The 115343-nt window shown below is 39.7% G+C and carries 102 protein-coding genes, 2 tRNA genes and 2 pseudogenes (2 of these 106 running past the window's edge); 64 read left to right on the forward strand and 42 right to left on the reverse strand.

What is annotated here, in order from left to right:
* Positions 1-668, reverse strand: the 5' portion of a protein-coding gene (locus GFH32_RS09100; RefSeq protein ID WP_153511330.1) for a hypothetical protein. 217 nt of this gene lie to the left of the window's left edge; 668 of the gene's 885 nt are visible here — the first part of the coding sequence; its start codon is at positions 666-668; its stop codon lies off the left edge, out of view.
* Positions 669-1105: 437 nt separating this feature from the next.
* On the opposite strand from GFH32_RS09100, the gene GFH32_RS09105 reads away from it, so the two are divergent.
* Together GFH32_RS09105 and GFH32_RS09110 are read left to right on the forward strand one after the other, a co-directional pair.
* A complete protein-coding gene (locus tag GFH32_RS09105) occupies positions 1106-2557 on the forward strand; it encodes a recombinase family protein (protein ID WP_153511331.1) in 1452 nt (483 codons plus the stop codon).
* A 20-nt stretch (positions 2558-2577) separates the two neighbouring features.
* Positions 2578-2742 (forward strand): PTS sugar transporter subunit IIBC, encoded by a 165-nt coding sequence (locus GFH32_RS09110; protein WP_149526498.1) that lies wholly within the window; start codon positions 2578-2580, stop codon positions 2740-2742.
* A 339-nt stretch (positions 2743-3081) separates the two neighbouring features.
* On the opposite strand, the gene GFH32_RS09115 is transcribed toward GFH32_RS09110, so the two are convergent.
* Positions 3082-6873, reverse strand: coding sequence for a hypothetical protein (locus tag GFH32_RS09115; RefSeq protein ID WP_153511332.1), 3792 nt, complete (start codon positions 6871-6873; stop codon positions 3082-3084).
* 296 nt (positions 6874-7169) lie between these two features.
* Here GFH32_RS09115 and GFH32_RS09120 point away from each other — a divergent pair, with 296 nt between their 5' ends.
* The 8 genes from GFH32_RS09120 (at position 7170) to GFH32_RS09155 (ending at position 14951) form a co-directional block, all read left to right on the forward strand.
* Positions 7170-8018, forward strand: coding sequence for an RteC domain-containing protein (locus GFH32_RS09120; RefSeq protein ID WP_153511333.1), 849 nt, complete (start codon positions 7170-7172; stop codon positions 8016-8018).
* 279 nt (positions 8019-8297) lie between these two features.
* Positions 8298-8591: a helix-turn-helix domain-containing protein gene (locus tag GFH32_RS09125; RefSeq protein WP_228384247.1), complete on the forward strand. Its 294-nt coding sequence runs from the start codon at positions 8298-8300 to the stop codon at positions 8589-8591.
* Positions 8592-8676: 85 nt separating this feature from the next.
* Positions 8677-10119, forward strand: coding sequence for a DUF3945 domain-containing protein (locus GFH32_RS09130; protein ID WP_153511334.1), 1443 nt, complete (start codon positions 8677-8679; stop codon positions 10117-10119).
* 21 nt (positions 10120-10140) lie between these two features.
* Positions 10141-11703, forward strand: a complete 1563-nt coding sequence (locus GFH32_RS09135) for a DNA topoisomerase (protein WP_228384248.1) — start codon at positions 10141-10143, stop codon at positions 11701-11703.
* Between the two features lie 18 nt (positions 11704-11721).
* Complete coding sequence (locus tag GFH32_RS09140) at positions 11722-12003, forward strand: transposase (protein WP_153509217.1); 282 nt, start codon at positions 11722-11724, stop codon at positions 12001-12003.
* Positions 12000-12884, forward strand: a complete 885-nt coding sequence (locus GFH32_RS09145) for an IS3 family transposase (RefSeq protein WP_262884794.1) — start codon at positions 12000-12002, stop codon at positions 12882-12884. Before GFH32_RS09140 ends, GFH32_RS09145 begins: the two co-directional genes overlap by 4 nt.
* A gap of 31 nt (positions 12885-12915) precedes the next feature.
* Positions 12916-13485 (forward strand): DNA topoisomerase, encoded by a 570-nt coding sequence (locus GFH32_RS09150; RefSeq protein WP_228384259.1) that lies wholly within the window; start codon positions 12916-12918, stop codon positions 13483-13485.
* Between the two features lie 653 nt (positions 13486-14138).
* Complete coding sequence (locus GFH32_RS09155) at positions 14139-14951, forward strand: ribosomal RNA small subunit methyltransferase A (RefSeq protein WP_153511335.1); 813 nt, start codon at positions 14139-14141, stop codon at positions 14949-14951.
* A gap of 142 nt (positions 14952-15093) precedes the next feature.
* On the opposite strand, the gene GFH32_RS09160 is transcribed toward GFH32_RS09155, so the two are convergent.
* From GFH32_RS09160 to mobA, 10 genes and pseudogenes are all read right to left on the reverse strand, one after another.
* Positions 15094-15921, reverse strand: a complete 828-nt coding sequence (locus tag GFH32_RS09160) for an RteC domain-containing protein (RefSeq protein ID WP_153511336.1) — start codon at positions 15919-15921, stop codon at positions 15094-15096.
* A gap of 295 nt (positions 15922-16216) precedes the next feature.
* Entirely contained in the window at positions 16217-17197 is a 981-nt protein-coding gene (locus tag GFH32_RS09165) for a BtrH N-terminal domain-containing protein (RefSeq protein WP_153511337.1), read from the reverse strand.
* Between the two features lie 294 nt (positions 17198-17491).
* Positions 17492-18313, reverse strand: a complete 822-nt coding sequence (locus GFH32_RS09170; RefSeq protein WP_153511338.1) for a helix-turn-helix domain-containing protein — start codon at positions 18311-18313, stop codon at positions 17492-17494.
* A 306-nt stretch (positions 18314-18619) separates the two neighbouring features.
* Positions 18620-19021, reverse strand: a pseudogene (locus tag GFH32_RS09175) (conjugal transfer protein TraG); the annotation flags it as partial.
* Positions 19022-19657: 636 nt separating this feature from the next.
* Positions 19658-20497: an SDR family NAD(P)-dependent oxidoreductase gene (locus tag GFH32_RS09180; protein ID WP_202111312.1), complete on the reverse strand. Its 840-nt coding sequence runs from the start codon at positions 20495-20497 to the stop codon at positions 19658-19660.
* Between the two features lie 51 nt (positions 20498-20548).
* The gene (locus GFH32_RS09185) at positions 20549-21370 is read right to left on the reverse strand and encodes a helix-turn-helix domain-containing protein (RefSeq protein WP_153511339.1); all 822 of its coding nucleotides are present in this window, start codon (positions 21368-21370) and stop codon (positions 20549-20551) included.
* Positions 21371-21676: 306 nt separating this feature from the next.
* Entirely contained in the window at positions 21677-23680 is a 2004-nt protein-coding gene (mobC, locus tag GFH32_RS09190) for a conjugal transfer protein MobC (RefSeq protein WP_153511340.1), read from the reverse strand.
* 140 nt (positions 23681-23820) lie between these two features.
* The gene (locus GFH32_RS09195) at positions 23821-24666 is read right to left on the reverse strand and encodes an abortive infection family protein (protein WP_153511341.1); all 846 of its coding nucleotides are present in this window, start codon (positions 24664-24666) and stop codon (positions 23821-23823) included.
* 146 nt (positions 24667-24812) lie between these two features.
* Positions 24813-26120, reverse strand: a complete 1308-nt coding sequence (mobB, locus tag GFH32_RS09200; RefSeq protein ID WP_153511342.1) for a conjugal transfer protein MobB — start codon at positions 26118-26120, stop codon at positions 24813-24815.
* 1 nt (position 26121) lies between these two features.
* Entirely contained in the window at positions 26122-26559 is a 438-nt protein-coding gene (mobA, locus tag GFH32_RS09205; protein WP_099372345.1) for a conjugal transfer protein MobA, read from the reverse strand.
* A 721-nt stretch (positions 26560-27280) separates the two neighbouring features.
* Between mobA and GFH32_RS09210 the strand changes: the two genes are divergently transcribed.
* From GFH32_RS09210 to GFH32_RS09240, 6 genes are all read left to right on the forward strand, one after another.
* Positions 27281-27937 (forward strand): ParA family protein, encoded by a 657-nt coding sequence (locus GFH32_RS09210; protein ID WP_228384249.1) that lies wholly within the window; start codon positions 27281-27283, stop codon positions 27935-27937.
* A gap of 18 nt (positions 27938-27955) precedes the next feature.
* On the forward strand, positions 27956-28237 hold the full coding sequence (locus GFH32_RS09215; RefSeq protein ID WP_153509217.1) for a transposase: 282 nt from the start codon (positions 27956-27958) through the stop codon (positions 28235-28237).
* Complete coding sequence (locus GFH32_RS09220) at positions 28234-29118, forward strand: IS3 family transposase (protein ID WP_262884794.1); 885 nt, start codon at positions 28234-28236, stop codon at positions 29116-29118. Before GFH32_RS09215 ends, GFH32_RS09220 begins: the two co-directional genes overlap by 4 nt.
* A 192-nt stretch (positions 29119-29310) precedes the next feature.
* Positions 29311-29733, forward strand: coding sequence for a DUF3408 domain-containing protein (locus GFH32_RS09230; RefSeq protein WP_153511343.1), 423 nt, complete (start codon positions 29311-29313; stop codon positions 29731-29733).
* A gap of 11 nt (positions 29734-29744) precedes the next feature.
* Positions 29745-30020 carry a DUF3408 domain-containing protein gene (locus tag GFH32_RS09235; protein WP_153511344.1) on the forward strand — a complete coding sequence of 92 codons (276 nt, stop codon included), beginning with the start codon at positions 29745-29747 and terminating at the stop codon, positions 30018-30020.
* 2 nt (positions 30021-30022) lie between these two features.
* Entirely contained in the window at positions 30023-30661 is a 639-nt protein-coding gene (locus GFH32_RS09240) for a conjugal transfer protein TraD (protein ID WP_153511345.1), read from the forward strand.
* A 32-nt stretch (positions 30662-30693) separates the two neighbouring features.
* Here the strand turns inward: GFH32_RS09240 and GFH32_RS09245 are convergent, their stop codons facing one another.
* The 4 genes from GFH32_RS09245 to GFH32_RS09260 all read right to left on the reverse strand — a co-directional run bounded on the left by GFH32_RS09245 (position 30694) and on the right by GFH32_RS09260 (position 33184).
* The gene (locus GFH32_RS09245) at positions 30694-31122 is read right to left on the reverse strand and encodes a TIR domain-containing protein (protein WP_160366936.1); all 429 of its coding nucleotides are present in this window, start codon (positions 31120-31122) and stop codon (positions 30694-30696) included.
* A 181-nt stretch (positions 31123-31303) separates the two neighbouring features.
* Complete coding sequence (locus tag GFH32_RS09250) at positions 31304-32191, reverse strand: DUF4231 domain-containing protein (RefSeq protein ID WP_153511347.1); 888 nt, start codon at positions 32189-32191, stop codon at positions 31304-31306.
* The gene (locus GFH32_RS09255; protein WP_153511348.1) at positions 32188-32772 is read right to left on the reverse strand and encodes a TIR domain-containing protein; all 585 of its coding nucleotides are present in this window, start codon (positions 32770-32772) and stop codon (positions 32188-32190) included. Before GFH32_RS09255 ends, GFH32_RS09250 begins: the two co-directional genes overlap by 4 nt.
* Positions 32773-32779: 7 nt before the next feature.
* Positions 32780-33184, reverse strand: a complete 405-nt coding sequence (locus GFH32_RS09260; RefSeq protein WP_098195191.1) for a TIR domain-containing protein — start codon at positions 33182-33184, stop codon at positions 32780-32782.
* 320 nt (positions 33185-33504) lie between these two features.
* Here GFH32_RS09260 and GFH32_RS09265 point away from each other — a divergent pair, with 320 nt between their 5' ends.
* From GFH32_RS09265 to GFH32_RS18505, 8 genes are all read left to right on the forward strand, one after another.
* Complete coding sequence (locus GFH32_RS09265; protein WP_021192140.1) at positions 33505-33810, forward strand: DUF4134 domain-containing protein; 306 nt, start codon at positions 33505-33507, stop codon at positions 33808-33810.
* Positions 33811-33821: 11 nt separating this feature from the next.
* On the forward strand, positions 33822-34154 hold the full coding sequence (locus GFH32_RS09270) for a DUF4133 domain-containing protein (protein WP_153511349.1): 333 nt from the start codon (positions 33822-33824) through the stop codon (positions 34152-34154).
* A 115-nt stretch (positions 34155-34269) separates the two neighbouring features.
* Positions 34270-34551 (forward strand): transposase, encoded by a 282-nt coding sequence (locus GFH32_RS09275; RefSeq protein WP_153509217.1) that lies wholly within the window; start codon positions 34270-34272, stop codon positions 34549-34551.
* Positions 34548-35432 carry an IS3 family transposase gene (locus GFH32_RS09280; protein WP_262884794.1) on the forward strand — a complete coding sequence of 295 codons (885 nt, stop codon included), beginning with the start codon at positions 34548-34550 and terminating at the stop codon, positions 35430-35432. The genes GFH32_RS09275 and GFH32_RS09280 overlap by 4 nt, the downstream gene beginning before the upstream one ends.
* Before the next feature lie 38 nt (positions 35433-35470).
* On the forward strand, positions 35471-35608 hold the full coding sequence (locus GFH32_RS09285) for a TraQ conjugal transfer family protein (RefSeq protein WP_228384098.1): 138 nt from the start codon (positions 35471-35473) through the stop codon (positions 35606-35608).
* A 417-nt stretch (positions 35609-36025) separates the two neighbouring features.
* Positions 36026-37441 (forward strand): hypothetical protein, encoded by a 1416-nt coding sequence (locus tag GFH32_RS09290; RefSeq protein WP_153511350.1) that lies wholly within the window; start codon positions 36026-36028, stop codon positions 37439-37441.
* A 295-nt stretch (positions 37442-37736) separates the two neighbouring features.
* Positions 37737-38180: a response regulator gene (locus tag GFH32_RS09295; protein WP_153511351.1), complete on the forward strand. Its 444-nt coding sequence runs from the start codon at positions 37737-37739 to the stop codon at positions 38178-38180.
* 73 nt (positions 38181-38253) lie between these two features.
* Positions 38254-38379, forward strand: coding sequence for a hypothetical protein (locus GFH32_RS18505; RefSeq protein ID WP_262884778.1), 126 nt, complete (start codon positions 38254-38256; stop codon positions 38377-38379).
* Between the two features lie 36 nt (positions 38380-38415).
* Here the strand turns inward: GFH32_RS18505 and GFH32_RS09300 are convergent, their stop codons facing one another.
* Positions 38416-39048, reverse strand: coding sequence for an antirestriction protein ArdA (locus tag GFH32_RS09300; protein ID WP_228384100.1), 633 nt, complete (start codon positions 39046-39048; stop codon positions 38416-38418).
* A 391-nt stretch (positions 39049-39439) separates the two neighbouring features.
* Between GFH32_RS09300 and GFH32_RS18245 the strand changes: the two genes are divergently transcribed.
* Complete coding sequence (locus GFH32_RS18245; protein ID WP_194285633.1) at positions 39440-39601, forward strand: hypothetical protein; 162 nt, start codon at positions 39440-39442, stop codon at positions 39599-39601.
* Positions 39602-39627: 26 nt separating this feature from the next.
* Positions 39628-40632: pseudogene (locus GFH32_RS18385) on the forward strand (recombinase family protein); the annotation flags it as partial.
* 526 nt (positions 40633-41158) lie between these two features.
* Here the strand turns inward: GFH32_RS18385 and GFH32_RS09310 are convergent.
* Positions 41159-41231 (reverse strand) — tRNA-Lys (locus tag GFH32_RS09310).
* 267 nt (positions 41232-41498) lie between these two features.
* Between GFH32_RS09310 and GFH32_RS09315 the strand changes: the two genes are divergently transcribed.
* The gene (locus GFH32_RS09315) at positions 41499-42371 is read left to right on the forward strand and encodes an SPFH domain-containing protein (protein ID WP_153511353.1); all 873 of its coding nucleotides are present in this window, start codon (positions 41499-41501) and stop codon (positions 42369-42371) included.
* Between the two features lie 46 nt (positions 42372-42417).
* Positions 42418-42606, forward strand: coding sequence for a type II toxin-antitoxin system antitoxin (locus GFH32_RS09320; protein ID WP_153511354.1), 189 nt, complete (start codon positions 42418-42420; stop codon positions 42604-42606).
* 13 nt (positions 42607-42619) lie between these two features.
* On the opposite strand, the gene GFH32_RS09325 is transcribed toward GFH32_RS09320, so the two are convergent.
* Complete coding sequence (locus GFH32_RS09325) at positions 42620-42922, reverse strand: hypothetical protein (RefSeq protein ID WP_153511355.1); 303 nt, start codon at positions 42920-42922, stop codon at positions 42620-42622.
* A gap of 173 nt (positions 42923-43095) precedes the next feature.
* Here GFH32_RS09325 and GFH32_RS09330 point away from each other — a divergent pair, with 173 nt between their 5' ends.
* From GFH32_RS09330 to GFH32_RS09360, 7 genes are all read left to right on the forward strand, one after another.
* The gene (locus tag GFH32_RS09330) at positions 43096-44073 is read left to right on the forward strand and encodes a PLP-dependent cysteine synthase family protein (protein WP_160366856.1); all 978 of its coding nucleotides are present in this window, start codon (positions 43096-43098) and stop codon (positions 44071-44073) included.
* Positions 44073-45119, forward strand: a complete 1047-nt coding sequence (locus GFH32_RS09335) for a DUF6695 family protein (RefSeq protein WP_317162878.1) — start codon at positions 44073-44075, stop codon at positions 45117-45119. The genes GFH32_RS09330 and GFH32_RS09335 overlap by 1 nt, the downstream gene beginning before the upstream one ends.
* 17 nt (positions 45120-45136) lie before the next feature.
* The gene (panD, locus tag GFH32_RS09340; RefSeq protein ID WP_153511358.1) at positions 45137-45505 is read left to right on the forward strand and encodes an aspartate 1-decarboxylase; all 369 of its coding nucleotides are present in this window, start codon (positions 45137-45139) and stop codon (positions 45503-45505) included.
* Between the two features lie 332 nt (positions 45506-45837).
* Positions 45838-46509, forward strand: a complete 672-nt coding sequence (locus GFH32_RS09345) for a hypothetical protein (RefSeq protein ID WP_153511359.1) — start codon at positions 45838-45840, stop codon at positions 46507-46509.
* 29 nt (positions 46510-46538) lie between these two features.
* A complete protein-coding gene (locus GFH32_RS09350) occupies positions 46539-48626 on the forward strand; it encodes a hypothetical protein (protein WP_153511360.1) in 2088 nt (695 codons plus the stop codon).
* Between the two features lie 4 nt (positions 48627-48630).
* Positions 48631-49947: a hypothetical protein gene (locus GFH32_RS09355; RefSeq protein WP_153511361.1), complete on the forward strand. Its 1317-nt coding sequence runs from the start codon at positions 48631-48633 to the stop codon at positions 49945-49947.
* Between the two features lie 102 nt (positions 49948-50049).
* Positions 50050-50277, forward strand: a complete 228-nt coding sequence (locus tag GFH32_RS09360) for a quinol oxidase subunit 4 (RefSeq protein WP_153511362.1) — start codon at positions 50050-50052, stop codon at positions 50275-50277.
* Positions 50278-50355: 78 nt separating this feature from the next.
* Here GFH32_RS09360 and GFH32_RS09365 read toward each other — a convergent pair whose 3' ends face one another.
* From GFH32_RS09365 to GFH32_RS09385, 5 genes are all read right to left on the reverse strand, one after another.
* Complete coding sequence (locus GFH32_RS09365; RefSeq protein ID WP_153511363.1) at positions 50356-51336, reverse strand: bifunctional riboflavin kinase/FAD synthetase; 981 nt, start codon at positions 51334-51336, stop codon at positions 50356-50358.
* 17 nt (positions 51337-51353) lie between these two features.
* Positions 51354-52082, reverse strand: a complete 729-nt coding sequence (truB, locus tag GFH32_RS09370) for a tRNA pseudouridine(55) synthase TruB (RefSeq protein ID WP_153511364.1) — start codon at positions 52080-52082, stop codon at positions 51354-51356.
* 292 nt (positions 52083-52374) lie between these two features.
* Positions 52375-53190, reverse strand: coding sequence for an undecaprenyl-diphosphate phosphatase (locus GFH32_RS09375; RefSeq protein WP_153511365.1), 816 nt, complete (start codon positions 53188-53190; stop codon positions 52375-52377).
* A 5-nt stretch (positions 53191-53195) separates the two neighbouring features.
* On the reverse strand, positions 53196-53444 hold the full coding sequence (locus GFH32_RS09380) for a DUF3098 domain-containing protein (protein WP_153511366.1): 249 nt from the start codon (positions 53442-53444) through the stop codon (positions 53196-53198).
* Positions 53445-53467: 23 nt separating this feature from the next.
* The gene (locus GFH32_RS09385; RefSeq protein WP_153511367.1) at positions 53468-54346 is read right to left on the reverse strand and encodes a cell division protein FtsX; all 879 of its coding nucleotides are present in this window, start codon (positions 54344-54346) and stop codon (positions 53468-53470) included.
* Positions 54347-54568: 222 nt separating this feature from the next.
* On the opposite strand from GFH32_RS09385, the gene leuS reads away from it, so the two are divergent.
* Positions 54569-57352, forward strand: a complete 2784-nt coding sequence (gene leuS / locus GFH32_RS09390; RefSeq protein WP_153511368.1) for a leucine--tRNA ligase — start codon at positions 54569-54571, stop codon at positions 57350-57352.
* Positions 57353-57942: 590 nt separating this feature from the next.
* Positions 57943-58014 (forward strand) — tRNA-Arg (locus tag GFH32_RS09395).
* A gap of 270 nt (positions 58015-58284) precedes the next feature.
* Here the strand turns inward: GFH32_RS09395 and GFH32_RS09400 are convergent.
* The 4 genes from GFH32_RS09400 to xerD are packed head-to-tail and all read right to left on the reverse strand — an operon-like array spanning position 58285 to position 62583.
* Entirely contained in the window at positions 58285-58911 is a 627-nt protein-coding gene (locus GFH32_RS09400) for a hypothetical protein (RefSeq protein WP_153511369.1), read from the reverse strand.
* A gap of 14 nt (positions 58912-58925) precedes the next feature.
* Positions 58926-61232, reverse strand: coding sequence for a TonB-dependent receptor (locus GFH32_RS09405; RefSeq protein ID WP_153511370.1), 2307 nt, complete (start codon positions 61230-61232; stop codon positions 58926-58928).
* Between the two features lie 41 nt (positions 61233-61273).
* Positions 61274-61630, reverse strand: coding sequence for a hypothetical protein (locus tag GFH32_RS09410; protein ID WP_153511371.1), 357 nt, complete (start codon positions 61628-61630; stop codon positions 61274-61276).
* A 59-nt stretch (positions 61631-61689) separates the two neighbouring features.
* The gene (xerD, locus tag GFH32_RS09415) at positions 61690-62583 is read right to left on the reverse strand and encodes a site-specific tyrosine recombinase XerD (RefSeq protein WP_153511372.1); all 894 of its coding nucleotides are present in this window, start codon (positions 62581-62583) and stop codon (positions 61690-61692) included.
* 112 nt (positions 62584-62695) lie between these two features.
* On the opposite strand from xerD, the gene GFH32_RS09420 reads away from it, so the two are divergent.
* The gene (locus GFH32_RS09420) at positions 62696-65557 is read left to right on the forward strand and encodes a M16 family metallopeptidase (RefSeq protein WP_153511373.1); all 2862 of its coding nucleotides are present in this window, start codon (positions 62696-62698) and stop codon (positions 65555-65557) included.
* Positions 65558-65700: 143 nt separating this feature from the next.
* On the opposite strand, the gene GFH32_RS09425 is transcribed toward GFH32_RS09420, so the two are convergent.
* Positions 65701-66093: a hypothetical protein gene (locus GFH32_RS09425; protein WP_153511374.1), complete on the reverse strand. Its 393-nt coding sequence runs from the start codon at positions 66091-66093 to the stop codon at positions 65701-65703.
* Between the two features lie 361 nt (positions 66094-66454).
* Positions 66455-68182 (reverse strand): lysine--tRNA ligase, encoded by a 1728-nt coding sequence (gene lysS, locus GFH32_RS09430; protein ID WP_153511375.1) that lies wholly within the window; start codon positions 68180-68182, stop codon positions 66455-66457.
* A gap of 268 nt (positions 68183-68450) precedes the next feature.
* On the opposite strand from lysS, the gene GFH32_RS09435 reads away from it, so the two are divergent.
* The 6 genes from GFH32_RS09435 to GFH32_RS09460 all read left to right on the forward strand — a co-directional run bounded on the left by GFH32_RS09435 (position 68451) and on the right by GFH32_RS09460 (position 73409).
* Positions 68451-68699: a type B 50S ribosomal protein L31 gene (locus tag GFH32_RS09435; RefSeq protein ID WP_094256557.1), complete on the forward strand. Its 249-nt coding sequence runs from the start codon at positions 68451-68453 to the stop codon at positions 68697-68699.
* Positions 68700-68778: 79 nt separating this feature from the next.
* Positions 68779-69978 carry a putative sugar nucleotidyl transferase gene (locus GFH32_RS09440; protein ID WP_153511376.1) on the forward strand — a complete coding sequence of 400 codons (1200 nt, stop codon included), beginning with the start codon at positions 68779-68781 and terminating at the stop codon, positions 69976-69978.
* Between the two features lie 10 nt (positions 69979-69988).
* Positions 69989-70756 carry a triose-phosphate isomerase gene (gene tpiA / locus GFH32_RS09445; protein WP_153511377.1) on the forward strand — a complete coding sequence of 256 codons (768 nt, stop codon included), beginning with the start codon at positions 69989-69991 and terminating at the stop codon, positions 70754-70756.
* A 3-nt stretch (positions 70757-70759) separates the two neighbouring features.
* The gene (gene prmA, locus GFH32_RS09450) at positions 70760-71602 is read left to right on the forward strand and encodes a 50S ribosomal protein L11 methyltransferase (RefSeq protein WP_153511378.1); all 843 of its coding nucleotides are present in this window, start codon (positions 70760-70762) and stop codon (positions 71600-71602) included.
* The gene (locus tag GFH32_RS09455) at positions 71603-72973 is read left to right on the forward strand and encodes a UDP-N-acetylmuramate--L-alanine ligase (RefSeq protein WP_153511379.1); all 1371 of its coding nucleotides are present in this window, start codon (positions 71603-71605) and stop codon (positions 72971-72973) included.
* Between the two features lie 106 nt (positions 72974-73079).
* Positions 73080-73409 carry a helix-turn-helix domain-containing protein gene (locus GFH32_RS09460; RefSeq protein ID WP_149526016.1) on the forward strand — a complete coding sequence of 110 codons (330 nt, stop codon included), beginning with the start codon at positions 73080-73082 and terminating at the stop codon, positions 73407-73409.
* Between the two features lie 141 nt (positions 73410-73550).
* Here the strand turns inward: GFH32_RS09460 and GFH32_RS09465 are convergent, their stop codons facing one another.
* Entirely contained in the window at positions 73551-74411 is an 861-nt protein-coding gene (locus GFH32_RS09465; RefSeq protein ID WP_093096797.1) for a sigma-70 family RNA polymerase sigma factor, read from the reverse strand.
* Positions 74412-74704: 293 nt separating this feature from the next.
* Between GFH32_RS09465 and GFH32_RS09470 the strand changes: the two genes are divergently transcribed.
* Positions 74705-74911 carry a helix-turn-helix domain-containing protein gene (locus tag GFH32_RS09470; protein WP_153511380.1) on the forward strand — a complete coding sequence of 69 codons (207 nt, stop codon included), beginning with the start codon at positions 74705-74707 and terminating at the stop codon, positions 74909-74911.
* On the opposite strand, the gene fmt is transcribed toward GFH32_RS09470, so the two are convergent.
* Positions 74898-75836: a methionyl-tRNA formyltransferase gene (fmt, locus tag GFH32_RS09475; protein WP_153511381.1), complete on the reverse strand. Its 939-nt coding sequence runs from the start codon at positions 75834-75836 to the stop codon at positions 74898-74900. The genes GFH32_RS09470 and fmt overlap by 14 nt on opposite strands.
* An 82-nt stretch (positions 75837-75918) precedes the next feature.
* On the opposite strand from fmt, the gene GFH32_RS09480 reads away from it, so the two are divergent.
* The 12 genes from GFH32_RS09480 to GFH32_RS09535 all read left to right on the forward strand — a co-directional run bounded on the left by GFH32_RS09480 (position 75919) and on the right by GFH32_RS09535 (position 92737).
* Positions 75919-77136: an ABC transporter permease gene (locus tag GFH32_RS09480; protein ID WP_153511382.1), complete on the forward strand. Its 1218-nt coding sequence runs from the start codon at positions 75919-75921 to the stop codon at positions 77134-77136.
* A gap of 111 nt (positions 77137-77247) precedes the next feature.
* Complete coding sequence (locus GFH32_RS09485) at positions 77248-79383, forward strand: cation:proton antiporter (protein WP_153511383.1); 2136 nt, start codon at positions 77248-77250, stop codon at positions 79381-79383.
* A gap of 5 nt (positions 79384-79388) precedes the next feature.
* On the forward strand, positions 79389-80651 hold the full coding sequence (gene icd, locus GFH32_RS09490; RefSeq protein WP_153511384.1) for an NADP-dependent isocitrate dehydrogenase: 1263 nt from the start codon (positions 79389-79391) through the stop codon (positions 80649-80651).
* Positions 80652-80711: 60 nt separating this feature from the next.
* Complete coding sequence (locus GFH32_RS09495) at positions 80712-80963, forward strand: hypothetical protein (RefSeq protein WP_153511385.1); 252 nt, start codon at positions 80712-80714, stop codon at positions 80961-80963.
* A gap of 111 nt (positions 80964-81074) precedes the next feature.
* Complete coding sequence (locus GFH32_RS09500) at positions 81075-81587, forward strand: RNA polymerase sigma factor (RefSeq protein ID WP_153511386.1); 513 nt, start codon at positions 81075-81077, stop codon at positions 81585-81587.
* A gap of 79 nt (positions 81588-81666) precedes the next feature.
* Positions 81667-82680 carry a FecR family protein gene (locus GFH32_RS09505; RefSeq protein WP_153511387.1) on the forward strand — a complete coding sequence of 338 codons (1014 nt, stop codon included), beginning with the start codon at positions 81667-81669 and terminating at the stop codon, positions 82678-82680.
* 44 nt (positions 82681-82724) lie between these two features.
* Positions 82725-85823 (forward strand): SusC/RagA family TonB-linked outer membrane protein, encoded by a 3099-nt coding sequence (locus tag GFH32_RS09510; protein ID WP_228384101.1) that lies wholly within the window; start codon positions 82725-82727, stop codon positions 85821-85823.
* Positions 85824-85833: 10 nt separating this feature from the next.
* Positions 85834-87516 (forward strand): RagB/SusD family nutrient uptake outer membrane protein, encoded by a 1683-nt coding sequence (locus tag GFH32_RS09515; RefSeq protein ID WP_153511389.1) that lies wholly within the window; start codon positions 85834-85836, stop codon positions 87514-87516.
* Positions 87517-87547: 31 nt separating this feature from the next.
* Positions 87548-88504 carry a hypothetical protein gene (locus GFH32_RS09520; RefSeq protein ID WP_153511390.1) on the forward strand — a complete coding sequence of 319 codons (957 nt, stop codon included), beginning with the start codon at positions 87548-87550 and terminating at the stop codon, positions 88502-88504.
* On the forward strand, positions 88491-90395 hold the full coding sequence (locus GFH32_RS09525) for an FAD-dependent oxidoreductase (RefSeq protein WP_153511391.1): 1905 nt from the start codon (positions 88491-88493) through the stop codon (positions 90393-90395). Before GFH32_RS09520 ends, GFH32_RS09525 begins: the two co-directional genes overlap by 14 nt.
* 92 nt (positions 90396-90487) lie before the next feature.
* Positions 90488-92329 (forward strand): carbon starvation CstA family protein, encoded by a 1842-nt coding sequence (locus GFH32_RS09530; RefSeq protein WP_194285634.1) that lies wholly within the window; start codon positions 90488-90490, stop codon positions 92327-92329.
* A gap of 18 nt (positions 92330-92347) precedes the next feature.
* Positions 92348-92737, forward strand: coding sequence for a DUF1398 domain-containing protein (locus GFH32_RS09535; RefSeq protein ID WP_153511392.1), 390 nt, complete (start codon positions 92348-92350; stop codon positions 92735-92737).
* Between the two features lie 433 nt (positions 92738-93170).
* On the opposite strand, the gene katG is transcribed toward GFH32_RS09535, so the two are convergent.
* The 9 genes from katG to GFH32_RS09580 all read right to left on the reverse strand — a co-directional run bounded on the left by katG (position 93171) and on the right by GFH32_RS09580 (position 100885).
* A complete protein-coding gene (gene katG, locus GFH32_RS09540) occupies positions 93171-95453 on the reverse strand; it encodes a catalase/peroxidase HPI (RefSeq protein WP_153511393.1) in 2283 nt (760 codons plus the stop codon).
* Positions 95454-95716: 263 nt separating this feature from the next.
* Positions 95717-96109, reverse strand: a complete 393-nt coding sequence (locus GFH32_RS09545; RefSeq protein WP_153511394.1) for a barstar family protein — start codon at positions 96107-96109, stop codon at positions 95717-95719.
* 55 nt (positions 96110-96164) lie between these two features.
* Positions 96165-96560: a hypothetical protein gene (locus GFH32_RS09550; RefSeq protein WP_153511395.1), complete on the reverse strand. Its 396-nt coding sequence runs from the start codon at positions 96558-96560 to the stop codon at positions 96165-96167.
* A 5-nt stretch (positions 96561-96565) separates the two neighbouring features.
* Complete coding sequence (locus tag GFH32_RS09555; RefSeq protein WP_153511396.1) at positions 96566-97306, reverse strand: class I SAM-dependent methyltransferase; 741 nt, start codon at positions 97304-97306, stop codon at positions 96566-96568.
* Positions 97297-98031: a DUF2071 domain-containing protein gene (locus GFH32_RS09560; protein ID WP_153511397.1), complete on the reverse strand. Its 735-nt coding sequence runs from the start codon at positions 98029-98031 to the stop codon at positions 97297-97299. Before GFH32_RS09560 ends, GFH32_RS09555 begins: the two co-directional genes overlap by 10 nt.
* On the reverse strand, positions 98028-98411 hold the full coding sequence (locus GFH32_RS09565) for a DoxX-like family protein (RefSeq protein WP_153511398.1): 384 nt from the start codon (positions 98409-98411) through the stop codon (positions 98028-98030). Before GFH32_RS09565 ends, GFH32_RS09560 begins: the two co-directional genes overlap by 4 nt.
* Before the next feature lie 115 nt (positions 98412-98526).
* A complete protein-coding gene (locus GFH32_RS09570; RefSeq protein ID WP_153511399.1) occupies positions 98527-98874 on the reverse strand; it encodes a bleomycin resistance protein in 348 nt (115 codons plus the stop codon).
* Positions 98875-99082: 208 nt separating this feature from the next.
* Positions 99083-99733: a DUF4919 domain-containing protein gene (locus GFH32_RS09575; protein ID WP_160366857.1), complete on the reverse strand. Its 651-nt coding sequence runs from the start codon at positions 99731-99733 to the stop codon at positions 99083-99085.
* Positions 99734-99913: 180 nt separating this feature from the next.
* The gene (locus GFH32_RS09580; protein WP_153511401.1) at positions 99914-100885 is read right to left on the reverse strand and encodes an alpha/beta hydrolase; all 972 of its coding nucleotides are present in this window, start codon (positions 100883-100885) and stop codon (positions 99914-99916) included.
* A 419-nt stretch (positions 100886-101304) separates the two neighbouring features.
* On the opposite strand from GFH32_RS09580, the gene GFH32_RS09585 reads away from it, so the two are divergent.
* From GFH32_RS09585 to GFH32_RS09605, 5 genes are all read left to right on the forward strand, one after another.
* Complete coding sequence (locus GFH32_RS09585; RefSeq protein ID WP_160366858.1) at positions 101305-104403, forward strand: SusC/RagA family TonB-linked outer membrane protein; 3099 nt, start codon at positions 101305-101307, stop codon at positions 104401-104403.
* Positions 104404-104412: 9 nt separating this feature from the next.
* Positions 104413-106386, forward strand: a complete 1974-nt coding sequence (locus tag GFH32_RS09590; RefSeq protein ID WP_153511403.1) for a RagB/SusD family nutrient uptake outer membrane protein — start codon at positions 104413-104415, stop codon at positions 106384-106386.
* Positions 106387-106398: 12 nt separating this feature from the next.
* Positions 106399-107475, forward strand: a complete 1077-nt coding sequence (locus tag GFH32_RS09595) for a DUF4855 domain-containing protein (RefSeq protein ID WP_153511404.1) — start codon at positions 106399-106401, stop codon at positions 107473-107475.
* 92 nt (positions 107476-107567) lie between these two features.
* The gene (locus GFH32_RS09600) at positions 107568-108764 is read left to right on the forward strand and encodes a n-acyl-d-glucosamine 2-epimerase (protein ID WP_153511405.1); all 1197 of its coding nucleotides are present in this window, start codon (positions 107568-107570) and stop codon (positions 108762-108764) included.
* Position 108765: 1 nt separating this feature from the next.
* Positions 108766-110001 (forward strand): sugar MFS transporter, encoded by a 1236-nt coding sequence (locus GFH32_RS09605; protein WP_153511406.1) that lies wholly within the window; start codon positions 108766-108768, stop codon positions 109999-110001.
* A 10-nt stretch (positions 110002-110011) separates the two neighbouring features.
* Here GFH32_RS09605 and GFH32_RS09610 read toward each other — a convergent pair whose 3' ends face one another.
* Entirely contained in the window at positions 110012-111019 is a 1008-nt protein-coding gene (locus GFH32_RS09610; protein WP_153511407.1) for a LacI family DNA-binding transcriptional regulator, read from the reverse strand.
* A 191-nt stretch (positions 111020-111210) separates the two neighbouring features.
* Here GFH32_RS09610 and GFH32_RS09615 point away from each other — a divergent pair, with 191 nt between their 5' ends.
* Positions 111211-114216 carry a SusC/RagA family TonB-linked outer membrane protein gene (locus GFH32_RS09615; RefSeq protein WP_153511408.1) on the forward strand — a complete coding sequence of 1002 codons (3006 nt, stop codon included), beginning with the start codon at positions 111211-111213 and terminating at the stop codon, positions 114214-114216.
* A gap of 11 nt (positions 114217-114227) precedes the next feature.
* Positions 114228-115343, forward strand: the 5' portion of a protein-coding gene (locus GFH32_RS09620) for a RagB/SusD family nutrient uptake outer membrane protein (RefSeq protein ID WP_153511409.1). Its footprint extends 624 nt past the window's final position; 1116 of the gene's 1740 nt are visible here — the first part of the coding sequence; it begins with the start codon at positions 114228-114230; the stop codon falls past the right edge of the window.

The raw sequence follows: 115343 nt of genomic DNA on the forward strand, positions 1-115343 counted from the left end.
TTGTTTAATGACCATGCAGGAAATGGTTTTGGTTTGTTCGACTCATGGTCTTTGGGTGTTGTCACAGCTGTATTAAAAGTTCTGGGATGTTGTATTGCTAGACCGAGCAGGATGCCCTCGAGTGTGCTGCCACACATGAATATTACCGATAACGGACTATTTGCCAGCATACACTTTTTAATTTCTGCTATTCGAAGTTCTAAAACAACAGTAACCGATGCATCCAGTCCGATTGCGGCTATAGAGACCTCATTAAAATCCTTGTTTAAAAAGTCGTCCTCAGAATCTAGGTTTGTTGATTTTGTACTTGTAAAAGTGATTTTATCTGCTGGAGCAAAATTTATTTCTGTACCCTGCCTTACAACTTTCCATTTATCGAAAGCAAGGTATTCATTGAATGCGGAAATGTGTATGTCTAATTCATCGAACCGACCAATAAAGTTGATAGGCGCAAAAAGTTTTTTAATGCACTTATCAATTTCCGGAGTGCCATTTATTTTCGATAACCGGTCATCTGTATATGCCCATCTAGAAGGAAAACCGTCACCATAGGAATCATTAAACCCCAGTTCGTTGAAAAATGAAACCAGTTTTGGACCTTTACGATATTCCGTTTCCTCATTTATAAGCAGTCTGAGTTTCTCTAAAGTTTTTGATTGCAGTATCATTTAAATATTTCATTTGTTTTTGGTTTGACGGTAAAGTTATTTTTTAGGCAAAAAAAATAAGTTCATATTCATAGCGATATTAAGAATATTTAAATTTAAATATTGGTTTTTTTCACTAATTAGTGTTATTATTCATGCAAATATACTAAAAGTTTAAGCCTCTTAGATTACGGAAAACCGTATTTGAAATGTGATTTTCATGGTTATCAATGCATATAATCAACTTCCGGATAATATGCATGTGCCATTTTGAAAAAGTAATGTCAACAGCGATCCTCTACATTCGTGTAAACACGACGAACAAACTCGAAAGAGCTACCTATGAATAATTTCAAACTTGAGGACTGATTAAATTATTTCATTATTAATTGATTTCCAAATCTTTGAAAGTCTCAAAGAAATAATAATCTTGTGGCTAAATCATAGACATTATCCAAATGAAAACTGCTTACCTATATATCCGTGTCAGTACGGACGAGCAAAAAAGAAAAGGATATTCTTTGCCGGAACAGGAAGATCGACTACTAAAATATTGCCGGTATAACAATATAGAAGTCAAGGGGGTTTATCGTGAAGACTTCTCCGCCAAGAATTTCAACCGACCTGAATGGAAAAAACTATTTTTAACTGTCAAAAGTAAACCAAAAGAGGACCAAAACATATTATTCATCAAATGGGACAGGTTTAGCCGAAATGTTGAATATGCCTATGAGATGATAGGTATGCTTCGAAAATACAGAACGACAGCTATGGCGATTGACCAACCCATAGACTTTTCCGTACCGGAAAGTACGGTCATGCTTGCCGTTTATCTATCTGTACCGGAAGCGGAAAACAGTAGACGGGCAATGAATACGGCAAACGGCATCCGTCGGGCAAAACAGATGGGTAGATATCCGAGCAAAGCTCCTTTGGGCTTCATTAATCTGACAACAGTAGATGGCAAGAAAATCATTACACCAAATCAACCCGAGGCAGGTATCATAAGGTGGGTCTTTCTCCAACTTGCCAAGAATATCCATAGGATTGAGGAAGTTCGAAAGATGGCTGCCGGTAGAGGGTTGAAATGTTCCCGTTCGTACTTTTTCCGCCTTATACGCAATCCTGCATACTGTGGTCTTATCCCAATTAAATCTGAATCAGAGGGAGGGTACATGGTAAAGGGAATCCATGAACCATTGATTTCCGAAGCACTGTTTTATGAGGTTCAGAAGATAATCAACACAAAGAGAAGGATTACTTCCCAAAAGGACGATTTGAAGGCAACGTTTTATCTAAGGGGAATTTTAGAGTGCCCCATCTGTCATAAAAAGCTCAGTGGAAGCTTTTCCCGAGGTTCAACCAAAAGATATCCATATTACCATTGTCAAAAAAGATGCAAGACAAGAATCAATGCACTCTTTCTGAACGAGTGCTATGAACGTAAACTTGGGCAACTGGCACTTTCACCCGGAGCGATGGATTTATTCAAGAGCATCTTGGAAGATTGGAACACAGGTACGATAAAGGCAATGTATTCACAGCATCGAAATATAGTTGTTAGAAAACTGATTGAACAGGAATCGACACTTTCCCAAGCCCGAAAGCTATTTGTAGCTGATGTGCTAAAATCCGATGATTACAATGCGGTAAAAAGAGAATGCCATGTCAATTCCAAATGTCTGAAAAGGGAACTGAACGATATCAATATTAAATTAGAGGGTATCGGTAAACAAAGCCTGTTGGATAACCGTTCCTTTGTCCGTATTCTTAAACGATTTCCGAGCTTAGACACAGCGGACAAAAAGCACCTTGTCAGCCTTATTGCTCCGCTTCATATTAATTTCCAGACAGGAGATATGTCTTTAGAATTGCATGGCGGATTATCAAAAATATTATCGAAAAAATGACAATCAAAAAAACAATGAATATGAATTTTACAGATAAAAAGGTTTCAATTAGACGGGCAATTGCGATATTAGCAAAAAATGGTATTCAAGTTGACGATGATGAGGCTACGGTTATAGTAGACTTCCTTTATCTCATGGCAAAAAATCATAAAAAAGACGAGAAAGAAAAGATTCCGAAACCTTAAAGAGAAATCGAACTTTAGAAAAAAGGGGATAACCATGTCTTAAAGCAAGTTTTTTAGGGAATCTTCGGATCAGCTTGAAAATTTCAGTCGCGAAAATCGAACTATAATTGACCGGACTATAACGGTTTGGGTCACAGGATTTTATTGGTATAAAAAAAGGAGACAACCCTTACTTGGTGTCTCCTTAAGTGACCCACTGGTACAGAACTCGAACTCTTTTTTAGAAGATTTGAGGCGATTGAACCAATTGAAAGACAGTCCTTATCAACGTGATTTAGAGGTCAATCACCCTAAACCTAAACAGTCATTGAATGCGCCAAAGGTTCGAAAATTTTGATTTTAGTATTCTAACTTGTTACGTTGGGCTTCTTCGTCTTCTCTCTTGGCGTCCTCCAAATATCTTTGTTTCATGTATTTAAATATTTCAGCAACATTTGGATATTTGTATTGGAAATCTGTTTCTAATTTTTCAAAGTAACGGGCTTTTGTTCGTTCAATATTTCCTCCGTCATAGGGGCCTCTTGTAGTAGAACCTCTTTTGTTGAACATGGCCGTAGAATAACCACTCTTAATACTACGGGTATTAATATCCTCAATGCACTGAAATATAGCCTCCGGTGGCCATTCAGGAACATTCTCAGGATATTGAGCCAATACCTTCCCGATTTCGGAATCGGCAACTTCTAACCTATCAACTGTTTTTGCTAGTTGTCTTACTTTAAGAACCCATTCTTGTAATGTTGGTGCATCAATCGATTTATCTTCTTTCATACCCGGTATCTTCTTCCAAGAATGAAGCAAATGATAGGCTTGTTTCGCCCTGTTTTGGATTAAGTCATCAGAAAGCCTCTCTCGTTCTTTATCCAATAATGCTCTATCTTTTGGTAGATAAACCCATTTTAAAATTTCAATGAAAAACTCGGGGTTGTTAGCCAATTCTTCTTCTAAAACTTTAGGACTTCTTCTCGTACCATAAGAATCCAATATTGGTAGAAATAGCCATTCTAATTTGATTAGTGTGGATTTATCAATATCTTTTCGCTTGTCAAGCTCTTCAAAAATTCGTTCAATCTCATAACCTTTAAATCGTGGCGCTTCATTCGCTTCTTCCGTTCCCACCTTAGAAAGTATTTCGGAAAGAAGATTACTTGGTAGCTCATCTATAAAGTGATTAGCAACATCGATGGCAGAAAAAAAACGCTTGTAATTTAAAAGCTTATCTATCCCAAACGTTTTCTCGTTATAGGAAACTCGGTAAAAATTTGGGTTGACATTTTGCCAATATTCATTCTGAATTTCTTCATTTAAAGATGCAATGAAATCCCACAGTTGTTGGTTTTGATTTAATGGTATTAAAGCATTGGATATTGCTTTGTTGCTATAACCATTTTCTTGTAAATCCAAAATCAATGATTTCACCCAATCAAAGTTTTCCTGGTGAGACTTTTGATAAATAAAGTTATGAATAAAGCCTATGGTGTCCTTATCATCGTATAGACATTCGCAAACTTTTAAAACTTCGTCTCGACTGGACATGATGCCAGCTAAAGCATTACCTAAGTGCCACGGTTCTTTAACCTTTTTACGCAATTCTACTGTTCCACTTAAACCTAATTCTTCGAGAAGAATAATTATCGCTATTTCTCTTTCAGCATTAATGCGGTTTTGCTGTTGTATATGTCGCTCATTATAATCATTTTCCACATATTTAAATCCCTCGGGAAAGTCAGGCCAATGGTCATTAAAAAGCCATATGTACTTGTCGATAGTGTCTGTTGGCTGAAGTTTGTTATAAAGAGTTTCCAATTTAGCTAACTCTGATTCGGGTAAAGCCCAATCTGTGTCAGGGTGAGACCTATGTTGATTCAATATTTTTCTTATAGATTCCCAAGATGAAAAATCTATCTGTTCAACATTTTGGTAAATATTGTCTGCCCATTCTAATACACGCTTTCTATCTTGTGAATAAAGATTTGGAATTTCCTCTATGAGTTGAGCAAATTTCAATTCATCATTATCGAAAATTGATATCAGCATCTCTATAACTTCGGAATGAGTTTTCCATATTTCTTCGTACGTGTATGACAAATTTGTATTCTTATCAAACATACGCCAGCGCATCTTGTGCGTTGGATGTGCAATCCCGTGACGGTCAGGCAACATTCTTATCAAGAGAGACCAGCCCGACTTTCTTTCTTTTTCTGTAATGTATCTTAAAACCCTCGTCCTTTCATCAAATGAAGCAAGTGTTTGATAATGCCATGGTTTAAAGATTTCGGCTATACTGTTTGATGGTCTGTTAGACAGTCGCCCCCCGGGGTCGAGCCGTGATAATGTGAGCAAAATCAAACTTGAATCCAATAAATATTCTGGCAACCAAGCCAAACTTTCAAGAGCCCATAACAATCCTGTATGATGACTGGTTTTGTCGATAAATCCATCATTCTCCATAAACATATCCATGATTTCGGGTTGTTCTTTGGCTAACGACTTTTTTACAGCATTCAGGAAGCTCTCAGGTGACGCCTCTGCTATTAGTGGTAATTCGTGGTCAACGGATATCCACACTTCTCCACTTGCATCATCAAGCAGTTCAAATATTAAAGCGTCAACAAAGTTCTGAGGATTTTTGAGACTGGAAATTTTTACTTCGTTTAATCTTCCTATTAAAATTAAGGATTGAACCAACCCCTCTCTTGACCAGTTAGAATACTTCCTTTTCGAGAAATACGCAGAAAAGCTATTTCTATCTTCGGGTTCAATTGTAGGGTTACCACTTCTAAATGCTAACTCAAAACATTCTTGGAGGTCTTCAAAATCTTTTGGAGTCAATAGGAATGATAAATTTGTCCATAAATCCAACGGAGAAGTCAATCGCCAAGTTTCACCTATTTGAATGAGGGGTGATTCTTCAAGGTTTTTCCATTTATTGAGGGTAGCAACATACTCAGAATATTTTTGACCTGATAGCTTTTCAATCAACTCTATGTCACCCACAAAGTTTTCGTTCCATCTTCCAATTAGTAATGCTGGGATAATTTCACGAACGTTTCCGTTCTCCATCCATTTAGCCTTGGTATACGGAAATCCGAGCAGTTTTTTGAGGATAGTAATGTTTCTTCCTGCTTCTCGGGAAAACTTTTCGGCGTCATTTTCGGGGATACCGCTCTCTACTAAAGATTTTATCTGTCCGTATTTGTCAATAATTGGTAAAATGATTGTTTCTTGATTAAAGTCATCATCAGCACCCAAAGGAACCAAAACATGATGTCCTTTTGAAACAGCAGAATAAAGTGGTTGAACATCATCAAATCTTGGAATAAGATTTAAAGGAGAATTGGTATTTATTCGTATGCCACGGAAATTACCCTCAGTATCTACTATCAGAGATTTAGAGAAAAATTTATCCGCTTCTTCGATAGGAAAGGTTTTAGCCGAAGCGATGATGAAAGCAATAGCTTCATTTTTTGTTGAAGCTTTCACACCTTTAATAGTTGGCTCTCCCTCTAAAGTGGACAATAATTGGTTCTTTTCATACTCTCTACCTGAAATTATGCATTCAGGAAGAAGCACCAAACTTTTCCCACCAATTGACCACTCTTCCCAAAACTCATCCGCCGTCATTATCCCATCAAATGGATACGAATCTACACCATCTTGAGATGCAAACCATCTTGAAACAGATAAAGCATTGTCTAACCATTGCTCAATATCTATTGCATCATATACTATGATATCTTTCCAGAAATTTTCTCCTTTTTTTGCTTTAACCCATTTATTTTTCTTCGTCCACAATCTTGGTGTGACAAAGATAAAAGTACACTCACTTGGATTATATTCTTCAGGATTTTTTTTTCGTTTATCATAGTCATCATCTGCTTTACCTTTACAGTCGTCTGTAGTTCCAAATTCCCATAATGAAATTCCTTGAGGTACGTAAGCTGTTTCAATTTCACAACTAACAATTCCATCCCAACCACCGATAAATGTTGCACTTCCAGAAGGGAAATCAGCTTTTGTATTTATAGGTGTTGTTGCTCTCACTAATCTTGAAATAAGGTAAGGTAGAGTTGATTTTGAAAAAGTAGTCTTAGCCCAACTTTCAAGGTTATCTCTTGTAACAAGCTTCATATTTAGAATATTATATATTTTTTAATAATAATATCATTGTTTATATGCAGTACATCTTCTTAATCGTCATGATACGCAAATAAAAACGTAGTTGTAATAATTAAAAATATACTGTGACAATTTACGAATTTAACGTGACAAAGCATTATCAACAATGATGATATGAATTATAACCTATCTTAATCGTGCAGCCAACAAAAAATCTTTCCTGACTTCGTCCTGTCTCATGAAAAAAGCTCAATACTAATCGTAAAATTCGCGAAGGCATATTAGCTTCATTTTAAACCTTTGGTATTATGAGACACCTATTACACAAAATAGTCTCCGACATTCAGAAACAGGAGCGCAAATTATCCGCCGAGGCTTCGGATTTTATGGACGAGGCTTACGGGATGACAATCTATCTGAAAGAGCTTCTTGGAGACATCAAAGAAGATATAATAAACGAGGGCTTCAAAACAATAGAAGACGAAATACTTTTCTTTAAACAGATAAAGCCGACCGTTCTTGGTAAGCTCATCTATTACAACAAAGTATTCAGAATAGAAACTGCTTGCCCCACAAGTAACGGAAACATTTATGAGAGCTATTTCACCATGCACCTACGTGAGCTAAAACAGGAATACACCGAGCATGTCTGCAATTCCGATTTTTACCGCTACTACCGTTCCGGTAGAACCGACCGAGACGAACAGTATTTTACGCTTGGAAAAATCAACTGTTATGATGGGCTGAATAGCTTCGTGTTTGAAATCGATACCAAATTTTCTACCTACTTTGATTATAAAATTGCGAAAATCATCGCCAACGAATTAGTCTATAATTATCTGACGACAAAGTTAAGCCCCGAACAAAATCCAGATGTTCTGCTACAACACGAGGAAACAAAAGACTTCTTTTGGACACAGACAAAAAATGGACTAATCGAATTGATTTATGCACTCTATGCCTACGATGCCATTTCGCACGGGAAAATAGGCATCCGAAAAATCAGCATGGTATTCCAAATCCTGTTCCGTGTTTCACTGAACGACATACACAACAGCTTCCACAGAATGAAGACCCGTGCAGGCTCACGCACATTGTTTTTAGACCAACTGAAATACAGTTTAGAGGAATATATGGACAGGGAAGACAACCCATAATTCTTGTTTTCTTTTTCCACCATAAGGACAGCATCAATCGGTGCTGTCTTTTTTTTGTCCGTTTGCCTATATGTGTCTATCGGCAAGTCTATTGATTTGGATGCCGACCGATTGACCAAAAGTGCGGAAATCCTCTATAAATGGCACTTTACATGAATTGAAAAAAAATGAAAAAAGTGCCGTTTTGATAGACACGTATCGGACGACAGCCTCCACCAATCGCTTCAATTTTGTGGTGTTAGAAATCATTTAAAAGGAATTATTATGAACATCGACAGAATGGAATTTATCGCATGGATGGAACGTATCATGGAACGCTTCGACATTTTGAAAGAGTACGTTCTAAACATCAAGAAAGAACGCCACAGCATAGACGGTGAGGAATTACTGGACAACCAAGACCTGCTCCTCATGCTGAAAATCAGTCACCGTTCTTTGCAACGTTACCGCTCCACAGGCAAGCTACCGTATTACACCATTAGCGGAAAACTGTACTACAAGCTATCGGATGTACACCAGTTCATTAGGGAAAGTTTCAAAGCCCCTATACGGCGCACAAAAGAAAACCGATGACAAACCCTACCACGTAAAGACGGGTACGGCTTTGCCGTACCTGCTTCGCGTATTTTCGGATAATAATCTTTAAATAATCAATATCATGAGCGAACAGACAATTGAAAATCCACAGCAATACCCCGAACAGCTTTCGGATGTGCTGCTGGTGATGGATAAGGAGAAAAAGAAAATCCAAGCCGTCACGGGTGTAGACGAAAACGGTAAATTGAAAACCGTTGATGCAACCAAGAAAAACCAAAGCCAATTCATGCGGGTTGACAGAGCCGGAGATTTGTTTACAAATTTCTTCTCCAACTTCTGGCGACAGTTAAAAGACCCGACCCATTTATCATTCTTTAAAGTGCCTGCAAAGGAAGCGGTCGAGACAGCTAAAGAAATGCAGAAACAGGTCGATGCCCCCACTAAAGAGGGCGAGGCTGTCATGGCAAAACATGAGGTCAAAGAGCCAAAGGAGAAACAACAGGAAACCAAAAAGGATGTGGAAAAACCACAGGCTACACCGGAGACACAGCAAGCACAGGAGAAAAACGAATACCGCTATAAGGTAGAAGATGTAGACTGGCAAACTTTGGGACAATTCGGTATAAATAAAGAAAGACTTGAACAAGACGGTCAGTTGGATTTGCTATTAAAGGGTTATAAAACCAACAAGGTATATCCCATAAGTGTCAACTTTGGTTCAGCTATCATGCGCTCGGAAGCAAGGCTCGGTTTCCAAGACGGTGAAAACGGAAAACCTGTATTTGTCATGTATGGAGTGCGCCACGAACCCAATCTCAAAGCCCCTTTCTTTGGTCACGAGTTTACCAAAGAGGACAAAGAAAACCTGCTCAAAACTGGAAATATGGGGCGTGTGGTGGAATTGACCAACCCCAAAACAGGTGAAAAGATACAATCCGTTATCAGTATCGACCACCTAACGAACGAGGTTATCGCATTCCGGCAGGAAAGAATAAAAGTACCCGATGAGATTAAGGGCGTAAAGTTGACCGAAGACCAAAAACGGGATTTGAAAGACGGGAAAGCCATTTATTTGGAGGGATTGGATTTCAAGAACAGTACGAACAAAAATGCCCATGTACAGTTCAATGCCGACAAAAAATATACGGAGTTTCTCTTTGGCGATAAAGCACCCAAACAAGTACAGGAAAACGACCCGAAATACTACCGTGGCAAAACATTCTCGGATGAACAATACAAGCCACTCACCGAGGGCAAGACCCTTTACATTTCGGACTTCAAAGACGGACAGGGAAACGCCTATAAAGGTTACGTAACGCTGAACAAGGAAACGGGAGGCTATGGTTTTAGCTTTAAAAACCCGAATGCGCTAAAAAATAAGGCACAGCCTGCCGAAGCGCACAGGACACAGGTTGCCGTAAACTCCAACGGGAAAACAAACGAAGCAACCAAGCACATCAATGAACCGCTAAAACCGGAGCAACAAAAGCCGAAAAACAAAACACAACAGCAACGGCAGAACTCCCCTAATATTCCGGCTAAATCCAAAGGGGTAAGAAGATAACCAATAAAAAAGTAAAATATTATGAAAGCAATCATTGCAGAAAAGCCAAGTGTGGCGAGGGAAATAGCTACCCTGTTGGGGGCGACCGAAAAACGGGATGGCTACCTCACAGGGAACGGCTATCAAGTTACGTGGGCATTGGGTCATTTGGTCGGATTGGCTATGCCCGATGACTACGGTGTATCGGGTTTCCAAAGGGAAGCCCTGCCCATATTGCCCGACCCTTTTATACTTACGGTACGAAAGATAAAAAAGGACAAAAGTTATGTTCCCGATAACGGAGCATTAAGACAGTTAAAGATTATCGAACAGGTCATCGGTAGATGCGATAGTATTATAGTGGCCACCGATGCCGGACGTGAGGGCGAACTCATCTTTAGGTACATCTACGAATACCTGAAATGCCGGAAACACTTTGAACGCCTATGGATAAGCTCACTCACTGAAAAGGCGATTAAACAGGGCTTTGAAAACCTAAAAACCGGAAGAGATTTTGACGGACTGTACCGTGCCGGACAAGGACGGAGCAGAGTCGATTGGCTTGTAGGTATCAATGCCTCACAGGCGTTGAGTATTTCGGCAGGACGTGGCGTTTACTCGCTTGGTAGAGTACAAACACCTACGCTTGCCCTTATCTGTAAGCGGTATTTGGAAAACAAAGATTTTGCTGTCAAAAAATACTTCCAAATCCAGTTGCAACACCGTAAAGAATTTGTTGACTTTAAAAGCCTTTCCAAAACCAAATGGGATGAGAGAAAACTCGCTGACGATACCTTGAAATCTGTCCAACGTACCGGTACAGCCACCGTTACGGCAGTCGAAAGCAAAACGGTTTCGGAGCAACCGCCTTTACTATTCGACCTTACGGGATTGCAGAAAGAAGCTAACAAAAGAGCATCCTATACTGCCGAGGAAACATTGGACATTGCCCAAAGCCTGTATGAAAAAAAGTTTATCACCTATCCACGCACAGGGAGCAAATACATTCCCGAAGATATATGGTCGGAAATCCCTGCACTGGTAAGGAGTTTGGAAGCGAGGGCTTCCTGCAAAAAAGCGGTTGGAAAAGTGAAATGGGGTCGTTTCAATAAACGTATCGTGAATGACGTAAAGGTCACAGACCACCACGGTCTACTGATTACTGAAAAAATCCCGTCCGAACTGTCCGCACACGAAAATGTGATATATGATATGATTGCGCTCCGCCTACTGGAAACCCTTTCACCTGCCTGTACCAAAGAAATAACCGACATCGGATTACAGGCATTGCATTATGATTTCACATTGAAAGGATGTAAAATATTAGAAGCCGGATGGCGTGGCATCAAAAATAAATTTATAGATGAGGACAGCGAACCTGTGCAGGAACTGCCGGAGTTAAAGGTAGGTGATGAACTGAAAATCAAAGAGGTATCCGTACTGGAAAAGAAAACCAAACCGCCTGTTCTTTATACCGAAGCAGGTCTATTGTCCGCAATGGAAAATGCCGGAAAAGAGATTGACAATGAGGACGAACGGAAAGCACTAAAAGACATCGGTATGGAGTTGCTACCTTTAAGTGGAGACAGATTTAAAATAAAATAGAATTAAATTTGTTAAGACATGGCAAGAATATTTGATGAGTCATTTAAAAAAATGGCAGTAGAGTTGTCCTCTCTAAAGGGCTCGGTTTTGGAAGCAGCAAAAGAGTTGGATCTAGATGCAAGTAGATTAAGTAAATGGCGTGTAGATCCTAGATATAATGGAGGTACACTATTACCAAAGAATGATAAATTAACTCCAGAGGAGCAAGAGATTAGGGAGTTAAAAAAGCGTTTAAAGGAAGCAGAATTAGAAAACGTAATCTTAAAAAAGGCGGTAGCCATCTTTTCCAAGGGCGACTGAGAAAATATGAGTTCATAAAATCGCATATGAACCTATTCGCAGTTGAAAAGATGTGCAAGATTATAAATACAAGCAGTAGTTCGTTTTACAAATGGATTTCTAGACCAAAAAGCAACAGAGATAAGAGAACAGAGGAATTATCTATACTGGTAAAACAAGCACATCAGGACAGTGACCAAATATACGGCAGTCCTCGAATTACTTTAGAACTGAATAAGAAAAATCATAAAATATCACGTTCTTATGTCGCCAGATTGATGAGAAAATTGAATCTAAGAAGCAAGATTCGGAAGAAATTTAAGATAACGACAGATTCCAAACACAGTTTTCAACTTGCTGAGAATCTCCTTGGAAGAAATTTCTTTACAGATGGCCTATCGCAAAAATGGGTTGGTGATATTACCTACATCAAGACTGGATCAGGATGGCTGTATCTTACTACTGTTATCGACCTTGCCGATAGAAAAATCATAGGTTGGTCGTTCAGTAATGACATGACGGCAGAGCATACAACTTTAAAAGCACTTAAAATGGCTATTGCACAAAGGAATGTAAAACAGGGTCTGATTTTCCACTCAGATAGAGGTGCTCAATATGCATGCAACGAGTTTAAGTCTTTCTTAGGAAAAAATGAAATTATCCAAAGTATGAGCAGGAAAGGTAATTGTTGGGATAACGCAGTCGCGGAAAGCTTCTTCAAAACACTAAAATGTGAATTAGTTTATCACAGAAAATTTGCAAACAGGGAAGCTGCGAGATTAGAAATCTTTAGATACATCGAAGGATTTTACCATCAAAAAAGAATCCATTCTGGATTAGGTAATAAAACACCAAATGAAATGGAAAAATTTTATAAATCAACTAGTTTATTAGTGGCATAAAAAGTCTCCACTTTTAAGTTGCAATTCCAGTATTGGTACGCCTGCCACAAGAGCCTCGATTATAGAAACACTCTTTAAGAGGGATTACATTCGACGTGAAAAGAAATCCCTTATCCCCACCGATAAGGGATTGCAGGTTTACGGGGTTGTAAAGGACAAAAAGATTGCCGATGTAACCATGACCGCCGAATGGGAAATGGCATTGCAGAAAATCGAAAACAACGAAGCGGAAGCAGATGCTTTTCACCGAGATATGGAAGCCTATGCTACTTTGATTACACGGGAGCTTTTGGAAACGGGCATTGGCAAAGAAAAACAACCGGAGCTGACCTGCCCCAAATGCAAGAGCCGTCAGCTATTGATTTGGAACAAGGTTGTAAAATGTTCCGATGATGCTTGTGGATGGCTTCAATTCCGTATTGTGTGCGGAGTGTCGTTGAGCCTTGCCGATATAGAAAGCCTTGTGACCAAAGGAAAGACCAATCTTGTCAAAGGCATGAAAAGCAATTCGGGAAATAAATTCGATGCTTATATCGTCATGGACGATACGGGCAAAGTCTCTTTTGAATTTGAAAAACGGATGCCCAAAAGGAACTTATGAAGTTAGATTGCTTTACATTCTCTAATCAATCAAAACAAGTAATCTGCGAGACTATTTGATCTTATATGTGCGCATTCTGTATAAACGCAAACTTTAGGGATTTACACCAAAGTATTTCCATTGCATCTCCATTTTTGTGTCAAAATGGGGGCGGCTAGAAATTGCCTAGCATATTGGCTCTTTCGACCAATCTCATTTTTATGAGGCCTTTAAACCATTTAGTGGACAAGCGCTTTCTTCGTAATAACCGACGTCATCTTCAGACATTATTTTTGTTCAAAAATAGACGTCGTTTTTTTACAATTTTCCAACTCTTAATGTCCTTAAGTTTGCTTTATGAAATCATACATTGTACAATCCTATAGTCACGAGATAATCATAGTAATAATGATTCATATGCAAAAATCCTGATCATGGATAAGGATCTGTCTGGAAAACTAAGAAGTAACATACCTAAAAATATTTTTTACTTATTGTAAAACTTTTTTGGTATGCGATTGAATTGTTGTGTCTGTTTTATTGTATTTCGTCCCTATTATATCATCAATTTATACTATTTCTCTTTGAGCTGTTATGGGATACCTATGTAGATTGGGAATCCTTAATCACTTACCTTCTTAATATTCAATCTATTTAGTAATAAAATAAAAAACATGAGAAAGCGGAATGTTCCTATAAGATTTACAGGTCAGCACTTTACAGTCGATACTGTTTTAATAAAGGACGCCATTCATTTGATTGATCTCCAAAAGGATGATACGGTTTTAGATATTGGTGCAGGTTCAGGTTTTTTGACGGTACATCTGATGAAATATTCTGAAAATGTTATCGTTATTGAGAACGACCGGCGTTTGGTCTCGGAATTAAAATCAAAGTTCAAAATGAATAATAATGTTATGATCGCTGGAATAGACTATCGTAAGTTTTCTGTACCTCAAAAAACATTCAAAGTGGTTTCCAACATTCCGTATAGTATAACCTCTGAAATTCTTAAATCCTTAATGTATCATAATTTTGAATTGTTTAACCAAGGTTGTTTAATCGTGCAATTAGACTGTGCTCGAAAACTTGTGAGGCGAAAATACTTTAACCCGTACCTGATTTTTTATCATACTTTTTTTAAGATAGAATTGATTTATGAAATCAGTCCAAATAGTTTTATGCCGCCCCCAAAAGTAAAATCGGCATTATTAAAAATCACAAAAAAGAAATATATTGATGTCATTGATGTTGAACAGAAAGTGAGATATCTTGATTTTCTTCATTTTATGATGAAGTATCCGGATTTACCTTTAAGAACAGTTTTAAAAAAACTTTTTAGAAAAGAACAAGTCAGAATACTTGCTCAAACCTATAACATAATGCCAGAGAAGCCTGTTCAAGTTATGTCTGCTGAGAATTTCTTACGATGTTTTGCTAGCATGCTGGAAATAGTTCCTGTCAACTATCAACCTATTTACAGTTAAAGTCGTTGCCAAAAATGCCATCAATTTATCGTCGAAAATTATTCTGCATCAAAGTTTTGGCGCTCTTCCAAATGTTGAAAAATGGGACATCCTTTTGGGGTCTCCCAGACCTGCAAAAGATCAGCGGCAGCATACCTAAAGCTTATTTCTCGACCTGCGCGTCCATCTTCTCTAATAGAATTTCCCGAAGTGCATCAAGGAACTTAGTTCGGTTCATCTTTCGGTTTCGCAATTCCAAATAGGTTTGATAAAAATTACCTAAATCAATACCAAAGGCACTTTCAAAATATTGGGCTAATACTCTTATATCATTGTTGCCATTGTCCAACACACCTTGGTAATGTAAGGCATAAATCAGTTCAATCAACGCCACTTTGTTACCTGTCCATTTCAGTATTTTCGAGGCTTTCAATTTGTCTTTTTGGATTTTGTTATATAACTGGTCTTCGATATAAACCTGTATCAAATCATTGGCTATTATCTTGGCAACCTTGTAATCATGCGAAGTAGAAAAACTGTGGTCAGACTGGAAATAATATGTGTCCAACCACAGCTTTATATCATGCTTGCCACGAACAAAAAGACTTTCGTCAAGAAAGGAATTATTACTTCTGTAATACTTGTAAAAATCAAGATTGTTGTCAAAGAAGCTTTTTAGCTTTTTAAGTTCTTTATTGAGGTATTTTCTTATGGGCTCTGTACCGTATGGTTTCTTTGTCTCGATTTTGTAAATAGCATTGTAGTAAATGAGTTTCGCTACAATAGTAGGTTTTTGATGTTTGAAAAATTGAATTTCCTCATTCACATCCTTAAAACCTCTTTTTTGAATATAGGCTTTTAGATCGGACAGACATTTTACAATCAGAAGTATAGCAGCTTCTATCCGTTGTGTGGAATAATCTGTCTGTAAATCTAATTCGCTGATTGATGATTCTAGTTTGGATAGTATGTCCGTATAAAATTTAATCATATTGTTATCGAAATTCAGGTTGATTACGACGAGATATGGAAATTATACCACCGATGAAATGGCGTATTTCTGGCAATCCCGACTTTCCATGTTCCATAACAAGTTTTATCTTTCCGATGTTTTAATCTGGTTTGACAGATAATCTTTATCGTTAATCATATAACGTTTTGGGTATTGGCGAAGAAGGGGCATTTGAAAACCGTCAGCCAATATTAGCACAAATGTACAATAGAATTACAAATGCTCAATTACTTCCATCAGCCCCTTTTTTGCCAATACCTTGTTAGGCGTTCGGCTATATTTTCGCCAATTCTTCCATTACTTTTTTCTCCTTTGTTGAAAGTTGTTTTAAAATGTCTGTCGCTTGTTCAATATATTTTCTGTCTTTGGTTTTGCTGACTTGTAAAAACAGATTTGAAATTTCTGTCCATAAGTTAGCAATTTCAATAAATTGTTTCTGTGCTTGTTTTAAAGTGTCAATTTTTAAAAGTTCGTAACTCTCTTTTAGAAAATCTCTGTACAAATTTCTGAATAAAGCACCACCTGTTCCTGCTTTTTCCATAATCATTGCACTTGCTTTAAATTCGTTTTCAATGTCATTACTTGTGTCAAACCACTTTTGTATTTCTTTGCTTGTTTTTAAAATTCCTTTATAGCCAATATTGTTGATTGGTGGATTTATATAATCTGTCGCATTGTTACGAATTGCAGTAAGAATGGCACTTTGTAAGTCATATTTTTTGTCTGTCTTGTTTAGAGTGTAATACAAATTTTTTGAGGACATTGGTCCTTTTTCATTTCGTGCTAATGCTAAACTTTGCAAACTGGTTTTTACTTGTCCGCCTTGTTGCTTCGTGTCTACCAAAAAAGCAGTATCGTTGTCGTAACCATAAATTGCTGCATAGTGTCCTGCAAAATGAAATGGGTTTGAGAAATATTCTAAATGATAACAGTCTAATTTAAGTCCTACAACTTTTCCGTTGTCAAGAAGTTGTTTTACGTTTTCCCAAGCCTTTAGAGTTGAGGAAGTTTCTTTAATGGTCAATTCAAGGTTTAAGTTCTTTGCAAGGTTCTGTGTCAGTAAATCAGTTTTAATTCGTCCACCAATGAAAGGAAAGTTCATTGTTTTCATATTCCAATAAATGAAACCAAGTCCTTGCCCAAGCCCAAAAAGCATTGGTTCAGAAAGTTCAATGTCAAGTTGTCGCAACAAAGTTCCTGTTGCTGTCGTTTCACAATGTTGTCCGTCAAATGGTTTTATATTCTCTAATTTCATTTTGTGTACACGGTCTTTCTTAGCTGACGCCTAACAGTGTGATAGTGGAAAGCTATTTCTCGTATTAGAGTCGATTAGGAAATTTCGAGACCAAATCATTTAAGGTGTCGATATTTCTGGCGATCATCATAACAGAATCTCCTCTCGATAATGCTGTTTCGGTGAATGACTGCCAAGTCCACTGGAACCTCCCGTAATAAACCATACTTTAGATGACATTTCTTTTTTTTCTTTTGTTATCATTTTGTAAAACTACATTTGATAAACTTTGAAAAATTGTAAAAAAACGACGTTTTAGATTTTGGTAAAGACAATATCTGAAGAGGCTAAATTTTGATACCTTAGAGGTGTATAGCCACTGAATTGTTTAAAATCTTTAATAAAATGAGCTTGATCAAAATAGCCAAAATGGTAAGCTATATCAGTCATTTTTAAACGGTTTTCGAGACAGATGTCAATGGCTTTTTCAAATCGTGAAATTCTATGGAAATGCTTAGGAGAAAATCCTGTCATTTTTTTGAAGTTACGCTCAAATTGCCTCACGGATAAGGAGTATTTATCCGAAATTTTATTTATATCTAAAACACCTTCCAAGTTAATTAATTCATTAGCTGCGTTTGCAATCATTATATTTCCTTGAGACTTACAGTTTTTATTCCATTTTTTTTCAAGGAAAGAACTTATGATTTTTATACGTGAATAATGGTTTGGAGCTGTGATAACTTCCTCCTCTAAATTTTTCCCAAGTGTAGACCAAATAGAGTTGAAATCTAAATATTCATTATTTAAAATTTCCGCTGTATGTCCGGTTAGACCAAATAAGCTGTAAGGTTTTAAGACTACACCAAAAACAGAAACTTTCTTGCTGTATACAATCAATTTCATAAAGGTGTTTGTTTGACCATTAAATCCTGAACCATCTAATTTGATTTGTCTACCCTCATCTGAAGAAATAGAAAAAAAACCTTCAAGACCAAATACTATCTTAGGAAAAACTGTTGCTGTTGCGTAATGTGTATAGGCACCTATTCCCTCATCTGATTCAAAAAACCAGAAATTGGAAATAATATGCTGAACATTTAAAGGTGCGGCGAATGTTCTAAATATAAATGCCATTTTCAAATTTAGCAAACAAAAATTGAGTTTAAAAACAAGTGAATTCCAAATCCTATTTCTTCGAAACTTAATTTTTATTAAGCATCTGGTTCATTTTCTCAAGTAGATATTTACGTAATAATCATTTGAAAGTTCTCCCTTCTTTTAATACTTGTATTGGATAAATACAATACAAGCATTTTTTTATTCCAATTTCGTACCATGCTCGCAATCCGATTATAATTGATTTGTTGTTACTCATTCATCGTTTTAAGTTTTGCATCTCAAATTTCAAAATTTTAATCCTGCTATAAAATCTAACACGTACTAGCTAATCTCATGTATTAAATACTGTAAATCGGGATCGTTCTTAATCCGTTCCATTTCGCTTTTGATAATCTGCAAAGCGTCCGTTTTGACCTGCCTGTAATTAGCTTCAATGACCTGCTTCATAGTATCGTTGTCGTTTTCATCGGTAAAGGATAATATCTGCGGTATCTTTTTATAGGCTTTGGTTTCTGCAGAAACCTTTTCGTTATCCACGACAATTTCAGCATGAAAGATTTTCTGTTCGATACGCTCATCAAAATTGTCCGATACTGCTCCGACAAACATTCCCTGTGTCAAGGTGGGTATTTTGGAGCCAGGAATAAGACTGTCCAACTGGGTGGATATAGAAGTAGATTTGTCGTTACGGTTGATAGTCATACTCTGCCTTTTCTGCAACACTTATAACCAATAATCAACTCCTATTTTTATCCAAAACCATAGAACCGGTGTAAAGGCAAATACAGTCCAAAAGATATTGATCAGTTGATTCAATAACTTGATGATATTTGAATTTGAAAAATTATCGATTAAATTCATTGGTGCAAAAAAACGTTACTTATTATTTTTCACATAAAGTACTTTATTAGGCTTATATAAAGCTAGACGACTCGAGAGCGAATCACAATGAAGCAAGGCGGTTAAAAAGTTCCTATGACGTTACTACAATCCATTGGGTACAAATATATGCATAATATTGAAAGCGCAATTCAGTTTTGGGAAGCAATCAACTAAGTTCCAAATAGGCCTAATAGAAATTATCCAAATCAATATCCAAGACACATTCAAAATATTGAGCTACTTCTTTTACGTCTTTACTCTTGTTGTCAAACACACTTTAACATTTTTTATATTAATCTTATTTGCCAGACAAGCTTTGTCGGTAATAAAAAAGCCATTTTAAGGTTTTCTAATACAGGTGTTTGCCAAAACAAATCAGGGCTTGGATAGCAAATGGTATTTTTCGTTTGCCCATAGGATATCGATGTATGTATCTGGTCAATTTTCATTACAATCAGATTTATGTCTATAGTCTACTTAATCAGCTTCACGGCTCAAATCTTCCCATTTTCTGTATTCATTTAATTTAATGTCAATCATTTCTACTACTTGGTCATAAGCAACTCCCCCTAGAACTATTTTCTTGGGCGGTTCTTCAATATCAACAATTTTGGACACAACCGCTGATGCTAAGGAAACAGGTGCGTCATATGAAGATGTCCATAATTTAGCAAGCTTATTGCGCAAATCTATGTATGAAGGATTTTCTTTAGTAGAAGTAAGACCTCTTGTAAATAAATCGGTAACATAACCTCCAGGTTGTAAAATGGTCACTTTTATTCCAAAACTCTCAACTTCCATAGCGAGCGCCTCGCTTAAACTATCTAATGCAGACTTAGATGCACTGTAAAGACCTACAGATGCAAAACCGCCATTAGCACCCATAGATGTTACCTGAAGAATATGCCCCTGTCCTTGGCTCCTTAGTACCGGAGTCACTGCTTGTACTACCCATAACGCTCCGAAAAAATTGACTTTCATATGGTTCATTGCTTGCTCCTCGGTGACTTCTTCTACCATACCAAATAGAAATTGTCCTGCATTGTTAATTACGATATCTATTCGACCAAATATTTCTACACATCTATCAACACTAGCAAAAACTGCATTTCGATCTGTTACGTCCGTTGATAATGCATGGAGTCGATTCGGAAACTTCAACACCAAATCATTTAAGGTATCGACATTTCTTGCGATCACCATAACAGAATCTCCTCTAGATAATGCTGTTTCGGTGAATGACCGACCAAGTCCACTGGAACCACCGGTAATAAACCATACTTTAGATGGCATTTCTTTTTTTTCTTTTGTTATCATTTTGTAAAACTACATTTGATAAACTTTGAAAAATTGTAAAAAAACGACGTTTTAGATTTTGGTAAAGACAATATCTGAAGAGGCTAAATTTTGATACCTTAGAGGTGTATAGCCACTGAATTGTTTAAAATCTTTAATAAAATGAGCTTGATCAAAATAGCCAAAATGGTAAGCTATATCAGTCATTTTTAAACGGTTTTCGAGACAGATGTCAATGGCTTTTTTAAATCGTGAAATTCTATGGAAATGCTTAGGAGAAAATCCTGTCATTTTTTTGAAGTTACGCTCAAATTGCCTCACGGATAAGGAGTATTTATCCGAAATTTTATTTATATCTAAAACACCTTCCAAGTTAATTAATTCATTAGCTGCGTTTGCAATCATTATATTTCCTTGAGACTTACAGTTTTTATTCCATTTTTTTTCAAGGAAAGAACTTATGATTTTTATACGTGAATAATGGTTTGGAGCTGTGATAACTTCCTCCTCTAAATTTTTCCCAAGTGTAGACCAAATAGAGTTGAAATCTAAATATTCATTATTTAAAATTTCCGCTGTATGTCCGGTTAGACCAAATAAGCTGTAAGGTTTTAAGACTACACCAAAAACAGAAACTTTCTTGCTGTATACAATCAATTTCATAAAGGTGTTTGTTTGACCATTAAATCCTGAACCATCTAATTTGATTTGTCTACCCTCATCTGAAGAAATAGAAAAAAAACCTTCAAGACCAAATACTATCTTAGGAAAAACTGTTGCTGTTGCGTAATGTGTATAGGCACCTATTCCCTCATCTGATTCAAAAAACCAGAAATTGGAAATAATATGCTGAACATTTAAAGGTGCGGCGAATGTTCTAAATATAAATGCCATTTTCAAATTTAGCAAACAAAAATTGAGTTTAAAAACAAGTGAATTCCAAATCCTATTTCTTCGAAACTTAATTTTTATTAAGCATCTGGTTCATTTTCTCAAGTAGATATTTACGTAATAATCATTTGAAAGTTCTCCCTTCTTTTAATACTTGTATTGGATAAATACAATACAAGCATTTTTTTATTCCAATTTCGTACCATGCTCGCAATCCGATTATAATTGATTTGTTGTTACTCATTCATCGTTTTAAGTTTTGCATCTCAAATTTCAAAATTTTAATCCTGCTATAAAATCTAACACGTACTAGCTAATCTCATGTATTAAATACTGTAAATCGGGATCGTTCTTAATCCGTTCCATTTCGCTTTTGATAATCTGCAAAGCGTCCGTTTTGACCTGCCTGTAATTAGCTTCAATGACCTGCTTCATAGTATCGTTGTCGTTTTCATCGGTAAAGGATAATATCTGCGGTATCTTTTTATAGGCTTTGGTTTCTGCAGAAACCTTTTCGTTATCCACGACAATTTCAGCATGAAAGATTTTCTGTTCGATACGCTCATCAAAATTGTCCGATACTGCTCCGACAAACATTCCCTGTGTCAGGGTGGATATTTTGGAGCCAGGAATAAGACTGTCCAACTGGGTGGATATAGAAGTAGATTTGTCGTTACGGTTGATAGTCATACTCTGCCTTTTCTGCAACACTTTACCAAATCGCTCACTTAGGTTCTTAGCAGTTTCTCCTACCACCTGACCAGAGAACACATTGCCAACGGTGTTTTGAATGACTTTGCTTTCCTTATCGCCGTAATCCCTTGTTAATTGTGTGTAGTCTTGAAAGCCCAGGCACACCGCTACCTTATTGCTACGTGCCGTTGCGATAAGGTTATCCAGTCCTCGGAAATATATTGTAGGCAATTCGTCTATGATAACGGAACTCTTTAACTTATCTTTTTTATTGATGAGTTTTACAATCCTCGAATTGTATAATCCTAAAGCGGATGAATAGATATTTTGGCGATCGGGGTTATTACCCACGCATAGGATTTTCGGCTCTTGGGGGTTGTTGATGTCCAGTGAAAAATCATCCCCCGTCATCACCCAATAGAGTTGTGGCGAAATCATGCGTGATAAAGGGATTTTTGCCGATGCTATCTGACCTTGCAATTGGTCTTGCGCTCCGCCCTGCCACGCATCCATGAAAGCTGAAAGATAGTTTTCGAGTTCGGGATATGAGGTCAGTATCGTAAATACGTCTGCGTATTTTTTATTCAGCAATTCAATTGCATGGGGAAACGTGCAATACTTCCCGTCCTCATAGATTTTCAGAAACCAAATGATTGAAGCAAGCAATATAATTGGACTTTCCACAAAAAAATCCCCTTGCTTCAAAATCCACGACCTGTTGAGGTTAAGCATGATGGTGTAAGAGGCTTCGTAGGCATCGGAAATATCCGTCATAAAGGCAGGACTTAGCGGATTGCATCGGTGGCTACGGCGTGGGTCGTCAAAATTGATAACATAAAATTTCGGCTTTACTTTATACTTATCGGAGTGTCTCAGTAAATGGTTGTAGGCAATTGCAGAAAGGTCGTCAAACTTGAAATCGTAGATATACATCGCAAACCCCTTTTCGATATGTTGCTTAATGTAGTTGTTTATGATGGCGTAGGATTTTCCGGAGCCGGGAGTACCAAGTACAATCGAGGCTCGGAAGGGGTTGACGACATTAATCCAACCGTCATTCCATTTGCCTTTGTAGTAAAATCTCGTGGGAAGATTGACGGAGTATTCATTTTCCATCAGACGGGTTTCTTGCCCAAAACTCTCGTTTTCATTATTGAAAACATCGTCCATCAGATTGTTTCGGAGTAGTCGGCCCATCCATACCCCTGCCATGAGCAAGGCTAAATACCCCATGCTCGTTGTAAGGATGTAAAGCGATGTGGCAATCACTGTCGATAGCTTTAATAATGGTGTGTTCAGAAAGAACAGCACAAAGCCACTGGCTAAGGCGGTATAAATCTTAGCCCATGTTATCCTTTCGTTCTTTATGCCCTTAGTGCCGAGACAGCTTAACGCCAACAACAGCAAGGCAAAAATCTTGGTGTAAAGGGTGTGGGCAAACAGCCCTGCGGTACGGTTGAAATTGGTCAGTATCTTACCGATAATTTCCAGTGTCCACCCACGTTCGGCAAAGAACCCGTAACAGAACCAATAAAAGTGCATCAGTACCAAGAGAATACTTACGGCACGCACAAAAGCCATGATTTTGGCTAATCCTCTTAAATCGTCTTCTCCTTGCATAACAAAAAAATTAGTGATGCAGGGAATTTAGAGGCTATTTTAAAGCACTTATACAAAGGGGTGTCGGATGGCTTTTGGTGGCTTAGTTTGACACGCCTTAAGGGTTATAATATGGTGATCCGAGGTTTTTAGCTATTTGATTAAAATTCTAAGTCCTTCCAATCAGTATTATGAACTTCTTTATTATTGTCAACGCGATTTTCAATAGCCTCAATAAACTTAATTGTACTTGAAATATTGTTGAATATCAATATACTTTCCTCGTAGTTCAATATTGGGTTATCATGAGCAAAACTTCGATTGTTCCTAATATCGTTGAATGAGTCAAGATTACTAATGGACGTCCTTAATATCCTTTTGGACATTTCCGATTCAATATGATTATTCGAGATTAAAAATTTCACGTATTTACCAAATAAACTATGTAATGCTTCATCTTGTAAATATGCAATGTTATGTTTTTTACATAGTTCTCTTATATATTTCATTACAAAAGTATGTAATCTATCAAGTGCAATTTCTGGTAAATTTTTATCAATACTATCTTTTATGGACTCTGATAGTTTTTTGAAATCTAAATCCTCAACGTTTGGTTTGATAGCATTAATGTCATTTACAATATTACCTTTTAATCGCTCTGCTATTTTTTGACATTCCTTATAAAGTTCTTCTTTTAAGTCAAATTCATCATTTTCAATTTTAAACCAAGAGTCTGTCCTTCTATCTTTTAAGTGTTCAAAATGATAAATTAGAAGTTCGGTTAATAGTTTCCCTGCAGTATGGTCGTCTTCTACCTTAATAAATTGTCTTAGTCGATTAGCCTTAGAGTTAGAGGCGTAGTGATACTTTTCATCATCAATATCTAAATCAACAGCATCTGATATGAATTCTCTAAATGTTCTGTCACTAAAATTTGAAACATAACCTGAACTCATATCCAAAAATTTTTCAACCCTGTTTTTCTCTTGAAGTTTTAATTCTGCCATATTTTTTGCAATGAATATCAGCTAACTTTCTGTTGAGATCAATTTGTATTGTTAGCAATTAGTTGTTTTTTATGTAAGTACAAATTTAACTATTTAAAACGTAGTTTAGTAAAAAGCCATAGCAAACCGTTTAGTAGTTAGAAGCCTTAATTCGCTCTGAACTTGCGATTGTTATGTTTCTTCTTTTTCTTCATGCGGTTGGCAAATGCCTGTTCCTCGTAGTCTTCGCCCTGTGATTCCGGCAATAGCCCACCCAATCCGTCTATCCATAAATCATCGGTCGCTTGTTCTTTATTAAGGAAGTCAAAAAGTGTGTGGATTCCCTCTTTGTCTATTGCGGTGCTGCTACCTGCGGTCGTCGACTGGTTTTGTGCGGTTACTTTTTCAGCATCTTGACGTTGCCCAATTACCTGCTCGTTCCACCAATCATTAAAAATATTAGCCGATATGTTTTTGCCCAGAGCTGAACCGTTCCAAACGGTACGGCTTTCGTGGTCAATAAAAGTCATACCATAGATACGTCCCTCATCGTTGCGCCGTACCACGGTGTTGATGCCCTGCTCCATTAGTTGCTTTTTAAAATCGGCTTCATCCGTGGTGGTGTGCATCGCTACTTCAATGGTGCTTTTAAGGACGGTTCTTACGGGGTCGGCTTTCATTTTCTCCTTAACGTGTGCGAATTGATTTTGCAATTCGTCCAATCCTGCCTGTTTGCCGAAAAGGGATGCCTTAAAAGGATTGCTCGCTTTTTCGCCCTGTTCGTTCATTACAAAATAGACAAGCCCATTTTTCGGTTGCCCGTGCAATTCGCCTTTGACTTCCTCTGCCGTAATATTGAAAAGCGAAAGCAAAGCATTGTATGCTCCAAGGCTTGCGTATTTGTAATACTTCGGTAGGTGTCGTACCACCGATGCAATTTGGCTCTTAACATCTCCGGCTCTGTAATTCACTGGACGGAAAACCTGCTCGTTCCCCGTGCGCTGTTTTTCCGTTGCAGGTATGAGGTTATAAGTTTGCTCCAAATCCCGACAGATTGCCATCGAACGGGGATGGTCGTAACTATCCGGTAACTTCTTCCCGTCCAAACCCACACAGACCGTTACGATATGGATATGGGTGCGTTCAATATCGGTATGCTTAAAAACGATATACGGTTGGTTGAGATAACCCATGCGTTCCATGTACTCCTGCGCCATTTTTATGAACTGCCCATCGCTGACCCTGTCCGCAAGATCAGGGTTCAGCGATATGTGGCGCACAGGTTTTTCCGTTCTTATATTTGCGGACAGATACGGCTCAAAACACTGGTGCAGGTAGCTTGTAGAATAGGTATTATCCAATGTTTCGGGTATTCTGTTCAACAACAAAACCTGCCCGTTTTCACTGTCAATCTTCTTTTGGTTATAGGAAATAGCACCATATAAATTCTCACCCTTGCCAATCTTTGCTATCATCTTATCGGTGTTTTTGCAGGTGTTCTTTTTCAAATTCCTGTGTTAGCTCAATCACTTTCCGGCACAAGTCCGCCATTTCCGCCGTCTGCTTTTCCAGTTTAAAGAGGTAAGCCGATGCCTTTTTCTCCGAGAAATTGCGATAAAGTATCTTCACGATTTGGTTATAATTCACGCCAACCGCTCTGAACTGGCTGTAAAAATTGGTCAGCCTCGTATGAAAATCGACTGCATCCATATCAATTTTTACGGTCTTGATTGGCTTCTGAAAAATGCAGGCTGTAATAAAATGTGCCATTACTTTCATTCCCGATTGCTCGAATAGTGTAAGGAACTGTGCATTTTCCATGTCGTTGAGACTAATCGAATAACGGTGGATAGCAGGGTCTTTCTTAGGCTTGCGACCAACTTTGTTTGTTCGGTTTCTTCTGTTGTCTTCCATATCTAAATCCATTAATAACCGAGCTTCAGCGAGCTCAACTTTAGTTAATTATCATAAACCCCGACTTCGGAGGGTGTTTAAAAAGCTCTCCGCCAGTTGGCGGAGCAAGTGGTTTTTAGCTGCGGAATTTATTTCGAGCAGCTAAAAACATAACTTGCTCTGTTCGGGTGAACAGAAAATCCGTCCGCCAATTGGCGGATGCGGATTGGGTAAGGCGGAAAAAAACGGCTTTGTGCCGTTCCACCCATAGTTTCCATTCTCCAATGATTTTTCCATTCGCCCCTTGCATTTAAGCCCTTACAAAGTAAGGGTAGCTTTTTCAAAGCATTGACCTATCAGCCACGACCAAACATTGCCAAAAAATGCCGTGGATTACCGCTTTAAATCAATGGAGCGGAATAACCTGCTTCTTTGCACTATCAGTCACGCAAGCCTGTTTGCAGGCATCCGCTCCCGATGGCAGTGGTGAAAGACGGAGAGCAGGAATACCGGACGACATGAAAGCTATCCGGTAGCCATTCGAACAGGCAGGACGACAGGCAAGCCATCGGTTTTGCCCGTGTGAAAGCCGGAATGACGGCACGGCTGATTGAACGAATGACGGCAAGCCGGACAGACGGCATTGTATCAAGACTGCCGGACAGTGTGCAGGGATAACAGCCCTGCTCCATGCAGGACGGCAGGCAGTCCACGGAAATAGAAACTTAAAAACAGAATAGAAATGGAAGCAACAAACAAGACAAAATTCATTGCTTTTTCAAGCCAAAAAGGAGGCGTTGGAAAAAGCACGTTTACAACAGTTATGGCAAGCATACTCCATTACCAAATGGGTTATAACGTAGCCGTCTTTGACTGCGATTACCCACAGCACAGCATCTGTCAGATGAGGGAACGGGATTTGAAAGCGGTCATGCAAAACGAGGTGCTGAAAAAACTGGCACACCGCCAATTTTCCACCATCAACAAGAAAGCCTATCCGGTACTGCAAAGCAAGGCTGACAATGCCCTAACGGATGCGGAAGCATTCATACAGTCCTCGACCGTTCCCGTGGATGTAGTTTTCTTTGATTTGACCGGAACGGTGAACACTTCGGGCTTGCTGAACACATTGGCAGGAATGCACCACATCTTTTCGCCCATCACGGCAGACCGTGTAGTCATGGAAAGCACATTGAGCTTTACCGATGTGCTGACCAATGTCCTTATGAAACAAGGTCAGACCTCCATCGAAACCATACGGCTGTTTTGGAACATGGTCGATGGCAGGGAAAAATCGCAACTGTACGAAATCTACGGCAGCGTCATTAACGAGGTCGGACTGCAAGCAATGGAAATGGAGTTGCTACCTTTAAGTGGAGACAGATTTAAAATAAAATAGAATTAAATTTGTTAAGACATGGCAAGAATATTTGATGAGTCATTTAAAAAAATGGCAGTAGAGTTGTCCTCTCTAAAGGGCTCGGTTTTGGAAGCAGCAAAAGAGTTGGATCTAGATGCAAGTAGATTAAGTAAATGGCGTGTAGATCCTAGATATAATGGAGGTACACTATTACCAAAGAATGATAAATTAACTCCAGAGGAGCAAGAGATTAGGGAGTTAAAAAAGCGTTTAAAGGAAGCAGAATTAGAAAACGTAATCTTAAAAAAGGCGGTAGCCATCTTTTCCAAGGGCGACTGAGAAAATATGAGTTCATAAAATCGCATATGAACCTATTCGCAGTTGAAAAGATGTGCAAGATTATAAATACAAGCAGTAGTTCGTTTTACAAATGGATTTCTAGACCAAAAAGCAACAGAGATAAGAGAACAGAGGAATTATCTATACTGGTAAAACAAGCACATCAGGACAGTGACCAAATATACGGCAGTCCTCGAATTACTTTAGAACTGAATAAGAAAAATCATAAAATATCACGTTCTTATGTCGCCAGATTGATGAGAAAATTGAATCTAAGAAGCAAGATTCGGAAGAAATTTAAGATAACGACAGATTCCAAACACAGTTTTCAACTTGCTGAGAATCTCCTTGGAAGAAATTTCTTTACAGATGGCCTATCGCAAAAATGGGTTGGTGATATTACCTACATCAAGACTGGATCAGGATGGCTGTATCTTACTACTGTTATCGACCTTGCCGATAGAAAAATCATAGGTTGGTCGTTCAGTAATGACATGACGGCAGAGCATACAACTTTAAAAGCACTTAAAATGGCTATTGCACAAAGGAATGTAAAACAGGGTCTGATTTTCCACTCAGATAGAGGTGCTCAATATGCATGCAACGAGTTTAAGTCTTTCTTAGGAAAAAATGAAATTATCCAAAGTATGAGCAGGAAAGGTAATTGTTGGGATAACGCAGTCGCGGAAAGCTTCTTCAAAACACTAAAATGTGAATTAGTTTATCACAGAAAATTTGCAAACAGGGAAGCTGCGAGATTAGAAATCTTTAGATACATCGAAGGATTTTACCATCAAAAAAGAATCCATTCTGGATTAGGTAATAAAACACCAAATGAAATGGAAAAATTTTATAAATCAACTAGTTTATTAGTGGCATAAAAAGTCTCCACTTTTAAGTTGCAATTCCAAAACACGTATTGCCGATAGCAAACGTTTCCGCAAGGAAAGCGAGGCAACGGCAAAAACTGTCTTCCGCTCCACGCTATTGCCCCCCGACAAAAGATTGATGAAAGCCTCCGGCTTGGACTTGTTCATCAGTGAATTTCTAAGAACCGTCAAACTGTAACCGCTATGGAGAATGAAAATAAGAAAAAGCCGAATGCTCCGATTGACGAGGCATATCTCATGTCCATCATGGCGGGCGAAACAAAGAAGCCCCAACAGGCGGTAGCACCGCAAGAGCCGAACGCAGAGCCGACAAAGGAAACGCCAACGCAAAAGCCAGTAGCCAAAGAGCGCACCCGACAAAAGAGGGCTTCCGATACGGGCTATGGCGAGCGTTTCCTCAATAGCCACACCATGACACGCCGTGGCGATAAAAGCATCTACATCCGGCAGGAATACCACGAACGGCTTTCCCGTATCGTGCAGGTTATCGGCGAGGATAAAATACCTCTGTACGCCTATTTGGACAATATTCTCGAACATCATTTTGAACAGTTCGAGAAAGCCATTACCGATGATTTCAATGATAAGTTTAAACCCATTTTTTAAAGTATTCGATTATGAACAAGAGACAGCAAAAACAACCGGAAAAGGTATTGCGCAAAGCGCATTACAAATCGGCATTTTTAAGACCGACAGGGGTCGTGGCAAGATGCGGAAAATCGGTCTACATAAGCCCCGATTTCCATAAGAAATTATCCCGTATCGTCTTTCTGCTCGGAGAGGGAGAAATTACGCTTACCGATTACCTGCACAGTGTACTGAAACACCACTTTGAGGAGTTCGGAGACGAAATAAAGATTATCTATGCCGACAAGCAAAAGCCAATCTTATAGCTATGGAAACATTGATTGTAATATGCCTTATCATCGTCATCATCCTGTTGCTGAAAGATAAGGTGGTCATCCATAAGACCATCCGCAGGGAAATAAAGCCGGAAAAGAAAAGCCCCGACCTGCCGGATATTATGGGGCTTCCCAAGCCTGTGGAACGCCACACCTTGCCACCGAATGCCACAAAAAGACAATCGGGCGAACGTGACGGGATAGCTGATAATTTTGGAACAGAAACCTACGGGATAGGTTTCGGATTGGAAAATCCGCAGATTGAGGGAGAGCCGGATGAAGTTTTCGGGAGTATGTCTGATTTTGAAAATGAGGAAGACGAATGGGATGAATACGGGTTTGAGGACAGCGACAATGAGTTTGCCACAGGGGTTACCTTTGATGAACTGACGACCGTGGGGGCATGGTTGGAGCAAGATGCACCAGAGCCTGCCCTGCAACAAAAAACGGTAGATATAGTTCAACGATTACAGGGAACGGAATTGTTCGGTCTGCTCGAAAACTCAATGGAGGGGGCTTCACGGAAGATTGCAGAGTTGTTGGACAAGAGCCTTTCCGCCGGAACGGATTTCAGTTCTCCCGATTTGCGGAAAAGTGATTTAGAGGACTTCGACATCGGGGAGTTTGTGTGAGCAAACTCCCCAATGTTTTTATTTTATTGTTGTTATAAATTCCAGTTCAAAACACTATCTAAAGGATGCTTCATTTGACTATTCGAGAAAATTCGGCTTTCATTTATCAGAGATTTTTCCAGTCTATCCGTAATTTTTGAAATATACTCATTTAAACTTTTGGTACCCTTTATTAAATAACCAACCTGCAAATAGTCTGGAAGAGCTTTTTCTGCTATGTCTTTCAAAGTCAGTACAGACAACTTAATTCTGTCATTTTGATTTTTCAATTTTTCTTGGTCAAGAATAGAAGCATGACCATATCCCACTTCAAAAGGAACCCATAAAGACTTATATGTTTTGTCTGAAACGACTACCATCATATGCGTACTCTTCTTTATGCCATTTTTGATGCTCTCTGTAATTTGAATTGGGTCTCCAATCGAGGATGCATGTTGTAATCTGTCATCTTCTTCATCCAAATAATAATCTATCCCAGCATTTTTGAAATATTTGCTATTTCCTTACAAGCGTTTTTGTCTTCCCTTTTGTGACTTAGAAATACGCATGGTCTTTTGAAAAGCTGATTGTCGTTAACAGATTCGAGTGCCCAAGTCAGATTCTCAAATACGTTGGCTTTATTAAATCCTTTTTTTACCATTGCTATAATCTCTTTTGTGCTAACCACATTGTATGTTCCCGTGACATTGCATTTTCTGAATCCAACACAAATTTTGAAAAGGCATCTTCTTCTGTGATATATTTAGCTTCATTCTTTATCAAATTCAATTCTGACATAGCTGTATTATAAGCCTCCTTATTTTCCTGATATTTTTTCAGTTGTAACCAACTGAAAAAGCTTGCCGATAAAGTTGTGAAAATGCCTACTAAGTTGAAATCTGAATTTGGATACAAAATGAGATATACTATAGAAATTATGGCTAAAAATTGCATGATGATAACAGCCCAAAACCATCTTTCGTATTTAGTTTTATTCGTGTCTGCTTTAGACGTATACCAGTCAATTTGATTATCAATGCGGTTTCTTAAATAAAAATCCTTTCGCCCTTGAAGGTCTAAGTCACGTACTTCATGCATTTTAGGCGTGATTGTTTCCTTTCTAATATCAGAAGCTTTCAAAAATGAATTAATGTCCTTAAATTCTTCACGTATTTCCTTAATTCTGTCAATAAATCTTTTCTCAACATCTTCTTTAGTCAAACTATTCTCGAAATACTCTGACTTCATCATAAATCTCCAAGTCAAAGTTTTTGCAGATTCTGCCAGTGCTCGCCCCCTATACCAAACGTCTTCATATTTTTTTGATTTAATTACCAAAGAAAGAACGAACGCAACAAATAAAATTAAGCCAGAAACAATATAAATACCCCGTTTAGTATCTACGCTACTATAATTGTAAATTACCAATACAGAGCTTATACACATTAATATCAAATCCCACCGGACAAACCCCACATAATTTTTTTGCGCTAATAAAGAAGCATTGTCACCTGCGATGAAATAGTTGGGAAAATCTGAATTATTTATCATGGTCTTACTTTTGTATAATTTGAAATTGGATGACTTCTCTTGTCAAATGCTTTATCGATATAAAATTCTGGATTAGAACAGAAATCATCCCATTTAACGAGAACACAATATCTATTTTCCTCTTTCCATGCACATTGATAGTTTGGTATATAGTAATTATAAGCAAATTCAGAGATTACTGTGTCATTATTGATATTAACTCGATTATGGTAATTACCGCATGTAGCACATAAAAGCCTACCGCCGTAAACCCTATCATACATGTTTGGTAAAACAACGCCTAAAATTCCGTTCTTCGTATTGCCAATCCCGTTGTATAGAGATGCTTGCAACTCTCTTTTAAGAAAATTTTGATTTTCATAAAAAAGATTCTCCGCAGATTTCTCACCTATCAAAAAAATTGTTACCGTTGAATCTGATAAGTAGTCTTCACGAATCTTTCTCATTATATATTCTTCATTATCAGAATCTATTGGTTCATGTAGTGAGTTATCAATCATGTCCACATCGAGATGGTCATGAATATATCTTTTGTAAGCAATATCCTCTGTTTTAAAAGAAATGAAGCATTTATGAGCCATAAGTAAATTATTTAGCGTGTGTCCTAATGGCTTCAACTATGCTTTCGGTATTCCACCTGACATCAATCACCGACCTTGAATAAACCACTTGCGATATTCTCTCTTGTCCTCTTGGTATAACGCCTATGATTGAAATACCAAGCGATTTTGCAGTATCTAATTCCCAAGGCATCCAATCACTATGTGAAGCATATATGCCAGCCAAAGCCAATACAATATTTGATGATTGAATTTTGGCTCTCAATCTGGCTTTGATATATGGAGCATTAGTAGAGTTTATAGGAACATCTTTCGAGGCTTCTGTAAATTCGACATTGAAGTACCCTCTTGAATTCAGAAGTTTTCGGAGGTCTTCCAAATCACTGGAATGCGCCCATGAATGACTGATGAAAATTTTGTAGTTGTTTGCCATGCACTATTGTTAATAGGTTAAAAATATATAATTATAGACTTGTTCATTATTGCTCCATTTTTTAAAAAGAAACGCTTTCTGAAATCGGAGGCGGTTGTGTTATATCATTTTGTATATCAAAAAGATTTCCAATATATTATCACTGTCATTGTGTCAGTATTCGCTTGGTTAATTCGGTCTTTATATAACATTTAACCGCCACTCACTGCCAATTAATTCCGCTGATTTCCAGTTTCCCATAACGCTTCGATTTCCATAAGACTTTTGTTGCGAAAGCCCGCAAGGTGTGGGAATTAGTAATAATTTAATTCAGTTAAGTCATGGAAAAACAAAGCAAAAAAGTGTTGCTGACAGGCGTTGCGTTCCTGTCGGCATTCGGTGTGTTCGCACAGGGCAACGGCTCGGCAGGCATCCAAGAAGCCACGCAGATGGTAACGAGTTACTTCGACCCTGCAACCCAACTCATCTATGCGATTGGGGCAGTGGTTGGACTAATCGGAGGCGTAAAGGTGTACAACAAATTCAGTAGCGGTGACCCCGATACAAGCAAGACTGCGGCATCGTGGTTTGGGGCTTGTATCTTCCTAATCGTAGCGGCGACCATTCTCCGCTCATTCTTCCTTTAAGCCGACGACCTATGAGCAATTACAATATCAATAAAGGTATCGGTAGGACGGTCGAGTTCAAAGGACTGAAAGCACAGTACCTGTTCATCTTCGCCGGAGGCTTGCTCGGTGTGCTTGTCCTCGTCATGATTATGTACATGGCAGGTGTAAACTCTTACATCTGCCTGTTCATCGGGGCAGGCGGTGCATCGCTCATCGTTTGGCAAACATTCGCATTGAACGGCAAATACGGCGAACATGGATTGATGAAAGTCGGGGCAAAGAAAAGGCATCCGAAATACATCATCTGTCGCAAAGCCGTACACCGCTATTTGAAGTTCAACACTAAATCCAATGCCCTATGAGAAATACTTCAAAAGCCACAACGTTGGAAAGCAAGTTTCCATTACTGGCGGTGTGGAGTTGCTACCTTTAAGTGGAGACAGATTTAAAATAAAATAGAATTAAATTTGTTAAGACATGGCAAGAATATTTGATGAGTCATTTAAAAAAATGGCAGTAGAGTTGTCCTCTCTAAAGGGCTCGGTTTTGGAAGCAGCAAAAGAGTTGGATCTAGATGCAAGTAGATTAAGTAAATGGCGTGTAGATCCTAGATATAATGGAGGTACACTATTACCAAAGAATGATAAATTAACTCCAGAGGAGCAAGAGATTAGGGAGTTAAAAAAGCGTTTAAAGGAAGCAGAATTAGAAAACGTAATCTTAAAAAAGGCGGTAGCCATCTTTTCCAAGGGCGACTGAGAAAATATGAGTTCATAAAATCGCATATGAACCTATTCGCAGTTGAAAAGATGTGCAAGATTATAAATACAAGCAGTAGTTCGTTTTACAAATGGATTTCTAGACCAAAAAGCAACAGAGATAAGAGAACAGAGGAATTATCTATACTGGTAAAACAAGCACATCAGGACAGTGACCAAATATACGGCAGTCCTCGAATTACTTTAGAACTGAATAAGAAAAATCATAAAATATCACGTTCTTATGTCGCCAGATTGATGAGAAAATTGAATCTAAGAAGCAAGATTCGGAAGAAATTTAAGATAACGACAGATTCCAAACACAGTTTTCAACTTGCTGAGAATCTCCTTGGAAGAAATTTCTTTACAGATGGCCTATCGCAAAAATGGGTTGGTGATATTACCTACATCAAGACTGGATCAGGATGGCTGTATCTTACTACTGTTATCGACCTTGCCGATAGAAAAATCATAGGTTGGTCGTTCAGTAATGACATGACGGCAGAGCATACAACTTTAAAAGCACTTAAAATGGCTATTGCACAAAGGAATGTAAAACAGGGTCTGATTTTCCACTCAGATAGAGGTGCTCAATATGCATGCAACGAGTTTAAGTCTTTCTTAGGAAAAAATGAAATTATCCAAAGTATGAGCAGGAAAGGTAATTGTTGGGATAACGCAGTCGCGGAAAGCTTCTTCAAAACACTAAAATGTGAATTAGTTTATCACAGAAAATTTGCAAACAGGGAAGCTGCGAGATTAGAAATCTTTAGATACATCGAAGGATTTTACCATCAAAAAAGAATCCATTCTGGATTAGGTAATAAAACACCAAATGAAATGGAAAAATTTTATAAATCAACTAGTTTATTAGTGGCATAAAAAGTCTCCACTTTTAAGTTGCAATTCCACCCAATGATGTGTACGTGTTGCCACAGACACAATTTAGGCTGTATTACACCTCGCAATCCACCGTGTCACAGTCGTTTGATATTTGGATTTCGGACAATTTCGGGAACGAAAAGCAATTGAGTTTCCAGTTTAACAGCCGTGATTGAAGACAGAAAAATCCCATGCGATGCGATGGGATTTTTCATTTTTTAAGCCTGTTATTCGGTGCTTTTTCGTAAATTCAAAGTGTTGAATTATAAAGGCTATCGTTATGGACGCATCATTGGTTTTAGGTATAATGGCACTGGTTGCGGGGCTTGGTCTGCGTTACTGGATTAACCGCCGAAGGTTTTACAGGCGTAGCCCGACCGGAGCGGAGGGCTTTTCGTCTTATGAGAGTTCGGTTATCATTAAAAACGCTGAACGGATGGGCAAGTTGGTAGCTATCGCCTTAATTATATTGGGTGTACTCTTCCTGTGGAGTCATTCAAGACAGAAAAAAGCAAAAGCATCCCAAAATATGGAGATACAGAACCCACGATAGGCAATCATCACCTAATACTATCCACATAGAACACAAATGTATGACAGATATTGAAATCGTCCGTGAGGCAATTGAGTTATATATAGTCCATTATTTTGAGACAATAGAAATGTCAGGTACTGTAAAAGCCCAACGTAAAAACAGTATTAACTACATTAGTATCGACTTAAATAGCGTACAATGGGATGGTGATGTAGATAAGCTACATCAGTTATTAACCAAATACCTTAAAGGATGGGTGCAAAAGAACCTGTCAAATTTTGACGATTATATAGCAATCTCGTCATTGACTATTGAGTATCTATTACCCGAAAAAGAGGGAACAATACAAAACCAATCTAAGCACCTAAAGCTGTTTTATCTTCCCTCTTATTACCAAAATAAGCGAGATAACAATAAAACGTATTCATGGCTTTTACACAAATTCTTATCTATTTGGTATAATATTCTTTTAAGAAATACCATTATTATGATTGTTCCGACCGTCTTATTAATCGTGATAAGTATTTGCAGAATTCAGACTGACAGTGGGTTTCAAGAACGGCTTACAAAATCTTACGACTATATAAATATAGCGAGTGGAATTATCGCTTCCTTTGTCTTGGGTTTCCTAATCAACAAAGTCATTACGATACGACAAGATAAATTAAAATATACGAGGACAATAAGGAGACTTTCTAACAAACTAACCTATTTCAGAAAGATTTGCTTTAACCTCACAAGAGACCATAATTTTTGGACTAAAGATAAGCCATTTTATAATTCTTATGAATACGCTAATTCGATAAAGAGCGACATAACATTTGAAGAATACTTTTACCCAAACTATGATGATGATATTGAATATGCAAAATATCGTTCATTTTATAGGGATGATGTATCTCATAGTGTAGTGTTGTTGGTGCTTCAATTAGAAATGATGGCTGACGATTCTTTTTTACGCTCTGGACTAACATATACGGAATTTCCATCAAATCACATTTATTCTCATGGAGAAATGGAAAAATTCATCTTATTTAGCGATGCTAATCAGATTTGGTATTGTTGTTCAGAAGTGAAGATATTCCCCAAAAACTTTCAAAATTCATACTACATACAAGAAATAATTGAGGAATATAACCGCATTTATCCAAAAAATAAAATTGAAAGCCTTTCAAGAGACAACTTAGAAGCCATCAGCTTGGATTTTCAATATAGAATTATCCCACGTCTTTATAATTTAACTAAGGCTGTAGATGCTGATTTGCCGTTGACAATTAAGTACTTTACCACAACTTTCTCACTGTTATTAGCTTTTGGACTAATTATTCCAACGCTAACCTATATTTTTATTGATGGGTCATATGCGTTTATGAGTATTTTTGTCGTGATGGGAATTATTGGACACATATTGCTTACGCTTAAATCGGTATTGGTGACGGAAAACTCTTTGGATAGAAAATCTGATTATTTGTAAAAAAGGAATTAATTACAGCAGAAATTGTAGGAATGATTTCGGATTGCGTAAAACAATCTACATCGTTATCTTTGCTGATAGAAAAATATAAAATACTTAAAGTGTTTTTGCTTTAAGTCTTGGTACTGAAAACTGGTAATTTTTATATCTCCGAGACAATAAGTAAGAACGCTCACGCTATAGGCGTGGGCGCTCGCTTATTTGGAGATAAGGTATACCAGTACCCCAGTATCGAGTAAGTGTAGTTGCCTGCGCTTTTTTTATTGCAGGTTTCGCTACTTTTAAAACAGATGTTATGGATACTGGAAAAGACAACAAAAACAATGTCTGTGTAGCGGTCATAGATGACAATGCACAGCTTCGGGATATATCCGTAAATCAGCTTGAAAATTCGGGTTATACGGTATTGTTCCAAACAGGTGTCGGGCAGGAAGCCCTGCAAAAGTTAAAAGAGCATGACGGGTGGCCGGATGTCTGTATCATCGAGGAAGACTTTGCCACCGCTAAACTTTTGCTCGAAAAGCATCCCGATTTAAAAATCCTAATTTCAAGTACGCAAGATGACACGGAAAGTATAACGGATATGCTAAAGGCAGGTGTTTCGGGCTATATATTGAAATTCGCCGACCCCAATGAAATGCTAACCGCCGTTAAAGTACTGAGTGAAAACAAAAAATATTTCAGTGTTGGGATTAGCGGTACAGCAACGGAATATTTTAAAAGTCAACCCCAATCTTAGGTTTCTTTGCTACTTTCTTTTTCGTCTCAACTCATGAAAGAAAGTAGTCAATACTGCGCAACCTATTTGGAAAATGCAAGTAAGGAACGGCGGAGCGGAAGCATTTAACAAAGGGGTTGTTCCGCTTTCCGCAAAAAAGACTGTTACGACCTGGGGAGGATCTGTCTTTTTTGCCCGTGCGATTTTTCGGGTGAAATAACGGGACCGGCTTACCGCTCCCGTAAAAAAATCGTGTTTATGAATTGTAGAATACGTAACCGCTATCACTCCAATAGTCACCGCTAAACAGGTCACGGGCATAAGCCTCATAATCGAAATACTGCTTTGCAAATTCGGGCAAGTCCATTTGCTCTACCTGCTCATAGGCAAAATCTTCCTCGTCCTTGTATTCGCCTATATAATCATCGTCAAAATCGCTCATTAGGTCGCTTATATCGGTCTCGGATAGCTTACGGTGTCCGTTGTCACACCATATTAAAAATGCCTCTTTCCGGCTCTCGTCCATGTCTTTCAAAGCCTCCAAAACCTCAAAAATGTTGTTGCTTATCCAACTTTCGCCGATTAAGCCGTTCGGGATATTCTCGTAATCTTGAAACATAAATTCGGGGTCTGCCTCGTCATTGTGCAGTTCCTTGCAAGCGGTATAAAATTCGTCGCTGTTTGCATAATCGGAAAGGTCAAGCCATTTTCCGAAGATTGAACCGTCATTGTATTTTCCATATGTGCCGACATATACTCTTGCTTCCGATGTGTTTATTTGATGTTTCATTTCTTTTCTGTTTTGAATTAATTTTTTTGATTTATTCGGCAATGAGAGGTGGTACTGTTGTTTTGTTTCAATACCATTTCCAATGCTTATATTCCTCATGCCTGACATTTTTTTTATTCGTGTAAAGAGCCGGAGTATGCTGTGTTTCGTTTCGGGAGCAGTTTAGGTTAGTGTTTAGGAGGCACAAGGTTTTGGAAAACAAATACTACCCAACGGGTGGAGATTTTTTTTCAAACTTGCATGACCTTTTGCCTCCGTTAAGAACACGGACATACCTTTGCTCCATGAAACGTGAACAATAGGCATACCCGCTTTTTAGGCATAACCAAACGTGGAAGTAATGAGGATAGCATTGCCGAAATGGTTCTAAACAGGCAGACTATGCCAAGTAATTCAACCCAAAGACACAATCCAATACCCACTCCATCAGTACGATAAGTTTGCCTGTGCGGATTAATCCGCTCGGTTAACAGGCAAAAATCAATTGAAGATGGAGAAAGAAAAAGCGAACAATTTAACACCCGAAAGAGTTGTGCAAATCTTGAAAAAGAAAGGAACAGAGGTCGATATAGAGGAAGCAAAAACCATCTTGGATTTTGTTAAGAAGATGGCTCATATTGCAGTTAACCAGTATCTAAGAGGAAAACTTTAATCTAATGAACAAGGAGAACTGTTGTGATGAGAAAGGCAGATTTATACATACGTGTATCGACAGACGAGCAGGCGGACAAAGGATATTCGCAACGTGACCAAGAAGACCGATTAAGGAGATATTGTGAATTAAAAGGCATTCCAGTAAGAGATGTGTACATAGAAGACCATTCGGCAAAATCTTTCAAACGTCCAGAGTGGCAGAAATATTTATCCAACCTACGTAAAACAAAGAACAACAAAGCGGGGTCAATAATACTATTTACCAAATGGGATAGGTTCAGTAGAAACGCAGGGGACGCGTACCAAATGATTAACCAGTTACGGACACATGGCGTTGAACCTGTGGCAATAGAACAGCCCTTAGACCTTACCATTCCCGAAAACAAAATCATGCTTGCGTTCTATCTTGCTTCACCGGAAGTGGAAAACGACAGGCGTGCATTGAACGTTTTTCACGGAATGCGCAGGGCGAAAAAAGAGGGGCGTTATATGGGGACTGCTCCATTGGGATACGTCAACAAGATAACAGAGGGCAAAAAGAAATTCATTGCCCCACATGACTTTGAAGCACCGCTTTTGAAATGGGCGTTTGAACAAATCGTTTCCAATAACTTCAATACCGAACAGATATGGAAAATGGTTCGGGAAAAAGCCGATGGAAAAGGTCGGTTCAGCAAAAATAACTTTTGGGTAGCCGTCCGAAACCCCTTGTACTGTGGCAAAATATTCATTCCTCCCTACAAAGAGGAAAAGGGATATTTTGTCAAAGGACAGCATGAGCCATTAATCAGCGAAAAGACGTTTGCGGATGTACAGGAAATTCTCGATGGGAGAAAGAGGGTTGTAAAGCCTAAAATCGTAGCTATGGACAATCTACCGCTTAGAGGGTTTCTCAAATGTCCTAAATGCGACCGTATGCTGACCGGAAGTGCCTCAAAGGGAAAGATGGGTAACTACTATTACTACTATCATTGTAGTTCAGCCTGCGGTACAAGGTTCAAAGCGGAAACGGCTAACGAGGCTTTCTTAAAGCAACTGCGGTATATGTCGCCAAAAGAAGGCATGGTCGATGTTTTTATCGAAGCCTTTATAAAAGACTTCAACAACAAGACCAAAGCCCAAAACACCGAACGGACAAATATCATAAGTGAGATTGACGCATTGAATAAACGCTATCAAAATGCACTTTTAAAGAATGCCGATGGAGAAATGGCAGATGACGACTTTCAAGAAGTAAAGAAATTGACCAAAGGCAAGATTGAGGTTTTGGAAAGAAGATTAAACGACTTGGCCGTAGTGGGTACGGAGATTAAAGACTTAGTGGCTTCCACCTTAAAAAAGGTCGCAAACATTGATAGACGCTATGAAAACGGCGATATTGAGGAAAAAAGGCTTATAGTGAGTTCGATGTTCCCTGATTTTTTGGAATTTGACGGAACACGACATCGAACTCCAAGACTAAATTCTGCCATTGCTCTTATCTATCAGAATAACAGCAAATTACAGGGCAAAAAAAATGGGACAAGTCTATCGTTTTTAGACTTGTCCCAAGAAGTGATCCCGCTGGGATTCGAACCCAGGACCCATACATTAAAAGTGTATTGCTCTACCAGCTGAGCTACGGAATCTTGTACTTAATTTCTTTCGTACCCTTCGTTGTTTGAAGTGATGCAAAGGTAGCTTTTTTACCTTTAATTGCAAATTATGACGCGCTTTTTTTTCTAAAAAATATCAAACTCCCTCATTTTAAAAGGAATAAATTTTCAGGGTTTAAACCTATGCCAGTCCACTTTCCGAGAATCCACATGAAAATTAAATATACAGTACACTTGCAGATTATTAAAAATAAAGTGATATATTAGTGATATCAAAATAATATCATTATATCTAACGTTATGGAAAGAATTATTAAACCAGCATCAGGCTATTTAGCGCTACTAATCTTACTGTTAACTATTGTTGGCGGGGGATATTCGATTTACTTTATGGTCTCTACGGGACAGAAAGGATTGGGCTTATTTATGTTGTTTTTATCCTTTGTTTTCTTCCTAATTATAGCAAATCGGCTTTTAATTGTAAATCCGAACCATTCTAGAGTATTAAATTTATTTGGAAAGTATAGAGGTACGATTAAGGACAATGGCTTATTTTTCATCAATCCGTTTTATACGGCGCAGCGGATTAGCTTACGTTCGGAGAACTTACAAGGGCACACGTTGAAGGTTAATGATAAGATGGGTAATCCAATAGAGATTGCTGCAGTTATTGTTTGGAAGATAGGAGATACCTACAAGGCGGCATACGATGTACAGAGCTATAACGACTATGTGCGCGTACAGAGTGAGGCAGCGGTACGTCATTTGGCGGTGAGTTTTGCTTACGACAACTTTGAGGATCAGCATGCTGAGATTACCTTGCGTGAGGGTGGAGATGCTGTCAATGCGATCCTGGAGAATGAGTTGACGGAACGTTTGGCGAAGGCGGGAGTTATTGTTGAGGAGGCGCGTATCAGCCACTTGGCTTATGCGGCGGAAATCGCGGGAGCGATGCTACAGCGTCAACAAGCAACGGCGATTGTTGCAGCACGTGCAAAGATTGTCGAAGGTGCAGTAGGCATGGTAGACATGGCCTTAAAGAAGCTTTCGGAGGAGAATATTGTTGAGTTGGATGATGAGAAGAAAGCATCGATGGTGAGCAACCTGATGGTCGTTCTATGTGGAGAGAAGGCGGCACAACCTGTTGTTAACGCGGGTACCCTGTACAATTAATCGAGATAAACGGGGACAACCCGACAAAATAAAAAAGCAGAATAGCATGAAGAAAAGTTTTGTGATCCGTGTGGACGATGAATTGTACAAGCAGCTGGAAAAGTGGGCGCATGATGAATTCAGAAGTGTCAATGGACAAATAGAATATCTTATTCATACTAGTTTACAGAAAGCTGGAAGAATGAAAAAGACGACAGCGAAGGCTAAAAAAGAAAGCGATCAGGATAATTCCTGATCGCTTTTTATATTTAATCCCGGCGGATAAATTCTCTATCCTCATCCGTCAATCCATCATCAGTATCGAGAAATTCATCATCCTCCGATTGCGGAGCAACGGTATTTGTCACCCCATATTCCTTCGGGTGTTTATTTTTTCGACGAAATAAAATCCCTCCAACAACGACACCAAGTAGGAAAAATACCCCTAATATCAACAGCTTGGAAGTTCGGATATAACCAAACAGCCAAAAACTGGCCTCTTCTTTGTTATTAAACAGAATAACTAATAGTAAAGCTAAAAGTATGGCGACAATAATGGTCTTTGGTTTCATACGCTTGTATTTAAAACAAAGCTATTAAAAATACCGAGAATGAAAAATCGAAGTATGTCGTCTACACGAAGATGCAGCAGACCGAAATGCAAGGCTATAATAGGCTACACATGAAATAATACCGACGAAAAAGCGTTTTATTAAAGCAATCAAGTTTAAACTTAACACACATTTTGATAGAGAAAAAGATTGGCAATACCCCTTTGACACGATGTCCCTTCTTGTCTGACAAGTTCAGAACGAACATTTATATCAAAGATGAAAGCTTCAATCCAGGGAAATCTTCTAAGGACCGGGCGGCATACTTTATGTTGGAGGATGCCATTAAAGGCAATAAGGTTTCTCCTGGAGGAACGATTGTCGAGGCGAGCAGCGGGAACACTGGAATCAGCATTGCCTTAATGGCTAGGGAACTGGGCTGCAGAGTCAAGATCTTTGTATCGAAGACCTGCTCCGCTGAAAAGCGGGCGTTACTAGAAGAATATGGCGCCTCGATTGAGATATGCGATAATTCCTTTGGCTTACATGTGTTCAACTCGACGCAGTACCAGGCACAGGCATATGCTGCCAACAATGAAAACGCTTATTTCACCAATCAATACTATAATTCAGCGAATATTAAAGCCCATTACCGCACCACGGGACCTGAGCTTTGGGAACAAACCAATCAGCGCATTAGCCATGTGATGGTTGGTGTAGGTACCGGCGGCAGTATCTCTGGCATTGGACGTTACCTGAAGGAGCAGAATAGCGCTATACGTATCATCGGTGTTGAACCCATCAATTCCGTATATCAGGCTTATCTAGTGGATGGTGCTTTGGCGCATAGCGGACTTGTGCACGATGCCATAGAAGGAATTGGAAGAACCTTTATTCCCGGAACGTTCGATGCACAAGTGGTCGATACGATCTATCAGGTCGATGAGGAACGCACAAAACAATGCGCGCAAGACCATCGAGCCGACACCAATCGCCTTATCGGATTCTCCAGTGCAGCAGTATTAGCCGCCTTGGAGCAAAATATTGACGAATTAAAGTTATCTTCGGAGGACCATTTGGTACTATATTTTCCAGATCACGGAGATCGTTACCTACAGAAGCTATATAACCAAACCGAGCGTGAAGACTCGGAGACCTTTGAAACCTCATGATGCATACCTACCAAGATATTGCGATTCCAATAGCGTGGCCCGATCAAACGGCACGAGGGGATGAACTGTGGTTTAAAGTACTCAAGACGGTCGGAATTGTGAAGAACCTCAATTTCAGAATCGGGCACGCTGCTATTCTGCTGATTGAGCATCACACTGGTCAAGTATTGTATTACGACTTCGGGCGCTATATTTGTCCTCGGGGCTATGGTCGCGCACGCTCGGCAGCATTTGATCCTCGACTGTATATTCAAACGCAGGCAAAATTCTCCGAAGCGAAAGAACTTATCAATTTAGACGAAATTCTGGCTGAGCTACAGCAAATGGAGGATGCAACACATGGTGGCGGACGAATGCTGTGCGCCATAAGCGAGCGTATCAGTTTTCACAAAGCGATGACCTATGCGGAAGCTTTGGTAAACAAGGGCCCCGTACTTTACGGAGCAATTGCCCCTGGAAATAACAGCTGCTCACGTTATGTGGCACAAATCCTGACCGAGGGCATGGAAACAAAAGATAAGCGCATTTCAAAAATACTATACCCCGAATCCTTAAAAGCGAGCCCCACCAGTAATGTGGTCAATGGGGGAAAGGATGGTGCATTTTATTGCTATGCTGATCAACGATTAGAACGCTGGCAAATGAATAGGAAGCAATCGCTGAAATTTCAAGTCGACCAGCTATTGATTAATTTTTCGAGAGGCCGGGCGAATACACTTCCGCAAGATTCGCAATTGGGCTATATAGCGGAGCCCAGTAAGCCCTTGCAGCTGCCTTCGGGTGCTACTTGGCTCGGTGGACTTGGCGAGGGCTGCTGGTTTGCCATAGCCCAACAAGATGACACCTATCACATCAGCAAGTACAATCATCTAGGAAAGCTGGACTATGTAGTGCCGGCGGAAACCCTGGAGAAATTTGATTCATCCGCAGCCTATGAATTTACCTACGAAATTCACTACATGCGTCATCATATAAGACAATCGGGTAGGACAATAGCCTTTCAAAGCAAGCAAGTAGAAGAAAATCAACTCAAACAATCAATTTAAATAGTATAGATAAGTACATGGAAGTAACCCTATTAAAAGCGAAAATTCACACCGTCAAAGTTACGGAGGCCAATGTAGCCTATAATGGTTCGATTACAATCGACGCCGATCTGCTCGATGCAGCAGGTATCTTGAAATACGAACAAGTATATATCAACAACGCAATCAACGGAAGTCGGATTATGACCTATGTTTTGCCTGGCAAACGAGGCTCTGGAGAGGTCTGTATGAACGGTGGCGCGGCATTGCATGCGAAAGTCGGGGATACGGTACACATTCTATCCTTTATCAACCTGAGCCCAGCAGAGGCGGAGAACTATCAGCCCACTTTGGTATTCACTGAAGGGGAAAATCAGATTAAATCGGTAGAGAAATACGAATATTAAAGACTTAGTCTTTAAGCTGAAGCCTAGCTTAGGCCTACTTTAAGCCTAACTGATACGTTTAAACGATGCATTAAACGCCTCAGTTAGGCTTTTTCTATGCTGATGTACCAGGAGAGGTAGAAAGGGAAATTCCTGTAGCAAAATACCTACAGATAGTTGATTTTCAGGAAGCGTTAATTTATGTTTTTTCTAAACTTATCTGCCTCTATTATATAAATAAGTCAATACCTTGTGAATTAACTAACATTTTTATCTCTATGTTTAAAAATTCACTGGAAACAGTGATTTATAGATAGGTCAAATGTTTGTACTTTCGCTTAGATTCAAATAATATGAGAAGATTGATTTTAGGGTTGTGCCTATGTATTTCGCTTTTTAGTTTAAGTTCCTGCTTTGATATCGTGGAAGAGATTGATATGAAAGCAAATGGATCGGGTAGTATTAAAGGTACCTTAAACTTGAGCAAGAGTAAAACCAAGACAGCTTCCTTGATGAAGTTGGATAAGATTGATGGATTTAAAGTCCCTTCGGAGTCCGACATTCGTCGTGAAGTAGGAACTATTGTTAGTTTATTAGAAAAAACAAAAGGGATTTCCAATGTGAACTATCGATTGGATTTTAAAAACTATATCGCCAGTATTTCCTGCGATTTTCAAAATGTTCAAGCCTTAAATGCTTATACCAAAACCTTAGGCGCACATTTTAAGTCTCGCTTTAATGAGAATACCAATTATACTTTCGACGCTAAAACGAAGACTTTTGTAAGGACCTATAAGCATAGCGCAGAGGCGAAAAAAGAATTTGGTAAGCTAGGTGCAGAGAATCAAAAATCATTCAATCAGGCCTACTATACGAGTATCTACCGCTTCGATCAAGGCGTAGTGAAGCAAAGTTCGGATCTCGCGAAATTATCGCCAAATAAGAAAGCCGTTATGCTTAAAACCAGTATTAATAGCTTAATTGCAGGTAAAGCTAATCTGGCCAATTCCATTGTACTACAGTAAATTAAATAATGAAAATTAATATAAGAAATATGAATAAGTTGAAGCTAGCCTTAATTGCAGCAGCACTTGGACTTGCAGGTCCAAGCTTTTCTCAAGATTTGATTAATAAAGTTCCAGGGGAATCCAACATGGTTCTTGCCATTAACGGTAAAGCTTTCTTCAAACATGTAGATGCTGCGCAAGTTAACGCCATTTTCGCTCGATTAGGATTCTTTAAAAATGTAATGGGAAATAATAATCCCATTAATACCAATGATATTCAGGATATGGGAATAGATATTAAGGCCAATGCCTATATCAATTCCATTACAACAGATTCGGTACAATTTATAGGTGGTTTATTCCCATTGAACGACCGTAGTAAATTCGAATCTTTATTGCCCAAGAATAAGAAAATTGAACAGGTAAATGGCTTGTCGACGATTTATAGCACCGATAGAACAATGCGCTTGAGCTGGGATAATAATACGATCTATGCGATGGGCGGTGTTGCGATGTACAATTACTTCAGTCGCGATGATATTAAGCAACGCTACGGTTTCTTAGAGCAGGAAGAGGCAGCAGTTTATGAAGAGCCCGTTTTGGTGGACTCCGCAGCTGTAGAATTCGAAGCTTGGGATCCGGAAAATGAAACAGTAGAATCTGCCGCAGAGGCTGCTGTTGCCGCCGCTGAAGCTGCAGAAGAAGCAGAAGCAGCTGTTGCTGAGGCCGCGGAAGAGGTTAAAGAAGCCGCTTCAACGCACGTGGTGTTGAAAGGGACGAAGAGCAATGTCAAACAAGCTGAAGAAACGACTGTAACCACTGAAATTATTGCGCCACCAATGATCTCTGGAACGTTGGAGGAGAGTGAAATTGCCGAGGTAGACTCTGTATTAGCACAAGACGAATATCAAGATGATTATTACTTGGAATACCGCAGAATTGAAAATCACAACGATTCCATTAAGAATGTATTAGTGGCTGGTTGGTTAGATGCGAAGTTAAATGATGTGATCGCAGGTAAAGGAAAGCGTATTACATCGAAGAAACTTAGAAACATCAAAGACAATGAGTTAATCCGCTTTGAAATTGATCATATCGATGAGATGTATGGCTATTTCTACCCAGCTGATATGTTGTATGGCACTTTCGGTATGCGTCCGGCATTTAATTATGGCTACCAATCGGCGAGTGGAGCAGCGGTAATCGAAGGTAATAAATTGAAGGTAATAGGTGATATGACTTTCGATAAGACCATGACGAAGTACTATAGAGATATGTATAAGAATAAACTAAATCCAGAGTTTTATAAGTATCTAGATAAGAACGCGCTTGGGTTTATGACCTTAAACATTAATACAGAAGCGTATATCAAACATATGCCGAATATAGTAACGCGTGTATTTGGAGAAAATCAAGAAAACCGCTATGGAGAGATTATCGATGTTTTTGCGACTTCATTTGATATCTTATTAGATGAGGCAGCAATTGCAAAGGTATTCAAAGGGGATAACCTGATTGTTTTAAACGGTGTTACTAAGAAAGAGGTGACTTACACCGATTACGAATATGATGAGGATTACAACTATACAGAAGTTGAGCGTACCAAAACAGAAAATATTCCTGATTTCCTATGGATGTTCTCTTCTGATGATGTGCGTATCTTCGAGAAACTAATAAAAATTGGTATCCGTGAAGAAGGACTTGTAGACCACGGTGGTATTTACGAATTGAAGACTGGATCGAGAGAAGTAATTAAACCATTCCTTTTAATTCATAAGGGTATTGTTTTCTTAGGTAATGATTTAGAAAAATTAAAGGCCATTAAGGATAATTCCTACCGCGGTGTTGGCGATAAGACTTATGTGAATCTAGCGAAGAAAAATCCAATGGTTGCTTTGTTTAACACACCGAAATTACCGAGTATGTTGAGTCAATTAGATATTCCTGTACACCGTTCTATGCAGAAAACAGTAGATGAATTGTCGAAGTATGGCAATATTTATATGGTAGCTTCTCCAATGAAGGGCAATAGCATGCAAGGAGAATTGGCGATTGAATTTCCGCAAGGAGAGAAGAATGCATTATCATTTTTAGTAAATTTAATCGATAATTGGACTTTACAACTTGAAGATTAATTGAATGAAGTGGATTAAATGGATATTCATTATCGTAACTGGACTTATAGCTGCTATAGCTATAGGTCTTTTTACATATAAGCAGATTCGTATGTCGAAAGCCAAGGATAGTCTGATTCCTGCTGAGACGAAAGCCTTGATACAAGTGAATGTCGATGGCTTAGTAACCGAATTAATGGGCAACGCGCTATCGAATCCCAATACCTACTTTTTTGGAGATAGGGATAGTACTGGGCGACGCCGTGCGAAAGTTTGGGAAACGGGCTTAAATATTCCGGCGATGATTTTTTTCTTTTCGGAAAAAGCAGATGCCGATCAGTATTATTCGGTTCAAGAGGTAAAGGATTTAAAGCGTTTTAAGCGCTTTGTTAAAGATCAGTTACATATTGACCTAGATTCCAATTCTAGCGCTGTGGAGGGTGGATATAGCTATTATCAGCAGAAGAAACTAGCGATCTTAATGAATGAAAAGGAGATTGTCTTTTCTATCGGTCGAGATTCCGTAGATCAGTCTACCAAGTTAAAAGGTTTGTTGCAAGCGGATCGCACAACCTGGCTGAACGCCTTAGCATGGTCTAAAACCCATACGGAAGAGCAGGAAGCGGATGTGTTATGGTCCAATGCGGATAAAAACTGGTTTAGTTTTGATTTTCAGAATGGGAGTGTACATGTGGATGGTTTGGTGAAATCAGACAAGTGGCGTTTTCCAGATGTGGCAAGACAGTTGAAACCGGAACCTAATGCCGTATTAAGCGCCTATCTAGATGCTGATTTAAGTTCCTGGATTCAATCGCAGGATAGTTTATTGAAAAAGTTAGACTTGCCTGTAGACAGCGTACATAAGTACTACGGTGGATATGTCGACATCAACTGGTTAGATAAGGATGTGCTACAGCAAGAATCTGTTGTTTCTTATGAATATGATGATAACTTCGAGATGAAGGAAGTGGAGCAAATACAAGATGTGGAAGCTCCTAACTTGTTACTTCGTTTGAAAGGCTCGCCGCATTTATTGGGCTATTTGCCAGAGAAATTATTTTATACCTTCCAAAAGTCTAATCAAGGCGATTTGTTGAGTCTGTATACTGGAGAGAAAGGTACTGAAGCGGCAACATTTGCGAAGGCGAAGTTGGTCTTTAACTTCAATTATACGCAATCTGCGACGGTTATAAAGCATTTTGGCTGGTTGCCGAAGTTTGATCGTTGGCAGAAGATCCAGTTGGAAGGAAAGGCACGCGATCCGCATAGTTTGAAGCTGCATGGCTATTTTGTTTTGGAGCGTGAGAAGATCCACGCTTTATATCAATTGTTTGAAGATTAATCCTTTTTCGATCTGAAAGGTCTATTAATGTAAACAAATATTTGACTGTTGTTAAAAATGGCAAAGTATTTGGGAGAATGCAAACGATTAATAGATTTACGTATGAAACGAATTATAGGATTAGTAATGGTAGTCGTGTTGGCTTTGACTGCAGCATCATGTTACAGTAACCGTCATCACCCACAAGGGATGCCTCCAGGACAGGCAAAGAAGATTTATGGTAAGAAATCTGCAAAGCAATTTGCGCCTGGTCAACAAAAGAAAAAACATAAAGGTAAAAAAGGAAATAACGGAAAACGCCATCATAATGATGTACATTGGTACAACTAAAAAGCGTAAGACATAAAAAAAGAAGCATCGAGGTTAATCGATGCTTCTTTTTTTATGCTACATTCTTATTTCTTGTTGCTACACTAATTCAAAATAGCTTCGGATAGCATGCTCGTCTTTCTTAATCTGTTCTTTCATCAGATCTAAGCTTTCAAACCATTGATCATGACGGATAAAAGAAAGAAACTTCACGCGTAAGGTCTTGCTGTATAAGTCATCGCTGAAGTCTAATAAGTTGACTTCAATTTTACGACTCATACCATCGACTGTCGGACGCGTCCCGATATAACACATACCCTTGGCAATACGTTCCGGCTGTGGCTGGAAATAAGGCCCTGTATTGATCTCCGAGGAGCGAGGGTATACCTCAACCTCCACGGCATAGATGCCGTATGCAGGGATAAGCTTATGGCTTTCGTGGATATGAAGGTTCGCTGTAGGAAACCCAATCTCTCTACCAATTTGATCGCCGCGGATTACTGTTCCTGTCAATTCAAAAGGATAACCTAAGTATTTGTTCGCTGTGTCGATATCACCTTTAATCAAGGATTCGCGAATGCGAGTAGATGATACAGCAACATCCTCAATATCTTGTTCTGGAATCTCTTCTACAGAATAGTCAAAGATATTTGCATAGTGTATCAATTCTTTGATCGTTCCTTTTCTGTCTTTTCCAAAGTGATGATCATAGCCGATGACAATTTTCTTACAGCCGATTTTATTGACTAATACATCAGAAATATATTGTTCTGGGGATTGATTTGAAAAGTCTCTAGTGAAAGGGGTGATGATTAGGTGGTCAATACCTGCTAGTGCGAGCTGTTCTACCTTTTCTTCGATATCGTTGATTAGGCGTAATGAATCGTCGTCTGGATTGATGATTAATCGTGGGTGGGGGTAGAAGGTTAATAGGACCGATTCGCCCGTATTATGCTTAGCTAACTCCGTTATCTTATTTAAAATCTTTTGATGGCCGACGTGAACTCCGTCAAATGTGCCAATGGTGACAATGGCAAAATCTAGTGGTTCGAATTCGTCCAGATTTCTATATATCTTCATGCGCTGTGTTGTGCTTGTTATTTATGTAGTTCTAAGCTCTTATTCTTATTAATAATTTCTATTAATTCGGTTAATTCCCAAGCCTTTGCGACTTCAAAATCTCCGCTTTTTGTTCTTCTCAGACTCGATAGATGTGCGCCTACGCCCAATTTAGCACCAAAATCATGTGCTATAGATCGAATATAGGTGCCTTTGCTGCATTTAATACGGAAATGTACAATCGGCAACTCAATTGCCGGGATGTCAAATTCCATAATATTGACACGGCGTGCTTTTAATTCGACTTCTTCGCCGCGACGTGCTTTCTCATAAACCCGCTCTCCATTAATTTTAATGGCCGAATGGGCAGGAGGGTATTGATCTTGCTCACCCACAAAGGACTGTGCAAGGGCATGGATTTGCTCCTCAGTAATATGGCTGATATCAGATGTAGCGTCAATTTCGGTTTCGAGGTCATACGATGGAGTGGTAGCTCCAATAGTAAAGGTACCGATATATTCTTTATCTTCTGCCTGAAAAGTGTCAATTTGTTTGGTCATTTTTCCGGTACAGACGATGAGTAATCCGGTCGCTAGGGGATCTAAAGTACCTGCATGTCCAACCTTTAGTTTTAGCGGTTTTAGGCTATTGCGCAATTTACCGACGACATCAAAGCTTGTCCAGGTTAAGGGCTTGTCAATTAATAACAATTCTCCCTGTGCAAAATTGAAATCGGTATTCTCTTGTAACGTGTTAATGTTCTCCATTCCAGTCTTTTATCGGTGTCCTTAAAAATCGCTGTCCTGCATTTAATCGTTGAAATGCAGGAATCACCTATTTTGGTATTAGGAACCTCAAATTTCCTGCAAAAATAAGAATATTATTCAGATGTCGCTGATTTAATTGTGGAAGCTGAGATTCAGATGTTGTTTGTCAATAGATGTATGCACTGATCCGTAAATTAGCTTTCTTTGTTGTTGTAAATCGAGTCCTAAATAGAAAAAGAGCAAATCTTTTCGGATTTGCTCTCGGATATCTTGCTTGTCTACGTTTTCTTTACTATTGATTCCAGAAGAATACCAATAGGATTAGGCCGATGATAATTCTATACCATCCCCAAAATTTGAATCCGTATTTTGTCAATACACTGATAAATGATTTTACGGCAATCATCGCTACGACAAAAGCTACAACATTACCAACGATAAAGACCATAATAGTTTCATTGCTCGCCATAATCATCTCATAGCCTTTTTGTGCTTGTGCGGTACCTTCGCCCCATGTTTTTACAAACACAGAGTATACAGTTACAGCTAGCATGGTTGGAACGGCTAAGAAGAAAGAGAATTCTGCTGCTGCTTTACGATCAAGTCCTTGAGTTAAGCCCCCGATAATGGATGCTGCCGAACGTGATGTTCCAGGCATCATCGCTAAACATTGCCAAAAACCAATGATTAAGGCTTTCTTAATTGGGATTTGTTTTTCATCCGTTATCGTTGGGTTTTTAAACCATTTGTCAACGAATAATAAGATCACACCTCCCAGTACTAAAACCGCAGATATAGCAACTTGATTGCCCAATACGGCTTCGATTTTGTCATCGAATAGTTTTCCCAGTACAAGAGCTGGAATAACTGCAATCACTAATTTTAAGTAGAGATTCAAATTCTTCAAGTCGAAGAATTTGCGCCAGTATAATACGACGATGGAAAGGATAGCACCAAACTGTATGGATACTTGGAACATCTTTAGATATTCACTTTCTTGCATACCCATTAAAGCTGCTGTAAAGCCCATATGGGCGGTAGACGAGATGGGTAGGTATTCCGTTAATCCTTCAACAATCGCAAGGATGATGGCTTCAAAATAATTCATTCTTTTTAGTCGGCTTTGTTGTTTTTAGGTTTATAAAGAATAGCAACGAATCCTAAGGCAAAACCTAATACCACGACAAGTGGTGCTAAGGTAATCTTAGTAAAGCTGTAAATGTCTTCAGTGCCCATCATGATAATAAACCCGATTGCTACAACAACAATCGCAAGAATAAATAATTGATAATTTATCTTTTGGAATGCAAACTGACCTTTAGTGGCAGTTGCATCTGTCTTTTTCTTAACTGTTTGGCTCATTCTCTAACGATTAATAAGGGTTATTATCTGTATAAACTAGCTGATTTCGCGCGTAAGTATTTTGTAACGGCAAAGTAAGTACTTGCTGCCGCGATTAAGATACCTAAAGCGATGACGAATATGAAGATCATTGCAAATTCATACCAGTCGCGTAAGAATACAAGTTCGGGAACTTGCTTCTGTGCAAAATGCAAAGTGATAATTAAAAGTAAGATGGCAATTAGGGAACCAATCAATCCATGCGCTATACCATACATGATATATGGGCGACGAATAAAGTTCTTGGTAGCGCCGATTAATTGCATACTCTTAATCAGGAAACGCTGCGAATAAATCGCTAGGCGAATGGTGTTGTTAATTAATGCTACTGCGATAATTAATAAGATAACGGTAAAGGCAAGGATAACAATACTGATAACGCGGATATTCTTGTTCACCATATCAATTAAAGATTCTTGGTATACCACCTCTTTGATACGTGAGTTCTTACCAATCTTATCGATAAACGTTTTTATGCTATCGCCATTGGCGTATTGTTCTTTCAGATAGATATCAACCGAAGGAAGGAGTGGGTTATGGCCTAAGTATTCAACGAAGTCTTCGCCTAAATCTTCTTTCAAGTTTTTGGCAGCCAATTCCTTGCTTACATATTCGGAACGCAATACATAAGGATCTTTTTCCAAGTCCTTTTGTAACGACAATACATCGCCTTCATTGACGTTATCATTGACGATGACATTCAAAACGATGTTTTCCTTAACGTAGCGGGAGAGGTTTTTGGCATGAACGAGTATTAAACCTAAAAGACCAGTCATCAATAATACGAGTGCAATACTGATTACTGTAGAAACATATACCGATTTTGTTTTTTTTCTTGGTGAACCCTGTTCGATCACTGACATATAGTAGTTTTAATTTACTGATGCGAAAGTACATAATTCAATGCATACCTCGCATATTTAATGAAATATTCTGTATTTCATACGCTCGGTTGTCAAGAATTTCCCTTCACTTAAATTCTAACAACGAATATCAGAAATTATTGTATAGAATAAAAAACTTTTATGCTTTATTAGGCTAAAATCGCTATTTTCGCATCTCTTATATATTTCTTAAAAACGATCATGGAGTATAATCATCAGTCTATTGAGCAGAAGTGGCAAAAGTATTGGGCAACGAATCAAACCTTTAAAACAGAGGAATCTACAGAAAAGCCTAAATATTATGTGCTCGATATGTTTCCTTATCCTTCCGGAGCGGGTTTACACGTAGGTCACCCACTTGGTTACATCGCTTCTGATATTTTTTCACGTTACAAACGCCTTAAAGGTTTTAATGTCCTGCATCCTATGGGTTATGACTCTTTTGGATTACCGGCAGAACAATATGCGATTCAAACAGGACAACACCCGGCTATTACAACGGAAACGAATATCCAACGCTATCGTGAGCAGTTAGATAATATCGGATTCTCGTATGACTGGTCGCGCGAGGTTCGCACCTCTAATGCGGATTATTACCATTGGACGCAATGGATCTTTATGAAAGCTTTCGATGCTTGGTATAATAAGGCTGCAGATCGGGCGGAGTCGATTTCTACGTTGGTAGATCATTTCGCGAGCCAAGGTTCGGCAGGTATTCAAGCAGAATCGGATGAGGAAGTGCTGAGCTTCACTGCCGATGAATGGAATGCTTTTTCTGAAGAGGTTCAACAAACAGAATTATTAAAGTACCGCTTAGCTTACTTGCGCGAAAGCACCGTAAACTGGTGTGCTGCTTTAGGAACGGTATTGGCGAACGATGAGGTTATCAATGGTGTTTCTGAGCGTGGCGGATATCCTGTAGAACAGAAGAAGATGATGCAATGGTCTATGCGTATTACTGCGTATGCTGATCGTTTGCTTCGTGGATTACATACGATCGATTGGCCAGAACCTTTAGTAGAAATGCAACGCAACTGGATTGGAAAGTCTGTTGGTGCGAGTGTGAAGTTCCCTGTGCCGCAATTAAATGAAAATATTGAAGTCTTTACCACACGCGTGGATACCATCTTTGGTGTCAGCTTTGTTGTGTTAGCACCCGAGCATGAGTTAGTGGCTGCTTTAACAACTGATGCACAACGTGGTGATGTAGAGTCATATATAGAAAAAACATCGAAGAAGTCGGAGCTTGACCGTATGGCTGATGCGAAGACTGTTTCTGGAGCATTTACAGGTTCTTATGCAAAACATCCAATAACGGGTGAGGACGTACAAATCTGGATTGCGGATTATGTTTTGGCGAGTTATGGTACTGGAGCTGTTATGGCCGTACCTTCTGGTGATCAACGTGACTACTTATTTGCGCAACACTTTAATCTTCCTATTATTCCGATATCGGATTCGCAAGATATCAGCGAAGCTGCCGATCCGAATAAAGACGGTAAATATATCAACTCTGATTTTATCAATGGTATGAACTACCAAGAGGCAGTTCCTGCATTGATTGAACGTCTAGAGGCTTTAAAATTAGGAAAGGCAAAAATAAACTTCCGTATGCGTGATGCGATCTTCGGACGCCAACGCTATTGGGGAGAGCCAGTTCCAGTTTATTTTAAAAATAACCTACCTTATTTAATTAAGGAGGAGGAGCTGCCTTTACTATTGCCTGAGGTTGATAAGTATTTACCTACTGAGACTGGTGAGCCACCTCTAGGTCGTGCTGAAGGATGGAAGTACCAAGATGAGTACGATTATGAATTGAGTACAATGCCAGGATGGGCAGGTTCTTCATGGTATTGGTTCCGCTATATGGATCCGAAAAATGAAAATCAGTTTGCATCCCCTGAAGCAGTTGATTACTGGAAAGCGGTAGATTTATATATTGGTGGTTCTGAGCATGCTACGGGTCACTTGTTATACTCACGCTTCTGGAATAAGTTCTTAAAAGATATGGGTTACCATAACGAAGAGGAACCTTTCAAGAAGTTGATCAATCAGGGTATGATTCAAGGTCGCTCGAACTTTGTATACCGCCTATTGGATGAAGAAGGTCGCGGAACAAATACTTTTGTTTCCCTAGGCTTAAGAGATCAGTACAAGACGCTTCCATTGCACGTTGATGTTAATATCGTTAGCAATGATGTTTTAGACTTGGCGAAGTTTAAGCAATTCCGTCCAGACTTTGCGGATGCGGAGTTTATCCTTGAAAATGGAAAGTATATCTGCGGTACGGAAGTCGAGAAGATGTCCAAGTCGAAGTATAATGTTGTGAATCCTGATGATATCATTAGCCAATACGGCGCGGATACATTACGTCTTTATGAGATGTTCTTAGGTCCACTAGAACAAGCTAAGCCATGGAATACCAATGGGATAGAAGGGGTATATAAATTTTTACGTAAGGTATGGCGCCTGTTCCATGACGCAGAAGGAAACTTCCATGTTTCGGACGAAGAGCCTAGCAAAGCGGAATTCAAAGCCCTACATAAGATCATCAAGAAAGTGGAAGATGATATCGAACGTTTCTCTTTTAATACGTCCGTTTCAGCCTTTATGATCTGTGTTAACGAGCTAACCGACTTGAAATGTAATAAACGTGCAATCCTCCAAGACTTGATTATCGTATTGGAATCCTACGCGCCACATATCGCAGAGGAACTGTGGAGTTTATTAGGTAATGCGCCAGGATCTATTTCCTACGCACAATACCCAACATTCAATCCTGCATACTTGGTAGAAAGCGAGTTCGCATATCCTGTATCCATCAACGGAAAGATGAAAATGAACCTTCCATTAGCATTAGATTTAGATCAACCGGCTGTGGAAGCTATCCTGAAAGACAATGCCGAAGTACAGAAATATATCGACGGTAAAGCCGTGAAGAAGATTATTTTTGTGAAAGGGAAGATTATTAATATTGTAGTTTAATAATAGATATTAGAATTTAGACATTAGATATTAGATGTATGTCGGACATAATAAGTCTGTGCCTAGTATCTCGGAAAGATTACAGATATTAGTATTTAGATATTAGTATTTAGATATTAGTATTTAGATTTTAGATGTTGTTTCATCTCTAAATAGAGTTGATCGTTTTTATACTTTTCTCATTTACATCAAATATCGTTAAAAGTGGTTTAGGAGATAACATTCCCCTAAACCACTTTTTTTTAGATATTAGAAGTTAGTATTTAGATGTTAGTATTTAGATTTTAGACATTAGATGTTGTTTCATCTCTAAATAGAGTTGATCGTTTTTATACTTTTCTCATTTACATCAAATATCGTTAAAAGTGGTTTAGGAGATAGCATTCCCCTAAACCACTTTTTTTAGATATTAGAAGTTAGATGTTTAGGATAGGATTGGTTTTTGGGGATAATTTTGATGTTATAGTACGTGTTACATAGCTGTTTAAGTTATCTTAAATCAATTTAAGGGATTTCAAAATCAATAGGTTGTCGAATTCGGTAAGCTATTGTTGTGTAATACTCAAAAATTGTATTATTTTTGGCCAGCCGCCTGCGTAGTTCAATGGATAGAATATCAGATTCCGGTTCTGACGATGTGGGTTCGAATCTCGCCGCGGGCACAAAAAAAACGCTTATAATTTATAAGCGTTTTTTTTATTGACTTTATTTTAATCGATATTTTATTAGACACATGTTTTGTCTTGTTAAGCTATCTTATCTATACGATAAACGTATATAAAGATCTTATATCGAATTATTAAACTACTTTATTTTGAAAGACTTTCAATTTAATAAATTTTGAAAGTCTTTCAAGGTCTAATATCTAAAATCTAATGTCTAATATCTAATTTCAATGTCTAACATCTAAATTCTAATATCTAACATCTCCATTAATGGTGATGTTCTGCGACCAAGTGCATATTGAATTGCAAGTCGATATCGTTAGCACCGCCAAACTTAGTAAATTCTTTATTTTGGATATCTTTTGCTACATCAATGCTTGTTTTAACGCCTGGGTTCAGGTGACGCATGATGTAGCGCCAGTTGAAGGAGTTTGTTGCTTTTAATACGGTGATATAGCCTACGGTTCCGACTTTTACACGTGTTCCATCTTCTTTTTTGTCAGCGTAGATTATTTTTACGGCATCTGCTGGAGCATTTAACCAGAATGCGAAGTGTTGGTCTTCACGCTCGATAAACGTTTTTTGACTTTGACGGCCGGCGAAATCAAATACACGTAGTTGGAAGCGGTAAGTCTTTCCTACTTCTAAATCCATGTGTGCGCCTACTGGAGGAAGGAATTTCTCGCCCTCAAAGTTGATGCTGTCTTTCTCGGCACCAGCGAAGTCGTTGTAGTGGAAGTGGTCGCCATGTGCCTCAACCTCAACTTCAGTGAATACTAAGCGCGCAGACCCTACTTCTTCCTGATCGATAACTGGAATAGGATCGTCCTTAGAACATGAGTTTAAAGTGATTAAAGCAATAATAGCAGAAGCAATGTATGTGTTGATTTTCATGATTTTTTTAGTTTTTAAAATTGATAACTGATCGCTAATCGGATGTTGCGACCGGGACGATGTGCGTAATAACGGAATCGGTCCATATAGTCCTTGTACTCGCTGTTTAATAGATTGTCGACAGCTAACGAGCTGTTTAATTTATTGTTTCCGATTGTAAATGATCGGTTGATGTTTGCGTGCAGCAGGTGGTAGGCCGCCGGCGGAGCAATATAGTCTGTTCCTTCTGCGTAGCGATTTTGCTTTGCGACAAACTCATGTGTTACCTTGAAATAGGTGTTATTTTCATTTTCTATATTCCATTTTAGTGCCTGCGATAATCTATCGGCAGGGATGTAAGGCAAATAGCTGTCTATGCTGCTGTTCTTCGCCCGTACGATGCTTCCTTGAAATTGATATTCAAACATGCTGCTGATTTCCCATTGGGCATTGATATCGAGTCCGTAGAAGAAACTGTTGTGCTGTTCATAGCTGAATACCGGGAAGGTGCCGCGAATAGTTTGACGAACAGAATCTGGATTGGGAGTAGCATAAATGTAATTGTCAATATACTGTGCGTAAGCATCGATATCAATGCGCCAATGGTCTGCTTTACGACTGATGGAGTTTACCCACTTGTAACCTCGTTCTGGGTCAAGATTCATGTTTCCAATTTCGTAGATACCTGCGCCATGGTGTACACCATCACTGTAAAGCTCATTCGCGGAAGGCGCACGCCAAGCTAATCCTACATTGGACTTGAAGGTCCATTGTGGATTGATGGCATATCGCAATCCCAAGGATCCGGATACATTATGGAAGTTACGTGTATCTTCCATTAGATACTGCTCTGGGCTATTGGTGTTTTGGTTAAAGCGATTGCGATAACCTGCGGCATCGAAATGCTTATAATCATAACGCCAACCTGCTTCTACAGCAATCTTGTTCCAACTTTTTTCATGCATCCCAAAGATGCCTAGTCCATAACTATCGTAATTGGGGATAATAGGCGTTGTGCCTGTTCCCTCCACATTATTGTTTACTTGACTGCTGGCAGCGATACCAAATGTATGCTGTTTTCCCTTCAGTAACGCTTCGAATTGCTGTGTCGATAAGATCATGTTCGACATGGGTACATCGTCTGCTACAGCTCTTCGCATGTCGAATTCACGGCGATGGTTTTGCTGCCAACTATACTGCGCTTCTAAGTTCCAATTTTCATTTAACTGATATTGGTATTTCAGCTTTGCCAATTGATGGGCTACTTTTTGCTTAGGAGCCGCGATATCATAGCTGAATCCGTAGTCTTCCAGTGGCTTTCCATGTTCAATACGAGCGAAGATATCGTCAATTGTACCGATGTGAGCGCCGTAGAATATGCCTAGTTCCGTTGCAAATCGGGAGTAATAGGCGTCCCATTGCTGCTTTTCTGTGTGATATTGCAGAGCTGTACTGAAGTTTAACTCTTGCGCCCCGGTATTGCCGAGGTAGTAGTTTGCGGTCTTTGTATTGCCGATTTTCTTGGTCGAGGCTTGAATTCGGTAGGCCAAGTTAGGGATTGCTGAAATACCACCCTCCAGCTGTGCGTTTATGTTTCCTCTACGACCGTTTGTTTGTCCTAGTAGGTCTACACGTCCTTTTATTAAGGAAGGATCTATATTTTCAGATCTGGCAATTAATACGCCGCCTAGAGCGTCAGCGCCATAACGTACTGCTTGCGCACCTTTAATGACTTCAAATTGCTCGGCGGAGAAAGGGTCTAATTCTGGCGCATGTTCTGAACCCCATTGTTGACTTTCTAATTTAACACCTTGGTTCAGTAGGAGAATACGGCTGCTATGTAAACCATTGATAACGGGTTTTGAAATGCTTTGCCCCGTATTTAAGAGGGTAACACCTGCCAGCTGTGAGAATACCTCTGCTGCCAGTTTACCTTTGCTTTCTTCTATTTGAGTTTCACTGAGTTTGTACTGAGCGGCAGATTTTTGCGCTTGCTGCATCGCTTGAACAGCGATGCCATCCAACTCAGTTGTTTGTTGATGCAAATGGATGTGTAGCACAGAATCCTTCGCCAGGTTAATGCGTTGTGTGAAGGTTTCAAAACCTAGCGCGCTAATACTTAACCTATAAGTTTTTTTAGGATCTAAATTATTAATCGTAAACGAACCATTCGCTTGGGATGTTGTCTGTACGTGCTGATCCAGCAACGTGATTGTTGCATTAGAAAGGGGTTGATGATTCTCATCAGCAACCATACCACGTAATTGGGTTGTTCGGTTTGCCTGTGCTTGTACCGTGATATTTATCAGAAACAGGAGCACAGTCAAAAGGTATTTTGACATGTAGGATTGACCTTAGATTTGATTGAATATAGAATTACTCGTTAGCTATTTTCGAGCACCGGTGGTGCTCGAAGACCTTTAGAATAATAGCGCTTAACCATTACCTGTGCAGGTAATTCAGTGGATAAGCAAAGGTTTCTATCAAATTCTCCAGGATTACTCACCCATGAATACGTTGGAGCTTGAGAGACGAGTTGATGATAATAAAGGAAACAGTAGGTACAATCGGCATCTTCATGCTGATGAGTTGTCTGCTCTTTATTGTTGCTGTGATGACAGTGTTCACTGTCTTGATGAATGTGATGGTGTTGATGGGTAAGCATCAAGCTGAACGACATACTTAAAACCGCGAGCCAAAGGCCAGCAATCCAGGTTTTATGTTGTCTTATGTTTTTCATCACGATGCAAATATATGTTAAATGCAATCTAGTTGCAAATTAAATTACACAAAGTTGCATTAGGAACGCGGGTGAAATTGAGTGATGACGCTTTGTAAGTAGTCTTTATCGATATGGGTATAAATTTCCGTTGTTGTAATGCTCTCATGTCCAAGCATATCCTGCACGGCGCGTAAATCGGCGCCTCCTTCAACGAGATGGGAAGCAAAGCTATGACGGAAGGTATGGGGGCTAATTTCCTTCTGGAGTCCAATCTTTGCAGATAGGTCTTTGATAATGAGGAATATCATCACGCGTGAAAGGGGAGATCCTCTTCTGTTGAGGAATACAAAGTCCTCGCTATCAGGCTTTACCGGTATATGTACACGCACTTCATCCATATAAATACGGAGGTATTGGATGGCTTGCTGTCCGATAGGGATGAGTCTTTCTTTATTTCCTTTACCTTCGACTTTGATAAACTCCACATCGAGGTAGAGGTTTGAACGTTTCAAATTACAGAGTTCAGAAACGCGTAGTCCGCATCCATAGAGGACTTCGAGGATAGCTTTATTACGCATGCCTTCAGGTGTTGATAGGTCAATTGCAGCGATTAGCTGATCAATCTCTTCGATGGATAGAACCGCCGGCATCTTGCGTGTAATTCTCGGGGATTCCAGTAATTCGGCGGGATTATGTTCAACATCATATTCGATTTGGAGGAATTTAAAAAAGGTTTTTATACCGGAAAGCAGCCTGGCTTGACTATAGGTTGAAATGGAAAATTCATTAACCCATACTAAAAAGTTTTGTAACTCTTTTGTGGTAATTTGTGGGATAGCTAGTTCATGCAGTTCGGCATAGTTTTGTAGCTTATTAACGTCATTTTGGTAGGCTACAATGCTGTTTTCTGCTAAGCCGCGTTCTAGTAATAAATATCTTTTAAAGTCTCGATTTACGGTATCCCAATTCATATGTTAAATATATGTAAATTATCTCGAATCGCTTGAAGGTTGTTTTAATACTAAATAAATTGTCGTAGATTGGTGCCGGTAAATAACATAACCATTCAGATAAATTATTTTTATGAAAATTCTAAAACCTTTGGCTCTAGCCTTCTTGCTACCCTTCACTGCGGAAGTAGCAACTGCTTATGAGTCAAGTCCATTAATCTCTGAAGCGAAAGTAATTCTTCAAAAGGATTCTTTGCGTTGGGATGCGAAGCTTCCCTTCGACAGCGAGGTTAAAACTGGCAAACTTAAAAATGGATTCACGTATTACATCCGTAAGAATGTGGAGCCAGAAAAGCGCGTGACGATGTACTTGGCTGTCAAAGTCGGTTCGATTCTAGAAACTGACAAGGAGCAAGGTTTAGCTCACTTTTTGGAGCACATGAACTTTAACGGCTTAAAGCACTTTCCAAAGAACGAGTTAGTCAACTATTTACAGAAGGCAGGTGTTCGTTTTGGTTCGGACTTAAATGCTTACACTGGATTTGATGAGACAGTTTATCAATTGCCTATCCCATCGGATGATCCCGAGTTATTGAAGAATGGACTTCAAGTAATGCGCGACTGGGCACAGGATGCAATGTTAGAGGATAGTGAGATCAATAAAGAACGTGGTATTATCATGGAGGAGATGCGTGGGGGTCGCGGAGCGATGCAACGTATGCGTGATCAATTCTTCAAAGTGTTAATGAACGGTTCGCGTTATGCAAATCGTTTACCGATTGGTACTGAAGAGGTGGTGATGAAGTTTGATCCTAAATTAATTCGTCAGTTCCACCAAGATTGGTACCGTCCGGATCTTCAGTCGATTATCATTGTCGGTGATGTAGATCCTGCTCAGATGGAGAGCGAAGTTAAGCGTTTGTTTTCGGATATGCGCGTTAGCAATAAGCCGAAAGAACGTCCTAAATATAAGATTGATTTAATCAATAAGAATCAGTTTATTAAGGTTACTGACCCTGAAATGACCTATACAATCGGTCAGGTGATTATTAAACATCCAGAAGATAAAATCAATACGGTTGGTGATTACCGTCGTTCCTTGATGAAATCGTTATACAATCAGATGATTAATGCGCGTTTGGGTGAATTAAGTCAATCGGCAAATCCTCCATTTCTTCAAGGTAGCATAGATATCAGTGATTTTATTGGTGATTTAGAGAACCTATCGGCTTATTTTGTTTCTAAACCAGGTCAGTTTGAGGAGGGTTTTAAAACGCTTGTTCGCGAGTTAGATCGTGTTGACAAATTTGGTTTTACAGAGACTGAATTCCAACGTGCTATCACTGCTTTCAATAAGAATAATGAAACAGCTTATACGGAAAGAAGTAAGAAGAAGTCAGATAATTATGTAAATACTTATTTAGATCACTTCTTAAATGATGGTCCAGCGTTAAGCAATGAAGATCGTTATCAGATTAACAAACAATTGCTGCCAGGCTTGACGAGGAAAGAAGTTGAAGCTATTGGTCAGAAATACTATGTCGACAGCAACCGTGATGTCGTTATTTTAGCACCGGATGCTGAGAAGGATAAATTGCCTGATGAGCAAACGGTTAACAGCTGGTTCGCGGATGTCGATAAAGAGCAATTAACAGTATACGATGATAAGGTTTCTGATTTACCAATGCTTTCTAAAGAGCCAGTAAAAGGAACGATTACATCGGAGAAATCAATTGATAAAATTGCTACGAAAGAATTTGTTTTAAGTAATGGTGTTAAGGTTGTATTGAAGCCTACGACCTTTAAGAACGATGAGATTTTAATCAATGCAGTTAGTCCAGGTGGTACATCTTTGTATCCTGATGCGGATTATATGTCAGCATCTTTTGCCGGAAACCTAATCAACTCGAGTGGTATTGGACAGTTGAATACTTTTGAATTGCAGAAGTATCTAACAGGTAAGAATGCGAATATTAGTCCATTTATCAGCGAGCGTTCGGAAGGACTTTCAGGAAGTTCGGATAAAGAAGGATTGAAGACAGCATTCGAGATGATCTACGGTTACTTTACTGAGCCTAGAATTGAGAATGATGTATTCCAAGGTATTATTAGTAAGCAAGTGGATATGTTAGCGAATCGTGAGAACGATCCGAACTTTGTCTACTCAAAAGCGACTATCAATGCGTTGTATGGCGATAATATCCGTCGTACACCTTATGGTAAAGCGGAGCTAGAGAAGGTTAGCCAAGAGCGTGCTCTAGAAATCTACAAGGATCGTTTTTCTGATGCATCTGATTTTACATTCTTTATCGTTGGTTCCGTAACTGAAGAAGAGATCAAACCTTATTTAGAGAACTACTTAGCAGCATTACCTTCAAAAGGACGTAAAGAGGCATCTAAAGATTTAGGTATCTACGAGCCTGCAAAAGGTAAAGAAGTGGTGGTTAACAAAGGTAAAGAGGCAAAAGCGAATGTTCGCTTGTCGATTTACGGAGACTACACATATAATGATGTTGAGAATATCAATATGGATGCTTTGGAGAAAGTATTGTCTACTCGTCTATTGGAGCGTTTGCGTGAAGAGGAGAGTGGTGTATATGGTACAGGCGCACGCGTTGGGTATTCTAAGAATCCTAAGCCTCGTTACAGTGTTCATGTTTCCTTTGGAACAAGCGTAGATAAATACCAGTCGTTAATCAATTCGGCTTTAGATGAGTTTAAGAAAATCAAAGCAAATGGACCGTCACAAACTGACTTAGATAAATTTAAGATTGAAGAGCAACGTCAATTGGAATTAAGTCTGAAAGAAAACGGATTCTGGGTTAATCAATTGGTTACTGCGTATCAATTGGGTGAAGATCCAACTTACATTACACGTTATTTACAGGATTTAGATAAAGTAACGGTAAAATCGGTGAAAGATGCGGCAAACAAATACTTGAAAGAGGATCGTTTGTTTAAGTTTATTCTATTGCCAGATGCACCTGCTAAATAAATAGTATTAGGAGTAAATTTTAAATGTATAGGGCTGTTCGAATGAACAGCCCTATTATTTTGTCTGATATCTTACTCTTTATATTTCCTATAATAGGTCGATAATCTTTCTCGGCAATTATCCCAATTCTTTTATTCACGTATTTATTCCTTCATTTTAACGTAGGTTTGGCTAAAGCAATCATAACATTGCTGATTCATGATTAACACACTATCCCTTCTATAGATTGAGGTTTTATGGACGCCAGACTCTATCAGCCATTCCATTTTTTGTGACTCAATAGCTTTTCCTAATTGAAGGTGATAAGGTCGAGCACTTTGTAGTTCGCCATTCTCATACGAGAAGATACTGTCTTTTGTAATCTGCAGATGTAACTCCTTATTAGTCGACTCAGGTGTTGTTGTACGACCTGCATAGCCTCCCGTCGATTTAATCCATCGCCAATTGCCTTCAATTTTTGGTTTCTTAGGGCCGTTTGCTGAAGTTCCGCAAGATATGATTGTGATTAGTAGTGGAAGAAAGAAAAAACGCTTCATGAAGTGGAAATTAGTAGTTAGTATTGAGTAGTTAGTATTGAGTATTTAGTAGTTGGAACCTGAAAGAAAGCTAAATCGCCGTCTGGTTCAATCTTAATGTGTCTAAGATATTATACCTAAAATCTTTATTCTTAGAAATAGTATCTAAAATTTATAATCAATTAGACATTGTCTCAAATCTTATATCTAAAATCTTACATCTAACATAACATAAAGTCAAATTCGATAGAATTTGTTTGAAATTCAATAAAAAAAGCGCTGTAACTACAGCGCTTTTTTATTTTATGAGTTGTATGAAGTAGATTTACCTGTTGAAAGGCTTTCAAGGTCTTAATACTCAATACTAAATACTATCTACTATCTAGTTATTGCTTCCAAACCAAGCTAACACTTCGTCTTTCGTCGGCATGCTAATATCTAATTTCATTTTCTTACGCATTCCGCCTAAGTCATTGAATACTTTGTTTGGATTTGCTTCTTTTAATGCTTCCACGGTATTGAATCCCATTTTTTGCAATACAGGAACCCATGCCTCTGGAATACCTAATGCGACGTAGTCGGCTACTGAAGCAACTTTTGCTACTTTCTCAGGGCGCATTTGCGGGAAGAATAACACTTCTTGAATAGAAGGGTTGTTTGTTAAGAACATGATTAATCGATCCATACCTATTCCTAAACCCGAGGTAGGAGGCATACCATATTCTAATGCGCGTAAGAAATCTTGGTCAATAAACATAGCCTCATCATCCCCTTTTTCAGATAATTTTAATTGATCCTCGAAACGCTCACGCTGATCGATAGGGTCATTTAACTCGGAATATGCATTGGCGATTTCTTTACCACATACCATTAATTCAAAGCGTTCCGTCAACTCTGGGTTGTTACGGTGTTTTTTCGTTAAAGGAGACATTTCGATAGGGTAGTCTGTGATAAATGTAGGTTGGATAAAGTTACCTTCACATTTTTCACCAAAGATCTCATCAATCAATTTACCTTTACCCATCGTTTCGTTTACAGCGATTCCCATACCTTTGGCAGCTTCGCGGATTTCATCTTCCGTTTTACCAGTGATATCGAATCCTGTGAATTGCTTGATGGCGTCGGTCATGCTTACGCGTGGGTACGGCGCTTTGAAATCAACTTTATACTCATTAAATGTGGCTTCTGTAGTACCGTTTACGGCTAACGCACAGTGTTCAAGTAATTTTTCCGTGAAATCCATCATCCAGTTGTAGTCCTTGTAGGCTACATAGATTTCCATGGCAGTAAATTCAGGGTTGTGTGTACGGTCCATTCCTTCGTTACGGAAGTTTTTAGAGAACTCGTATACCCCGTCAAAGCCACCAACAATAAGTCTTTTTAAGTATAACTCGTTGGCGATACGCAGATATAATGGAATGTCTAAGGCATTATGGTGTGTGATAAATGGGCGGGCTGCAGCACCTCCTGGAATGGATTGCAGGATAGGTGTTTCCACCTCCATATAACCAGCATTATTGAAATATTCGCGCATAGCATTATATAGCTTTGTACGTTTTACGAATATATCTCTGTTTTGCGCGTTTACAATTAAGTCAACATAGCGCATGCGGTATCTTTGTTCAGGATCTGTAAAGGCGTCAAAAGTCTTTCCGTCTGCTTCTTTTACAATTGGCAATGGACGTAGGGATTTTGTTAACACCTTCAATTCTTCAACGTGAATTGAGATCTCACCAGTTTGGGTGGTGAACACATATCCGCGAATACCAACGATATCACCAATATCTAATAACTTCTTAAATACAGTGTTATAAAGCGTTTTATCTTCTGTCGGACAGATATCATCACGCTTTACATACGCTTGAATACGACCAGTAGAGTCTTGTAGCTCCATGAAAGAAGCGCTACCCATTACACGACGGTTCATTACACGTCCTGCAAACTGGATATTCTTATAGTTTAGTTTATCTCTTTCGTAGTTTTCTAATATGTCGTCAGCAGTCGCATTGACTACAAATTCTTCCGCAGGGAAAGGATTGATACCTAGGTCGATCATTCCTTGCAGGTTTAGTCTGCGTTGTTGTTCTTGTTCTGATAATCCGATACTCATTTTTTTTCGAACTTAAATTGACTGCAAAAGTAGGAAATTAGAACTAATAATAGGCAGGAGGAGTTAAAAAAAGGAGATTATTTATGCGGTTTAGCTTGTAAAATCCAAAGCAAATTGCAAATTTTGTAGCCTGAGTGTTCAGCGATAATAAATCAATAGAATTTTATTAACACTGTGTGGAATGAAATTTTGTTGTTTTTTGTATTTGATGAAAAAATAAATTATCTTTGCACCTCAATTGTTGAATATATAGTAATCATAAGATAAAATGAAAAAAGATTTGCATCCATCGAACTACAGATTAGTTGTTTTCAAAGACATGTCTAACGACTACGCTTTCATCACTAAATCTTGTGTTGACACAAAAGAGACCATTACTTGGGAAGATGGTACAGAATATCCATTAGTGAAATTAGAGATTTCTCATACTTCACACCCTTTCTACACTGGTAAAATGAAATTGGTTGATACAGCTGGACGTATTGATAAGTTCCGTAGCCGTTACAACAAGAAATAATTTTATTTCTAACAAGAAATTGAAGAAGATCCCGATAACATTAGCTTATCGGGTTTTTTTATGTACTTTTATTTAATTTATGCCACATTCAATCGTACTATATGACAATGCCGAATGGCGGAAGCATTTGTTGCCATTCTGTGCTGTTAGACCGGTAGGAAACCTACGGGTCGGCATATGTACCCTTGATGAAAAGTGGAAGCATATCTTTCATACGGAGGTTAGTTACCTGACGATAGACTATCTCCAATCTAGCTTTCCTGTACAAGCGAAGCTGCAAGGACAAGCGCTAATTATTCGGGCGAATGTTCTTCCCTCGGAACGCTTGATTGAAGCTTTAGACGGGCTGCAAATCGGTGAGAAACTTGTTTATCAAGGAGAATGGGTAGCGGCACTAGTTGATCAATTTCCGTTGGAAGCGAACGCGCATTTTGACGCTTTAAAACCTATTCTATTAGACTTCGATATTCCCCAGATTACTTTCCCAGAGGATATTTTTATTCAGAATAAAAATCAGCTACTTTTTGATTTCGACTTGCTTACGAAGGGACGCAGTTCGGCGACATTGAATGCTAATAATATGATTTTTGGCGACCATATCTTTGTTGAGGAAGGTGCGCAGGTCGAGGGTGTCAGTTTAAATAGCCTTCAAGGTCCCATTTATATTGGTAAGCATGCACGTTTGGAAGAGGGAAGCTTTCTAAGAGGGTATGTTGCTATTGGCGAACAAGCGCGGGTGAAAATAGCCACGCGATTGTATGAGAATGTAAGTATAGGTCCGCGTAGTACAATAGGAGGAGAAGTTAACAACAGTGTGCTTTGGGGGGATTCCGCCAAAGGGCATGACGGTTATCTTGGATGTTCTGTGCTGGGAGAAGGATGTAATCTAGGAGCAGGCAGCAGCAATTCAAACCTGAAAAATAACTGGAGTTCCGTCAAATTATATGATTATTTTAGCGGAAAAAATAGAGATACAGGAATACTGAAGTGTGGATTGATGATGGGCGATTATGCGATGAGTGCCATTAATTCATCTTTCAATACTGGAACCGTAATCGGTGTGGGAGCACAGCTGGCAATATCGAATTTTATTCCCAAATTTGTACCGGACTTTAGTTGGTTAACAGATTCAGCATGTAGTAGCTATCAAATGGATCGATTTATAGCCATGTTGCAGCGTAAACGCAATGCAGGCGCTGATGATCTTGTTGATCCCAATATATTAACACGTGTTTTTGACGACACAAAAGAATTAAGAAAGCAATTAATCAACCATTAATAATATAAATATGCGTAAGAACATTGTAGCAGGAAACTGGAAAATGAACATGGATTTCGAGCAAGGCGTAAGCTTATTCTCGGAGATTGTGAACATGGTTAAAGATGAAGTAAGAGGCGAACAAGAAGTTGTGGTATGTAGCCCTTTTATTCATTTACCTGCTTTAGCGAAATTAAGTGCTCCAGTAGCGAATGTTGCTATCGGTGCTCAGAATATTCACCAAGCGGAATCAGGTGCCTATACAGGTGAGATTTCAGCGTCACAAGTGAAGTCTACAGGTGCTAGCTATGTTATTTTAGGACACTCAGAGCGTCGTGCTTATTTTGGTGAAACAGATGCTTTATTAGCAGAAAAAGTAAATGTAGCATTGAAGCATGATTTAAAACCTATTTTCTGTATTGGTGAAACCAAAGAAGAAAGAGAATCCGGAGCATTCTTTGATGTGATCAAAACTCAATTAAGCAATGGCTTATTCCACTTATCAGCAGAGCAATTTAAATCAGTGGTTCTTGCTTATGAGCCAGTATGGGCGATAGGTACAGGTTTAACAGCGAGCCCAGAGCAAGCACAAGAAGTACATGCCTTCATCCGTCAAACACTTGCGGCACAGTATGGTCAAGAACTTGCAGATAATACCTCGATTTTATACGGTGGTAGTGCAAACCCAGGAAATGCTGAAAGCTTATTCTCACAACCAGATATCGACGGCGGTCTTATCGGTGGTGCATCTTTGAAATCACGTGATTTCTTAGAAATTATTCGTGTTTTTAATAAATAAACTATGAAATATACAGCAGTTACTTTTACATCTTCAACTATTGAAGACTGGCAAAAGGATTTGCTAATTTCCGAATTAGCGGAGATTGGATTTGACACCTTCGAAGATATCGATGGTGGCTTCGAAGCCTATATCCCTAGCGCTAATTTGGATGTTCAAGCTTTAGAATCTCTTCTTTTGAATGAGGTTCAAGGCTTTGACTTAGATTACCAAGTGAAAGATATCGTAGAGGAAAACTGGAATAAAATATGGGAGAGTAATTTTAACCCGATTTTAGTCGATAATACCTGTTACGTACGTGCGACTTTCCACGAAGATCATCCTGAATACCTTTATCAAATTATTATTGATCCAAAGATGTCCTTTGGAACCGGTCATCATCAAACCACTTCTATGATGCTATCGTTTGTATTGGAGAATGATTTCCAAGACAAGGATGTATTGGATATGGGCTGTGGGACGGGGATTCTTGCGATTCTCGCAGCAAAAAGAGGGGCTAAGCAATTGCTAGCGGTAGACTACGATCCAATCTGTGTAGACAGTGTCGTTGAAAATGCGCAGCTGAATTCGGTGACAAATATAACCGCGAAGCTAGGATCTAAGGAAGCGATAGCAGGCTTGGAATTTGATACAATTCTAGCCAATATTAATCGCAATATCTTGTTGGATCAGTTGGACACCTATTCTGCTTGCTTAACAAATGGAGGAGAACTCTATCTTTCAGGCTTCTATGAGGCTGAGGATTTAGATATCTTAAAACAAAAGGCTATCTCTGTTGGTTTCCAATATGTGGAAAATAAAGTTCTCGATAATTGGTGTGCAGCCAAGTTTACTAAAGCTAAATAAATGCGTATTCATTTTATTGCCATTGGCGGAAGCATTATGCATAATTTGGCTATTAATCTAGCTGAACAAGGCCATCAGGTTAGTGGATCCGATGATCAAATTGTCGAACCTTCGAAATCCCATCTGTTGGAAGCAGGACTATTGCCTAAGGAATTAGGCTGGTTTCCAGAAAAAATAACAGATGATATCGATGCCGTTATCCTCGGAATGCATGCCGATGGAGAGAATCCTGAGCTTAAGAAAGCACAGGAACTAGGCTTAAAGATCTATTCTTTTCCCGAATTCGTATATGAGCAAAGTGTCGATAAGATACGGGTGGTTATTGCGGGTACTTATGGGAAAACGACGATTACAAGTATGATAATGCATGTGCTGAAGAAGTTAGGAAAGCCCTTTGACTACTTAGTCGGCGCGCAACTGGAGGGATTTGATGACCTACTTCAACTTAATCCAGATCATAATCTCATTATTATTGAAGGCGATGAATATTATGCGTCTTCAGTAGACAAGCACTCCAAATTCTTGGAGTACAAACCGAATATCGCTTTAATTTCTGGTGTAGAATGGGATCACTTCAAAGCAGTAATTGAAGAGGAGGCTTACTACAAGCAATTTGAAGACTTTATACGAACGATCGTTCCGAAAGGTACGCTGATCTACAATAAGGAAAACGAACGCACTAGAGCGATCGTAGAGCGTACTATGGATATTAAAATCAATCGTCATGGTTATAAGCTTCCAGAATACTCAATTAACAAGGGGGTAACATACTTAAATCATGGAGAAGATCGCATTCCATTAAAGATCTTTGGAAAACATAACCTTTCCAACGTAGCCGGTGCTTTCACTGTCTGTGAATGGTTAGGAGTCAAACGTGATGAGTTTTACGATGCCATTCAGGACTTTAAGAGTTCAATTCGTTATTTAGAATTTGTAGCTAGCCAGAATGGGAGCGTGGTTTACCAGGATTTTGCGCATACACCATCGAAGCTACGCGCGAGTATACATGCGGTAAAAGAGCAATTCCCAACGCAAGATCTCGTTACCATTATTGAACTTAATGCTTACGATAGTTTGGATCCGCACTTTATTCAAGAGTATGCGAATAGCATGAATGAGTCTGATTTTGCTGTCGTATTTATGAATATTTCTCTTTTAAAGGAAAAAAATATAGTATTGGATAATGCAATAGCAAATTTAACTCAGGCTTTCAATCACCCCGCTTTTCGTGTAATTACGCAAGTAGCTGATTTAGAGGTGTTTCTTGAAGGGTTTAAGTCTACAGGATACAATTTGCTATTTATGAGTTCAAACAATTACAATGGGGTAAATATGTCAAGCTTTGCAGACAAATTTTTAAGAAATTTTTAAGATTCTTTTAAAAATTTTCTAAAATTTTAATATTGGGATTTTGAAATATACTTTATTTGTTTAAATTTGATAATTACTTAATAAATAAATATTTTACATTTTACCCATGAATGCATTAGGAAAAAAAATTAGATTACTTAGACACCAGAAGGGCTGGAGTCAGGAGGATGTGGCCAAGCGATTGGACATCTCTATTCCTGCGTTTTCAAAAATTGAAACGGGAATTACAGATGTAAATCTATCGAGGCTAAATCAAATCTCAAAGTTGTTTGGCTTATCGTTAGTACAACTTTTATCAACTTCAGATCCTGAAGAAGATAAGCAAATTCAGAATGAAGTTAATGAACTACAAAAGAGATTACAAGCTCGTGAAGCAGAGGTAATCGATTTGCAGAAGAAAGTAATTGATCTTTACGAACAATTACACAAGAAATAATTTTTCTTTAAGCAAGATTAAAGAGCTGCCTCTACTAGAAATAGTAGAGGCAATTTTTTTTACTGTGAGCGTAAGAAATGAAACAAACAAAAAAAAAGCGCAATCGTTAAATTGCGCTCTACTTATGCTTTCAATAAAATGTTATCCTAAATATGATTTTAGAATTTTGCTTCTTGATGTATGACGTAGACGTTGTAGCGCCTTGTCTTTAATCTGACGAACACGTTCTCTCGTCAAGCTGAATTTTTCGCCGATTTCCTCAAGTGATAACTGATGATTTGAACCTAATCCGAAGAATAATACAATAATTTCACGTTCGCGCTCGGTCAATGTTGCCAATGAACGTTTGATCTCTTCCGATAAGGACTCATCAATTAATGAACTATCTGTATCCGGATCGCTATTTTCCAATACGTCAAGTAACGTATTCTCTTCTCCTTGTACAAATGGAGCATCCATAGATACGTGACGACCAGAGTTACTCAATGTGTCTGAAACCTTGTCAACGGTTGTTTCAAGGATGTCTGCTAACTCTTCTGGTGACGGTTCACGCTCGTATTCTTGCTCTAATTTAGAGAAGGCTTTACTAATCTTACTTAAAGACCCTACTTGGTTTAATGGTAAACGAACGATACGAGATTGCTCTGCAATTGCTTGAAGAATAGATTGACGAATCCACCAAACTGCGTAAGAAATAAATTTGAAACCTTTTGTCTCGTCAAAGCGTTTTGCTGCCTTAATTAAGCCTAAATTGCCCTCGTTAATCAAATCGCCTAAGGTAAGGCCTTGATTCTGGTACTGTTTTGCAACGGAAACGACGAAACGAAGATTGGTTTTTGTTAATTTCTCTAATGCTACTTGATCACCTTCGCGGATTCTTTGCGCTAGAATAACTTCTTCTTCGGCGGAAATTAAATCTACTTTGCCAATCTCATGTAAGTATTTGTCTAACGATTGGGACTCACGATTGGTGATGGATTGCGTAATTTTGAGCTGTCTCATTTAATAATATAAACCTTTCTATTCTGAAATGTTCGCAAACATAGCGAAATTTCTCCATTAAATTCTAATATAATTGTAAATTATTAACTCATTATGAGTTACTTAGCCGTGGTGAGTTGAGGTAAAACTGTTCGCAAAAATCATTCCAAAGATTAGTTCTGCAGCCCTGTCTCCATGTTTTTATTACAATTAATATTAATTAAACTCCTATTCTAACCATTTATTATTCTGAGAATAAAACATTTCAACGAACATATTGTTTTTAAGAAAATATCAGAATAAAAAAATAGAGTATGCCAATTATGATTCACTTAGACGAGATGATGTCTCGAAAAAAAATGTCACTCAACGAATTGAGTGACAGAGTGGGGATAACGCTGTCAAATTTGTCCATTATTAAGAATCAAAAAGCGAAAGCCATTCGATTAACAACCTTGGATGCTATTTGTCGCGCATTGGAGTGTCAGCCCGGGGATATCTTGAAGTTTAAAGAATCGTAAGTATTTCCTCCGATTTATAGCCTCTTAAGAAATCTGTTACACTCATACGTTTTTTACCTTCAATTTGAATTTCATTTAAATAAATGAAACCATCTATTGTTGTCACCTTAATAAAGGTCTTGCCATCACTAAGAAATGCCCCAGCAGCATAACTATGCGCTGCTATTTCTTTCGTTGTCTTATAAATTTTTAGGACTTTCTGATCCAAATAACTAAAAGCCGTAGGGTAAGGACTTAGTCCCCGAATAAAGTTATAAACCGTTTCTGTCGACTGATTCCAGTTGATTAAGCAGTCTTCCTTAAATATTTTTGGTGCATGTTTAATCGCTGAAGCGTCAATCATCTCATCTTGAGGGATAGGATGAATATCCTTGTTTTTTATTGCATCAACTGTGCGTACAATTAAGGAAGCTCCTAAATTCATTAATTTATCGTGTACCGAACCGGCATCATCTGATTCCGTAATTTCAACCTCATCAGAAAATAACACATTACCTGTATCAATCTCATGTTGTAATAAGAAAGTCGTTACACCTGTCTTTTTCTCTCCATTGATCACCGCATGATTAATAGGGGCAGCACCACGATATTGAGGCAATAAAGAACCGTGCACATTCACCGTACCATGAGGAGGCATATTCCAAACCAACTCAGGAAGCATACGAAAAGCAACAACAACTTGCAGATCCGCTTGATAGGAGCGAAGCTCCTCAATAAAATCAGGAGATCGTAACTTCTCAGGTTGTAAAACAGGGATGTTATGTTCTACAGCAAATACTTTGACAGCCGATTGGTGTAGCTTCTGACCACGACCAGCGGGCTTATCTGGTGCCGTAACAACAGCAACAACTTGTTCACCAGCATCCAAGAGAGCTTTTAAAGAGGCAACCGCGAAATCAGGGGTGCCCATGAATATAATACGCATAAAGAATCTTGATTATGTAATTTCAAATTCGAATCTGAATTGAATTTTTATACCTTTGCGAAGTTACAAATTTAATTTAAGCTTGAATTTTCCATTTTTCCTCGCTAAACGAATTACCCTAACTGGCAATCGTACATTTTCGAAGCTGATTGTTCGAGTGACGATTGCGGCATTGACGCTTGCGATTCTAGCAATTATCATGGCCGTGGCAATTCTGCGTGGGTTTAAAGGAGAAATTACCGATAAGCAACGAGGGTTCTTTGGAGACGTCATTATCTTAAAAAATGATCGCAACGATTCCTATGTCAATACGCCGATTTCACTCTCCAAGGATCAAATTAACAGCTTAGAAAAAGATAGTAATGTCATTAACGTTTATCCATTCGCAACCAAAGCGGGGATAATGAATGTCAAAGGCGAGGTTGAAGGCGTCTTACTCAAGGGAATCGATAAGGATTACGATCAAGAATTCCTGTCGAAAACAATTCTCGAAGGTGAAACCATAGACTTCTCAGCAGAGAATGCCGAAAATCAGCTTCTTATTTCTAGTCTTATCGCCAATCGACTGAACCTCAAAGTAGGCGATAGTTTCATTATGTACTTTATTCAAGAGCCCGTTCGGAAACGTAAGTTTACCATTCGTGGAATCTATACCACCAACTCCGAAGAGCTCGATAAAGTTTATGTAATCGGATCATTATCCCTAATTCGCAAGCTCAATAACCTTGCGGACAATGAAGTCGGCGGTTATGAAGTACGTGTCCGAGACTTTAATCTACTAGCCAAGACAACACAGGATGTCAATGATCAATTACCCATCGAGCTGTATGCAACCAATGTTGTCGAACAGATGCCCGATATCTTCAATTGGCTAAATATGCTCGATATGAACGACAACATCATCTTTGTATTGATGGTCGTTGTCGCGGTGATCAATATGATCTCTGCCTTATTGATTAGCATCCTAGAACGCTCTTCCATGATTGGTATATTGAAATCCTTGGGCATGCAGAATAGTAAAATTAGAGTTGTATTCTTGTATAACTCCTTATACCTGATTGGTTACGGATTGTTACTCGGCAATTTCTTAGCCTTGTTGCTTTATTATTTCCAACGCAGCACCCATTTCTTTAAGCTCGATCCATCCGTTTATTACGTCTCGTTTGTACCGATGGATATCTCCTGGTTAACAGTCGTATGGCTAAATATCGCATTGATTGGAATTGCCTTAATTACCCTATTTATTCCTTCCATGCTAATCAGCAGAATATCACCAATTAAGACTATTCAGTTTAAGTAGAATCGCTACAGTAAGCGCTTATTTTTCGGAAAAAATTAGAATTTTCGCTATCTTACGCAAGCAAAACAATTACAGCTGATTGAAGTTGTATTAACAAACAAGCGAAAATCTATGAATAAAGTTTTTGACCACTTATCACATGCATTCGAAGCGCCATTAACCAATCCTGTACTTATATTTTCCCTTGTATTATTCATTATTTTACTCTCCCCAATTCTTCTAAGACCCATTAAAGTTCCCGGAATTATCGGTTTGATTATCTCTGGAATGATTATCGGACCGCATGGATTAAATTGGCTAGAGAAGAACTCCGCGGTCGATCTATTTTCTACCATCGGATTACTATATATCATGTTTATAGCCGGACTGGAATTAGACATGAATGAATTCAAAAAAACAAAGCATAAAAGCTTAATGTTTGGATTCTTTACCTTTATTATCCCCATCTCTATTGGTTTCCCCGTTTGTTATTATATCCTCGACTATAGCTTATTAACAAGCATCCTGATTGCAAGTATGTTCGCAACGCATACGCTCGTGTCGTATCCTATTGTCAATCGCTACGGTATATCCAAAAGCGAAGTCGTGGCCATCACCATTGGGGGAACAATCCTAACTGATACAGCGGTACTGATAATCTTGGCAGTCATTAAAGGCGCCTCACAGGGCGATATCAATAATGAATTCTGGGTAACCCTAGGTGTATCCTTTGCCATCTTCCTCTTTATTATGTTTGGCGTCATTCCAAAGATTGCCAAATGGTTTTTTGAAAAGATTGAAGGCGAAAAAACAGCACATTATATTTTTGTACTAACGGTAGTATTTTTCGCGGCATTCCTTGCCGAGATGGCCAACTTAGAACCCATTATCGGAGCCTTCGTTGCTGGACTTGCCCTCAATAAGTTAATTCCACACTCTTCGGCTTTAATGAACCGAATTGAGTTTATCGGGAATGCAATTTTTATTCCCTTCTTTCTGATCTCCGTAGGGATGATCGTCGACATCGCCGTATTCACTAAGGCGGAGGGACTGACGGTATTCTATGTAGCAGGTGTACTTACCTTGGTCGGTGTGGTCGGCAAATTCTTAGCCGCAACGGCGACTCAATGGACATTTAAATACAATAACACCGAGCGTAACCTGATATTTGGATTAAGTAACGCACATGCTGCTGCAACCCTTGCAATTATCATGGTCGGTTACAATAATCAAATCATTGATGAGAATGTCTTAAACGGAACGATTATCCTAATTCTTGTGAGCTGTATCATTGCATCTATCGTTACGGAGAACGCCTCGAAGAAGATTGTTATGGCTGGACATCAAGATCAGAAGCATATGGAGCATGTTGAAGAGCATGAGGAGCAAATCCTAATTCCAATTGCAAATTTGAGTAATATGGAAGCAATCTTAGACTTCGCTACTCTAATAAAATCGAAGAAATCACCACATCCATTAAATATCTTAAGTGTCGTTCCCAATGATGAGCAGGCCGAGCGCAATGTACAGCTTGCCCGACAGAACTTAGATAAGATGGCGCGTTATGCATCGGGATCAGAAACCGATGTTGAACTGATTACTGCCATTGATTTTAATATTGCAAACGGTATTGGTCGTGCGTCCCGAGAAGCATTCGCCGATTGTTTAATTCTTGGCTGGCCTTCTGCGACTTCCTTCGTCGAGAAAATTGTCGGTGAGAAAACGGAGAGTATCTTAAATCGAACAGACGCCAGTTTGTTTATGTGTCGACTAGATAAACCATTTATTACAAACAAATCCATCACTATTTTTGTTCCTCCATTGGCAGAATCAGAAGTAGGATTTGCTTATTGGATGGAGAAAATGTGCAAGTTCGCACAAGAGCTTTCATTGCCAGTACGTTATGTTTGTAATTTCAGAACGAAGCAGTCGATTGAATTAATGTTAGACACTTTACAATCCAGTATTCCAGTAAGCTACGATTTATACGAAGACTGGGATAATATATACGGCTTAGCGACCTTCAGCAATGCAGACTCCCTATTGGTATTTGTATCCGCACGTTCTGGTGAGGTATCCTACAGAGATTCTTTAGATGGTCTTGCAAAGCGTGTCGGCAAGTTTTACAAAAATCAAAACTTGATCTTAATATTCCCTTCACGTGTTGCCGATCTACATATCGACGAATACGAAGATGTGCAAACCGCACCAATTTTCCGTAAGATTAGTCGTGAAATTGGAAATATGTTTGGTAAAGAGAAAAACTAATATAGATGAGCGATAAAATAACAATAGACAGCACAGGGAAATTAAAGGTACCTGATGTTGTAAGTATACCCTTCATTATTGGGGATGGAATAGGACCAGATATCTGGCATGCTTCAGTTCGCGTATTTGATTCAGCGATTGCCAAAGCCTATGGCGATCAAAGAAAAGTGAATTGGTTAGAGGTATTAGCGGGAGAAAAGGCATTCAATGAAACTGGAAATTGGTTACCAGAAGAAACATTGACCACTTTTAAAGAATATTTAGTCGGTATTAAAGGCCCATTAACAACACCAATTGGCGGTGGAATTCGTTCCCTTAACGTGGCTCTTAGAAAAGAATTAGACCTATATGTTTGTCAGCGTCCAACTAAATGGTATGAAGGTGTACCGTCGCCTGTAAAACATCCTGAAAAGGTAGATATGGTGGTATTCCGGGAGAATACTGAAGATATCTATGCTGGTATTGAGTTTGCGGCAGGGACTGCGGAAGCAAAAAGATTGCAGGACTTCCTAAGAGATGACCTAAGCGTCGATTATAACTTCAGCAATAGTACAGGGGTGGGATTGAAGTTTGTGTCAGAGGAAGGCTCTAAACGTTTAATACGCGCTGCTATTGAATTCGCGATTAGCGAGGGTAGAAAATCCATCACTATTGTGCACAAGGGGAATATTATGAAATATACCGAAGGCGCATTCAAGAACTGGGGTTACCAATTAGCCGAAACAGAGTTTGGCGATAAATTATATACCTGGAATCAATGGGAGCAGACGAAAGCGACAAAAGGTGCTGATGAAGCCAATGCAGAGCAAAAGGCTGCTGAAGCGGCAGGAAAGATTATTGTCAAGGACATAATCGCTGATAATTTCTTACAGCAAATTCTATTAGCGCCACAAGACTTCGATGTGATTGCTACTTTAAACTTAAACGGGGATTATATCTCGGATGCTTTAGCGGCAATGGTTGGTGGAATAGGAATTGCGCCAGGGGCGAACATCAATTATAAAACAGGACATGCCATTTTCGAAGCAACACATGGTACAGCACCACGATTTGCAAATACCGACACCATGAACCCTTGCTCTGTCATTCTGAGTGGTGTGATGATGTTTGAGTATTTGGGATGGACAGAAGTGGCAGACGCCATTGTTGAAGCCGTAGCGGAAACAATCAAAGAAAAAACGGTGACCGTCGATTTCTATAATCTAATGGAAGGAGCGACCCTCTTGAAGACCAGCGAATTCGCAAATAAAGTCATCGAAAAATTATAAAATATTGTATAATCATTCAAAAAAAGCTGAACTTTAATCCGTTCAGCTTTTTTTATGTCTATGATCGAAATACCAACTTTTGTCAGCGAATCGAATATTTTCACTGCCGAGGAAATCAGCAAACTACAATCCGTCGCGCAATTGCCGGAAGAAAAAGAAATCGATGCCTATCAATATGAACCTGAAATCCAAGAGCTACTCAACGCTTTTATTGGCGATGAGTCCACCCGCTTAACCCATCAACTTTTGAAAGCCAAAGAATTAATCGCCAGAAATGAACTGTCGAATGCTTGGAAAGTCATCTTGCTTTAAAAATAGATTTCCGAATGAGGCTAGTAAATTCTCATATATTATGCTAAATTTGGAATGCCATCACCTGTTATACTAATTTAGCAAGCCAAAAAGGCCCAATGGAATCTCATTATGTATTTACTGATTGATGAAGAGAGCTTTAGAGAAGTTTTTAATACGTACTACGATCGCATATACACCGGATTTTATAGAAAAACCGGCTCCTATGAAATTGCACAAGATCTAACCCAACAAACATTTATTAAGTTTTGGAGGTACCGCGATAGCTATACCCCAGAATTAACCCTCGAAATACAGCTTTTCCGTAAGGGAAAATTGGTATTTATCGATTGGCTGCGCAAAGAATCTAAAGAAAGACAGCTAATTGACAGTTTAAAACAACAAGATAGAATCCCTGTCGATGAACTGAGTACGGATCTTAAGGATTCCCTAACGCAGGCCATTAATGGACTTTCACCGGTACGTAAAGAAGTATTCCAATTAGCTTATATCGAAGGATATAGCCATAAAGAAATCGCTGAAAAGCTCAACGTGTCCGTGCGAACGGTCGAAACTCATATCTATAAATCTGTCCAACAACTCCGAAAAATCCTCGCCTTGATTTACATCCTACTGCACCTCTAAAAAATATTTTTTTTTACAGCGTACGTAGTTTTCATTTTCCCGACGTATATACCTATAAAAGCGAACCAAATTATCAATTGTGAACAAGGATATCTTAACGAAGTTTCTATCAAATCAATGTTCTTACAACGAATGTAAGGATGTGGCTTCCTATTTGGAAAGCCATGATGAGGAACTGGATAAGATTCAGATTTTTGAGCATATTCCTGAACAGGAATTAATTCGCGCTTCGCATGCCGAGAAAGACGCTATTTTTGAGCGTATTGTAGCAAAACCGAACAAGTATCTTCTGATGAAGCGAATTTTGATTGCCGCTTCCATCTTGGTATTTGTAGCCTTCTCCTTCTATAAATTAGGAAAGCATGATAGTCCAGAGCACCTGGACAATCCTATCAGCATGGAGATTTTCAATAACAGTCAAAACCCGGAGTGGTATGTGTTACCCGACAGCAGTCGCGTGAAATTAGAACCACAAGCCAAATTGAGTTACCTGCGGAATTTTGCCAAAGATCGTATTATCAATCAAGTGGCTGGCGAAGTTACCTACTTCGTGCAGCCTAATACAGCACATCCGTTCCGCGTGATTAATCAAGGCATTCAGACCCGTGCAGTAGGTACTGCGTTCTCAATTGCCGATTATAACGCCGACAATCTAATTGTCAGGCTTTTGGAAGGAAAGATCGTTTTAGAAGATCCAACCAATAAGCTAGATAATCAAGTGAAACTTAATATTCCAACGACGATTATTATCAATAAATCAGATTTTACCTATTCCCATCTTGACCAGAAAAAGAATGGTTACCATACGGCCTGGGAGGAAGAAAAGAGTAAGGTCAGCAGAAACTATCCGACCAGTAGTATTGCTTGGTCAAATCAAGTCGTCAACTTCAATGGCGTCTCGAATACCGATTTATTCAGCATTATGGAGCGTCTATATGACGTCAGCATCGATGTTGAGAACCCAAGAATTATAGACGGAAATTTCACCGGCGAACTATACCAAAATGATAACCTAGAAAGTCTACTAACGATTTTCTGCCAAATAAATGGATGCACATTTACTATAAAAGATAATATTATAAGAATCAAATAAGTAATTTTTTAGTAACCAATAACCATTATAAACAACTTATGACCATGAAAAGTAAAGTAATTTACCCATTGCTAATCTATGGGCTATTATCACTTTTTCAACAAGCTGTTGCGCAGAATAATCTCCGTGCAACAGGGAAAGTGATTAGCACGGATGGTATTGCCATCCCAGGTGCAACAATCGAAGTACTCAATCAAAAATCACAACACAAGGACAGGTTTGTATCCAACGAGGAGGGGATATTTAATCTAACCAATCTGACTGCCGATGGATTGTATAACATCTTAGTCTACCATGTTGGTTATCAGCGTGATTCAGTTATGAATTTTGTTGCCAAGACCAATCAATCCAACAGCATCTTAATCCGCTTAAAACCAGACGATAATGAACTTGATGAGGTCGTTGTCATCGGTTATGGTACCGTTCAGAAAAAAGACCTGACGGGAGCGATCTCTTCTGTCGACGGAAAAGATATTGCTGTTCGTAAAACAACGCAATTATCGCAGGCCCTACAAGGTGCAATACCAGGAGTGATGGCGACGCGGAACAACAATGCGCCAGGTGCGGCCGCAACTATTCGGGTACGGGGGATTACCACGATTACGGATGGCGGATTAAACCCATTGATTATTTTGGATGGGGTGCCTATCAGCGGATTGGACCAAGTCAATCCAAATGATATTGAAAACCTAACCGTCCTAAAAGACGCGGCGTCTGCATCGATTTACGGTTCCAGAGCTGCTGCAGGGGTCATTCTTATTACCTCGAAAAGAGGAAAAGAAGGACAGCTATCTTTGGAATACAATACCGATTTTGGTTGGGAAGCACCAACGCAGTTGCCTGAATATGTAGGGGCGCAACGCTATCTACAATTAGTAAATGAGCTCCGTTGGAACGATAACAACAATAATCAAAACGAGTATCCGATCTATGCAAAAGATCTAGTGGATAATTATCCAACGTTGAATCAGGAAAACCCGAATCTGCATCCAATTACAGATTGGCAAAAGCTATTGCTTAAAGACCGTGCTGGTAGACAAGCACATCAGCTTTCGGTGGCTGGGTCCGGCAAGAACCTGAGAACACGTTTCTCCTTGGGCTATGATGATACCGACGCGCTATATGTGCATCGTAATTATGAACGCCTAACGTCTAGAATCAATAATAATATCGACGTAACAAAATATTTAGCGGCTGTAGTCGATTTGAATTTTAAAAGAACAACAGATAATCGCCCGTCGATAGATCCGCTATATAGAATGGGGATAACAGCGCCAATTTATGCTGGTGTATGGGACGATGGACGTGTTGCCTCAGGTAAAGATGGCGATAATATCTATGGAATGTTGAATGAAGGTGGGCAAACGAAATACCAATACACCCAATTCGGTGGTAAAATTGGACTCGATTTAAAACCAATTGACGGATTAACTTTAACCGGGGTCATAGCACCGATTTTTAACTTTGATAGAACCAAAGCTTTCCGTACAAAAGTGCCGTATACTGCATGGAATAACCCAGAACAGCGCTTAGGTTATGTTAATGGTTACGAAACGACAAAACTGAGCGAATCGAGAGTAGAGAGCTACCAGTATACGACTCAGTTTTTGGGTAACTACATGAAGAGCCTAGGTAAACATAACTTAAACTTCCTAGCTGGTTATGAATCTTTCTATTACTACAATGAAGATTTATCAGCATCGAGAGATCAATATTTATTAAGTGGATATCCGTATTTAGATCTAGGACCATTGGAATTTAGAGATAACTCTGGTTCAGCTTATGAGAATGCCTACCGTTCATATTTTGGTAGAGCAATGTATAACTATGCGAACAAGTACTTCTTACAAGCGAATGTGCGTTACGATGGTTCTTCCCGTTTTGCAAAAGAATTCCGTTGGGGTATGTACCCTTCAGTATCTGCCGGTTGGTCGATATCTGAAGAGAACTTTATGAAAAACATCCCTTGGTTGAATTTCCTTAAACTGCGTGCTTCCTACGGTACGTTAGGAAATGAGCGTATAGGTAACTATCCATATCAATCGCTTATACAGTTTGCGAATAGCGCCCTATTCTATAATGGAAATACTGCGGTATCTGCGCAATCTGCTTCACAATGGCAATATGCAATCCGGGATATTAGCTGGGAAAAAACAGAATCTTATGATTTAGGATTAGATTTCCAAGGCTTAAACAACCGCTTGTCGGCAACTTTTGATGTCTATCAGAAAATTACTTCAGAGATGCTATTAGCCTTACAGATTCCTAGTTATATTGGATTTAACAACCCGAACCAAAATACCGGGAAAATGAATACCAAAGGCTGGGAACTAGCTTTAGGATGGAAAGACAGAAAGGATAAATTCAACTATGCTGTATCGTTCAATATTTCCAACTTTAAGTCGGTGATGGGCGATTTAGGAGGAACAGAATTCCTAGGCGATCAAGTAAAGAAAGAGGGTAGTGAGTTCAACGAGTGGTACGGATATGTATCCGATGGATTATTCCAAACCGCAGATGAGGTAGCGAATTCTCCTGTCTTAAACGCCAATGTGAAACCTGGCGACGTACGATACAAAGATATTTCTGGACCTGATGGTACGCCTGATGGTAAGATATCTCCTGAGTACGATCGTGTGTTCTTGGGCGGTTCATTACCACAATACCTTTACGGAGGTCAAATTAGCGTAGGCTATTCTGGCTTATCCTTAAATGTTGTTGTACAAGGCGTCGGTAAACAAAATACTAGACAAACAACAGATATGATTCAACCGTATCAACAAAACTGGGGGAATTTCCTGAATATACTCGATGGAAATACCTGGTCTAAATACAATACCGATGCAGAGAATCAAGCAGCTAAATATCCAAGATATTCAAACACCTCATCTTCGAATAATTACGCCATGTCAGACTTTTGGATGATTAATGGTAAATATTTCCGCTTGAAGTCTGTGAATTTATCTTACCAAATTCCAGAAGCTTTCTTAGCGAAATATTATGTGAAAGGAATGGGCGTGTCTTTTACTGCGAATGATATTTTCACGATTAATAAGTTCCCGAAAGGATGGGATCCTGAAATGACATCATTTACATACCCGATCACAGCATCCTTTTTATTTGGTTTAAATGTGAAATTCTAATTCTAAGATCATGAAACGTAAATTTATATATATATGCTTATCAATGTCTCTGTTTTCATGTCAGAAACTTGATTTAAACCCCTTGTCTCAGGGTTCCAGTGAAACTTGGAACTCCAATGCCGAAGAGATTATCATGTCCTTAAACGATCTTTACCGCGAAGCTTTGTGGAAGAAAGATGCCGACGAGTGGACTGATGATTGGATTAACCGCGATGGATTAACCGATATCACCAATGCTACCATCAATGGACAAACTGGATTTGTAATCACCAACTGGAATGACACCTACAAAGCGATTGCACGCGCAAATACCGTTTTGGAAAGTATGGATCGTGCCGCGGGTTCACTTTCAGAAAGTCAAATCAATATGTACAAAGGTGAGGCTCGCTTTATTCGGGCTTGTATGTTCTCGTACTTATTGAGCCACTATAAGAACGTCGTGTATACCGATAAAACCTTGACGATCGAGGAGGCAATGCAAATCGGACAGATGCCACCAGAGGAGCTCTTAAAGAAAATATACGAGGACTTTGACTTTGGTATCGCCAATATGCGCGAGTCTTTTGCCTCAAATGAACTCAAAAGAGCAACAAAAGGGGCCGCCCTAGCCATGAAAGCAAGGATCGCTTTATATATGGGCGATTATGCCACGGCAAAAACAGCGGCAAAAGCTTGTATCGATTTGGGTATCTATAAACTGCATACTGACTTTGATAATCTATTTTTATCGAAAACAAAGCAATCTCCAGAATCCATCTTCTTATTGCCACGCTCAATTTCCTTAGGAGTAGCTCTTAGTGGTCGCCAATCTTTCGTATCGCGAAATGCAGGCGGATGGGCGCAATTCGATCCTTCTTGGGATCTAATGTTCTCTTTCTTAGGATCCGATGGATTGCCTATTGACGAGTCGCCATTATTCGACCCAAAGAACCCTTTTGCTAATAGAGATCCACGTTGTGCTGCTACGATTGTACCTTTTGGATCAGCACATTTGGATTATATTTTCGATCCACATCCTTTAGCTTTAAAAACCAAAAAGGTATCTACCGGTGCCGATGTCAACAACAATGATAACCGCGCGGTAGCAACCTATGCTTCGTTCAACGGATTAATATGGAAAAAGGGCGTAGACTCCGATTGGTTATTAAACTCTTGGCGTGTAGAACCCGATAATATTATTATTCGCTATGCAGACGTCTTATTGATGTATGCAGAGGCAAAGATCGAATTAAATGAAATCGATGCTTCAGTGCTTGATGCCATTAATACGGTTAGAGCTAGAGCCTATAAAGTAGATAAATCGGCCGCTGGCTATCCAAAGGTAACCAATACGAACCAAGCAGCGCTACGTACCATCTTGCGTACCGAACGCCGTATGGAATTTGCGTTCGAAGGTCTTCGTTATATGGATATTATCCGTTGGAAGCTAGCCGAAAAGGTATTAAACAGACCAAACTATGGCTTGCTTGATCCCGGAGATTTAGTATCCAAAGTAGTCAATACGGGCAAATGGTTTACACCAACGGCACCAGATATCGATACGGATGGTCTAGCGGATATTGCTCCTTTCTACAATCAAGGGCTTGTAAAACAGATTGCCATCCGCAAATTTGATGCGAATAAGCAGTATATCTGGCCAATTCCTTCAACAGAAGTATTGACAAGTGGATTAAAACAGAATCCAAATTACTAACTTGTAGAACCTAATCAACCTAAACATAGACATGCTACAGAAACTATTGCTTATATCAATCGCCTGCTTGTTGTATTGTTCTTCAACAGCCCAATCATGGACCGCTTTGAAAAAAGAACAACAGCCGATCATGACATTTACGGTCAACGATACGCTTAGTTTCCCAGTGTTTGTAGTTGAGAACCCCGCTGATAAAGCGCTTTATTATGGTACTCAACTACAAACCAATGTCTGTAATGATCAGATATGTTTGCCCATTGAGGTAAATCTATTCTGGGATCTACTGGGGAATTACCATCATTTCAGTAAGGAAGAATCTTTTCATTTCACCAAGTTTGATCATAAGTACTTCGACGAGAAAGATTATGAACGCTTGCAGAGCATACTGATCGACAGCCTATCGCCCCTACGTGATTATGATGTTGAGGATCTCTTAGACAAACAAGAAAAGAAATACTCCTTGGAAATAGATGCAGTAACGAAGCCTACTTCGGCTCTGTTTTCTAATGTGACAGTGCCTGGTGCATTGTATACCGTATACACTTTATGGCATATCGTAAATGGTCCAATCAAACAAGAATTGAATGCCTACGCAAACAAGCAATATGTAGACCGAAAATGGGCAAGCTATTTCGCTAATTCGGACGTGTCGGCTTATCAGGAATATTTCCTAAAGCATTTGGACCCGAAGGAAGAAGTCTTGCATCAAGACGCGATTATCAACTTACTATTTGCGAAGGATGACTTTACACCGCACTATGCCATTGACGTACTTGAGAATAGGGTACTCAAGACCCCTGCGCTATATAATCCTATTTTAAAGCGCTTTGACAGCATGAAACCCCATGTTATAAGCGAAATTATAAACTCCATTTCTGCACCCAATACGGAGACGAAAACCATCTTAAAGGCGTTTCAAAACGGGCCAAAAGCCTCTCCAAAGCAGAAAGAACTAATCGAAAAAATTTTAAATTATGAAAAACAATAGAAGAGACTTTTTAAAAGCCATCGGAATTGGCTCAGGCGCATTGCTGGTGGATCCAGTAATTGCGAAGACACTGACGGAAAAACAAATCAAAGAAAGTGAAATTAAAGGACCTGAATCTGTATTTGCTATCCGCAATTTAGAAACCGATTATGTCGTTGCTGGTGGAGGTATGGCAGGATTCTGTGCGGCACTGGCGGCAGCTAGAAATGGATTGAAGGTGATCTTCATTCAAAACCGTTCTCGTTTAGGCGGAAATGCAAGTTCCGAAATTCGCATGCACATCTGTGGTTCAACGGCTTTAGGACAAGTATGGCGCGAAACGGGACTTCTGGAAGAGGTCATGTTAACCGAGTCGCATATCAATCCCCAACGATGTTGGGAGATGCTCGATTATGTGATGTACGATAAGGTGGTTTCCAACCCAAATATCACGATGCTTTTCGATACCATGCTGTATAGCGCAAAAGCAAAAGGTAAGAAAATTGAAGAAATTCAAGCTTATTGCTCGCAAACCGAGGAAATCTATGTGGTAAAGGCGAAACATTTTGCCGATTGTACAGGCGATGGAACTTTAGCGGCATTAGCAGGCGCCGAGTTTATGCGTGGTCGTGAAGCTAAATCAGAATACAATGAAGCTTTAGGATTGGAAGTGCGTGATGATATCACGATGGGAAATAGTTTGTTGTTTCAGTCACAAAAGCACGATCAACCGATGCCTTTTAAAGCCCCAAGCTGGGCTAGAAAATATGAGTTCTCTGATTTCAAACACCGTAGAATCCACTCTTGGGAGTATGGATATTGGTGGATTGAATTAGGAGGACTTGAAAATATCGTACATGACGGTCAGAAAATTCGTCATGACTTAATGGGCGTTGTCTTTGGGGTTTGGGATTATATCAAAAACTCTGGTAACCATCCGGAGTCTGCAAACTGGGCATTATCATGGTTTGGATCGATTCCTGGCAAGCGCGAAAGTCGCCGTATTACGGGCGATTACGTGATGACGCAAAATGATATCTTAAAACAAGAAAACTTTGAAGACCGTGTAGCCTATGGAGGCTGGCCTTTAGATGATCACTTACCGGCAGGTATGGATGATACTTCATTAAGTCCCTTCCGCTCGATTGGCTTAAAAGGGCCGTACTCAATTCCATTGCGTAGTTTATACAGCAAGACATTTGACAACTTAACTATGGCTGGACGTAATGTTTCGGTATCGCACGTAGCACTTTCAACTACTCGTGTAATGGCTACCTGTGCAACCATGGGACAAGCGATTGGAACAGCGGTTGCTTTCTGTGTGAAGGAGAACTTAACGCCGAGACAGCTTTACCAAAACAAAGCTAAACTAAAAGAGTATCAGCAGATTTTACTACGTCAAGATCAAGCGATACTAAAGGTGAAAAACGAAGATAAATTAGATTTGGCTTTACAAGCGAAAGTGACGGCTTCATCGGAACTTCCAGGCTTCGAAGCGAAGAAAGTAATCGATGGTTTTAACCGCGATGTGCAAGATGGCGATAGCCACCAATGGCGCGCTAGCTTAGCTTCTGGTGAGCAGTTTATCGAATTAAGCTGGAATAAAGCTCAAACCTTGAAACAGGTCGAATTTACTTTCGACTCCGGATTGAACAGACACCTTCGTCTATCAGGTGAGGCCAGTGTAATGAAGAATCAAAAAAGAGGACGCCAACCAGAAATGTTGATGGATTATACCGTTGAGCTTTACAAAGGTAGTACCTTAGTGAAGAAAGAGGAGGTTAGCGAAAACATCCAGCGTAAGGTGGTACATAGCTTTGACAATGTGTCCGCCGATCGCGTTCGACTGGTTGCTAAAAAAGCTCAGGAAGATCAAAATGCGCGCGTATTTGAAATTAGATGCTATGCATAACGGATAATTCTGCTTAATTTAGCCCTAAATGGAGAGCAATTCCTAAACCGTTTGCTCTCCATTATTGTAATAGACCACCAAAAAGAAAACTTATGATTGACTTAAATGGGATTAATGCCTTAACATTAATCTTTGCCTCACTACTGATCTTTGCTATTGCCTATCGGTTCTACGGGCTCTTTCTAGCGAATAAGGTCCTTCGCTTAAATTCGAAAATTACAACCCCCGCAGTGGAATTTGCCGATGGCCAAGATTATGTAAAAACAGATCGAAAGGTATTGTTTGGACATCACTTCGCTGCGATTGCTGCTGCAGGTCCCTTAGTTGGTCCGGTGCTGGCAGCGCAATTTGGCTATCTACCAGGTGCCTTGTGGATCTTAATCGGATGTGTATTAGGGGGAGGTGTACATGATATGGTTGTTCTTTTTGCTTCCGTGAGACATAAAGGGGAAAGTCTAGCTACGATCGCATCTAAAGAAATTTCGAAACCCATTGGAACAATTGCTGGACTAGCGGTCTTATTTATTTTGATATTAACCCTAGCGGGACTCTCATTAGCCTGTATTTCGGCAATGCACGAAGCGCCATGGTCCTTGTTTACCATTATCTTAACCATGCCGATTGCCATTATAATGGGCTTGATCATGCGCTATAGAGAAGGTTCAGTAACCTTTGCCAGTATACTAGGCGGCGTATTGTTAATCGTAGGGATTATTGCAGGACATAATTTAATGGAGATGCCAGCCGTTGCCAATCTATTCAATTGGAGCATCGGAACGATCTCCATAGCGATTGCCGTTTATGGTTTCTTAGCTTCTGTTTTACCAATCTGGTTATTGCTTGTACCGCGCGATTACCTATCGACTTATTTGAAGATCGGAACGATTTTAATGTTAACGATTGGTATTATCTTCGTTGCGCCAACCATTCAAATGCCTGCATTAACCGAATTTATTCATGGTGGCGGACCAGTAATTGGTGGCCCTGTTTTACCTTTCATCTTTATCGTAATTGCCTGCGGTGCAATCTCTGGTTTCCATGCCATTATCGCTACAGGTACCACACCGAAAATGCTTGGTAATGAGCGCGAAATACTTTTTGTTGGCTATGGTGCTATGCTAGTTGAAGGCTTTGTTGCACTAATGGCTTTAATTGCCGCATGTACGTTAATGCCAGGCGATTATTTTGCCATTAATACTCCCGCTGCTGCATACGAGCAATTTCTTGCAATCCACCCGGAACTGCATGCCGTCGACCTACCACACTTTATCGAACGTATTGGTATCGATCTGCACGGACGTACCGGAGGTGCTGTATCACTCGCTGTAGGGATGGCGCATATATTTGACAAGGTGCCGTTTATGGATAATGTTATGGCCTATTGGTACAATTTCGCCATTATGTTTGAAGCCGTATTTATTTTAACAGCAATTGACGCTGGAACACGTGTTGGACGTTTCTTCTTGCAAGAGATGTTGGGATCCGTTATCCCGGCTTTCAAAGATAAAAACTGGTGGCCTGGCGTAATCCTATGTAGTGCTATTTTCACCTTCTCTTGGGGATATTTAGTGTACACTGGAAATGTGAGTAGTATCTGGCCATTGTTTGGTATTTCCAATCAGCTTCTAGCGGCCTGTGGATTAATTGTCTGTACAACAATGCTCATACGTATGAATAGAAAGAAATATGCGCTCTGTGCGGCTATTCCTGGAGTATTTATGGCAATCATCACTTTCTGGGCAGGTTATATCCAAGTAACGGATATTTACATCCCGAATGGTCAGTACTTATTAGCAAGTCTCGCTGGTATAGCCATGCTACTGATGGGTATTGTATTTATTGGTACCTTTATCCGTTGGTCACAGCTCTTTAGAATTAAGGAACTGAAGGTGGATATGTATAATGAGGAGGTTAAAGAACTCGTTGAAAGATAATCGAAAGAAGGTAATACGATGTTTACAGTACAGCAAATCGAGGAAGCGCATGCTCGTGTGAAAACAGGTGCTGATTTCCCTAAATATATTCAAGAGATTAAAGGTTTCGGTGTTTCAGCCTTTGAGTTTATCGTCAGCAATGGGGTAGAAGTATACCATGGCGTGGGCAGTTTTCAGGTGCAATCGCCAACGAAATACGAAACGCAGGATATTTCGCCTAGCGTCAATAAACAGCAATTTGCAAAAGAGCTGAAAGAACACCAAGAAGGGAAGTCTGATTTTCCATATTTCGTCAAAATGTGTGCTGAAAATGGCATCGCCTCCTGGAAGGTCGATCTCGAAAAATATACCTGTACCTATTTTGATAGCGAAGGAAAGAAACTACTTAGCGAAAATATTCCCGCTTAAAATGGTTTAAAGTATGTAAAGGAGGCAATGTAGAAATTGCCTCCTTTTTTTATGCAATGATGGCAAACGAAAGAACACATCTATTGCCGAAGTTTATATTGGGAAAAATAGGAAAAAACTTTTTTTTACATAGGCAAATTAAGCCTATACTATGGGAATGCTTCGAGACTGCTTCGGGAAAAAGCCGTCAGCTGCAAAAGGATTGTGATCGAATATTCAAAGGATGAATTTACAATTCGAAGGTTACAGTCAAGGAATTGACAGGCTATGTCAACAGAAGAAAAGTGGTTATCAAGCTTTTCGTAATGATGTGATATAGGGGTAGGACGAAGGGGTAAAAATGGATATACTGGTCAAAAGAAAAGCCCTTATTAGACGATGCTAATAAGGGCTTCTTGTCTTACTCGTGAAAGCCTAAGGCTTCCCGATGGTTTTATTTTTTAACGTCAAAGCGATCGGCATTCATAACTTTATGCCATGCTGCTACGAAGTCTTTAACGAACTTTTCATTGGCATCAGCTGCTGCATAGATTTCCGCAACGGCTCTCAATTCAGAGTTTGCGCCGAATAATAGGTCAGCACGCGTACCTGTCCATTTTGTAGCACCAGTCTTGCGATCTTTACCTTGGTAAAGTTCTTTATCTGGAGAGACAGCTTCCCATGCGGTATTCATATCCAATAGATTCACTAAGAAATCATTAGTTAATTGACCCGGTCTGTCGGTAAATACACCGTGTTTCGAGCCATCAAAGTTCGTGTCTAATACACGCATACCTGATAAGAGTACTACTAATTCGGGAGGTGTCAAGGTCAATAGCTGTGCTTTGTCAACCAATAATTCCTCTGTAGAAACGGTATATCTTGCTTTCTTATAGTTACGGAATCCGTCAGCAATTGGCTCTAAGTAAGCTACTGACTCGATATCTGTTTGCTCTTGTGTTGCATCCATACGTCCTGGAGTAAATGGTACCGATACTTGAACGCCCGCTTTTTTCGCTGCTTCAATTACACCTGTCGCACCTGCCAAGACAATAAGATCTGCTAGCGATACTCGCTTACCATCTGCCTGACCGTTGTTGAATGAGGATTGAATGCCTTCAAGGGTATGCAATACTTTTTGTAATTGTGCTGGATTATTAACAGCCCAGTCTTTTTGAGGCGCTAGGCGAATACGTGCACCGTTTGCACCACCACGTTTATCGGATCCACGGAATGTTGACGCCGATGCCCATGCAGTAGATACCATTTCGGCAATCGTTAATCCCGAGTTTAGGATGTTCGCTTTCAATGCTGCTACATCATCGGCATTCACTAATGGATGGTTTAGTGCAGGAATAGGGTCTTGCCAGATTAAATCTTCGGCAGGAACCTCAGGACCTAAATAGCGGGATTTAGGACCCATATCACGATGCGTTAATTTAAACCAAGCGCGTGAGAAGGCGTCTGCAAATAAATCAGGATTCTCATAGAAACGGCGAGATATTTTCTCGAACTCCGGATCTACACGTAGAGTAATATCTGTTGTCAACATCGTTGGACGTTGTTTTTTGTTCGGGTCAAACGCATGCGGAACGATATCGCCTGCATCTTTAGCAACCCATTGATGCGCGCCCGCAGGGCTTTTCGTCAATTCCCATTCGTAGCTAAATAGGTTTTCAAAGAAGTTGTTGCTCCATTGTGTTGGCGTCGTTGTCCAAGTTACTTCTAATCCAGACGTGATCGCATCAGCACCAACGCCTGATTTAAAGCTGCTCTTCCAGCCTAAGCCTTGCATTTCTAAGTCTGCAGCCTCTGGTTCTTTACCTACGTTGTCGGCAGGACCAGCACCGTGTGTCTTCCCGAATGTATGTCCACCCGCGATTAAGGCTACAGTTTCTTCATCGTCCATCGCCATACGACCAAAAGTATCGCGTATATCTTTTGCCGCCGCTAATGGATCAGGATTACCATCAGGACCTTCCGGGTTGACATAGATTAATCCCATTTGCACTGCCGCTAGTGGGTTTTCTAAATTTCTAGAATGGATCTTGCCATCGGCATTATCATCCGCCGATAATACACCATGTTTCTCTGCTACACCTTCAGAACCTTGTGCATAGCGAACATCGCCACCTAGCCATGTTTTCTCAGATCCCCAGTATACATCTAATTCTGGTTCAAATACGTCCTCACGGCCACCGGCAAATCCAAATGTTTTGAATCCCATGGATTCTAAGGCTACATTTCCGGTTAGGATCATTAAATCCGCCCAGGATATTTTCTTACCATATTTTTGTTTGATCGGCCATAATAAGCGACGCGCTTTATCTAAGCTAACATTATCAGGCCAGCTATTTAGTGGGGCAAAGCGTTGTTGTCCCGCACCAGCTCCACCACGACCATCGCCTACACGGTAGGTTCCGGCACTGTGCCATGCCATGCGGATAAATAAAGGACCGTAGTGTCCAAAATCCGCAGGCCACCAGTCCTGAGAATCAGTCATTAAAGCATGCAGATCTTTCTTTACCCCCGCTAGGTCTAAACTCTTAAATTCTTTCGCATAGTTAAAGTCCGCATCCATAGGATTGGATACATTCGCATTTTGACGTAGAAGTTCGATTTTTAAACGATTTGGCCACCATTCTTGGTTAGAGGTTCCATCACCTGCAACCTTGATTTTGTTCATACTGCCATTGTGAAATGGGCATTTACTGATGTCATTTGATCCGTTTTCCATGTGTGTAATTTTCTATTGAATGTTTTTATATAATATGTCTAATTGATCTATATCTAGGCGTATAAACAATGGTTGCGTACCTCTGTTTTAATCGCTTGACTAAAATTACCAAAAAGAAATTAAAGAATGATTATAGATTGAGGGAAAACTATAGAAAATACCTATTGAAACTTTAGATATATAATAGATGAAATCTATATGTTGTTATTTTCTTAAAAGATAAGGATAGATTGTTCCATTATATAGGTAAATAGCGCTAATGCTTAGGTTTTGACTAATTTGATATGGGGATGTTCGGCAATAATCTCTAAAATCATTTGCATATAGGTTTGTCCTTGGTTATGTTTGAGCTCTAGTATTTTCTCATGTAAGAGTTTTGAGTTAAAGATCTCAGGATGTTGGAGTTTTTCCTTATAAAACTTTATGGTAAACGTTTTGCCGAAGCACCTTTCGTTTTCGGCAAAATTCTTCCATTCCAACCGAATGGGTTCCGAGCCTTTGATAATTCCGACACCGCCGTACAAGATATCGCTGAGGGCATCTAAGCTTTCGCCAATTTCCCAATCTTCATTGGCCATTAATACCCGATTGATTTCTTCAAACAAGGATTGCTTATCGTGAATTAGAAATCCGTTTAAAATAATTTCCTTTTCCATGGTAGAATTTACAAAATAAATCCGACCTGTCGTGAGAATTTGTTACGGTTTGTGGCTAAAATAAGGCAATTACTGAAAATATATAGGTTAAGTAAAGCCAGAGAATAGCAAATAAAATATGGATAATCGTTTCTTTTCGTTTACCTCGCCATAGGCTAGGAGAGTAGACAAAGAATTGGAATAGCAGTCGTAAAAACCAGAATATTGCTAGTCCTAGGCAGATACGGTTTCCGAGCGGGCTATAGATAAGATCGGCCGTTGAAGATAGGCAGAGTATGCCCAGCAGCAAAAGTACCAAGGCTAAGAAAAAAGTATGAACCTCCAACATTTGCCGATTGATTAACGCTATAGGTTGCAGGTCTTTCTTCCAACCAAAGTAACGAGGAAAGAAGGCATGAATACAGGCTAAGATGATGCAGAGGATTCCAATCAGTTTGATATGTAATTCCATGTAGATTATTTCTTTAGACTATAGCTGATGATGAAAGGATTGATTTTTCGATGGGCAACGATTCTTAATCCCGCTTCCTTAAATATACGACGCCAGCAGCCATCGCTGTAAAAATGGAAAAAACCAATTTGGAAGGCAAGGAAATTATTCAAGTCGCGAAGATGTTCCGTGATCATGATGCTCCCATCCGTAGTCAATGTACAGGCAAGCTCCTTTAGAAATAAGACTCTTTCCTGCGGATCACGAATTTCATGGGCGGCGAAGATGCAGCAAATCAAATCGAATGTTTCGGTCTTAAAGGGTAAGTCACTGCTGTTGACACTAATCGTGTCAGCTGGCGCAGGGTATCGCTTTCGAGCGCGTTTTATAGATACCTCGGTATGTTTTTTTGGATCGTAGAAGTCTGCTGCATAAACTACGGCATCGGGGAATTTGCGACGTAGTAATTCGCTTGTTTCATCAAATCCGGCATTTACGTTTAATATTTTTGTTGCAGCCAAGTTTTGGATCCAATTTAACTGGTATAAATCGGAGTAATCATAAATATAGTAGGAGATGAGGAGGGAACTCAGGATGCTGAAGCTGGCGAGTCCAAGTCCTAGAAAGGCAATCCTTTGGAGGTCTTCGCTGAAATAGGGAAGGATCATCAGGACGACGATAAAGAGCAGGATGGCCAGCACATAGAAATGCCAATTAAAGCGCAATATATTGCTAACGCCTTGAAAGCGACTTCTCTTTATTTCCATTGTTCGACCTTTCCTTTCTTCCAATGGTAGGGTATATTGTATATAGCAAATGCGTTTGCTAGTTTATAGAAGCTTAATCCGAGTGTGTCTAAGAAGTTAAAATTGAAGGATTCTACATCTACGGGTTTTGGAACCCAATCTTCGCGAAGGCCTTCGATGATGAGTACCTTTTTGCTGTCTGCATCATAGGTAAAGGTAAAAGGCAGCGGACCAGCAAATCGTCGAGCTTCCTTCCAATCTTGAAAGACCGATCCCTCGGGTAATGCTACCTCGTCAGCAGTTTTACGGATCTTGACTTGAAACTGCGATTTACTGGAGGAAATCGTTTCGCTGCTCGTGGTGCTTTGCTGCTGTATATCCGTTGTTGTATACCGATATTCGGTAAACAAGTTGCCAAAGAACGTCATCCTGCGACTATCAGTTTCTGATTTCAGAATGTATAGCCCCCGCAGGCGCTTCCCTTGCGCATTGGTATAGCGCACGAAGACTCGATAGCCAACTAGAAAGAAGTCGCTTCCCATTATTTTTGGAAATCCCTTTGGGCGTAGATTTTTGGTTTGCACCATTGCCACGGCAATAAATGCCCATTGATCCTGATGGGTATCTAAGCTTAAGCAGGGCGGAATTAGCGCGGCTACTTCTTCTTTAGGTACCGCAAAGGTCAATACAAGGGAACGCTCAAAGAATGCTTCCACAGCGAAAGGATGTTCTTTTAAGCGATTCATAAGTTTTTCGGTTTTAACTTAAACTCATTATAATAGATTAAGGTCATAAAGGCGAAGGCAAAGACGATATTGAAATGCCCCCATAGTAAGAGATCCGATGCTAGGGAGAATTCGATGATGTTCATGCTGCCAATCACAAGGATTTGCAATATGGCACATAGCTTGGATCGCCATCGGCTGAGTATCCAGACCACCATGACAAGCTCCGACATTCCAATCAAAATAGTAAGTGGGCGGCCATAGGAATCACCGAGAATGCGTTCTACAATCTCTTGATGCCGAGGGGTAAGGTTTAGTATTTTGCAGAACAGACCGTTAAGCAACCAGATTAGGGCTATGAAGTATTGAATGAAGCGGTAGGTAGTTCCTGCTTTCGTCATATATATTCGCTCTTCTATTATAGGATAAGCGATTATTCAATGCTGCATATAGCATCCCTTCGCTTTTCCAATTCGAATATAAGATTTTACGTTTATGTAGCAGCGTTTTGTTTGCTTAATTGCCTCCAAAAGTAATTAAGTTGCTGTCGGGATCGAGAATAGAAAACTCCTTTCCCCAGGGTTTTTGCTGTAATGGCGCATTAGGGTGAATAGCCACTTTATTGTTAATGTATTCGGCATAAAGACCGTCAATATCATTGGTACGGATATAGATCATTCCGTAGTTCTCTTTGGGATTGAGGGCTTTAAATTCGAACAAATGCAGCTCAATCTGATCTTTGCTCAGCATCAGGTAACCATCGTAGACAGCGCCAAGTTGACGGAAACCAAGTTGGTTGCTGTAGAAAGCTTTACTAATTGCGATATCGCGCGAAGGAATTTTTGGATGGATGTTAGTCAGCATAGATTTGTGGTTAAATAGTTAAGTAAGGTAATAACAATATTTTGTTGATTTAGTTTGGATCACTGCCGGTTAAAATAATGCCGCTTTTGCAGTTGCTAAAGCGGCGAATACTACTTACGGGATTTTGATATTGGCGACTTCAACGCATTCATTATTCAAAAAGGAAATTCTAAAATGCTTAACATTGTCGTATAATTTACAGGTGTGACTACATCTTTAACTTTTTATAGCCTTCAAAGACCTTGGAGACATCAAAATAGAATGTTCTTTTCGTTCCGTCTTCCATTACGACGTCCAATTGATCGCATAAACCGCCTTCTGTTACTAAACTTTGCTTTTCTTTGTTGGCTTTGAGGATATGTAAAACAAAATACTCTTCGGACACTTGAATCACTTTCCATCCAGTTGCACAGGATCTTCCATCACCACTGGTGATGATCGACTGAAAAAGCCCCAATTGTATGTTTAGATATTTTTCAAAATTATCTTTATCGTCCTGATCCTGATAGCAATGCCTTAATATTTTGTGTGCATCTAGACTGGTGTAATCAAAACTGAGAATTTGTTTGGCAAGCTTCATTGCTTCCTGATAATTCTCATTGTGATATTCCTGATACATTTCTGTTTTAAGTTGATTTTGCAAGACAATTTGTTTGGTTGCTAGGATAAATTGCTCACTTTCGATAAAAGAAAATCGGAAGTCCTGGTAATCGATATCTGTATCGCCTGCTTCTAACTTGGTGACATACTCACTGTACTTATCCTGAAAGTTCGGGATCGTAATTTTTGTGCTGTCTTGCGCATTGGCGATTAGCAGTTGTACCGCAATAAAGAGGGTGAGGATTAATTTCATTTTCATAATCATATGGGTTTATATGCTTATGATGATAAAAACTTGCGAATTCCATAAGTGTAGGAGCTTCGACTCTTCCTTAAATGCCGAAATTCTCTTTTGAAAATAAAAAACCAGTATTTCAATAAACCTTTAGGGGAATAACTGAGATACCGGTTTTCTAAATTGAAATTGAACTGCTATTTCTTATTTAAAGAGCGCATCTTTCAATCCTAATGCTGCTTGCTGCGTAGCGAACTGCACAGCTGCAATATGATTAAGCGGATTTAAGAGGCCGTAATCATGTATAAATCCATTGAACGTCTGAATGCAGGTTGATACACCTGCCTCATCGAGTTTTCGAGCGTAAGCTAGTCCTTCATCGAATAAGATATCATTCTCCGCCAAATGAACGAGAGCTGGCGGTAGCCCTCTGAGTTTATCAAGTGGCGCATTGAACGGCGTCGCATAGTATTCTTTTCTTTTTTCTACATCTGGCAGGTAATTATCCCACATCCATTTCATCATATTTGCTGTCAGAAAACGACCGTCAGCATATTCTTTCCAAGAGTCTCGATTGAAATTCGCGTCCGTTACTGGCCATAACAACAGCTGAAACTTTATCTCAGGACCTTTCTTATCCTTTGCCATCAGACAGGTTACCGCCGTCATATTGCCTCCAACACTATTGCCAGCAATTGCTAGGTTCTTGCCATCCACACCAATTTCTTCTCCATTTGCGGCGACCCACTCTGTAGCTGTATAAATCTCTTCAATTGCTGTAGGATATTTTACCTCCGGAGAGCGCGAATAATCTACAAAGACAGCTGCTGCACCTGAATGTACAACGAGATCACGAACTAAACGTTTATGGGTAGGGTAGTCGCCAAGTATCCAACCGCCCCCATGAATAAAGATAAATACGGGTAAGACTTCCGCTTCTTTATTTTCTGGTTTAATCAATATACATTTTACCTCGTGGCCATTTTTATTAATCTCGAAGGTTTTCTCAGTTATACCGGAAACATCAACTTTCACCGATTGCTGGGCACCCTCTAACACCTTGCGTGCCTCTTCGGCTTGCATTTCTTCCATAGGTTTGCCATCGCCGCTATTAAGCTCCTTTAAAAATGCCTGGATCTCTTTAATAATTTTAGGGTCGTTTTCTGCTTTGATCATATCAAATTGCTATTTCACTGTGTTTAATAATAATTAATGTTTTACTTATTACGAGTGTTAACTCATGTAAACTTATTTTATGATTAAACACATAAAACCTCAGTTTGTTGGACGTAGGAATTTTATAATGTGTAATTCGCTGTATGTCAAGCATATTATGTCGATGGAAATGTTACGTTTGCTATAGCTTTGATTTTCAACAAGAAAGGTTTTATTAATGGCTATATATTAAAATATATTTTTAATCTATTACTATTTATTAAAATTAATCATAAGTTTAGAATAGATTATCTATTAATCTTTATAAACATCAACCAAATTATCAAAGATTCAAATCTAATTGAGTCGATTTAACTAATTAACAAAAAAACTAAATTATGTGTTACTACTCTAATTCTAAGTATTGGATAGCGGATCGCATGAAGGTACTTATCTCGTTAGGCGTTATCAGCCTGGCTACTTTTCATCCATCCCAAGCCATGCCCTTGAATCGATCCGTACTGGAAGTCCAACAGCTTGTCAGTGGTCGTGTATTGAACGAAAAAGGTACTCCACTGGAGGGAGTCAGCGTTTCCCTAGTTTCTGGAGGTGCCTCTGTATCTACAGATGCACGAGGATCGTACGCCATTGCTGCTGGCGGACAGGGACAATTACGTTTTTCATTTGTGGGCTACAAAGATCAAACGGTGGAAATATCCGGCCGTACAACCGTCGATGTTGTGTTAGCAGAGGATATCTCTGCGCTAGATGAGCTGGTGGTCGTGGGTATGGGTAAACAGAAAAAGGCTAGCGTTATTGGTGCGATTTCTACCGTGAAGATGGAAGATCTGCAAGTTCCTTCGCGTTCATTAACGAATGCATTAGCGGGAAAGATGGCCGGTGCTGTTGTTGTACAACGCTCCGGCGAATTAGGCCGTGATAACGGGGGTATTTGGATTCGCGGAATCTCTACGTTTAGTGCGAATCGCTCGCCACTTATATTGGTTGATGGTGTGGAGCGTGATATGCAGGATATATCCGTAGAGGAGATTGAATCGGTTTCCATTCTAAAGGATGCTTCGGCGACGGCAGTGTATGGTGTACGTGCCGCCAATGGTGTTGTTATCGTTACTACGCGTCGTGGAAAGGTACAAAAGCCTGCTATTGATTTCGTGGCAGAAACTGGTGCGTCGGATCTTCCGAACCTTCCTAAATTTATTGATGGTGCCGACTACGCCATGCTTTACAATGAGGCCTTAGGTCGTGAAAACTATTCGCCCGAATATATTGAAAACGTGCGCAATGGCTCCGATCCCTATCTATATCCTAATGTCAATTGGTATAATGAAATCTATAAAAAGTACTCTAGAAACAGCCAAGCGAATTTAAGTATTCGTGGTGGGGGTGAAGTAGCGCGCTATTTTGTTGGTTTTGGTTATATCAATGAGGCGGGAAACTACAAGGATAATCCGGATAACCAATATAAATCAAACATGAAGCTTGAGCGTTATAATTTTCGTTCAAATGTCGATATATCACTAACCAAAACTACAGAGATTGGTCTGGAAGTCAGTGGTAGTTTAACAGATCTTCATACGCCTGGAGTTGGTGGTCAAATCTACTCAGCAACCTATACGCCAGCGCAAACACTCTTTTATTGGACATCCCTAGCAACGCCAATTTCAAATCCTGTTCGTTTGCCTATTGGACACGATCTGGAAGGTAATGAAATCTGGGGCTGGGGCGCACCAACGCAAGTTGGAGAATACAATCCAGTAGAGCGTTTGATGGGATCGGGATACAATACGGAATTCCGAAATCAGTTTATGAGTCAGATTTCCGTAAATCAGAAGCTCGATCAGCTACTTCCGGGACTTAGTTTCCGCTTTGCGTTCTCTTTTGATGCATACAATCAGACAGAGATACAAAGACGTAAGTTTTCGCCAACATGGGGAATTCAAGGAAGAGACGATACAACAGGCGATCTTATTATCAAAGAAGTAACGCAAGGGCAGCAAACATTAGACTACTCAAGAAATCTGGTGACTAATCGTGCTAAGGAGCTCAAAGGGCAGTTTAACTACAACAAATCCTTTGGCGTAAACAATGTGACCGCTATGTTGATGTACTATCAGCGCGATTATATTGATGGGAATGCGGGAAGTTCAATCCTTGCGCTACCATACCGTCGTCAAGGTATTGCTCTTCGTACAACCTATGATTATAATGGACGCTACTTCGCCGAGTTTAATGTCGGTTATAATGGCTCGGAAAACTTCCCGAAAGAGAAACGCTTTGGTTGGTTCCCTGCTGTCGCTGCCGGCGTAATTCTATCCAATGAAAGCTATTGGGAGAATCTGCGTAGCACGATTAACCTGTTTAAGATCCGTGGATCTGTGGGTATGGTTGGTTCAGAAGCACTTCCTAATGGCAATCGCTATGGTTATCTTTCTGTATATGGCAATGGCTTAGGCGGCTATACCTTTGGCGAAACAGGGGTCGGTTATGCTGGCACGGGCGAAGACCGTATTGGAGTGACGAACCTGACTTGGGAGAAAGGACTAAAACAGAACATTGGTTTGGAATTAGGCTTTTGGAATGACCTCGTTAAGTTTGAAGCCGATTATTTCTATGAGAAAAGAACGGATATCTTATTGCAAAGAGCATCACTTCCGGTATTCTCAGGCTTCAATTCAGCGCCATTTGCGAATATGGGACGTATGATTAACCGGGGGGTCGATGGAACGTTAGAAGTCAATAAACGTCTTACAAATGGTGGATTTAGAGTATACGGTAACTTCACCTATGCGAAGGATAAAATCTTAGAGCAAGATGAGGCACAGAAAAACTACGCCTATCGTATGCGTACTGGACATAAATATGGCCAACAGTTTGGGCTTGTTGCATTAGGTCTATTTGGAAGTGAGGAGGAAATTGCTAACAGCCCGACACAGACATTCGGGGTGGTAAGACCTGGCGACGTGAAATTCCAAGATACTAATGGTGACGGTCAAATTACTATTGATGATGAAACAGCGATCGGTTATTCTACTTTGCCAGAAGTTAACTACGGCTTCGGATTCCAAGTAGATTACAAGGGCTTTGACTTGGGGATGTTCTTCCGTGGACAATCTCGTGTGTCGTATGCTTTAGGCGGTTCTTATATTCCTTTTAATCAAGGAGTAGGTAAGGGAAACATCTTTGCTGAAGCATTAGATCGCTGGACAGAAGATAATCCGAATCCTAACGCACTTTACCCACGTATCTTCAATGGTACCTCGGCCAATAACTGGCAGGCATCCACTAGAACACTATATGATGGAAGTTTCCTTCGTCTCTCAGAAGTTGAACTCGGCTATACTTTCAGAGCCGCTTGGTTAGACCGCGTGAAGATGAAGAAAATGCGCTTGTATGTGTTAGCTCATAACCTGGCAACATTCTCTCCATGGAAACTTTGGGATCCAGAGACAGGGTCGAATCAAGGAATGAACTATCCACTACAACGTAAATTCAATTTTGGACTTAGAGCCTCTTTTTAACCAAAGATTATGAAAAAGATAACTATAGCAACGCTTGTTGCGCCGATATTAATGCTTACCGGATGTGCTGACTTCCTGGAGAAGCAACCCGATGATATGAAAACCGATGCGATGATTTGGAGTACACGCGCAGAGACCGAGAAGTTTCTGTACAATGTATATTCGCAGATACCTTCCCAAAACCTCCATCAGGATGACCCTTGGTTAGGAGTATCCGATGAAGTCGATCTAACGTGGAATGTCTACAACACTTATAACATCAACTTAGGGAACTGGACTACTGTTTCCGGATTCTACCTAAAATGGCCAAATTGGTATAAAGCTATTCGTGCTTCTTATGTCTTTGAGCAGAATGTCGATATGAATCCTCAACTAAGTGAGGACTTGAAGAAGCAATACAAAGCGGAGGTTAAATTCCTCAGAGGCTACTATTACTGGTTATTGTTAAGACAATATGGTCCGGTGGTATTAATCGATAAACTGGCACCACTTGATGAGCCGTGGCGCGATTACAAGCGTTCTCCATACGATGCCTGTGTGAACTATATTGTAACCTGTTTAGATGAGGCATACAATGATTTACCGATGCACTATCAAAGTGATAAACAATGGTTAGGCAAGCCAACGAAGTTTGCTGCAAAAGCGGTTAAAGCAGACGTATTGCTGATGGCAGCCAGTCCGCAATGGAATGGTAATCCACTGTATGCAGACTTTAAAAATGAAGATGGTACGCCATTGACATCGCAGACCTATGATGCGAATAAATGGAAACGTGCTGCAGATGCTGCAAATGAGGTCATCCAACTGGCTGAAAGTACGCCAGCAGCCAATGTTCGCTTGTATAAGAATAATGAAAATGGCGACGGTGCTGTCTTCAATCCCTACAAATCTGTTCGCGATATACATATCAAAAAATGGAATTGTGAAATCATCTGGGGTAAGGCTGGCTTAGATGTGAATGCGTGGGAAATACATACTTCGCCTGGTCCTAACAACTTAGGTGGTGTTGGCCCGACGCAACGTGCCGTTGATGCCTTCTTTATGAAAAATGGAAAAACAATAGAAGATGCTACTTCCGGCTATAGTGAAGATGGTTTCTCGACTACTGGAGGTGAAAAATGGAACACAACAAACTTGGATGTCACCGCCGATCGGACCAAGATGATAGAACTAATCCGCACAGGTGATAACTGGGGACACTGGCCTGGCGACTGGAATATGTTTGCCGATAGAGAGCCGCGCTTCTATGCTTCGGTACTCTATAACAAACGAGTGATTCCGCAATTACCTGCTGATGTGGTTAAACGTGATTACTATTCAACAAATAATAATACCGTAAAGCAAGCGAATGGCTACGGACGCGTAGAGTTCTACTTTGGTGGCACCTCTAGACAATCCGGATCCTATACATTTTATCCACAAACAGGCTATTTAGTATTGAAGAACGTAGATCCGCTAAGTAATTTGAGAGATCGTCAATATGTCAGCAGTGGAAGGCATCAAACCTTTATCCGTTATGCAACGATCTTATTGAATTATATTGAATCTTTAAATGAATTTAATCCGGCAGATCCGAATATTCAGAAATATTGGGATATGATTCGTGAACGCGCAGGTATTCCATCTATTTACGCTGTTTATCCAGAGATTAGAGGCAATAAAGAAAGACAACGTCAGTATATTATTCAGGAGCGACAAGTGGAGTTAGCATTCGAAGGAGACCGTTACTTCACTACCCGACGTCGTTTGCTATCGAATACACCAGACGATGGTAACCCTCGTCGTAAAGCAGGTGATGGCGGTAAATTCTATGGATTGGATGTGTATGCTGGTACCGCAGCAACAAATAGCTTTGCAACCAGAGAATTCTATCGTGTAGTGCCTTTTGAAACTCGCGTATTCAGTAATAAAATGAATCTATTCCCTATCCCACAATCAGAGATTGATAAAGCGCCGTTAGTGGTTCAAAATCCTGGTTGGTAATCTAAATCTATTATGAAATATATCTTAATTATCATCTGTTTATTTTTGGGGCTTTCATCCCATGCCCAAGAGAAGTTTAACAAAACCGACATCGTAGACCTCGCTCTCATCTATCATGGTGGCGTTCATCGAGCGCAGTATAAATGGGATCGCGAACTCTTTGAACCCTATGTATCCTATACAAATAAGGATAACAAGCAGAAGTGGTTGTATGATGGATTTCTTTTCCTTGAGTTCAAAGACGGTAAGGGGCGCAATTATGCCCCGGGATACGATAAACTCAACGCGCGTAAAGTCGAGTGGAACTGGTTGTTGGATCGCCATTTTGAGAAAACAACAGCATTCCATGCTTTAAACGATTTGATTAGCGATAAGAAAAAAGAAATCGGATCACCAAGCTTTAAGAAGCATAAGGTCGTGATGGGATTACCATCAGCTATTCACAAACAGACTGATTGGGGCGAACTGAATGGTAAGGCTTTAGACTTCAATGTGAAGGAAGACCGACTGTCAGCGATAAAATGGTATATCGATGCTTTTATGACACGCTTTAAGAACGAGAAGTTTAAAAACCTTGAGTTTACAGGTTTCTATTGGGTAGATGAGGATGATCGCGATGGAAAAGGTATTACCAACGAAGTTGGCGACTATGTACGTTCGAAAGGCTTAAAGTTCTATTGGATTCCATACTGGAATGCATCTGGAAATACCAAATGGAAAGAGATGGGCTTCGACTTCGCTTGGCAACAACCAAACCACTTCTTCAATGCGAAGATCCCAGATTCGCGATTACAAGAAGCTTGTGATTTAGCAAGTGGTGCAAAGATGGGGATGGAAATGGAGTTCGATGAATCGGCATTAGCAGGTGCAAAGGATAGCAAACGCAATCGCTTTATCGCCTATGTGGATGCATTCAAAAGAAACGGAGTATTTGATGTCTCTTCCATTGCGTACTACCAAGGAAGTGCAGCATTCTATAAACTTATTAAATCAACAGATCCTCGTGATCATGAATTGTACCATATGCTTGCCGATTTAATTGCCAAGCGCAAAGAAAAGAAAGAATACAAACGCTTAATCGCGAAATAGTATTGATTTGTTTTGTTGTTATCAGCATCCCTAGCCTTAGGGATGCTTTTAACGATTCTGCCTAAACTTAAACTTACAACCAACAACAAACAATGACAATAGAAAATTTTAAAGCGTATGCGGAGCAGTATAAACAGAATTTGCTCGATGATGTCGTACCATTCTGGTTGAATAACTCCCAGGACTTAGCCTATGGTGGATACTTTACCTGCTTAGATCGCGACGGCAATGTATTCGACACGGATAAGTTTATCTGGTTGCAATGCCGACAAGTATGGTGCTTTGCCATGTTATACAATGAAGTAGAGCAAAAAGAAGAATGGTTAAAATGTGCAATTCAAGGTGCTGAATTCCTGTTGAAGAACGGAATGGATCCCCAAGGGAATTGGTACTTCTCCTTAACACAAGAAGGAAAGCCTCTGGTGCAACCCTATAATATCTTTTCTGACTGCTTTGCCTGCATGGCATTTGGACAGCTTTTTAAAGCCACGCAAGACCAGCAATATGCAGAACTCGCGCTACGTACATTTCAAAATATATTAAAGCGTAAAGACAACGCCAAAGGACAATACAATAAACTGATTGCAGGTGTTCGAGACCTGCAAGGATTCTCCTTACCGATGATTCTTTCGAACCTCGTCTTGGAAGTCGAGCATCTGCTCGATAAAACCCTCGTACAAGAGACTATTGCTAATACAACAGATACCATCTTAAACCGCTTCTATAAAAAGGATTTGGATATTATCCTCGAGAACGTAGGTATAGAAGGAGAGTTTGTAGACTGCTTTGAGGGGCGATTAGTGAACCCCGGACACGGACTCGAAGCCATGTGGTTTCTCATGGATATTGGCGTCAGAAACAACAATCAACAGCTCATTGACCAAGCTAAGGATATCTCCTTGTCTTTACTTTCCTACGGATGGGATGATACTTACGGTGGAATTTTCTATTTTAGAGATATCAATGATAAACCTCCCTTACAATTAGAATGGGATCAGAAACTTTGGTGGGTACATATGGAAACCCTGGTATGCTTATTAAAAGGCTATTTACATACCGGCGATGAGCGTTGTTGGGAATGGTTTGAGAAAGTACATGCCTACACATGGCAACACTTTGCAGACCCAGCACACGGCGAATGGTTTGGCTACTTAAATAGGGCAGGAGAACCCCTATTAACATTGAAGGGTGGCAAATGGAAAGGCTGCTTCCATGTACCAAGGGGATTATATCAATGTTGGAAAACCCTAGAGCAGCTGATTGATAAACAGGAAAAAACAAACAATTAACATGGCAAACTTCTCGATAGAAAGCGTGCAGGTCGATCCTGTAGAGGAACAGTCAGACGTAAACTATACGCCTGCCTTAATCACCATGGCGGTATTGTACTTTATGATGGGTTTTATTACCTGCTTAAACGATACCTTGGTTCCTTTTTTCAAAAGTGGATTCGAACTTAATTATGCTCAATCTTCTCTCGTACAATTCTATTTTTTCCTAACCTACGGTCTGATGTCGATTCCTGCCGGAAGGCTCGTCGGTAAGATTGGTTATAAAAATGGCATCGTCTTAGGCTTTGCGATTGCGGCTATTGGGGCGGCCCTATTTTTTCCAGCTTCCCTGCTTCACCAATATAGCTTATTCCTCATGGCACTCTTTGTTCTAGCTATTGGTATTGTATTGCTGCAGGTTGCCGCAAATCCTTATATTACGGCGCTAGGCTCACCAAAGACCGCATCGGCAAGACTTAGCCTCATTCAGGGAATGGGATCCATAGGAACGACGATAGCGCCTATTTTTGGCGCATTCTTTATTCTCGCTAATCTCGAACAAAGCGCCGATTCCAGTGAAGCTGTTGTATGGCCGTATATGGGGATAGGTGCTACTTTACTACTGATCGCTTTCATTGTTTCCAGATTAAAACTACCGAGAATAAAAACACAGGAAGCCAATAGCAGAACAGCAAGTACTTCCATCTGGAAGCATAGAAACCTGCGCTTCGGTATTATTGCACTTTTTTGCTACGTAGGCGCCGAAGTAGCAATTGGAACCTTCCTAACCAATTATATTGGCGATGTATTAGACATATCCGAGAAATCAGCGAATATCTATGTTTCTATTTATTGGGGTAGCATGTTTGTCGGAAGAATTCTAGGTGCTGTCTTATTGAAATACCTGTCAGCAGCCAAGGTGCTGATGTCTGTTGCACTATTGGCGATCGCTTTAATCGCAATCTCACTCTTAGGCGATGGCGTCGTTTCAGCCTACAGTATGGTCGCTGTTGGCTTCTGCAATTCAATTATGTTTGCGATTATCTTTTCCCTTTCTGTTCAAGGTCTAGGAAACCAAACTACACAGGCTTCTGGACTGTTATCATCGGCTATTGTTGGCGGTTCTATCATCCCGTATCTTCAAGGACTAGCTATTGATAACTTCAACTGGACTGTGGCATTTCTATTACCAATAGCCTGTTATCTTTTTATTGTGTATTATGGTTTCAATGGCTATAAGACAAAATTAGACTAGCATTATTGTCCTAGTGCGTAATGATCTCCGTTTCTAGAACGATATTTTCAAAATGATAAACCGGATAACGACTCTCGATGAGTTGAATTAATTTCTCTGTGGCGGCTCTGCCCATCTCAAAGGCGGGCTGCCGTACACAGGTAAAGTCAGGCTGCAACATGTTTAAGCTATCCGAGTTAGAAAAGCCCGCAATGGCAGGATGCTGTGCTACGGGCTGCAATTGATGATATGCTTGAATGCAACCCATACTTAGACGATCACTCGCCACAAAAATCGCATCGACTTTCTGATCTAAGTTCGCATAATACGCCACCGCATCTTCTATCTCTTCTTGTAAACGGCCACCATGATGACAGTATCGCACTAGGGAGTCGGTATAGGGTAACTGATTATCTCTAAGGGCATCTTTAAATCCTTCCAATCGCTCTGCGGTTATCGATAGATGCGGAGCATTCGCAAGATGCACAATATGCCGAAATCCCTTATCAATTAATGATTGTGTCGCTTTGCGAGCACCTTCACGATTATTGACCGTAACAGTATGCGTCTCAAACTCATTGATTATCCGATCGAAAAATACAAAGGGTAACCCACGTCCATGTAAATCAACAATATGAGAGAAATCGGTCGTCTCCGCAGACATCGAAATCAGCAGCCCATCCACCGAGCGATTCGCTAAATGCTGTATATTCATCACCTCCCGCTCATAGGCATCGTGGCTCTGCGAGATAATGACGTGATATCCCTTGGCATACGCAACAGACTCAATACCATTGATCGCCTGCGAGAAAAAACTATTCGCAACTTCACATACAACAACCCCAATGGAATAGCTACGCCCATGACGTAAACTCGAGGCTATAGGATTTCTTTTATACTTATGCTCTTCTGCGTAATCCAGAATACGCTTTTTCGTAAGTTCATTAATTTCATAACTGTCGCTTAATGCTCGGGAGACGGTGGAAGGAGAAATTGCTAAAGCACGAGCAATGTCTTTAATCGTAATCGGCTTATACATAATTTTCTTGGTTGATTATTCTAATATACTGAAAATTAAGACAAGTAGCGTTTCTTTTGCAATCGTTGCCGGTATCGATTGCGTAGATTTAGTCCGTCAACAGAACCAACATCTTAACCACGATTGCTTAAATTATATCACTGGAAAGAATTACCACCAAGGTATAGCCAGATAACCGATATAAATTTATTATGAGAAACAAACCTATTAACTTTAGAGGAGTGCCCATCGTTATTTTGTTCATGATGATCGGCTTTTTTTCCTTCGCGCAAGAGCGGCTTATCCGCGGTAAGATTTTAGATACCGAAGGCAATCCCCTCGAAGGTGTCAGCATTAAACTCAAAGATATTGCTGGAGCGGGTACTTTGTCTGCCAAAGATGGAACCTTCCAATTGCAACTCAGCGCTGCCGCAAAAACACTCCTCATCAGCAATGTAGGATACAACGCCAAACAAGTACATATAGGACCCTCCGACAATAATATATCCATTCGGCTAGAATCAAATACCCAAGACTTTGAAGAAGTCGTAGTCGTGGGTTATGGTGCCATGAAGAAGCGCGACCTAACTGGTGCAGTCGCTTCGGTGAATGCTAAAGATCTCAATACCATCCCAGCAGGCAATCCACTGGAAGCACTACAAGGAAAAATAGCTGGTGTCGATATTGGTGCTGTTACTTCACCAGGTTCAGCACCCAGAATCCGAATCCGCGGAAACCGATCCCTCAATGCCAGTAACGAACCTCTCTATGTGGTAGACGGTATTCCGAGAAATTCCATTGATGATATTCCTGTAAACGATATCGAATCAATGGAAGTACTAAAAGATGCCGCATCAACTGCAATCTATGGTAGTCGTGGTGCAAACGGTGTCGTCCTCGTATCCACCCGACGCGCAAAAGCAAATACCCCAACTTCAGTCTCCTACAATACCTATGTCGGGATGAACAAAGCCCGCTTTCCAAAGATGATGACAGGGGATGAGTATGTGCAATTTCGCAGAGATGTATTTCGTGCTAGCCATAATAACGGATGGGCATCCGGCGAACCGAGAAATGAAGATGTCTTCGCAGCAAAAGAACTCGCCATAGTCAATAGTGGACAATTCGTCGACTGGCAAGATCTCATGTACAGAAAGCAAAGTATGAATCAAGAGCATAATATCAGTATTGCCCATGGTTCCGAGAAAACACAGATGGTCATCTTTGCCGGTTACCGTGATGAAGAAGGTTATTATAAGACGAATGATTTCAAGCGTTACAACCTGAGCGTAAACCTAGATCATCGGATTAGTGATGCCTTGAAAATTGGTTTATCGTCCCGCTTGTCTAACAGCGACAGAAACCTATTTTGGGCACCCGATGTGAATATGCTGTATATGAACCCCACAGCAACCCCATATGATGAACAGGGCAATATGATTTGGAATCCCTCTGTACAACAAACTGCCGCTTGGAATATCTTAGCCAATTATCAGGAACCTTATATTAACAACGATAATTGGGTAAAGAGTTTCAATGTGCTCTATGCGGAATACAGTTTCTTTGATGGCTTTAAACTCAGATCCAATTTCGGACTTGATTTGGCACAGCAAAAGCGCCGCGAATATTATGGCTCCATGACCACTCTGCGCTATGGTCGCCCGGATTATGCGCGCAAAGCCGAAGAAGCGAGAACTGGTATCTTATGGGATAATATCCTGAGTTATGATAAGAAGTTTAATAAGCATAGCGTCAATGGAACCTTTGTTGTCAGCTATCAACAACAGAAAACTAATGGCTTCTTTGCTTCCGGCGAGGGATTCCCAGGTGAAGAGCTCGAAGACTGGAACCTGAACTCTGCAACACAGAATCTGTTAATGGGCTCCGATTATGAGAAATGGACACTAGGCTCTTTACTCGGACGCTTTCAATATGGCTATGACAGTAAGTATCTCTTGAACTTCTCCTTCCGTGCAGACGGTTCTTCTGTCTTGGCGGATGGCAATAAATGGGGCTATTTCCCTGCGGTTTCCGCAGCATGGGTGATCGATCAAGAGGAATTCTTTGAATCGAAAACTATCAATGCTTTAAAGCTTAGAGCAAGTTACGGTGTCGTAGGTAATTCCGCTATCGCGCCGTATTCTACATTGGCGAATACCATGCAAGCAACCTACAACTTCGGCGAGAAAACATATTTCGGCTATAAGCTCGGCGGATTAGTCAATAAGCAACTCGGATGGGAGTATTCTGGAACTTATAACTTCGGTTTAGATTTCGGACTCTTATCAAATCGCATATCAGGAACCTTTGAATTCTATAAAACTGCAACAACAGACTTATTGATGAAGCGAAGCCTGCCTGATTTCTCAGGCTCCGAAAGCCCTGGCTCGAACGGCATCGGTTCTTCGCCGGCAAGTGTCTTCCAAAACATAGGAAGCACAAGCAATACTGGATTTGAGGCCATGATCACCTCTAATAACATCGTTTCGGATAAGTTTAGCTGGAGTACCACTTTTAACTTCTATACAAACAAAGAGAAGATCGTATCCTTATTAACCGATGAAGATATGGTCGGCAACAAATGGTTTATTGGCCAACCTATCGGCGTATACTATGATTATGATAAATTGGGAATTTGGCAAACCGAGGAAAAGGATGCCGCAGCAGGATTTCAACGGAAACCAGGTGATCCAAAACTAAGAGATGTCAACGCCGATGGTATTATTGATGCCGATCATGACCGCGTTGTATTGGGACAAACCTCTCCAAAATTTGGTGGTTTTATCCGCAATAGTTTTGGTTATAAGGGTTTCAACTTAGCCATCGCCTTGGAAGGTAAGTTTGGTCATATGGTCGAAAGTAGTATGCTTGGCGGAAACATCTTCTACGATGGTACTCGCTGGGCACCGCAAGCGCTTGCTGGCAACTACTGGACCCCAGACAATCCTGATGGCGAATACCCATATTTAAACCGTGCGGTAGAGCAACGCGCCAATCTATTTGGAATCCGAAAAGGCGGCTACATCAATGTACAGGAAATATCCCTAGGCTATGCCATCCAAGAAAAATTAGGGCCATTTAAAACGCTCAATATTTATGCGCGTGCTAGAAACCCATTCTATCTCTATAAACAGGATAAAGACCTCGATCCGCAGTCACCAAACTTTGACTATTCCGCGTATCGCGTATTCGTATTGGGTTTAAACATCAACTTATAATTCTGAAAGACATGAAAGCATTTAAATATATAGGTTCAAAAATCGCAATCTCTCTACTAATTCTGTCGGCATCTTCTTGCAGCGATCTGCTCGAAGAGGAACCCAAGGGGATGATTAATGAAACCTTCCTGGCAACAGAAAGCGGATTGAAAAACCTGGTGATCTCCCAGTATTTTCAATGTAGAAATATCGTAGAAGATCTGCGTTTTACAGGAGAGTACCCTTCTGATATTACCACTTACTCGGTCAATAGCGTCGATGCCATAGAAATAGGCTCTGGAAACACCAGTAACATGCCGACACTCGGTGCTTTCTCCTTATTCTGGAGACATTTGTATGCCGGTATCAACAATATGAACTTTGGTCTTGAAGCCTTGGAAACGTTAAGCTTTAATGGATCGGAAAGCATCAAAGGCGAGTTGTCTTTCTTTCGCGCTTGGTACAATTTACTTATTGTAGAAAGCTGGGGAGCAGGGGCGCATTATGCAGAGAAATCCACTAATACCATTCTGACTGATGGCAATCAGCAACCAGTCGAAGTATTCTATAAACGAATACTTTCCGACATCAACACTGCAATTGCCACGTTGCCACTCACATCGCCAGAGCGTGGACGAGTAACTAAGCCTGCGGCGGAAGCAATGAAAACCAAAATTCTACTCGCCCTTGCGGGTTATAACCAATCGACAATCACAGCTGCTGGCTACGATAGCAAAGACAAACTTTATACAGAGGTAAAGCAATTGGCCGATAATGTCATTACGAAATACCAGTATAGCCTCTTGCCGAAATTCGAAGATATCTTTAGTGTATACCAAGAGGGGAATGCAGAAACAATCTGGGCTGTTCAGTTCTCCGCTGAAGATAAATACAATACCAGTGATATGACGACCGGTGGTCATGGCTTACACCGCTATTGGGTAGGTAACTATAACCGTTCTGCTCGTACTGGACAAATTGTCCCAAGAACCTATGGCCACTCCATCTTCTACGGTCGCGAATATAGGCATGCTATGATGACGCGTTATTTCCTAAAGCTATTTAATCAGGCTGAAGATAGCCGCACCGAGGGAACCATTCAAACCGTATGGCGTGCCCTGTGGAGCGAAAGCTTGCAGAAGGAAAGT

The organism is Sphingobacteruim zhuxiongii (assembly GCF_009557615.1).
In the GTDB taxonomy this organism is placed as follows: Bacteria; Bacteroidota; Bacteroidia; order Sphingobacteriales; family Sphingobacteriaceae; genus Sphingobacterium; species Sphingobacterium zhuxiongii.

Excerpts from the sequence above, each read along its gene's own strand:
- GFH32_RS09105 (WP_153511331.1), top strand. The coding sequence starts at position 1,106 with ATGAAAACTGCTTACCTATATATCCGTGTCAGTACGGACGAGCAAAAA.
- GFH32_RS09110 (WP_149526498.1), top strand. The coding sequence starts at position 2,578 with ATGAATTTTACAGATAAAAAGGTTTCAATTAGACGGGCAATTGCGATA.
- GFH32_RS09115 (WP_153511332.1), bottom strand. The coding sequence starts at position 6,873 with ATGAAGCTTGTTACAAGAGATAACCTTGAAAGTTGGGCTAAGACTACT.
- GFH32_RS09120 (WP_153511333.1), top strand. The coding sequence starts at position 7,170 with ATGAGACACCTATTACACAAAATAGTCTCCGACATTCAGAAACAGGAG.
- GFH32_RS09125 (WP_228384247.1), top strand. The coding sequence starts at position 8,298 with ATGGAATTTATCGCATGGATGGAACGTATCATGGAACGCTTCGACATT.
- GFH32_RS09130 (WP_153511334.1), top strand. The coding sequence starts at position 8,677 with ATGAGCGAACAGACAATTGAAAATCCACAGCAATACCCCGAACAGCTT.
- GFH32_RS09135 (WP_228384248.1), top strand. The coding sequence starts at position 10,141 with ATGAAAGCAATCATTGCAGAAAAGCCAAGTGTGGCGAGGGAAATAGCT.
- GFH32_RS09140 (WP_153509217.1), top strand. The coding sequence starts at position 11,722 with ATGGCAAGAATATTTGATGAGTCATTTAAAAAAATGGCAGTAGAGTTG.
- GFH32_RS09155 (WP_153511335.1), top strand. The coding sequence starts at position 14,139 with ATGAGAAAGCGGAATGTTCCTATAAGATTTACAGGTCAGCACTTTACA.
- GFH32_RS09160 (WP_153511336.1), bottom strand. The coding sequence starts at position 15,921 with ATGATTAAATTTTATACGGACATACTATCCAAACTAGAATCATCAATC.
- GFH32_RS09165 (WP_153511337.1), bottom strand. The coding sequence starts at position 17,197 with ATGAAATTAGAGAATATAAAACCATTTGACGGACAACATTGTGAAACG.
- GFH32_RS09170 (WP_153511338.1), bottom strand. The coding sequence starts at position 18,313 with ATGGCATTTATATTTAGAACATTCGCCGCACCTTTAAATGTTCAGCAT.
- GFH32_RS09180 (WP_202111312.1), bottom strand. The coding sequence starts at position 20,497 with ATGATAACAAAAGAAAAAAAAGAAATGCCATCTAAAGTATGGTTTATT.
- GFH32_RS09185 (WP_153511339.1), bottom strand. The coding sequence starts at position 21,370 with ATGGCATTTATATTTAGAACATTCGCCGCACCTTTAAATGTTCAGCAT.
- mobC (WP_153511340.1), bottom strand. The coding sequence starts at position 23,680 with ATGCAAGGAGAAGACGATTTAAGAGGATTAGCCAAAATCATGGCTTTT.
- GFH32_RS09195 (WP_153511341.1), bottom strand. The coding sequence starts at position 24,666 with ATGGCAGAATTAAAACTTCAAGAGAAAAACAGGGTTGAAAAATTTTTG.
- mobB (WP_153511342.1), bottom strand. The coding sequence starts at position 26,120 with ATGATAGCAAAGATTGGCAAGGGTGAGAATTTATATGGTGCTATTTCC.
- mobA (WP_099372345.1), bottom strand. The coding sequence starts at position 26,559 with ATGGAAGACAACAGAAGAAACCGAACAAACAAAGTTGGTCGCAAGCCT.
- GFH32_RS09210 (WP_228384249.1), top strand. The coding sequence starts at position 27,281 with ATGGAAGCAACAAACAAGACAAAATTCATTGCTTTTTCAAGCCAAAAA.
- GFH32_RS09215 (WP_153509217.1), top strand. The coding sequence starts at position 27,956 with ATGGCAAGAATATTTGATGAGTCATTTAAAAAAATGGCAGTAGAGTTG.
- GFH32_RS09230 (WP_153511343.1), top strand. The coding sequence starts at position 29,311 with ATGGAGAATGAAAATAAGAAAAAGCCGAATGCTCCGATTGACGAGGCA.
- GFH32_RS09235 (WP_153511344.1), top strand. The coding sequence starts at position 29,745 with ATGAACAAGAGACAGCAAAAACAACCGGAAAAGGTATTGCGCAAAGCG.
- GFH32_RS09240 (WP_153511345.1), top strand. The coding sequence starts at position 30,023 with ATGGAAACATTGATTGTAATATGCCTTATCATCGTCATCATCCTGTTG.
- GFH32_RS09250 (WP_153511347.1), bottom strand. The coding sequence starts at position 32,191 with ATGATAAATAATTCAGATTTTCCCAACTATTTCATCGCAGGTGACAAT.
- GFH32_RS09255 (WP_153511348.1), bottom strand. The coding sequence starts at position 32,772 with ATGGCTCATAAATGCTTCATTTCTTTTAAAACAGAGGATATTGCTTAC.
- GFH32_RS09260 (WP_098195191.1), bottom strand. The coding sequence starts at position 33,184 with ATGGCAAACAACTACAAAATTTTCATCAGTCATTCATGGGCGCATTCC.
- GFH32_RS09265 (WP_021192140.1), top strand. The coding sequence starts at position 33,505 with ATGGAAAAACAAAGCAAAAAAGTGTTGCTGACAGGCGTTGCGTTCCTG.
- GFH32_RS09270 (WP_153511349.1), top strand. The coding sequence starts at position 33,822 with ATGAGCAATTACAATATCAATAAAGGTATCGGTAGGACGGTCGAGTTC.
- GFH32_RS09275 (WP_153509217.1), top strand. The coding sequence starts at position 34,270 with ATGGCAAGAATATTTGATGAGTCATTTAAAAAAATGGCAGTAGAGTTG.
- GFH32_RS09290 (WP_153511350.1), top strand. The coding sequence starts at position 36,026 with ATGACAGATATTGAAATCGTCCGTGAGGCAATTGAGTTATATATAGTC.
- GFH32_RS09295 (WP_153511351.1), top strand. The coding sequence starts at position 37,737 with ATGGATACTGGAAAAGACAACAAAAACAATGTCTGTGTAGCGGTCATA.
- GFH32_RS18505 (WP_262884778.1), top strand. The coding sequence starts at position 38,254 with ATGCAAGTAAGGAACGGCGGAGCGGAAGCATTTAACAAAGGGGTTGTT.
- GFH32_RS09300 (WP_228384100.1), bottom strand. The coding sequence starts at position 39,048 with ATGAGGAATATAAGCATTGGAAATGGTATTGAAACAAAACAACAGTAC.
- GFH32_RS18245 (WP_194285633.1), top strand. The coding sequence starts at position 39,440 with ATGGAGAAAGAAAAAGCGAACAATTTAACACCCGAAAGAGTTGTGCAA.
- GFH32_RS09315 (WP_153511353.1), top strand. The coding sequence starts at position 41,499 with ATGGAAAGAATTATTAAACCAGCATCAGGCTATTTAGCGCTACTAATC.
- GFH32_RS09320 (WP_153511354.1), top strand. The coding sequence starts at position 42,418 with ATGAAGAAAAGTTTTGTGATCCGTGTGGACGATGAATTGTACAAGCAG.
- GFH32_RS09325 (WP_153511355.1), bottom strand. The coding sequence starts at position 42,922 with ATGAAACCAAAGACCATTATTGTCGCCATACTTTTAGCTTTACTATTA.
- GFH32_RS09335 (WP_317162878.1), top strand. The coding sequence starts at position 44,073 with ATGCATACCTACCAAGATATTGCGATTCCAATAGCGTGGCCCGATCAA.
- panD (WP_153511358.1), top strand. The coding sequence starts at position 45,137 with ATGGAAGTAACCCTATTAAAAGCGAAAATTCACACCGTCAAAGTTACG.
- GFH32_RS09345 (WP_153511359.1), top strand. The coding sequence starts at position 45,838 with ATGAGAAGATTGATTTTAGGGTTGTGCCTATGTATTTCGCTTTTTAGT.
- GFH32_RS09350 (WP_153511360.1), top strand. The coding sequence starts at position 46,539 with ATGAATAAGTTGAAGCTAGCCTTAATTGCAGCAGCACTTGGACTTGCA.
- GFH32_RS09355 (WP_153511361.1), top strand. The coding sequence starts at position 48,631 with ATGAAGTGGATTAAATGGATATTCATTATCGTAACTGGACTTATAGCT.
- GFH32_RS09360 (WP_153511362.1), top strand. The coding sequence starts at position 50,050 with ATGAAACGAATTATAGGATTAGTAATGGTAGTCGTGTTGGCTTTGACT.
- GFH32_RS09365 (WP_153511363.1), bottom strand. The coding sequence starts at position 51,336 with ATGAAGATATATAGAAATCTGGACGAATTCGAACCACTAGATTTTGCC.
- truB (WP_153511364.1), bottom strand. The coding sequence starts at position 52,082 with ATGGAGAACATTAACACGTTACAAGAGAATACCGATTTCAATTTTGCA.
- GFH32_RS09375 (WP_153511365.1), bottom strand. The coding sequence starts at position 53,190 with ATGAATTATTTTGAAGCCATCATCCTTGCGATTGTTGAAGGATTAACG.
- GFH32_RS09380 (WP_153511366.1), bottom strand. The coding sequence starts at position 53,444 with ATGAGCCAAACAGTTAAGAAAAAGACAGATGCAACTGCCACTAAAGGT.
- GFH32_RS09385 (WP_153511367.1), bottom strand. The coding sequence starts at position 54,346 with ATGTCAGTGATCGAACAGGGTTCACCAAGAAAAAAAACAAAATCGGTA.
- leuS (WP_153511368.1), top strand. The coding sequence starts at position 54,569 with ATGGAGTATAATCATCAGTCTATTGAGCAGAAGTGGCAAAAGTATTGG.
- GFH32_RS09400 (WP_153511369.1), bottom strand. The coding sequence starts at position 58,911 with ATGAAAATCAACACATACATTGCTTCTGCTATTATTGCTTTAATCACT.
- GFH32_RS09405 (WP_153511370.1), bottom strand. The coding sequence starts at position 61,232 with ATGTCAAAATACCTTTTGACTGTGCTCCTGTTTCTGATAAATATCACG.
- GFH32_RS09410 (WP_153511371.1), bottom strand. The coding sequence starts at position 61,630 with ATGAAAAACATAAGACAACATAAAACCTGGATTGCTGGCCTTTGGCTC.
- xerD (WP_153511372.1), bottom strand. The coding sequence starts at position 62,583 with ATGAATTGGGATACCGTAAATCGAGACTTTAAAAGATATTTATTACTA.
- GFH32_RS09420 (WP_153511373.1), top strand. The coding sequence starts at position 62,696 with ATGAAAATTCTAAAACCTTTGGCTCTAGCCTTCTTGCTACCCTTCACT.
- GFH32_RS09425 (WP_153511374.1), bottom strand. The coding sequence starts at position 66,093 with ATGAAGCGTTTTTTCTTTCTTCCACTACTAATCACAATCATATCTTGC.
- lysS (WP_153511375.1), bottom strand. The coding sequence starts at position 68,182 with ATGAGTATCGGATTATCAGAACAAGAACAACAACGCAGACTAAACCTG.
- GFH32_RS09435 (WP_094256557.1), top strand. The coding sequence starts at position 68,451 with ATGAAAAAAGATTTGCATCCATCGAACTACAGATTAGTTGTTTTCAAA.
- GFH32_RS09440 (WP_153511376.1), top strand. The coding sequence starts at position 68,779 with ATGCCACATTCAATCGTACTATATGACAATGCCGAATGGCGGAAGCAT.
- tpiA (WP_153511377.1), top strand. The coding sequence starts at position 69,989 with ATGCGTAAGAACATTGTAGCAGGAAACTGGAAAATGAACATGGATTTC.
- prmA (WP_153511378.1), top strand. The coding sequence starts at position 70,760 with ATGAAATATACAGCAGTTACTTTTACATCTTCAACTATTGAAGACTGG.
- GFH32_RS09455 (WP_153511379.1), top strand. The coding sequence starts at position 71,603 with ATGCGTATTCATTTTATTGCCATTGGCGGAAGCATTATGCATAATTTG.
- GFH32_RS09460 (WP_149526016.1), top strand. The coding sequence starts at position 73,080 with ATGAATGCATTAGGAAAAAAAATTAGATTACTTAGACACCAGAAGGGC.
- GFH32_RS09465 (WP_093096797.1), bottom strand. The coding sequence starts at position 74,411 with ATGAGACAGCTCAAAATTACGCAATCCATCACCAATCGTGAGTCCCAA.
- GFH32_RS09470 (WP_153511380.1), top strand. The coding sequence starts at position 74,705 with ATGCCAATTATGATTCACTTAGACGAGATGATGTCTCGAAAAAAAATG.
- fmt (WP_153511381.1), bottom strand. The coding sequence starts at position 75,836 with ATGCGTATTATATTCATGGGCACCCCTGATTTCGCGGTTGCCTCTTTA.
- GFH32_RS09485 (WP_153511383.1), top strand. The coding sequence starts at position 77,248 with ATGAATAAAGTTTTTGACCACTTATCACATGCATTCGAAGCGCCATTA.
- icd (WP_153511384.1), top strand. The coding sequence starts at position 79,389 with ATGAGCGATAAAATAACAATAGACAGCACAGGGAAATTAAAGGTACCT.
- GFH32_RS09495 (WP_153511385.1), top strand. The coding sequence starts at position 80,712 with ATGATCGAAATACCAACTTTTGTCAGCGAATCGAATATTTTCACTGCC.
- GFH32_RS09500 (WP_153511386.1), top strand. The coding sequence starts at position 81,075 with ATGTATTTACTGATTGATGAAGAGAGCTTTAGAGAAGTTTTTAATACG.
- GFH32_RS09510 (WP_228384101.1), top strand. The coding sequence starts at position 82,725 with ATGAAAAGTAAAGTAATTTACCCATTGCTAATCTATGGGCTATTATCA.
- GFH32_RS09515 (WP_153511389.1), top strand. The coding sequence starts at position 85,834 with ATGAAACGTAAATTTATATATATATGCTTATCAATGTCTCTGTTTTCA.
- GFH32_RS09520 (WP_153511390.1), top strand. The coding sequence starts at position 87,548 with ATGCTACAGAAACTATTGCTTATATCAATCGCCTGCTTGTTGTATTGT.
- GFH32_RS09525 (WP_153511391.1), top strand. The coding sequence starts at position 88,491 with ATGAAAAACAATAGAAGAGACTTTTTAAAAGCCATCGGAATTGGCTCA.
- GFH32_RS09530 (WP_194285634.1), top strand. The coding sequence starts at position 90,488 with ATGATTGACTTAAATGGGATTAATGCCTTAACATTAATCTTTGCCTCA.
- GFH32_RS09535 (WP_153511392.1), top strand. The coding sequence starts at position 92,348 with ATGTTTACAGTACAGCAAATCGAGGAAGCGCATGCTCGTGTGAAAACA.
- katG (WP_153511393.1), bottom strand. The coding sequence starts at position 95,453 with ATGGAAAACGGATCAAATGACATCAGTAAATGCCCATTTCACAATGGC.
- GFH32_RS09545 (WP_153511394.1), bottom strand. The coding sequence starts at position 96,109 with ATGGAAAAGGAAATTATTTTAAACGGATTTCTAATTCACGATAAGCAA.
- GFH32_RS09550 (WP_153511395.1), bottom strand. The coding sequence starts at position 96,560 with ATGGAATTACATATCAAACTGATTGGAATCCTCTGCATCATCTTAGCC.
- GFH32_RS09555 (WP_153511396.1), bottom strand. The coding sequence starts at position 97,306 with ATGGAAATAAAGAGAAGTCGCTTTCAAGGCGTTAGCAATATATTGCGC.
- GFH32_RS09560 (WP_153511397.1), bottom strand. The coding sequence starts at position 98,031 with ATGAATCGCTTAAAAGAACATCCTTTCGCTGTGGAAGCATTCTTTGAG.
- GFH32_RS09565 (WP_153511398.1), bottom strand. The coding sequence starts at position 98,411 with ATGACGAAAGCAGGAACTACCTACCGCTTCATTCAATACTTCATAGCC.
- GFH32_RS09570 (WP_153511399.1), bottom strand. The coding sequence starts at position 98,874 with ATGCTGACTAACATCCATCCAAAAATTCCTTCGCGCGATATCGCAATT.
- GFH32_RS09575 (WP_160366857.1), bottom strand. The coding sequence starts at position 99,733 with ATGAAAATGAAATTAATCCTCACCCTCTTTATTGCGGTACAACTGCTA.
- GFH32_RS09580 (WP_153511401.1), bottom strand. The coding sequence starts at position 100,885 with ATGATCAAAGCAGAAAACGACCCTAAAATTATTAAAGAGATCCAGGCA.
- GFH32_RS09585 (WP_160366858.1), top strand. The coding sequence starts at position 101,305 with ATGAAGGTACTTATCTCGTTAGGCGTTATCAGCCTGGCTACTTTTCAT.
- GFH32_RS09590 (WP_153511403.1), top strand. The coding sequence starts at position 104,413 with ATGAAAAAGATAACTATAGCAACGCTTGTTGCGCCGATATTAATGCTT.
- GFH32_RS09595 (WP_153511404.1), top strand. The coding sequence starts at position 106,399 with ATGAAATATATCTTAATTATCATCTGTTTATTTTTGGGGCTTTCATCC.
- GFH32_RS09600 (WP_153511405.1), top strand. The coding sequence starts at position 107,568 with ATGACAATAGAAAATTTTAAAGCGTATGCGGAGCAGTATAAACAGAAT.
- GFH32_RS09605 (WP_153511406.1), top strand. The coding sequence starts at position 108,766 with ATGGCAAACTTCTCGATAGAAAGCGTGCAGGTCGATCCTGTAGAGGAA.
- GFH32_RS09610 (WP_153511407.1), bottom strand. The coding sequence starts at position 111,019 with ATGTATAAGCCGATTACGATTAAAGACATTGCTCGTGCTTTAGCAATT.
- GFH32_RS09615 (WP_153511408.1), top strand. The coding sequence starts at position 111,211 with ATGAGAAACAAACCTATTAACTTTAGAGGAGTGCCCATCGTTATTTTG.